Raw genomic sequence first — 110954 nt, 5'->3', positions numbered from 1 at the left:
GCCTCGGCTTCGGACCGGCGCTGACGGCCTGCACCACCGCCACCGAGGAGGTCGCGGTGGTCCGCTACGGCCGGCTGGCCTACCGGGAGGCCGCCCGCGAGTGGGGGGCGCATTACCCCGTGCTGGTCGGCGCCGTCCGGGCGGCCCTGCCCGAGGGGCTGCTGATCCCCGGCCGTGTCGCGGATCTCGACCTCGGGCCGGAGCGTCAGGCGCTCACCCTGAGCGACGGGCGCCGGATCGAGGCGCGCCTCGTGGTCCTCGCCACCGGCCTCGGTCAGGCGCTGCAGGCCAAGGCCGGCCTCACCCGGCGCGCGCTCAGCCCCCGGCACTCGCTGGCCGTGGGATTCGACATGGCCGCGCCCCGTGCGCACTTTCCGTTCCCGGCGCTGACCTACTTCTCCGAGCGGTTCGGCGGCCGCGATGCCTACCTGACCTTGTTTCCCCTCGGGGACGTGATGCGGGCCAACCTGTTCTGCTACCGCGGTCCCGGCGAGGCCTGGGTCGCGGAGCTGCGCCGGGATCCCGAAGCGACCTTGCGGGCCATGATGCCGCGCCTGTCCCACCACTGCCCCGATCTCGCGGTGGCCGACCCGCCCGAGGTCCGGCCGATCGACCTCGCCCGGACCGAGGGGGTGGAGCGCGACGGGCTGGTGGTGATCGGCGACGCCTTCCAGACCGCCTGCCCGATCCCCGGCACCGGGATCGGCAAGCTCCTCACCGATGCGGACCGGCTGGCGCGGGTCCACGTGCCGGCGTGGCTGGCCACCCCCGGTATGGGCCGGGACAAGATCGTGGCGTTCTACGCCGACCCGGTCAAGCGGGCCTGCGATGCGCGGAGCCTGCGCACCAGCCTCTACGCCCGCGGCCTCGCCGTGGAGACCGGTGCGCTCTGGCAGGCCCGGCGCCTGCGCAACCGGGTCGCCCGCACGGCGGTCCGCGTCGCCAAGGACGGGCCCCGTTCGGCGGCCCTGGCGCTCGGCCTCCGGCAGGCCGGCCTGTAGGGACGGATCCCGTCCCGGGCGGCGGGCCGGTCTTCCTTCGGGACGCGGTGCCGGCCGCGCCGCATTGCCCCGGAGCGTCCATGGTTTAGCTTCCCGGCTGATTCCGACGGCGCGGAGGGGGCTGGGCATGCCGATCGAGACCGTGGAGGCCGCTGGCCGCCGCCGGGGCGCCGACCTGCTGGTGGAGGTGCTGCGCTCGGAGGGCGTGCGCTACATCTTCGGCAATCCCGGCACGACCGAGTTGCCGCTCATCGACGCGCTGACCGAGGCGCCGGACCTCAGCTACGTGCTGGCCCTGCAGGAGGCCACCGCGGTGGCCATGGCGGACGGCTACGCGCAGGGCGCCCGCCGGCCCGCCTTCCTCAACCTGCACACGGCGGGCGGCCTCGGCCACGCCATGGGCGGCCTCGTCAACTCCCAGGTCTCGGGCACGCCGCTGGTGGTCACCGCCGGGCAGCAGGACCTGCGCCACGCGCTCACCGACCCGCTGCTGATGGGCGACCTCGTCGCCATCGCCGATCCGGTGATGAAATGGGCGCGCGAGGTGACGAGTCCGGACCAGATCCCGATCCTGCTGCGCCGGGCCTTCCACGATTCGGCTGCCGCCCCGTCCGGCCCGGTCTTCCTGTCCCTGCCCATGGACGTGATGGAGGCGATGACCGCCGTGCCGGCGGGCGAGACCTCGACCATCGACCAGCGGGCGGTGGCGGGCTCCCTCGACCGACTGGCGGAGCGGCTTGCCGCCATCGCGCCCGGCCGCCTCGCCCTGATCGCCGGCGACGAGATCGACGCCTCGGACGCCTCGGCGCAGATGGTGGCGCTCGCCGATCTGGTGGCGGCGCCGGTCTACGGCTCGTCCTGGCCGGCCCACATCCCCTTCCCCACCGCGCACCCGCTCTGGGCCGGCAACCTGCCCACCCGGGCCGACGCCATCGCGGGCATCCTCGGGCGCTACGACGCGGTGTTCGCGCTGGGCGGCAAGTCGCTGATCACCGTGCTCTACTCGGAGGTCTCGGCGGTACCGTCGGGGACGCAGGTGTTCCAGCTCTCGGCCGACGTGCGCGACCTCGGGCGCACCTACGCCACCTGCCTGTCGACGGTGGGCGACATCCGCGCCTCGCTGGACGCCCTGCTGCCGCTGCTGGCCCCCCGCCTTGCCGACCGTGCCGACGCTTTTGCGCACCTGCGCGCCCAGGCCGTGACCGCGCGGGCCGAGCGGCGGGCGAGGCTCGCTGCCGCCGCCGACGCGGCCTTCGACGATCCGGTGATCGCGCCGCTGGTGGCCGCCCGCGAGGTGGCCCGGGCGGTCGGGGCCGAGACCACCATCGTGGACGAGGCGCCCGCGACGCTGACCCACCTGCGCACCTTCCTCGACAGCCCCTCGGCCCATCAATACGCGGCGATGCGCGGCGGCGTGCTCGGCTGGGGCATGCCGGCCGCGGTGGGCTTCTCGCTGGGGCTCGACCGCGCGCCGGTGGTCTGCGTGGTCGGCGACGGGGCGGCCATGTACTCGCCCCAGGCGCTCTGGACCGCTGCACACGAGAAGCTGCCGGTCACCTTCGTGGTGATCAACAACGCCGAGTACAACATCCTCAAGTCCTTCATGAAGGGCCAGGCGCACTACGCCTCGGTGCGCGCCAACCGCTTCATCGCCATGGACCTCACCGACCCGCGGATCGATTTTTTGGCACTTGCCACCTCGATGGGGGTCCCTGCGCAGCGGGTGACCCGGGCCGCCGACATCGCCCCGGCCATCGAGGCCGGGATCCGGTCGGGGGGCGCCAACCTCGTGGAGGTGGTGGTGCGGTCGACGTGAGCGGGGCACTCACTCCAGCCCCGGCACCGGTGCCCCGAAAGCCGCCGCCAGCAGCACCGCGTTGAGGCCCAGCACCACGACCGCCCCCGCCACGGCGGCCGCCTGGGTCAGCGGGCCGTTGGCGAAGGGGCCCATCACGCTCCTGCGCCGGGTGAACACCACCAGGGCGACCATCGGGACCGGCAGGGCGAGCGACAGCACCACCTGGGACAGGACCAGCGCCCGCGTCGGGTCGATCCCGATCGCCACCACCACGAAGGCCGGCAGCATGGTGACGAGCCGGCGGACGAGGAGCGGGATGCGCCAGCCGGTGAAGCCCTGCATCACCAGCTGGCCGGCGAGCGTCCCCACCACCGAGGAGGAGATCCCGGAGGCCAGGAGCGACACCAGGAAGGCCGCCCCGGCCGCCGGGCCGAGCAGCGGAGTCAGGGTGCGGTAGGCCTCACCGATCTCGGCCACCTCGCTGTGGCCGACATGGAAGGCCGCCGCCGCCATGATCACCATCGCCATGTTGACGAGGCCCGCGAGCAGCAGCGCCACCACCACCTCGCGGTTCGAGTAGCGTACCAGCAGGCGCCGGTCGGCTTCGGTGCGGGGATTGCCCCGCCCCTGGGTGAGTCCCGAATGCAGGAACAGCGCGTGGGGCATCACGGTGGCGCCGATGATCCCGACCGCGATGGTGAGCGCCTCCGCGTCCGGGATCTTCGGGGTGACGAGGCCCTTGGCGGCCTCGCCCCAGGCCACCGGGGCGATCAGGAGCTCGACCGCGTAGCAGAGGCCGATCGTGCCCACCATCGCGCCGATGGCGATCTCCAGGGGCCGGAAACCCTCGTGCTCCAGGAGCAGGATCGCGTAGGTGACCACCGCGGTGATCGCCATGCCGGCCATGAGCGGCATGCCGGTGAGCAGCGACAGGCCGATGGCGCCGCCGAGGAACTCCGCCAAGTCGGTGGCCATGGCGGCGACCTCGCTGATCCCCCACAGGGCGAGGCGGACCGGCCGCCTCGTCGCGTCCCGGCAATGCTCGGCGAGGTTCTTGCCCGTCACGATGCCGAGCTTGGCCGACAGCGCCTGGAACAGCATCGCCGTCAGGTTGGCGAGCAGCACCACCCAGAGCAGGCCGTAGCCGTAGCGGGCGCCGGCCTGGATGTTCGTCGCGAAATTGCCGGGGTCCATGTAGGCGATCGACGCCGTCACGGCGGGACCCGCGAACAGCAGGAAGCGACCCCGTCCGCCCGCTCGCCCTTCGAGGACATCGCGGATGGCGCTCTCCGTCCGCCGGCTCATCGCCCCGGGCGCAGCGCCCCCAGGGGCCGTCGCGGCGTTCGGCGCCACCATGCTCACCCTCTCCTCAAAGATATAGCCCAAGCTATAATCAGGTCGGCGGCCGCGGGATTCAAGGGGGAACATCCCTGCCCTGCGGGACTCCCCTCCCACCGCTGGTTTTTGCTAGACAAGGGCCGGGCGGCGTGTGCGTGCCGAGAGGGAGAGCCGATGCAGGAAACGTCCGAGCAGGGCTCGCCCGAGACCGTGCTGGTCGATCCGGAGCGGCACGTGGAGAGCTTCCGCCAGGCCCGGGAGGCCCGGCGCTCCGAACTCGTCGAGGATTATGTCGAGCTGATCGACGACCTGATCGGCGACGGCGGCGAGGCGCGGCAGGTGGACATCGCGGCGCGCCTCGGCGTGGCCCAGCCCACTGTCGCCAAGATGTTGAAGCGCCTGTGCGAGGACGGGTTCGTCCAGCAGCGGCCCTATCGCGGCGTTTTCCTGACCGAGGCCGGCCGCCGGCTCGCCGCCCAGGCGCGGGAGCGCCATCGGATCGTCGAGCGCTTCCTCTGCGCGCTGGGGGTCAGCCCCGAGACGGCGCGGCGGGACGCGGAGGGGATCGAGCACCACGTCAGCGCCGAGACCCTGGCGGCCTTCCGCGCCTTCGCGGAGCGGCACGAGAGGACGTGATGGGCGGCGGCGCGCGTCGCGTCCGGAGGCCAGGGCGACATCGACCGGCCCCGGCCGGGCCGGTCTGACGCGACGGAGGTCTGGACCTCCGTCGCGTCAGGTGTCGCACGATCGCGATCGTGAACCGGCCTTGCCCCCTCGTCGTCGCATCGCTCCGCTCGCGCGACGACGTCACGCCGTCGGCGCCGCCACCTTCTGGCGCAGGCCCATGATCACCGCGCGCAGCATCTCGGCTCCCGCCGCGCCGGCATCCGGCAGGGTACCGGTGCGCGAGGCGTAGATCCGCTCGTGCACGAAGGCGAGCTTGGCGATCACCGTCGGCGTCAGCTTGAACGGGTAGAGCGCCGGCTGGCCCATGCTGTGGGAGAGCGAATTGATCGCGTAGGTCAGCGGCAGCCACGCGGCGATCAGTCGGTCGAGGTCGGCCGTGTTGTAGGGATCGAAGTCGATCACGGTCGGCGCCTGCGGGCCGTGGCGCAGGCGCGGGCGCACGTGCAGCTCGAAGGTCGAGGCGGTCTCCACCGTGTCGACGATGTGCAGGTAATGCGCGAAGGTCTCGGCGAAATCCTCCCACGGATGGGCGGTGGCGTAGGCCGAGACGTAGGATTCGTCCCAGTCGGCGGGCGCGCCCTTCGCGTAATGGTCCTGCAGGGCCTGGACGTAGTTCAGGCTCTCGTCGCCGAACAGCGCCCGGAAGGACTCCATCGTGGGGCTGTTCATCACCAGCAGGTACCAGAAGTAATGCCCGATCTCGTGTCGGAAATGGCCGAGCAGGGTGCGGTAATGCTCGCCGAACAGGATCCGGCGGCGCTCCCGCTCGACGTCGTCGGCCTCGGCGATGTTCATGGTGATCAGGCCGTTGATGTGGCCGGTCAGCACCGGCGTGCCACCGGAAAAGCTCTCGGAGGGGTCGACCAGAAAATCGAAGGCGAGGCCGTCCGTGTACTGGGCGCGGGTGGCGAGCGGCAGTTCCAGGCGCAGCAGCGAGTAGAACAGCCGGTGCTTGGCGGCCTCGATCTGGCGCCAGCGCGTCAGGTTCCAGGGCTGCGACAGGTCTGGCACCACGCGGTTGTGGCGGCAGGCGGTGCAGTAGATGTCGGGGCTGTCCTCCGGCACGAGCCAGTTGCAGGCCTCCGAGAGGGCGTTGTTGCACAGGCGGTAGCGCCGGCCGGGATCCGCGTAGGCGTGGAACACCTGCGCCCCGCCCATCAGCGGATGGGCCGAGAGACCCTGCGGTTCCAGGGCTGAGACCTCGTGGGTCGCGCAGACGTAGCCCAGCCGCCGCGCACAGCTCTCGCAGCCAGTCGCCTCGAAGGTGACCGGCTGGTCGCAGGCCTGGCACTGGAAGATCTTCATCGCGCGGTCCCGGGCCGGCGGGCGACTCACCAGCCGGTCAAGCGGGACCGGCCGGCAAAGTTCCTGCCACGGAGTGCAGCGGGCGGGCGTCGCCGCACGAAAATTGCTTGTGGCTCAGTCTGTGTCGCATAACCGCGCGGTGGGGTCCGGCGCCCGGCCCGCCGCGGTGCCGAGTACTGGCTACGAGACCGTATTCGATCCTTCCGACGGAGCCATCGTGTCGATCAAAGCCGCCCTGCACCACGTCACGCATTACCGCTACGACCGGCCGATCAGCCTTGGTCCCCAGGTGATCCGCCTGCGCCCGGCGCCGCACGCGCGCACCAAGGTGCCGGCCTACGCGCTGAAAGTGACGCCCGCCAACCACTTCCTGAACTGGCAGCAGGATCCGAGCGGCAACTGGCTCGCCCGCCTCGTCTTCCCCGAGAGGACCGACGAGCTGAAGATCGAGGTCGACCTCACCGCCGACATGGCGGTGATCAATCCGTTCGACTTCTTCGTCGAGGATTACGCGCAGACCCGGCCCTTCGCGTACGATCGCGGCCTCGCCGAGGAACTGGTCCCCTACCTCACGCCGGTCGACGCGGATTGCCCCGAGATGGAGGCGCTGCTCGCCCGACTTCCCGAGGAGCCCAACACGGTTCAGTTCCTCGTGGCGCTCAACGGCCTGATCGCCCGCGAGACCGCCTACGGCGTGCGCCTGGAGCCGGGCGTCCAGACGCCCGCCGAGACCCTGCGGCTGAAGAGCGGCTCCTGCCGGGACTCGGCGTGGCTGCTCGTGCAGGTGCTGCGCCGGATCGGCCTCGCCGCCCGGTTCGTCTCCGGCTACCTGATCCAGCTCGTGCCCGACACGACCGCGGTCGACGGGCCGACCGGCGCGTCGTCGGACTTCACCGACCTGCACGCCTGGGCCGAGGTCTACCTGCCGGGCGCCGGCTGGGTCGGCATGGACGCGACCTCGGGCCTGCTCACCGGCGAGGGCCACATCCCGCTCGCCGCGACGCCGCACTACCAGTCCGCCGCGCCGATCTCGGGGGCGATGGAGCCCGCCGAGACCACGTTCGACTTCAAGATGGCGATCACCCGCGTCGCCGAGACGCCGCGGATCACCAAGCCGTTCTCGGAGGCCGTCTGGGCCGCCATGGACGCGCTGGGCGAGCGGGTCGACGCCGACCTCGCCGCGCAGGACGTGCGGCTGACCATGGGCGGCGAGCCGACCTTCGTGTCGGTGGACGATTTCGAATCGCCCGAGTGGAACATCGCGGCCGTCGGCCCGACCAAGCGGGGACTCGCCGACCGGCTGATCCGGCGCCTGCGCGACCGGTTCGGCCCGGGGGGGCTGCTCCATTACGGCCAGGGCAAGTGGTATCCCGGCGAGAGCCTGCCCCGCTGGGCCTTCGCGCTCTACTGGCGCAAGGACGGCAAGCCGATCTGGCGCGACCCGGACCTGATCGCGCCGGAGGTGGTCGCCGGGGAGGCGGGGCAAGCCACCATCGCGCAGGCCAAGGCGCTCGCCGACGCGCTGGCCCGCCGCCTCGGCCTCTCCGACTACGTCTTCCCGGCGTTTGAGGACGGGGAGCTCTGGGAGCGGAAGACCGCGGAGCTGCCGGTCAACGTCACGCCCGAGGCGGCCCGGTCCGGCTCGGCGGAGTTCGACGCCCGGATCAGGCGCGTCTACGCGCGGGGCCTCGGGGAGGCGGCGGGCTACGTCCTGCCGCTCGCGAGCCTGCCCACCGGCCAGGACGGCGATGCCGACCGGGTCTGGATTTCGGAGACCTGGACCTTCCGGCGCGGCGCCGCGTTCCTGGTGCCGGGCGACTCGCCGGTGGGCTTCCGTTTGCCCCTGTCGTCCCTGCCCTACGTGCCGCCGGAGCACTACCCCTACTACCAGCCGCAGGACCCGCTGGAGCCCCGCGCCCCCCTTCCCGACGGGCATCCCGGCGCCGCGACCGTCAACGGCTCCGGCATCACCGGCGTCGCGGTGCGCACGGCGCTGTCGATCGAGCCCCGGGACGGGGTTGTGCGGGTGTTCATGCCGCCGGTGCAGCGGGCGGACGAGTATCTCGAACTCGCCGGCCACTTGGAGGCCGCCGCCGCCGCGCTGCACCTGCCGATCCAGATCGAGGGCTACGAGCCGCCCTACGACCCGCGCATCGGCGTGATCAAGGTCACCCCCGATCCTGGCGTGATCGAGGTGAACGTCCACCCGGCGGCCTCCTGGCGCGAGGCGGTGGCCATCACCACCGACCTCTACGCCGAGGCCCGCCAGACCCGGCTCGGGGCGGAGAAATTCATGACCGACGGGCGCCACACCGGCACCGGCGGCGGCAACCACGTGGTCATCGGCGGCGTCACGCCGGACGATTCCCCGTTCCTGCGGCGGCCCGACCTCCTGAAGAGCCTCGTGCTCTACTGGCAGCGCCACCCGTCCCTCTCATACCTGTTCTCCGGCCTCTATATCGGCCCGACGAGCCAGGCGCCGCGCATGGACGAGGCCCGCCACGACGGGCTCTACGAGCTGGAGATCGCGCTCGCCCAGGTGCCGGCCCCCGACGCGCCCAACATCCCGCGCTGGCTGGTGGACCGGATCTTCCGCAACATCCTGGTGGACGTCACCGGCAACACCCACCGGGCCGAGATCTGCATCGACAAGCTCTACTCGCCGGACGGACCCACGGGGCGCCTCGGCCTCCTGGAGTTCCGGGCCTTCGAGATGCCGCCGGACGCCCGGATGAGCCTCGCCCAGCAATTGCTGCTCCGCGCCCTCGTGGCCTGGTTGTGGCGCGAGCCGCAGACCGGGAGCTGTGTCCGCTGGGGCACGACACTCCACGATCGCTTCATGCTGCCGCATTTCCTCTGGTCCGACTTCCTCTCGGTGCTGGAGGATCTCCGGGCGGCGGGGTACGCTTTCGATCCGGTCGCCTTCGAGGCGCAGGCCCTGTTCCGGTTCCCGGTCTTCGGCACGGTCGAGCAGGGCGGGGTCCAGATGGAGCTGCGCCAGGCGCTGGAGCCCTGGCACGTGATGGGCGAGGAAGGGACCAGCGGGGGCACCGTGCGCTTCGTCGACAGCTCGGTCGAGCGGCTGCAGGTCAAGATCGAGGGCTTCGTGCCCGAGCGGCACGTGATCGCCTGCAACGGCCGCCGCCTGCCCATGACCGGCACCGGCCGCGGCGGAGAGGCCGTGGCGGGCCTGCGCTTCAAGGCGTGGCAGCCGGCCTCCTCGCTGCACCCGACCATCCCCGCCCACTCGCCGCTCACCTTCGACATCCTCGACGCCTGGAGCGGCCGGTCGCTCGGCGGCTGCCGCTACCACGTCGCCCATCCGGGCGGCCGCAACTACGAGACCCATCCGGTCAACGCCTACGAGGCGGAGGGGCGGCGCCTCGCCCGGTTCCAGTCGCACGGCCACACCCCGGGTCGGGTCGCGATGCCCCGTCCGGAATCGAGCGCCGAGTTCCCGCTCACCCTCGACCTGCGGACGCCGGCCCCGCAATGACCGGGGGGCCGTGATGGAGGCAGCGCTCGCGGGCAGCCGCGGCCGGGCCGAGCGGCCGGAGGGCGCGCGGGAGCGCGTCGCCCGCTGGTGCGCGGGCTACCGCCCCGCACCCGGCCGGCCGGACGAGTTCCTGGGCCCCGACGGGGCGCCCCGCGGGGCGTGGCCGCGCCTGCTCGACCGCCTCGGCGGGCTCACCGAGCCGGAGATCATGGCCCGCTTCGTCGCGGCGGAGCGGCACATCCGGGATGCGGGCATCTCGTTCCGCATCGCGGGCGACCAGCGCGAGCACCCCTGGCCGCTGGGCTGCCTGCCCCTGGTGATCGAGGGGCCTGAGTGGGCGGCGCTCAGCGCCGGGATCGTGCAGCGCGCGGAGCTGATGGAGGCGATCCTCGCCGACGTCTACGGGGACGGCCGCTTGGTCGCGGAGGGGCTGCTCCCCGCCGCGATCGTGGCCGGGACACCCGAGTTCCTGCACCCGCTCCACGGGGTCGCGCCCCCCGGTGGCCATTGCCTGAAGCTCTACGCCGCCGATCTCGGCCGGGGCCCGGACGGGCGCTGGCAGGTGCTGGCCGACCGGACCCAGGCACCCTCCGGCCTCGGCTGGGCGCTGGAGAACCGGATGGTCCTGGCCCGGACCTTCCCGGACTTCTTCCAGGACCTCCACGTCGAGCGCCTTCCGGCCTTCTTCCAGGCGTTCCGCGACGGGCTGGCGCTCGGGGCCAAGCGATCGGACCCGCGGATCTGCCTGCTGACCTCCGGCCCCTACAGCAGCACCTATGTCGAGCAGGCGGCACTGGCCCGCTATCTCGGCCTGATGCTCGTGGAGGGCGACGACCTCGTCATGCAGGACGGGGGCCTGCACGTGCGCACCGTCTCGGGCCTGAAACGGGCCGACGCCCTGTGGCGGCGGATCGACGCCGACTTCCTCGACCCCCTGGAGCTGAACCCGGCCTCGCGGCTCGGCGTGCCCGGCATCCTGGAGGCCCTGCGCAACGACTCCCTGGTGATGACCAACATGCCGGGTTCGGGTCTCGTCGAGTCGGCCGCGCTCGCCCCCTACCTCGACGGCATCGCTCGCCGCATCCTCGGCGAGCCCCTGCGGCTCGGCCATCCGCGCACATGGTGGTGCGGCGACCTCGAGGGTCTGGCGCACGCGCGGGCCCACCTCGACAGCCTGACCCTGCGCCCGGCCGCCACGCCGCAGCGGGGGGCGGGGCGCGACGCGATCCTGGCGGGTCCGGTCCTGGCGGCCGAGCGGGAGCGGGTGGTCGCGGCCCTGCGCGACCGGCCCTTCGACTACGTCGCCCAGGAGGCCGCGCCGCTCTCGACCATGCCGGGCTGGGAGCGCGGCCCGGACGGCCTCGTCCTGGTGCCCCGGCCCTTCGTGGTCCGCGTCTTCGCCACGCGGACGCCGCTCGGCTGGCAGGTGATGCCGGGCGGCTTCTGCCGCGTCACGGAGCGCGAGGACGTCGATCCGATCGAACTGCGGCTCGGCATCCGCTCCGCCGATGTCTGGGTCCTGTCCGAGGAGCCGGTCGCCGCGCCCCCGATCGGCGCGCACGCGGCCCCGCGGGTGCGGCGGGTCGGCGGCCACCTGCCGTCCCGGGCCGCCGACGGCCTGTTCTGGCTCGGGCGCTACTTGGAGCGCGGCGAGGCGGTGATCCGGCTGGTGCTGGCCCATCTGCGCAGCGTCGGCGACGCCGTCGGGACCGACATCTCGGGCGCCCTCGACACGCCGGCGGCCCTGGCGCTCCGGGCCCTGCTGCACGAGTGGGGCGCCGTCGCCGCCGCCGACCTGCCCACCGCCCGCCTCGCCCAGGAGGCGCTCGCCGGGCGCGACCGGCCGGGTTCGGCCTGGGCCCACATCGTCTCGGCCCGCCGCAACGCCGCCGCGTTGCGGGCGCGCCTCTCCGGCGAGGCCTGGCGGGTGCTCGCCGACCTGAACGAGCTCCTGTCCCTCGACCCGGAGCGGGCGCTGACCGAGTCGCAGCTCGCGGGCCGCGCCGAACGGGCCCTGAGCCACCTCGCGGCGCTCTCCGGCCTCACCCACGAGAATATGAGCCGGGCGGAGGGCTGGCACTTCATCGAACTCGGCCGTCGCATCGAGCGGGCGATCAACACCGGCGCCTTCGCGCTGGCCTTCGCCAACGACGAGGCGACCCCCGGCTGCCTCGGGGTGATGCTGTCGCTCTGCGACTCGCAGATCAGCTACGGCCGGCGCTACCTGCAGGGGGCGGCCCTCGATCCGGTCCGCGACATGGTGCTCCTCGACCCCTACAACCCGCGCTCGATCGCCTTCCAGGCCGAGGCGATCACCCGGCACCTCGCCGACCTGCCGGCGCTGGCCGCGGACGGCATCCCCGAGCCGCAGTGCCGCCTCGCCACACGGATCCTGGCGGAGCTGCGCAGCGGCGAGGCCGCGGATTTCGACGCCGTGCGCCTCACCGGCTTGGCAACCGACCTTGAGCGACTCGCCGACGGCATCGCGGCCCGCTACTTCCCCGCCGGGCCCAACGCGCTCCGCCCGGAAAAGCTGACGGGGCTGGCGTGATCTACACGCTGCGCCACCGCACCACCTACCGCTACGGCCGGCCGGTGCACTTCGCCCGCTGCACCCTGCGGCTCAAGCCGCAGGATTGCGAGGGCCAGAGCGTGCTGGCGAGCGCCGTCACGATCGACCCGAGCCCCGCCCGCGCGGTGATGCGGCGCGACTATTTCGGGACCGACGCGGTGGCGATCACCCTGGAGACGCCGCACACCACCTTCAGCGTCGAGGCGCTCTCCACTGTGCGGGTCGAGCGCCCGGCCCCGCCGCCGCCGGAATCCGGGATGCCCTGGGAGCGGGTCCGCGACGCCGTTCTGGCCGGGCGCGACCTCGGTGGCCGGGCGCCGGTGCATTTCCTGTTCCCGAGCGGCCGGGTGCCGCTGCTGCCCGCGATCACCGACTACGCCCGGCCGAGCTTCTCCGCCGGCCGCAGCGCCTACGGGGCGGCCCACGACCTGATGCTGCGGATCGGCCGGGATTTCCGCTTCGACGCCAAGGCCACGCATGTGAACACGCCGCTGGCCGAGGCCTTCACGCTCCGGGCCGGAGTCTGCCAGGACTTCGCCCACGTGATGATCGCGGCCCTGCGCGGCATGGGCCTGCCGGCGACCTATGTCAGCGGTTACCTGCGCACCGTGCCGCCGCCGGGCCGCCCGCGCCTGCGCGGCGCGGATGCGAGCCACGCCTGGGTGGCGGTCTGGTGCGGCGAGGGCTGGCTCGGCCTCGATCCGACCAACGGCGTCGCGGTCCGGGACGACCACATCGTGGTGGCAAGCGGCCGCGATTACGGCGACGTGGCCCCCATCGACGGCATCGTCAGCGGCTCGGGCAAGCAGCGCCTCAAGGTCGAGGTCGACGTCATTCCCGATACCGAGACGCAGGATCTTGCGCTGGTGGGGTGAGGAGGGCTGGGGTCAACTTGGAATGGCCCGTTCACAGCGTTGGGCCTTACCACATCGTCTTGGCCGCCCGGCCCGGCCATTCCGCATCGTAGCGCGCACCGCCGACCTCCCCCGCGGTCAGCGCTGCCAGGATCGCCCCCGGGGTCGGCAAGGTCGCCGGATCGACGCGGGAGTCCACCTCTCACAGCTTGGCCCGGATGATCGCCCGGGCGCATTGGAAGTAGACTACCTTGACCGTGATCACGACCGCGGTGCGTGGCGCGTGGCCGTCGACGCGGAACGCGGCGAGGAGGTCGGGGTCGGCCGAGATCACCGCCCGCCCGTTCACCCGGAGCGTCGTGCCCGAGCCCGGGATCAGGAACAGCAGCGCGACCCGCGGGTCGCGCACGACGTTGCGGAGCGAGTCGATCCGGTTGTTGCCGCGCCGATCGGGCAGGATCAGCGTGCGCGGATCGGCGACCCGCACGAAGCCCGGCCGGTCCCCGCGGGGACTGCAATCGAGCCCCTCGGGGCCGCTGGTGGCCAGCACCGCGAAGGGCGAGGCCTCGATCAGCGCCGCGTAGTCCGGCGTGATCGAGGCCGCCACCTTGGCCGTGGCGGCTGGCGCCAGGGGCGCCTGGTAGATCGCCTCCAGCGCGGCGAGGCTGTCGACGATCACCGCGCCCTCACGCGACCTTGGCCTTGCCGGCCGCGAAGGCTTCGTGCTCGGCCACCAGCGCGCCCGACAGGGCCGCGGCGATCAGGCCCCTTGTCTCCTCCACCCCGTAGAGGGCCACGAAGGAGCCGAAGCGAGGCCCGCGCGCCTCGCCGAACAGCACGTTGTAGAGGCTGGTGAACCACGCCTGCGACACGCCGGGCCGCCCGTCCGGACTCTTGGCCTTGCCGGACATGTCGGGGAAGTGGCGCCGGCCGACCTCGTAGACCGCCGCCTGCAGCGCCTCCGGATCGGTGGAGCCGGCATGCTCCCCGAGGGTCTCCGCGAGGTCCTCGAGGGCCGCCCGCTCCTCGGGCGTCGGCGCCCGGTAGGTCTTGGCCGGCCGCACGAAGTCCGAGAAGTACTTCAGGGCGTGCTTCACCAGCCGGTCGAGGCCCGGATGTGTCTCCGGCCCGGTCTGCGGCGCGTAGCGGCGGATGAAGCCCCACAGCACTGCCGGATCCTCGGTGTTGGCCACCGCCGCGAGGTTGAGCAGCATCGCGAAGGTCAGGCTCGCGCCCTCGACCCTCTCGGGCTCCGGCGGGTTCCCGGCATGCAGGTGCCAGACCGGGTTGCCGAGCCGGAGCTTGGCGTCCTGGCCGGCATAGCGGTCGAGGAAGCCGATATACTCGTCCACGTGCCGCGGGATCACGTCGAAGAACAGGCGCTTGGCCTCCCGGGGCTTGTTGTACATGAACAGGGCCAGGGATTCCGGCGTGCCGTAGCGCAGCCACTCGTCGATGGTCAGGCCGTTGCCCTTCGACTTCGAGATTTTTTGCCCTTTCTCATCCAGGAAGAGCTCGTAGTTGAACCCCTCCGGCGGCTCGCCGCCGAGCGCCCGGGCGATCTTGCCCGACAGCTTGACCGAATCGATCAAATCCTTGCCGGCCATCTCGTAATCGACGCCGAGCGCCACCCAGCGCATCGCCCAGTCGGGCTTCCACTGCAGCTTGGCGTGGCCGCCGGTCACCGGGGTCTCGTAGCGGGTGCCGGTGGCCGGGTCGCGCCAGACCAGGGTGCCGGTCTCGACCCGGACCTCGTCGATCGGCACCTGCATGACGGCGCCGGTCTCCGGGTGGAGCGGCAGGAACGGCGAGTAGCTTGCCGAGCGCTCGGCCCGCAGCGACGGCAGCATGATCTCCATCACGGCGTCGTAGCGCTCGAGCACGCGCATCAGCGTCGCGTCGAACACGCCGGACCGGTAGCACTCCGTCGCCGAGCGGAACTCGTAGGCGAACCCGAAGGCGTCGAGGAAGCGGCGCAGCTCGGCGTTGTTGTGCGCCCCGAAACTGTCATGGGTGCCGAACGGGTCGGGCACGCGGGTGAGCGGCTGGTTGAGGTGGGCGGCCAGCATCTCGCGGTTCGGCACGTTGTCCGGAACCTTGCGCAGCCCGTCCATGTCGTCCGAGAAGGCGATCAGCCGGGTCGGCACCGCGTCCCGGGTCAGCACCCGGAAGGCGTGGCGCACCATGGAGGTGCGGGCGACCTCGCCGAACGTGCCGATATGCGGCAGGCCCGAGGGCCCGTAGCCGGTCTCAAACAGGACCTCGGTCTTGCCGGATTTCTCCAGCCGCGCCACGAGCTTGCGCGCCTCTTCGAAGGGCCAGGCGGCGGCGTTGGCGGCGGCCTCGATGATGTCGGCGTCGAGGGTCAGGGCAGGGGAAGCGGCGGGCATGTCTTCGGGGCTAGCGGCAATCTGGAGGCGCGCACCCTAGAGCGGTTCGCACCGGAGCGGAACGCCCGGCGGTGCAATCCGGTGTCCCGTCGTGCGCCCGCGGCGAAAGCGCCCCGGCCTGTCCTCAGAACGGGCTCACCGGGAAGAACCGCAGGTACAACTCGGTGTACTTGCCATCGTCCCAGACCCGCTGGAGCGCGTCGTCCAGCGCCCGGGAGAGTGCGGCGTCCTCCTGACGGGTGATCAGGCCGATCCCCTCGCCGAAATAGCGGTTCTCCAAGTAGTCGCCGCCGGTGAGCGCGCAGCAATTCTCCGCATCCTGCCCGCCGACATAGAGGGCGAGGTTGAGGCCGTCGGCGAACAGGTAGTCGATCTCGCCGCGCTTGAGCGCGCCTTCGGCCGCCGTAAGATCGGTGAACTCCTTCGCCACGGCCTTCGGGAAGAACGCCTTGAGGTAGGCCGCGTGCGCGCTGCCGGTGATCACGCCGACGCTGCGGCCGGCGAGCGCTGCGGCCGAGGGGAGCGGCAGGCCCCTGTCGCTCCGCGCGGCGAAGCGCGCCGGCCAGCGGAAATACGGCCGCGTCGCCAGGAATTTCTCCCGCAGCGTCGCCGTCAGAGGGATCGCGGCCGCGACCACGTCGCCCTGCTTGCTGTCGAGGGCGTCGAGCAGGGTGTCGAACCGGCGCGCCTGCACCGTGCAGGTGATCGTGAGCTTCTCGCAGACCGCCCGGGCGAGTTCGACCACGAAGCCGGTGGGATTGCCCTCGGGCCCGGCGAAATGCAGCGGCGGGAATTCATCGTCGGTGAGGAACCGGACCGCCCGACCGGTCTGGGGTGCCTCCACCCGCTCGCCGCGGCTGCGCGGATTCCAGAAATCCGGGACGGCCACGGCGGGCGTCGCGGCCTGGGCCCCGGCCTGGGCGGCGGCGGGGCGCGGGCCGCCGCAGAGGGAGGCCGCGATCAGCGCTCCGGCAATCCGGAATGGGATAGAGGTCCTACCATCCCTTGACGGTCGGACGGGCGAGGTGCTCCTCTCGGAGCGGGGGGACGGGGACTGGCTCACCCCCCTCCTCTATCACGTCCTGGGGCCATCGGGGGAGCGTGCGGCGTGTCGTTCCAGCGCCCGTCCGCCGCGCAGGCTGCCCTGCCGCCGGAGATCGCCTTCCTGCTTGCCGAGGGCGTCGACGGCCGCCTGCTGGCCCGGGCCGCCACCGACGCGGCCGCCGCCGGGACCGATGCGGCAACCGCGCTGTTGAATGCAGGCCTCATGGCCGAGTCGGCCTATTACCGGGCCCTGGCCCGGGTGCTCGGGGCCCCCTACCTCGATGGGCCGATCCCGTTCGGCCTGGGCCTGCGCTTTCCCGACAGCGTGGTCGCCGGCCTCGCGCCGCTGGCGTTCGGGTCGGTGGCGCCCTGCGTGCTGGCGCCCCGGGGACCGATGATCGCGGACCTGCTCGACACTCCGCGCCGCGCCGTCATGCCGGCGATCACCAGTCCGACGCATCTGCGCGCGGCCCTGTTCGCCGCGATCCCCGAGCAGGTGGCAGATCATGCCGCGCATGCCTTGCGGCGACGCGCGCCCGAGCGGGCTACGGCCCGAGAGCCGGCTCTCTGGTGGCTGCTGGTTCTCGCCCTCGCGCTCACCGCGGCGCTCTGCCTGTGCGCGGTGCTGCCGGCCCCGCTCGCGCGCGCGGCGGTGGTGACCGGGCAGGGCCTATTCCTGGCGATGTCGACCTTCCGGCTCGCTGCCCTGGCCATTCCGGCCCCGGTAGCCGCGGAGGCGGTGGTGCCGCTGGCCGATACGGATCTGCCGGTCTACACGGTCCTGGTCCCCCTCCACCGCGAGGCCGTGGTGGTGCCGGATCTGCTCAAGGCGCTGGCCGCCCTCGACTATCCGCCGGCCAAGCTCGACATCAAATTCCTGATCGAGGCGGACGACCCGGGGACCGGAGCGGCCCTCGCCCGCATCCCCCTGCCGGCCCGGTTCGAGATCATCACGGTGCCGCCGGGCGCCCCGCGTACCAAGCCCCGGGCGCTCAATGCGGCCCTGCCGCTGGCCCGCGGCGCCCTGCTCACGGTCTACGACGCCGAGGACACGCCCGATCCCGGGCAATTGCGGCTGGCGGCTTCGCTCTTCGCGCAGCGTCCCGAGAGCACCGCCTGCCTTCAGGGGCGGCTCGTGATCGACAATGCCGGCGATTCGCGGCTCGCCCGCGCCTTCGCACTCGAATATGCCGGCCTGTTCGACGTGCTGAACCCGGCGCTCGCGCGTTGCGGCCTGCCGGTGCCGCTCGGCGGCACCTCCATGCACCTGCGCACCCGGGTGCTGCGGGCGCTGGGCGGATGGGATGCTTTCAACGTCACCGAGGACGCCGATCTCGGGATCCGTCTGGCTTTGGCGGGCTACACGGTCGGTGACCTGCCGAGCGCTACCATCGAGGAGGCGCCGGCCCGGATCGGGGCTTGGCTCGCTCAGCGCACCCGCTGGCTCAAGGGCCTGATCCAGACGAGCCTCACCCACGGGCGCCGCCCCCTCGCCAATGCGCGCCGCCTCGGCGGCCTGGAAGCGCTCTGCGCGGCGGCGCTGGTGCCGGGTACGGTGGCCTCGGCGCTGGCCTACCCGGTCTGTCTCGTCTCGGCAGTCTGGGCCTTCCTGGTGCTGGACATCCCGGCCGCCCCCGCCTTCCTGGACAATCTCAGCACGGGACTCGCTATCACCCTGTTCGGGACGGGGCTCGCGTCCCTCACCCTCCCGGCCCTGCTCGGCTGCGCCCGGCGCGGCTGGGGCGACCTTGCCCAATCGGCCCCGTTGATGCCGGTCTATTTCCTGCTCGTCAGCGTGGCTGCATGGCTGGCGCTGATCGAGTTGATCCGCGCGCCCGAGCGCTGGAACAAGACCCAGCACGGTCTGGCGCGCACGTCCCGGAGCGGCCGGTCCATCCGCGCGGGAACTGAGACCTGCTGAGCAAACGTGCGCGGGCTCATAATGCCGTCCCTGAAGATTGACCGTTCCCCCGAGGCGCATGAGGACGAGCGAATGTATCTCAGGTCGTCGGCAAAGGATTTGACAGGATCCGATTGATCGGGGTTGCGTTTCTTTCTTGTGGCATAGGCGGTCTGTTCCTATAACATTTCCGGATCGGCATTGCGCAGAGACGTAAAACAACAATAGACATATCGAATATGGATATCAATCAAGCGAGCTGCGGGCTATTTCTAACGCACGTCAAATCGGACCGCATTGCGCGCCATTACGGCAGGTTGACCGATGAGACCCGATGCCTGTTCCCATGGCATTTGGCATATAATCCAGGCAGAACAGCCTCCCTGGTCTTGGACGTGGCTTACCAGGCTTCAGAGGTCTGCATGCCGCGCCGGCATGGCGCCATGGTGAGCAATGGCGGTGTCCAAAACGGGTTCATGGACACCGCCATATTCCCAATTCTGTTGTCTTTGAATGCGGATTATATCTGGGTTCAGGAATACGACGTCGATTTTTCCGGAGTCTGGAGCGATTTTTTCGAACAATTTGCGGGCAATGATGCGGACCTGTTGACGACGACGCTTGTGTCCAAAAAAGATGTCCCGGACTGGTCTCATTGGGACAGGGCTGGTAACCCATGTCATCTGCCTGATGATGAACTGTTCAGGTCCTTCCTTCCGATCATGAGAGTGTCCAAAAGACTCGCAATCGCTTACGTGGAGGAAACGAATCGACGTGAATGGAGCGGCCACTATGAATTCTTGATCCCGACGATCGCGATAAAGGAAGGATTTACGGTCGAAGATATTGGAGGGGTCGGTCCGCGCTGCCCACCGGATCGATTGTCTATGAACTACTTGAACAACCCATACGTTGGGAATATGAACCCGGGAACTTTTATATTCAGGCCGTATCTTCAATCTTATTTTCACGAAGACGCCGGCATGTTTGAGCACAAGAATTTTCTCTACCATCCTATCAAGGCCGATGTTGAGCCCTGGAGTCTGGAGAGCCTTAGACAAGGTGGTTTGCCTGACTCGTAATTGGCGTTCTCCCGTGAACCGCTCTGCATCCGGCCCTCGAGCTGAATCCGGCGCAACGCTCAGGGTCCCCGCGGGGTTGTCGTTCCAGGATGGGGGTCCCATGGCCACGATCGCGATCCTGATCGGCACGCAGACGGGCGCCCGCCTGCTCGCCGCCGCGTCCGAGCGGGAGGCGGCCCTGTCGGCCGAGGCCTTCCTGCTGCGCCTGCCCGCCCGGGCGCTTCCGGCTCCGCTCTGGGTCCAATGTGCCGATCCGGCGGTCAGCGGGCGCCTCACCGGCTATCTCAACGGGTTTCAGGCCGAGAAGGTACGCGAGCGCGACGCCTGGATCTGACAGGCGGCCGCAGGGGGCGGATTTCCCTTTCCCGCGCCATGCTCTAACCCCACCGCCATGAGCGAGGCACAGGGTGCGGGCGGGGCCAGCATGGTCGGGGCGAGGGCGGCGGAGGACGCGCGGGCGGCGCCCCGGGAGGAGGCCCCTCTGCCCAGGCTCCTGCGCCTGATGGCGGTGCTGCGCGATCCGGTCCGCGGCTGCCCCTGGGACGTGGCGCAGACATCCGCCACCATCGTGCCGTACACGATCGAGGAGGCCTATGAGGTCGCCGACGCGGTGGCGCGCGGCGACCGCGACGATCTGCGCGACGAACTCGGCGACCTGCTCCTTCAAGTGGTATTCCACGCCCGCATGGCCGAGGAGGCGGACGCCTTCGCGTTCGACGACGTGGCGCGGGCGATCGGCGACAAGCTGGTCCGCCGCCACCCGCATGTCTTCACGCCGGACGGGACTCCCCTCCCCGCCGGCTCACCGCTGCGCGAGCCGGCGCAGGTCGAGGCGCAGTGGGCGGCGATCAAGGCGCAGGAGCGCGCGGAGCGGGGCGACCCGGAACCGGCGCCGGACCCGCTCGGCGGCGTCGCCCGGGCGCTGCCGGCCCTCGCGCGGGCGGAGAAGATCTCCCGGCGGGCGGCCGCCTACGGGTTCGACTGGGGGAATGCCGCCCAGGTCGTCGCCAAGGTCCGCGAGGAGACCGACGAGGTCGCCGAAGCCCTGGAGGCGGGCGATCTGCAGGCCGTTTCGGAAGAGATCGGCGATCTCCTGTTCTCGGTGGCCAACCTCGCCCGGCATGCCGGGATCGACCCGGAAGCGGCGCTTCGCGACGGCACCGCCAAGTTCGAGCGCCGCTTCGCCGCCATGGCGGAGCACCTGCGGGCGGCCGGGGGCGAACTCGGCCGGTCGGACCTGGGTGCCATGGAGGCCGCCTGGCAGACGGCCAAGCGCGACGAGGGGGAGCGGACGGCGTGATCCGGCTCGGTGATCGTTCGCGCGGCGTCCTGTGCCGGAGGGCTCGACAGGTGGCGGCCGGCGGATATGTTGCGCGCATGCGCTTCGCCCTGCCCGTCCTCGCCGCCCTCGCGTTGACCGCCTCCCTGTCCCGACCCGCCGGAGCCGAGACGATCGTCCAGGAACGGTTCGGCTGCCATACCCAGGAGGTCACGGACCGCCTGTTCAAGCTGGTCATGGCCGGCGACCAGGAAGGGTTCGGGCAGCTGCTGCGGGTCAGCCTCGCCAGCGGCGAGTGCCGGTCTTGGAAGCTCGGCGAAGAGGTCCGGCTGGAATCCCGGACGATGAGCTACGGCTGCCTCGCCCTGAAGGATGGGCAGGATCGCTGCTACTGGACGCCCCTCAGCGCGATCGAGAAGGCGAGCTGAAGTCGCGTCGCCCCGACGGACGATGCGAGAATACGCGGGGGTTGGCACCGCCGCCAGGGCGGTGCCAGATGCGGTCGCGCTCAGGCGGCCTTCTTCGGTCCCTTGCCCTTCGAGCCCTCCGCGTCGTCGGGCGTGCCGGCGGTGTTGATCGATTCGGCGATCTTGGAGAGCAGGGCGTCGGTCTTCTTCTCTTCCTGCAGGGTTTCGTCGAGGAGCTTGGCGGCCTCGCCGTAACCGAGCTGGCCGGCCCAGGTCTTCAGGGTGCCGTAGCGGGCGATCTCGTAATGCTCCACCGCCTGGGCGCAGGCGGCCAGCACCGCATCGGCGGCCGGGGTTTCGGCAAAGTCGTCGAGGTCCTCCTCCATCTCGGAGACGATGCCCTGCATCGCCTCGCAGGTCTTGGCCCGGGCAGGCTTGCCGATGATCTCGAACACCTGGGTCAGGCGCTCGACCTGCTGGGCGCTCTCCTCGGCATGGGTCTCGAAGGCTCGGCGCAGCTCGTCGTGCTCCGCCGCCTTGGCGGATTTCTTGAGGGCTTTCACGGATTGCTTCTCGGCGTAGTAGACGTCCTTCAGGGTCTCGTAGAAGGCGTCGTGCAGCGTCTTCTGCTTGGCCATGGCGGTCTGTCTCCGTTGGGGGCCGCTGCCGGGTGCGCGGCTTCCGGACAGGGAACGCCGATCCCGCGGGACGTATCCGGCCGATATCTTCGCCCTGTGGAGGAACCTTTCGAGCCTCAGCTACCCGCCCCGTCCGGGCGTGCCTTCCGGCCAGGGCCGACGCGGACCGGGGTGGATCCGGCGGTGCCGGCCGGCTTCGGGCGCAGGCGATCCAGGACGGCTTCAAGGGCGCGCTCGACGGCGTCGCGATCCGGCAGCGTGTCCGGGAGGGGCGGGCGCGTTCGGCCTGGGTCTCGGCGCCTCGTCATGTCGTCCGCCCGTATTGAGGCCGGGCAGCGCTGTATTTCAACGCGCGCGGCAGCTGGCCGGCAGCGTATCGCCTGTGATCCCGGGATCAAAGCCTGCCGTTATCCCGGGATCACAGGATCCTCGGATCACGGTTCCCCGATGGTTGCTGGCGCGTCGGGCCGTATGGCTGGGTCCGCCCGCGGAGCAGCCCCGGATGTCTTGGCGATCCTGTCGGCAGATCTCCCGCGCCCGCGGACCGGCCAGTCGACCAGCCCGCCGGCCCAGAGCGCCGCCCAGACGAAGACCGGCTGAAACGCCAGCCGCGGGCCGTGGTACCACCAGGAATCGGGGATGCCGTCGATGGGGACGTGCGCGAAGGCGTGCTTGAGGTTCGCCGGGTAAACGCAGACCGCGTAGAGGGCGAGGCCGATCGCGGCCGCGCGCCGGGACGGGCGGGTCAGGAGGCCGGCGGCGCCGGCGATCTCGCACAGGCCGGTCGCCTGGATGACGAGGCGGGGCTCTGGCACCCAGTCGGGCATCAGCGGCAGCATCGTGTCGGTCGCCGCGAGGTGGACGACCCCGATGAAGGCATAGATTGCCGCGAGTCCGTAGCGCAGCCGGCGGCGACCCGTCTCGATCGCGGGATCGGTCACGCGACGTCGTCCTCGGCCACGTCACAGCTGCGGGCCACCGCGTTCGTGAGCGCCGCCCTGAGACGGCCCAGCGCCGGGTGCCCGGCGCTGCAAAAGGTGGTGTCGTCGACCGCCGTCACGGGTGCCAGGAGCCGCAGGGAGTTGGTCAGGGCCACGGCCTCGGCCCCGAGCAGGTCGGGCAGGCTCAGCGGCCGCTCCTCCACGCGCAGGCCGCACTCGGCGGCGAGGCCGATCACCTCTGCACGGACGATCCCCGCCAGCACGCCGTCGGTGAGCGGCGGCGTCACCAGGGTCTGGCCGAACAGCGCGAAGAGGTTGCCGGTGCCCGCGCAGGCGACGCGCCCGCGCGTGTTGCAGAACAGCGCCTCGTCGAAGCCCGCCGCGGCGGCCTCCCCGGCCGCCAGCACCGCGTCGAGGTAGCCGAGCGTCTTCAGCCGGGCGGCCGGGGAGGAATCGTTGCGGGCGATCGGCGTCGGCCACAGGCGCAGGGGCGAAAAGGCCACGGCCTTCGCACTCGGCGCCGCGGTGGCGAACAGCGTCGGCTGCGGATCCTCCGGCGGCTTCAGCCCGCGCGGGCCGGAGCCGCGGGTAAGGGTGGTGCGGATCGCGAGCCGTTCCCCGGTCCTGGCCCCCTCCCCGGCGAGCGCCCGCATGGCGTCGCGGATCCGTTCCGGCGCGGCGGGGATCCCGAGCGTCCCCGCTGAGGCGACCAACCGGGCGATATGGGCGTCCTCGAAGGCCACGCGGCCGCCGAGAGCGAGCGCCGTGTCGAACAGGCCGTCGCCCAAAGTCAGGCCGCGGTCGGTGTGGTCGAGGGCGGCTCTCGTCCCGGGGACGATCGCGCCGTCACGCCACAGCATCGCGCCGTCCCTCCCCGTCGCGCGCCTCCCGCCACGCGCGGGCCAGCCCCAGGAAATTGGCGAACAGGGCGTGGCCGCCCTCGGTCAGCACCGATTCCGGGTGGAACTGGATGCCGTAGGTCGGGTGGGTCCGGTGCGAGAGCGCCATCACCTCGCCTTCCTGCGAGACCGCGTCGACGGAGAGGTGCTTCTCCATCTCGGGGCCGGGTGCCACCACCAGCGAGTGGTAGCGTCCCACCGGCATCGGCGCCGGCAGCCCGGAAAACAGCCGCTCGCCGGCATGGGCGATCGGGGTCATCTGGCCGTGAAGCGGGCGCTGCGCCCGCTCGACCCTACCGCCGAAGGCCGCGCCGATCGCCTGATGGCCGAGGCAGACGCCCAGGATCGGCACCTCCCCCGACAGGTCCCGGATCGCCGGAAGCGAGATCCCGGCCTCCGCGGGGGTGCAGGGGCCGGGCGAGACCACCAGGGCCTCAGGCGCCAGCGCCCGGATGCCGGCGACGTCGAGCGCGTCGTTGCGCACGACCCGGACCTCCGCGCCCAGCTCCTCCAGGTAGCGGACGACGTTGAAGACGAAGGAGTCGTAATTATCGAGGACGAGGATCATGCGAAGGCCTCGAACACGCGCTCGGCCTTGGCCAGCGTCTCGTCGTATTCCGGGCCGGGCTCGGAGAGCAGCGTCACGCCGCCGCCCGCCTGCAGGACGGCCTGGTGGTCATCCATGAACACGGTGCGGATCGCGATCGAGGTGTCGAGCGCCCCGTCGAAGCCGATCCGGCCGATGGCGCCGCAATAGAGCTCCCGGGCGTCGCCCTCGATCTCGGTGATGATGTCCATGGCGCGGATCTTCGGGGCGCCGGTGATGGAGCCCCCGGGGAAGGTTCCTTCCAGGAGGTCGAGGGCGTCGAGCCCGTCACGGAGCCTCCCGGTGACCACCGAGACGAGGTGGTGGACGCCGGCATAGGTCTCCAGGCCGCACAGGGTGGGCACGGTGACGCTGCCCGGCGCGCAGACCCGGGACAGGTCGTTGCGCAGCAGGTCCACGATCATGACGTTCTCGGCCCGCTCCTTGACGGAGGCCAGGAGCGCCTCGGCCGCCGCCCGGTCGGCCGCGGGATCCTCGAGGCGCCGAGCGGTGCCCTTGATCGGCCGCGTCTCCACGTGCCGCCCGTCCAGCCGGATGAAACGCTCGGGCGAGGACGACGCCACGGTCAGCCCCTCCAGCTCGAGATAGGCGCCGAAGGTCGCCGGGTTGGTCGCGCGCAGGCGGCGGTAGAGCGCGAACGGATCGAAGCCCGGCGGCAGGTCCGTCGAGAAGCGCTGGGCGATGTTGGCCTGATAGATGTCGCCGGCCCGGATATAGGCGCGCACTTTTTCGACAGCATGCTCATAGGATTGACGATCGAAGTTCGAGCGCCACGTGAGCCTCTCGCCAAGCCCGGGATGCGGCGCGGCCGGAGCCACGTCGGCGCCGAGCAGGGCGGCGAAGCGGGCCAGCCGCGCCTCGGCGCGGGCCTGCCGGGCCGCCGGTTCGGTCTCGGGAAAGCCGGTGGCGACGAGCCGGCCGATGCCGACAGCGTGGTCGATCACCAGGGCCGTGTCGTAGAGGTTGAAGGCGATGTCGTCGGTGAGCCCCGCTCGTCGGGCCGGTGCCGCGACCCGTTCCAGCTGCGCGCCGAGGTCGTAGGCGAGATAGCCGATCGCCCCGCCCGGAAAGGGATTTTCCGCGCTGGGTTCAATCCGGTAGGGGGCGAGGCAGGCCCGCAAGGCCGCGAAGGGGCCGCCCGGCACTTGGCGCCCGTCCAGGGTCGCGCGCCCGTCGCGGAACCGGAAGCGCGCGAACGGGTCGGCGGCCACGATCGAGTGACGCCCCAGGGGATCGTGCCGCATGGCGCTGTCGAGGAAGGCGAGCCCCGGCAGAGGCCGGAGCCGGGCCGCCGCCGCGACGGGATCGATGAAGGGGATCTCTCGGGTCCACATGACCGGGTTCGGGTCTGATGTCCTTGGGCCGCATGCCACACGCTGCCGTCGCACAGGCGATGCCGCGGGGGAAGCGGCAGTTCCCCGCAGGGGGGACACCGTGCGGCGCGGGCAGGGTCTGCCCCGGGCGCAGAGCAGTGCCCAGGGCCGTTGATGTGGGGATTCAAAGGTCTCCGGCAAAGCCCTGCGATACAGCCAAGTTTCGGTCCCGAGATCAGCCTCGCGTGCGAGGCCGGGCACCCTTGCGGCGACCGACCTCGCGCGCGGGCGCCGGAGCCTGTATAGGGGCGCGACTCCGAACCACACGCCGCGCCCCGTGCGATCGATCCCCCGGCTGCACGCGCGGGTGCTGTCTGACTTGAATGCCATGACCGCCACGCCCGCACCTCGCGGCCCCGCTCCCGGAGCCGCCCCGAAGATCTCGTTCGTTTCGCTGGGCTGCCCGAAGGCGCTGGTCGATTCCGAGCGGATCCTCACGCACCTGCGCGCTGAGGGCTACGAGCTGGCCCGCCGGCACGACGGCGCGGACGTGGTGATCGTCAACACCTGCGGCTTCCTGGATTCGGCCAAGGCGGAGTCGCTCTCGGCCATCGGCGAGGCCATGGCGGAGAACGGCCGGGTGATCGTCACCGGCTGCATGGGCGCGCAGCCGGATGAGATCCGCGAGAAATATCCCGACCTCCTCGCAGTGACCGGGCCGCAGGCCTACGAGTCGGTGGTGGCGGCCGTCCACGAGGCGGTGCCGCCGGCCCATGACCCGTTCCTCGACCTCGTGCCGCCTCAGGGGATCAAGCTCACCCCGCGCCACTACGCCTACCTGAAGATCTCGGAGGGGTGCAGCAACCGCTGCAGCTTCTGCATCATCCCTTCCTTGCGCGGGAATCTCGTCAGCCGCCCGGCCGCCGACGTGCTGCGCGAGGCCGAGAAGCTGGTGAAGGCCGGCGTGAAGGAGCTGCTGGTGGTCTCGCAGGACACCAGCGCCTACGGCGTCGATATCCGCTACGCCGAGAGCCCGTGGCGCGACCGACAGGTCCGGGCGAAGTTCTACGATCTGACCCGGGAGCTCGGTGAGCTCGGGGCCTGGGTGCGGCTGCACTACGTCTACCCCTACCCGCACGTGGACGAGGTCATCCCGCTGATGGCCCAGGGCAAGGTGCTCCCCTACCTCGACATGCCGCTCCAGCACGCGAGCCCGTCGGTGCTCAAGCGCATGCGCCGCCCCGGCAACCAGGAGCGCCAGCTCGACCGGATCCGGAGCTGGCGGCAGATCTGCCCCGACCTCGCGATCCGCTCGACCTTCATCGTCGGCTTCCCCGGCGAGACCGAGGCCGAGTTTGAGGAGCTGCTGGCCTGGCTCCAGGAGGCCAAGCTCGATCGCGTCGGCTGTTTCGAGTACGAGCCGGTGGCGGGCGCCACCGCCAACGCGCTGGGCGACCTCGTGCCGCCGGCGGTGAAGGCCGAGCGCAAGCGCCGGTTCATGGAGGCGCAGAACGGCATCGCGCTCCGGCTGCAGCGGGCCAAGGTCGGCAAGCGGCTGCCCGTGATCGTCGATTCCGTCGAGGGCGGTGTCGCGCGGGGCCGGTCCAAGGCCGACGCGCCGGAGATCGACGGCAATGTCCACGCCGCCTTCCGGCGCCCGGTGCGGGTCGGCGACATCGTCACCGTGAAGATCGACCGGGCCGAGGCCTACGACCTCTACGGCAGCGTCGCCTGAGGTGGCGCGCCGCCGTCGCCGCGGCTTTCCAGCCCGCGCTCGCACCTCAGGATGAGGGCCCGGGTGGGATATCCCTGTTGAGGTGTGGTCAACCCGCCTTGACCCCGCCGGTGCGCCGCAGTCTTTGGAACAGAGCAGGAACCCGAGGCGGATCTCCGAGGCGGCGATGGATCCGGAGGTCGCGCTCCGCAAGATCATCCACATCGACATGGACGCGTTCTACGCCTCCGTGGAGCAGCGCGATGATCCGTCCTTGCGTGGGCTGCCGCTGGCGGTGGGCGGCTCGCGGGAGCGGGGCGTGGTGGCGGCGGCGAGCTACGAGGCGCGCAGGTTCGGCGTCCGCTCGGCCATGCCGTCGGCCACCGCCCGGCGGCTCTGCCCGGACCTGCTGTTCGTGAAGCCGCGCTTCGAGGTCTACCGGGCGGTCTCGGAGGAGATCCGGGCGGTCTTCGCCCGGCACACGGCCGTCATCGAGCCGGTGGCCCTGGACGAGGCCTATCTCGACGTTACCGAGAACCTCCAGGGCCTGCCTACCGCCACCGCGGTGGCGAAGGCCATCCGGGCCGAGATCCTGGAGCGCACCGGGCTCGTCGCGTCGGCCGGGGTCTCGTACAACAAGTTCCTGGCCAAGGTCGCCTCCGATCACCGGAAGCCGAACGCCCTGTTCGTCATCACGCCCGCCATGGGGCAGGACTTCGTGGCCGCCCTGCCGATCGGCCGCTTCCACGGGGTCGGCCCGGTCACCGAGGCGAAGATGAAGCGTCTGGGGATCGAGACCGGGGCGGATCTGCGCGCCTGGACGCTCGAGCGCCTGCGCGAGACCTTCGGGTCGGCCGGCGCCTACTACCACGCGGTCGCCCGCGGGATCGACGAGCGGCCTGTCCGGGCCCACCGGGTGCGCAAATCGATCGGGGCGGAGACCACCTTCTCGGAGGACACGGCGGCCTTCGAGGTCCTGGTCGCCCGGCTGGCGCCGCTCCTCGACAAGGTCTGGGCCGGGGCCGACGCCAAGGGCATGCGCGCCCGGACCGTGACCCTGAAGCTCAAGTTCTCGGATTTCGCCCAGGTCACCCGGGCGAAGTCGCTGCCTGTCCCCGTCGCCGACCGGGCCGGCTTGGAGCGGATCGGCCTCGACCTGCTCGCCGGCCTGTTCCCCCTGCGGCGCAGCGCGCGGCTGATCGGGGTGTCGCTGTCGGGTTTCGCGCAGGACGAGCCGGATGGGCCCCGGCAGCTCGGTCTGGCGCTCTGAGACCGGCTCCGCGCGCTCGTGATGACGGAGTGGGCACAGCAAGCGGAAGCGTCCACAGAGAAGCGATGTGACGCGCGTACCGATGTGCCGGGACGGCAGCGATGGTGCGATTCTGCGTGACGATGCGGCGCCGTACGTCAGGCAGGCCCGGCCGATCCCGGATCGGAGCCATCCGGTCCGGATCGGGATTGTCTGGACACCCCACGAACCGAAGGGTCGGCCCCATGTCGAAGCACGCTCCCCTGGCCCTCGCCGCCGCGCTTCTGCTGGCCGTCTCGGCAGACGTCGCCCGCGCGGACGGCACATCCGCCTTCGGTGCCGCCAACGCGGCCCAGTTGCGGGGCTACACGGCGAGCCCCGCCCAGCTCTACGCCCCGGCGGGTGGTCCGGGCGCCCGGTCCGCCGCGGCCTCGGTGCCCGCTCCGCAGCGGCCGAAGGGGCCGACCCGCGCGCGGTGACGGGAACCGGCCCGACCGGCCGTCACGCGTTCTTGCGCGGCCGGTGATCCGGGTCGATGCCGCCGTCCACCTTCGTTTCGTTCTCGACGTCGCCCTCGAAGGTCGAATCCGCCTGCAGATCGGCGGGGTCTGCGCCGCTCATGCCCTTCGAGGTGCCGATGCCGGGATTGCCCTTGAGGTCGGCGTCGGTCGGAGTCTCGGTCTTCGGGTGCTTGCCTGACATGCTGGCTCCTGTCGGGTCCTGGTGTCAGGCCAACGCATCGGGGCGGAGACGGTCTCCCGCGCCTCGTGCGGCGGTTCGCCTCCCGGTCCGGACGGGCGCTCAGTCGAGCTCCGCCGAGCCGACCCGGCGCACGCCCGCCGCCTCCATCCGCGCCCAGGCCTGTGCGAGCGACCCGTCCACGTCGATCCCGCGCACCGCGTCCTCCACCACCCAGACGTCGAAGCCCGCATCCCTGGCGTCCAGCGCGCTCCAGGCGACGCAGAAATCGGTGGCGAGGCCGCACAGGACGATGCGGGTGATGCCGCGCTCGGTGAGCGCTCCGGCCAGCCCGGTGCGGGTGGTCCGGTCGGCGTCCAGAAAGGCCGAGTAGCTGTCGACGTGGGGATGGATGCCCTTGCGGATCACGAGACCGGCGCGATCCGTGTCGAGGCCCGGCGCGAAACCGGCACCCAGGCTGCCCTGCACGCAGTGCCGGGGCCACAGCACCTGCGGACCGTAGGGCAGCGCCACGGTCTCGAACGGCGCCCGCCCCTGATGAGTGTCGGCGAAGGAGAGGTGGTCCGCCGGATGCCAGTCCTGCGTCAGGGCGACGTGTCGGAAGCGGTGCTGAAGCGCGTTGATCGGCCCGACCACCGCGTCGCCGTCCGGGACGGGGAGTGCCCCGCCCGGCAGGAAATCGACCTGCACGTCGACGATGAGGAGCAGGTCGGCGCTGCCGGGCGTCACGGCCCAAGCCTTACGGCAGCATCACGATCGAGCCGGTGGTCTCCCGGCCCGCGAGGTCGCGATGCACCTGCTGCGCCTCGGAGAGCGGGTAGGTGGCGTTGACCGCGATCTTCACCGCGCCGTCGCGGACCACCTTGAACAGGCGGGCGGCGGCTTCCTCCAGGGTCGCGCGGTTCGATGAGAAGGTCGCGAGCGTCGGGCGCGTCACGTAGAGCGAGCCGCGCGGGGCGAGCAGGCCGAGATCGAGCCCGGTGATCGCCCCCGAGGCCGAGCCGAAGCTCGCCAGCAGGCCCAGCGGCGCGAGGCTGTCGAGCGAGCCCATCAGGGTCGCCTGCCCGACGCCGTCATAGACCACCGGCACGCCCTTGCCGCCGGTGATCTCGCGCACCCGCTTGGCCACGTCCTCCTCGCGGTAGAGGATGACGTGGTCGCAGCCGTTCTGCTTGGCGAGCTCCGCCTTCTCGGGGCTGCCGGCGGTGCCGATCACCGTGGCGCCGAGGTGCTTGGCCCACTGGCAGGCGATCAGGCCGACGCCGCCGGCCGCGGCCTGCCACAGGATCGTGTCGCCGGGCTTCACCGCATAGGTCCGGTGCAGCAGGTACTCGACGGTGAGGCCCTTGAGCATCATCGCGGCGGCGGTCTTCTCGTCGACGCCCTCCGGGATCGGCACGGCCGCCGACGCCGGGATCACCGGCTCCTCGGCGTAGCAGCCGTCCGGCACCGAGCCGTAGGCGACCCGGTCGCCGGGCTTGAACTGGCTGACGCCCTCGCCCACCGCCGTGACGGTGCCAGCACCCTCCTTGCCGGGGGTGAAGGGCATGTGCGGGGACTTGTAGGCACCGGTGCGGAAGTAGATGTCGATGAAGTTGACGCCGATGGCGGCCTGCTTGACCCGGATCTGCCCGGGGCCCGGCTCGGCCAGCGGCACGTCCTCGAAGCGCATCACCTCGGGGCCGCCGTATTCGTAGACCCGGATCGCCTTCGGCATCGTCGTACTCCCGCTCGTCGCCCCGTCCATCCGGGGCGTTGCAGCCCGAGATAACGGAGCGCCCGCCGGAGGCAATTCGTTTTTGCCCCCTCGCGCTCCGGTTGTAACCCGCCCGGCGGCCGCGCCATTCTGGATCCGCCGGCCCCGGGCGCCTATCTAGCCCCTGCCCTTTGTCCGAGCCGAGGTCCGACATCCATGTCCGGCACCACCCGCACGAGCGCCGACCTCGATCCGCGCCGCCGCCGTCTCCTCTACCGCGCCTGGCACCGGGGCATCCGCGAGATGGACCTGATCATGGGCCGGTTCGCCGATGCCGAGATCGGCGACCTGTCGGAGGCGGAGCTCGACCAGTTCGAGGCGCTGATCGAGGTGCCGGACCGCGACCTGTTCAAGTGGCTCACCGGCGAGGTGGAGGCGCCGGCGAACTACGACACGTCGGTCTGGCGGCGCGTCCGGGCGTTCCACCGGCACGACGCGCCGATCCATTCCTGAGAGCCTGGTTGAGTGGGGTTTCCTGATCGCGCCCTCATCCTGAGGTGACGGAGCGCAGCGGAGGCCTCGAAGGGAGCCTCCAGCCGGCCGCGCGATCCCTGGAACCCCCCTTCGAGGCTCACTACGCTCGCACTTCAGGATGAGGGTGTGACTCGGGATATCGCGCCTCGAGCGGCGCTGAGAGGGACCGCCATGGACGAATCGAAGCCCAACTATGACCACCCCGCCCGGTCGATCGCCACCGAGCTCGTGGTGCGCATCATGCTGGAGATGATGGAGCGCAGCGATCCGTCCCTCCGCGCCGAGATCCTGCGGCAGGCGACGATCCGGGCCGGGGCGATGACCGAGACCATGCCCAACGCGGAGTTCTTCCGCAGCCGGGTCGAGGCGGCGCTGGCGGAGATCGTCGGGCCGGACGCGTGAGCGGCGCCGGCCGGGAGGCTTTTGCACCCTGGCCGCCAAGGCGCGACGTACCCCCTCTCCCGAACGGCAGAGGGGACCCGCGCTCTGATCTGAACCGGGCCGGCCGTGTCGCCAGCGGCGACGCGCGTCGGCGAATCGCAGCCGAACAGCCGTTCCATGCCGCGATGGAACCGCCATATAGGGTGCGTTCAGCCGCCCGCACGCGACCGCCGGGACGCTTTATCGCGCTGGCCCGATGGGCTAACGCCACCTGACCTCTGCCCCTGACGCGCCCGGCGGGATTCCCCGCGAAAGACCCGATGGCCAAGCCTCAACCGAAGCCTTCTGCGCCCGCCCCTAAGCCGCAGGTCGCGCGCTTCGCGCTGCCGAAATCCTCGGCGCTCGCCAAGGCGATCGACGCGCTGAAGCGCGGCGACAGCCCGGTGCTCGCGAACGCCCCGGAAGGTTTCGACGCGCTGGCGCTCGCCGACCTCGCCCGCGCCCTGGCGCCCACCGTCGACGCGCCGGCCGTGCTGGTCCACGTGGCGCGCGATTTCGGGCGCTCGGCGGCCTTCCAGGCGGCCCTCGGCTTCGTCGCGCCCGAGATGGACGTGATGAGCCTGCCGGCCTGGGACTGCCAGCCCTACGACCGGGTCTCGCCGACCACCGCGGTCGCCGCCGCCCGGATGACGGCCCTCGCCCGCCTCGCCCGCACCCGCTCGGCCGAGGACCGGCCGCGCATCCTCTGCACCACCGTCAACGCCCTGGTGCAGCGGGTCCCGCCCCGCGCCCACATCGCCAAGGAGGCGTTCTCGGCGGCGATCGGCAACGTCGTGTCGATGGACGACGTGGTGGCCTGGGTCGAGGCCAACGGCTTCCTGCGCACCGGGACGGTGCGCGACACCGGCGAGTACGCGGTCCGCGGCGGCATCCTCGACCTGTCGCCCCCCGGCCTGCCGGCGCCGATCCGTCTCGACTTCTTCGGCGACACGCTGGAATCGATCCGCGCCTTCGACCCGGAGACGCAGCGCACCACCGGGCAGCTCCGCTCCCTCGACCTGATGCCGATGAGCGAGGTCCAGCTCACCACCGAGACGATCCGGCGCTTCCGCCAGAACTACATCCAGAGCTTCGGCGCGGCGACCCGGGACGACCGGCTCTACGAGACGGTGAGCGAGGGGCGGCGCTACGCCGGCCTCGAGCACTGGATGCCGCTGTTCTACGACCACCTCGACACGCTGTTCGACTATCTCGGCGGCGTGCCGCTGGTCTTCGATCCCCAGGTGGAGGACGCCGCCGCCGAGCGGATCAGCCTCGTCCAGGACTATTACCAGGCCCGCGAGGGCGCGATGAAGACGCCGCAGCCCGGCGTCGCCCCCTACAAGCCGCTGCCGCCCCGCGCCCTCTACCTGACGCCGAACGAGCTGAAGGAGCGGATCGCCACCGCCACCGTGGCGCGGCTGACGCCCTTCGCGCAGCCCGAATCGCCCGAGCGCGCCGTGATCGATTGCGGCGCCAAGGCCGGACGAAGCTTCGCCCCCGAGCGGGCCGACGAGACTGCCAGCGTGTTCGACGCCGCGGTGGCGCATATCCGCGATCTCCAGGGATCCGGTCATCACGTGATCCTGGGAGCCTGGTCCGACGGCTCCCGCGACCGGCTCTGCGGCGTGCTCACCGACCACGGCCTCAGGAAGCCCGTGGCGATCACCCGGCTCACCGACGTCTACGCGCTGAAGCGCGGCACCGACGCGGCGGTGGCGGTCTGGGGCCTGGAGGCGGGCTTCACCGCGGGCGAGCTGGCCGTCGTCTCCGAGGGCGACATCCTGGGCGACCGGCTGGTCCGACAGAAGCGCAAAGCCAAGCGGCCCCAGGACGTGATCCTGGAGGTGCAGGCGCTCCAGCCGGGCGACCTCGTGGTCCACGCCGACCACGGCATCGGCCGCTTCGTCGGCCTCAAGACGATCCACGCCGCGGGCGCCCCGCACGACTGCCTGGAACTGCAGTATACCGGCGGCCTGCTGCTCCTGCCGGTGGAGAACATCGAGCTCCTGACCCGCTACGGCTCGGAGGATTCCGAGGTCGCCCTCGACCGCCTCGGCGGCGGCGCGTGGCAGGCCCGCAAGGCCAAGATGAAGCGCCGCATCCTCGAGATGGCGGGCGAGCTGATCAAGGTCGCGGCCCAGCGCTTCGTCCGCAAGGCCCCCGCGCTGCAGGCGCCCGAGGGGCTCTACGGGGAGTTCGCCGCCCGCTTCCCGTTCGAGGAGACCGAGGATCAGGCCAACGCCATCGACGCGGTGCTGGACGACCTCAATGCCGGCCGCCCGATGGACCGGCTGGTCTGCGGCGATGTCGGCTTCGGCAAGACCGAGGTGGCGCTGCGCGCCGCCTTCGCGGCGGCGATCTCCGGCAAGCAGGTGGCGGTGATCGTCCCGACCACCCTGCTCGCCCGCCAGCACTACCGGACCTTCGCCGAGCGCTTCAAGGGCCTGCCGGTCCAGGTGGCGCAGCTCTCGCGCTTCGCCTCCGCGGCGGAGATGAAGCAGACCCGGGCGGGGCTCGCCGCCGGCACGGTCGACATCGTGGTCGGCACGCACGCGCTCTTGGCGAAGAACATCGCCTTCAAGGATCTCGGCCTGATCATCGTGGACGAGGAGCAGCATTTCGGCGTCGCCCACAAGGAGCGGCTGAAGGCGCTCCAGGCCGACGTCCACGTGCTGACGCTGTCGGCGACCCCGATCCCGCGCACGCTCCAGCTCGCCATGACGGGGGTGCGGGAACTGTCGATCATCGCGACGCCGCCGGTCGACCGGCTGGTGGTGCGCACCTTCGTGACGCCGTTCGACCCGCTGACCATCCGGGAGGCGCTGCTGCGCGAGCGCTACCGCGGCGGCCAGTCGTTCTACGTCGTGCCCAGGATCGAGGACCTGGCCGAGGTCAAGAAATTCCTCGACGCCGAGATGCCCGAGATCAAGGTCGCGGTCGCCCACGGCCAGATGGCGGCGGGCCAGCTTGAGGACGTGATGACCGCCTTCTACGAGGGCAAGTTCGACGTCCTGCTCTCGACCACGATCGTGGAATCAGGCCTCGACATCCCCACCGCCAACACGCTGATCGTGCACCGGGCTGACATGTTCGGGCTGGCCCAGCTCTACCAGCTGCGCGGCCGCGTCGGCCGCTCGAAGGCGCGCGCTTACGCGCTGTTCACGACCCCGGCGAACCGCCAGCTCACCGCCCAGGCCGAGCAGCGCCTCAAGGTGCTCCAGAGCCTCGACACTTTGGGCGCGGGCTTCCAGCTCGCCTCCCACGACCTCGACATCCGCGGCGCCGGCAACCTGCTCGGCGACGCCCAGTCGGGCCACATCAAGGAGGTCGGCTACGAGCTCTACCAGCAGATGCTGGAGGATGCCGTGACGGCGCTCAAGGCCGGCATCGAGGACGTGCCCGAGGAGGCGTGGTCGCCGACCATCGCGCTGGGCGCGCCCGTGACGATTCCGGAGGATTACGTCGAAGATCTCGGGGTGCGGCTCGCCCTCTACCGGCGGCTGGCCACCATCCAGGACGATGCCGAGATGGAGAGCTTCGGCGCCGAGCTGATCGACCGGTTCGGGCCGCTGCCGCCGGAGGTGGAGCAGCTCCTCAAGATCGGCACGATCAAGATCCTCTGCCTCAAGGCGAACGTCGAGAAGGTCGAGGCCGGGCCGAAGGGCGTGGTGGTCCATTTCCGCGACCGCTCCTACGCCAACCCGCAGGGGCTGGTGGCCTATGTGGCCGAGCAGGCCTCGTTCGCGAAGGTGCGGCCCGACATGAGCGTCGTGTTCGTGCGCGAGCTGAATACGGTCCCGGCGCGGCTCAAGACCGCCACCGAGGTGCTCCGCAGCCTCGTGAAGATCGCCGAGCGGGGGAAGAAGGCGGCGTGAGGGGCGGGGCCTTGTAACGCCCGTCCCAACAAACCCCTTCATCCTGAGGTGACCGCCAAGCGGGCCTCGAAGGAGGGTTCCAGGGATCGCGTGGCCGGCTGGAGGCCTCCTTCGAGGCCTCCGCTGCGCTCCGGCACCTCAGGATGAGGTGGTGACCGGGTATGAGCGAATCGCCGGCACTGCTAGGCTTCCCGTCCTTTCATGGGACGACTCGGCCGATGAGCGCCTTCGTGTACATGCTGCTCTGTGCCGATGGCAGCTACTACGTCGGCTCCGCCCGCGGGGAGAGCCTCGACAGGCGCCTCAGTGAGCATCACGCCGGCACCTACGGCGGCTACACGAGCCGCCGCCGACCCGTGACGCTGGTCTACGCCGCGCACTTCGAGTGCATCACCGACGCCATCGCGGCCGAGCGGCGCATCAAGGGCTGGAGCCGGGCCAAGAAGGAGGCGCTGATCCGCGAGGATTGGGACGCGCTTCAGTGGCTCGCCAAGCGCCCGGCAGCGCAGCAACACGCATCTCAACAATCCCCCTCATCCTGAGGTGCGGCGAAGCCGCCTCGAAGGAGGGCTCCAGGGATCGCACGGGTATCTAGCGCCCTCCTTCGAGGCCCGCTTCGCGGTCACCTCAGGATGAGGTGGCGGTTGGGACGGTCGCCCGATCGTTGCGCCGACAGCGCATCTCTGCTCTCACCGACCGCGGAACCCAGGAGACGCGTGGATGGCAAACCCGGCGCAGGTCACCGGCGCGCCCGAGCCGGTGAAGGCCGCCACAGGCGCCTTCCTCACGCCCCTGTTCACCGACCGGCGCGTCGCCGCGGTGCTCGGGCTCGGCTTCGCGCAGGGCATCCCGTTCCTGCTCGTCTACGCGACGCAGTCGGCGTGGCTCGTCCAGGCGAAGGTGCCGCTCGCCACGATCGGGCTGATGAGCGAGCTCACCATCGCCTACAAGCTCAAGTTCCTGTGGGCGCCGTTCCTCGACCGCCACGACGCGCCGCTGCTGGGCCGCTGGCTCGGGCGGCGCCGGGGCTGGATCGTCGCCACGCAGATCCTCGTCGCCCTGGCGCTCTCCGGCGTCGCCTTCGGCGACCCGGCCCACTGGCTCGCTTGGACGGTGGCGTTCTCGCTGGCGCTGGGTGTGGCGGGCGCCACCCAGGACGTGGTCATCGACGGCTGGCGCATCACCGCCGCGCCCCCGGAGCAGCAGGCGCTGATGTCGTCCTGGTCGGAGATCGGCTACCGGATCGGCAACCTCGCGGCGGGGGCGGGCGCCCTCTACCTCTCCGACGCCTATGGCTGGCGCGCCGCCTACCTGTGCATGGCCGCGCTGATGGCCCCCGGCACGGTCGCGGCGCTGCTGGCCCCCGAGCCCCCCACCCCCGAGACGCCCGCCGCCGGCGGCTTCGTCGAGACCGTCTGGGCGCCGATCCGCGACCTCCTCGCCCGGCTCGGGCCCCTCGCCGTGCCGGTGCTGGCGCTGGTCGCGGGCTTCCGGATGCCCGGCTACGTCTCGAACGCCATGGCGATCCCGCTGTTCAAGACGCTCGGCTACTCCAACACCGACATCGCCACGGTGACGAAGCTGTTCGGCTTCTGGATCGCACTCGGCGGCACCTTCCTGGCGAGCGCCATCATCCCGCGGATCGGCATGATGGCGAGCCTGCTCATCGGCACCGTGACGGCCTCGGCCTCGCACCTCGCGCTGGCCTACCTCGCCTGGCACGGCGGCCACGGCGGGGCGGCGTTCTGGACGTTCGCGCTGACCGTGGGGATCGACGGCTTCGCCTACGCCTTCGCGTCGATCGTGCTGATCACCTACATGTCCCAGCTCTCCGCCACCGCGCACGCGGCGAGCCAGTATGCCCTGCTCACCTCGCTCTGCGCCCTGCCCGGAAGCCTGCTCGCCGGGTTCTCGGGCTTCGTAATCGAGCAGACCGGCTTCACGTGGTTCTTCGTCGGCACCTCGCTGATCGGGGTGCCGGTGGCCCTGCTCTGCCTCTTCGTGGCGCGCCGGCACGGACCGATGGACACGCCCGGGCAGGTGACCTGAGGCTCATTCCCGCGCGATGTCCCAAGCGGGATCGCACGCAGAAAGTGTCTCTTTAGCGAGGATTAACCACACGGCCGCTTAATGGGGTGGACGGTTGATGTCCTCCCCAGACGAGCAACCCACGCCACGCACGCGGACAAGGCCTCCGCGGGCGAACGGCGGCGGCTGCCCACGGGGAAGCGCGTACGCGAGTTCCCCGCATGGCCCAGGTTGCGTTGTCCCGAACCGCTTACCGCAACGCGGAGCCCCTGCGCCCGGTACCCCCGCGCGTCGCCTATATCGAGACCGTCTACGATCCTGTCGCCCGCACCCGGGCGCCCTATCCGAGCGCCATGCGGCGCGCCCGTCGCCGCGCCCGGCTGACGGCACTCATCTCCTTGACGGCCATGACCCTGGCCGGCTGGGCCGTGCTCAGCCATCCGCACGGACCGGTTCCGGCCGACCAGCCGAGCGTCGCTGCCGCGACCGAGCCGGCGCCGGTGCTCCGGCCCGCGGCCAAAGACCGGCCTCCCGTGCCGCGGCCGAACATCGCCTGGATGCTCGATCCGAGCCCGGCCCTGGGCGCGGGGGCCAAGATGGCCTTCGGCAGCGAGGCGCCGCCAATCCCCGGCTTCCAAGTCCCCGCCTCTCAGATCGCCGCGTCCGAGCCGACCCCGGGGATCCGGGAGATCGCCCGGCAGGTCGCCAAGGCGCAGCAGATCAAGGCCGAGCAGACCCGGATCGCTCAGGCCACCCTCCCGCCGACGAAGCCGAAGGCGGCTGACGCCGCCCCGATCCGGACCGCCGCGTCCGAGAGCACCCCCGCCGCTCTCGCGCCGCCTCACGTGGCCGCCCTCGTGCCGCTGCCGGTGGCCCGCCCGCCCGAGCTGCGGCGCCCGCTCGCCCCGCCGGCCGCCCGGGTCGCGGCTCGCCCCCTGCCCCGCACCCGCGACGTGTTCCGCGCCGCGATGGCGGAGGAGCCCTCGTTCTTCGAGAAGCTGTTCGGCGTCGGCGGCGCGCCTCGCCAGGAATCCCGTCAGGCGCTGGCCTATGCCAGCCCGGACGCCCTGCCGCAGGAGGCGCCGCGCGCCCGGATCAGCCCGGAGCCCGATTCGGTGGCCGGCACGGCCGTGTACGACATCAGCGCCCGCACGGTGACGCTGCCCTCCGGCGAGGTGCTGGAGGCCCATTCCGGCCTCGGCGAGGCCATGGACAACCCGCGCTACGTCCACCTGCGCATGCGCGGCTCGACGCCGCCCGGCACCTACACGCTGACCGAGCGCGAGCGCCTGTTCCACGGGGTTCGGGCGATCCGCCTCAACCCGGTGGGCGGCAGCGCCGCGATCCACGGCCGCGACGGTCTGCTGGCCCACACCTACATGCTGCGGCAGCCCGGCGCCTCGAACGGCTGCGTCTCCTTCCGCGACTACAACCGCTTCCTGCAGGCCTTCCTGCGGGGCGAGGTCCGGCGCCTCGTGGTGGTGGCCGGCAGCGGCGACGGCGGCATCCTCAACCGGATCGGCCTCGCCGGCCGCCGGGGCGGCCGGGGCTGAGGATCGGCGGCCCCGGCGGCGCGCTGGGCCGAAAGTCCGAGATTACTTTGGCGCGGCGAGACTTTACGCGCCCGCCCAAGCTGCCTTAACGGGGCTCAGACGCCAGCCCTGACAAGAGGCACCGATGAAACTGCCGCGCCGCTTCTTCCAGCCCCTCGCCACCGGCGCGCCGGCCCCGTTCCGCGAGCTGCCGGTGCGGTTGGAGCGGATGATCCACTTCGTGCCGCCGCACAACGACAAGGTCCGCGCCCGGGTGCCGGAGCTCGCCGGCACGGTCGACGTCGTGCTGGGCAACCTGGAGGACGCGGTCCCCGCCGACCAGAAGGAGGCGGCCCGCAAGGGCTTCGTGGCCATGGCCCAGGCCACCGACTTCGCCGCCACCGGCACCGGCCTCTGGACCCGGATCAACGCCCTCAACTCGCCCTGGATTCTCGACGACCTGTTCACGATCGTGGCCGAGGTCGGGGACAAGCTCGACGTGGTGATGGTGCCCAAGGTCGAGGGGCCGTGGGACATCCACTACATCGACCAGCTGCTCGCCCAGCTCGAGGCGCGCCACGGCGTGACGAAGCCGATCTTGGTCCACGCGATCCTGGAGACCGCCGAGGGCGTGGCCAATGTCGACGCCATCGCGTCGGCTTCGCCGCGGATGCATGGCATGAGCCTGGGGCCGGCGGATCTCGCGGCCTCCCGCGGCATGAAGACCACCCGGGTCGGCGGCGGCCACCCGGATTACCGGGTGATCGCCGACCCGGCGGGCGACGCGCCGCGGGCGAGCGCCCAGCAGGACCTCTGGCACTACACCATCGCCAAGATGGTCGACGCCTGCATGGCCAACGGCATCAAGGCCTTCTACGGCCCGTTCGGCGACTTCTCCGACGGCGATGCCTGCGAGGCGCAGTTCCGCAACGCCTTCCTGATGGGCTGCGCCGGCGCCTGGACGCTGCACCCGAGCCAGGTGGCGATCGCCAAGCGGGTCTTCGCGCCGGACCCGGCCGAGGTGGCCTTCGCGGCCCGGATCGTCGCGGCGATGCCGGACGGCACCGGCGCCGTGATGCTCGACGGCAAGATGCAGGACGACGCCACCTGGAAGCAGGCCAAGGTCATCGTGGACCTCGCCAGGCTGGTGGCCGCCAAGGACCCGGAGCTGGCGGCGGTCTACAAGCTGGGGTGAGTGGGTTGCCGGGGCCGCGTGTGGCGGTCCCGATGCGCGGCACCGAACGCCGCGACACCGTCTGAGCCCCCTCACCCGCCGAACCGCGCCCGGTACTCCTGCGGCGTCGCCATGACGTGCCGCATGAAGCTGCGCCGCATCGTCTCCTCCGAGCCGAAGCCGCAGGTCCGGGCGATGCGCTTCACCGGCTGCGCCGTCTCGGCGAGCGCCCGCCGTGCCGCCTCCACCCGCAGGCGCTCCACGGCCTTGGCGGGGGTGAGGCCGGTCGCTTCCAGGTAGTGTCGGCTGAGGCTGCGTTCGCTCATCCCGGCCGCCGCCGCCAGCACCGGCAGCGACAGGTCGCCCGACAGGTTCCGGGCGATGAAGCCGTGCAGCGCCCCGAACCGCTCCTCGCCCGCCTGCAGGGCGAGCGCTGCGCTGAACTGCGCCTGCCCGCCGGGGCGCTTGAGGAACATCACGAGGTGGCGCGCCACCGCCAGGGCGACCGGGCGGCCGAGATCCTCCTCGACCAGCGCCAGGGTCAGGTCGATGCCCGCCGTGATCCCTGCCGAGGACCAGACCGGGCCGTCGCGCACGAAGATCGGGTCGGGCTCGACGCGGGCCCGCGGGTAGCGCGCGGCCAGCGCGCCGCAATGCTTCCAATGGGTCACGGCCCGCCGCCCGTCGAGGAGCCCGGCCGCCCCCAGCAGGAACGCCCCGGTGCAGACCGAGGCGACCCGGCGCGCCCGCCCGGCCCGGGCCCGAACCCAGGCCACCAGGGCGGGATCGGCGCAGGCCTCCGTGACCCCGGGGCCGCCCGCGACCATCAGGGTGTCCAGAGGGGCATCGGGATCCGGCAGCGGATCCGCCACCAGCCGCAGGCCCGCCGAGGCGGTCAGCGTCAGGTCCCCGGCCGAGATTGCCCGCGGCGCATAGGGCGTGCCCGCCACGCCGTGCGCGTTGGCCGTCGCGAAAACCTGGAGCGGTCCGGCCACATCGAGGAGCTGCACCTCCGGGAAGACCAGCACCTCCACGGGGCGCGGATGATCTGGCGTGAATCGAGGGGTCTTTGGCATTTCCGCCAAATCGTGACGCGGTAGAGTCGTCCTGTCCACCCTGGAGGCACTCGCATGATCCCGCCCGAGACCCACCTGCAGATCGGCTCGCTCCTGTTCGAGGGGCTCGACCAGATTGACCTGACCGGCCCGTTCGAGGTCCTGTCACGGGTGCCGAACGCCACCTACAGGCTCTACGCGCCCGGGCCTGATCCGGTGCGCGATGTGCGCGGCCTCCGGATCGTGCCGGACGCGACCCTCGCGGAGGCGCCGCGGCTCGACGTGCTGCACGTCCCGGGCGGTCAGGGCCAGGAGGCACTGATGCACGACGCCGCCCTGCGCGGCTGGCTCAGGGATCAGGCGGCGGGCGCAAGCCACGTCCTCTCGGTCTGCACCGGCGCACTGCTCCTGGGCGCCGCGGGACTCTTGGTGGGGCGCCGGGCGACGACCTTCTGGAACGCGTTCCACCTGCTGCCCTGGTTCGGGGCCGAACCGGTGGACGCGCGGGTGGTGATCGACCGGGACGCGCAGGGGCGCAGCTGGATCTTCGCGGCCGGCGTCACCGCGGGGATCGACGGCGCTCTCCGGCTCGCCGCCCTCCTGCGAGGGGACGAGGCCGCCCAGGCGATCCAGCTCGGCATGCAATACGCCCCCGAGCCACCCTTCGACAGCGGCACGCCCCGCACCGCTCCGCCGGCGATCGTCGCGCAGGCGCGGGCCGCCGCCGGGGCGCTCACCGCCCGGCGCGCGGCCACCGCCCGGGCCATTGCGCGCGAACTCGGCGTCCCGAGTCCCGAGCCGACGTGAGTCCCCGGATGCGGGTCGCGGCGGGTGACACGACCCGCCATCGGACCTATCTGTCCGTCCTGGACGGACTGAACCATGACGGACGTAACACTGAGAACCGCGAAGTTTGCGATCGGCGCCGTGGTGCGACACCGGATCTATCCGTTCCGGGGGGTCGTCTTCGACGTCGATCCGGTCTTCGACAACACCGAGGAATGGTGGCTGTCGATCCCCGAGGAGGTGCGGCCGCGCAAGGACCAGCCCTTCTATCACCTGCTCGCCGAGAACGCCGAGACCGAGTACGTCGCCTACGTCTCGGAACAGAATCTCCTGCCCGACACCTCGGGTGAAGCCCTGCGCCATGCCGGCATCGCCGAGATGTTCGAGCGCGACGCGGCGGGCGCCTACCGGATGCGCGACCGCGCCACGAACTGAGTGCGGCCGGCTCCGTAAGGTCCTGGCAAGCGCACGGCGGTAGCCCCGCGCGACGGCGCCGTGGGCGAGCGCGAGGTGACGGACCTGCTGGGCCGGAATGGCCTGCCCTTCAACCCGCTGCGCTTCGACGCGATCGCGTCGAAGCGCAGCGGATCGGCAAGGCAGAATGGGCGGCGCTGGGCGAGGCCGGCCTCTCCCCCGACGCTAGGGGTGACCGACGGCCTGTGGCGCAGCGAGGCCAAGTTCCACTGGCAGCAGACCTTCCCGCCGGGGCTGGACGTCCGCATCGCGCACAGCTACGCGCCGGTGAGCGGGTTTGGCCTCCTCGACCGCAAGGAGGCGTCCCGCGACGCCGACCGGGCGACCTACTGCCTGGACGTGGCCGGACCTGACGGCATCCGCCGTCTGCCCGCGAAGGCGTCGGATGCCGGCGGCTACCTGCGAGCCTTCGTGGTTCCCTACCTCGTGACCACGGCGCGCAGCTGGGCGGCGCCGATCGGGCGATTCACCCTCGCCGTCGACAAGGGCAGCCCGGAGGCGGTGGTGAGCTTCTGCCGCGCCGGCGTGCGGAAGGTCGGCCCCGCCACGTTCCGCTGGAAGGCCCGGGATCACGTCCCGGATCAGGACCTGCGCGTACTGATCGTCCAGCCGGGCCCGGGCCCGTCGGGGATCCGGTAGAGCGGGCGGATCAAACGCGAAGGGCCGGACCTCGCGGCCCGGCCCCCGATAGGACCCGCCGCGCGGCGGGTCGATGCGGATCGCGTTCCGGACGGCTTACTTGGCAGCCGGGGCCGGGGCCGGGGCCGGGGCCGGGGCCGGAGCGGCGGCGGCGCCGGCGGCCGGGGCGGCGCCCTGCTGCTGCTCGAGCTTCTTGCGCATGTCCTCGGAGCGCTTCTCCAGCTCGGCCTGGAGCTTCTTCTGCTGCTCCTCGAGGACCTTCGGGTCGATGGCCGGGCCGTCGAAGGCCTTGCCGAAGCCGGCCAGCGGCACCGCGAAGGTGACCTCGCGCTGGGTCTGGTTCTGGACCGAGACGTTGAGGGTCGTGCCCTTCTTCATCGCGGCGACCACGCCGGCATCGACGCCACCGGCCTCGGCGAAGCAGCCGTTCGGGAAGCAGACCGCGAAGCGACCGGCCGTGGGGGCCTGTCCGTCGACGTTGAAGCGGATGCCCGGCTGCAGCAGGAGGCCGAGCGGCAGCAGGTAGCGGATGACCCGCACCTCCTGCTTCTGGGCGGGGTTCTTCATCTCGTAGACGGCCACCGCCAGCACGGGCTGGCCCTGGTCGGACACGAAGTCGCGGGTCGTGTAGCAGATGTCGGTGCCGGAGCCCTGATCCTTGCCGCAGACCTTGGTCCAGTCGGCCTGGCTGGGCTCGGACTTCACGTTGACGATCTGCGGACCGGTCTGGGCGGCCGGGGTGTTGGCCGCCGGGGTGCCCGGAGCGGTCGGGGCCGGCGCGGTCGGCGCCGGGGCCGCGGGCTTCTTCGGCTGCGCCAGCGCCGGAGCGGCCGCGAGGCCGAGGCCCGCGAGGCCGAGGAGGGCGGCGCGCGCGAGCGTCGCGGTGCGGGTGAAGGACATCGGCTCTGACCCCTTGGAAGAGACGTGGTGTGGCTGGCAGGATGCGGAGCCGGCCTGGCGGCAGGTCCGCCGGACGGCCCGGGCGCGCGCCGACATGGCGTGCCTCCCGGAGATCCGGATGAATCGGTCCGTCCATCGGGCAGGACGGGCGCACCGATGCGCGCATCTCCCACCCCGGCGACCGGGCGGCCTGCCTTTCCCCCCGAATGAGGCGAAGGCATGACACCGCGGCCAGGAGAGCCATCAGGACCATCCCGGCCGCGGCCGGCCCCCGATAGGCCCGCGCCTCTCCGGCCGCAAGCACGACGTTGCACGAGCGCGTGATGAGCCCGGCCGGCGGACGCCGCCGTGACCCCACGATCCCCGGAGCGGCCGTCACCCGCCGGTCTTAGGGGTCGGTTAACGGTAATCAGCCGATCGTGCCGGCGCGTGTGCTGTATCGATGGGGGCGGCGGGTTGAGCGCGTTCGCGGTGGCGGAGAGGGCGGTCGACGCCGCACCGGACGCGTCCGCGCGGTCCGGCGGCCTGGCCGCGTGCCTGTTCGCGGCGGCGCTCGCCGGCCCGCAGCGCACCGCGCTGCGTGATTCGGGCGACCGAGCCGGCTGGTGCGGGCGGCCGGCGATCACCTGGACCTACGCGGCCGCCGCCGAGATCGTCGGCCGGCTCGCCCGCGGGGTCGCGGCGTGGCGTCTCCCGGCCGGCAGCCGGATCGGCCTGTGGTTCTCCGGCGGGGCCGAGGCGGCCCTCGCCCATCTCGCCGTCGAGGCGGCGGGCCACCTGCCCTGCGCGCTGCCGGCAACCTGGGACGCCGAGCAGCTCTCCGGCGGGATCGAGGCCGCCGGCCTCGTCGCCGTGCTCACGGAGGGCCGGCGCGGGGAGCGCCGGCCGGCGGAAGAACTTACCCGCGCGGCCATGCGCCATTTCAGCCTGCGCTATCTCGCGGCCTTCGGCCCCGGGGTGCCGGACGGCGTGATCAGCCTGGACGCCATGGCCCTGGAGCGCGGGGTGATCGAGCCGGCCGCGAGCCGCGGCCTCGTCACGTTCGCGGGCGGCGATCCGGGCCGGCCGGTCTTCCGCACCGCCGAAGCGCTCGCGGCGGCGATCGACGCCCATCTCGACGTCCGTCCGCTGACCGCGGACGAGCGGATCCTGACCCTCCTGCCCGCCCACGACCTGCGCGGCCTGGTGACCGGCCTCGGCGCGGCGCTGGCGGTGGGAGCAGGCCTCGAGACCGTACTCCCCTTCGACGAGGCCGGGTTCCGCGCGGCCCTGTTGCGGCCGGTTCCGACCCGGCTCGTCGTCCCGGCCCTGATCGAGCCGGCGCTCGTCGCGCTGCCCCTGCCGTGGACCGTGCGCACCCTCGACGTGGTGCATCGGGCACCCACGAACCTGACCCCGCGGGCCGCCCCCGCTTCCGCCGGCCCGCAGCGGTTCGATTCGCTGGTCTTCGGCGAGGATGCGGTGCTCACGCGCCCCGGCCTGCGCGACCTCGCCGCGACCCTGGCCTATCCAGAGCGGGCTCCCCTGCCCCGCCGCCTCCTGGCCATCGCGCGCGGCGCCGACGGGGGCTTCGCCTATCGCGGACCGGCCTGCGCGGCGGCCCCCCTACCCCGCGGGGAGATCCCCGAGACCGACGCCCAGACCTGGCGCAGCGCCGGATACCGGCCGCTCCTGGCCGGAGGGGCGGCGACCGGCGTCGTCCTCGCCTGAACGGCAGCCGATCGGCGGTTCATCCTGCGCTCAGGCGTGGCAGATAATCTCGCATCTGCACACGGGCCGAGGGATCCGATCCGCCCTCTCGCGGGTTTTGTGCAACGGATTGTCGTGACGGCTACCTTTCCAAGCCGTCCCGGATGGAGTACCGCTCAAGCTTATGGGTGCGCTGCAACAAGTGCTCGTGGTCGATGACGGTGTTCGCGCCGTGGACCGGTCCCTCTCGGGCGAGCTGGCCAGCCTCGGCTACGCAAGCGTCACCGCTTCCATGGAGGCGGCGGACGATGTTCTCGCCGTGATCACCCGCCCGGCCGCCGTGTTGCTCCAGGCCCCTACCCGCCGGAATCCCGCCTATGCCCGCCGCGCCGCCCGCCTCCGGGGTCAGCTGCGTGACCGCGGCATCCCGGTCATCCTGATCGGTGATTCGGCCGAGCCCCGGGCCGGCGGCCCGGTCGACCTCGCGACCCGCCTCGGCGCCTACGTGGCGGCCCAGCCGGATCTCTGAAATCATCCGGCCTGGGCGGGGGTAAGGCTCCGCCCTAGCGCGCCGCGCGCATCAGTTCCGGCGCGCCGAGTCGCGGCAGGACGCCCTCCCGCATCACCAGCCGCCGGAGCGGACCGAGCTGCGTCATCGCCAGCAGGCCGAGGCCGCGCAGCGCGTCCACCGGCAGCAGGTCCGTGAGCAGGCTGCGGTTGAGGAGGTCCACCGCGGCGGTGCGGGCCGAGGTATCGACGCGGCGGGCCCGCGCGTAGGCGTCGAGCACCGGGCGAGCGCCAGGATCGCGGCGGTCCCGGGCGGCTTGCAGCACCACATCGCGCAGGGTGGCGGCATCGCGCAGCCCGAGGTTCAGCCCCTGCGCGCCGATCGGCGGGAAGACATGGGCCGCCTCCCCGACCAGCGCCAGCCGCTGCGCCACCGGGCGCGCCACCGCGAGCCCACGCATCGGCACCAGACCGCGTGGCCCGTCGACCTGCATGACGCCGAGCATCGCCCGGGCCTGCCGCTCCACCGCCTGCCCGAGGGCCGCGTCGTCGAGGGCTGCCAGCCGGCGCGCCGCGCCCTCCCCGGTCACCCAGACCAGGCTGGACCGGTGACCGCCCGGCAGCGGAACCAGGGTGAACGGGCCGGAGCGGGTGTGGAATTCGGTGGAGACGTCCCGGTGCGGGCGGTCATGGGCCAGGATCGTCGTGATGGCGCTCTGCGGGTAGGTCCAGTCGCGGACGCGCAGGCCACTGGCCGCCCGGAGGGGCGAGCGCCCGCCGTCGGCGCCCACCACCAGCCGGGCCTCCACCGCGCCCCCGTCCACCAGGGCGATCCGCGAGACGGCCTCTCCGGGGGTGGCCCCGGCGGCATCCGCCTCCACCAGCGTGAGATTCGGCTGGCTACGGGCGCTGGCGCGCAGGCTCTCCACCAGGCGGGCGCTCTCGACGTTCCAGCCGAAGGCCTCGAGGCCGATCTCGGCGGCGCGGAACCGCGCCGGCGGCGGCCGGAACAGGCTGCCCGTGTCGTCGACGATCTGGAGTTCGCAGAGCGGGCTCGCATGCGGCACCACCGCCTCCCAGGCGCCCAGAGCCTCCAGGAAGCGCACCGACCCGTCGAGGAGCGCGACGGTGCGTCCGTCCGCCACGGGCGCGTGGCGGCCGACCAGCGCCGTGGGGATGCCCTCCCGGGCGACCGCCAGGGCGGCGGCGAGCCCGGCGGCCCCGGCCCCGACCACGGCGACCTCGAAGGCTGTCTTGACGCCTTCGGACTTGGCTCCTTCGGACATGAGGCCCTGCTCGGTTTCCATCGCGCTCGAAAACGGCCGCGCACGTCGGGCTTCGGTAGCCCCGGCGCATGCGTGTATCTGCGCTTTTCGGCTGGCCTGCCAAGGCCACACGGCCGTGGCCACGGCGCCGCAGTCCGGTCAGGCCAGGAACGCAACCAGTTCCGAGACGACCTCCGCCGGGCGCTCCTCCTGAAGGGTGTGCCCACAATCCAGCGCCCGGCCCGAGACGTCGAGCGCCTTCTCGCGCCAGGTTTCCAGCACGTCGTAGGTCTGGCCGACCGTGCCTTTCGCCCCCCAGAGCGCGAGCAGCGGTGCCGTGATGCGCGCCTCCGCATCGGCGGCGTCGTGCTCGAGGTCGATCCCGGCCGCGGCCCGGTAATCCTCGCAGATCGCGTGCCGGCAGCCGGGATCGGAATAGCAGCGCAGATACTCGGCGAAGAGCTCCGGCGGGGTCGAGCCGGGGGTCTTGGACTGGCCGTCGATGTGGTGACGCAGGAAGAACTCCGGATCGGCGCCGATCATCGTCTCCGGCAGGGGATGAGGCTGGATGAAGAAGAACCACCAGAAGTACCGGGTGGCGAAGGCCTTGTCGGTGCGCGCGTACATCGTCGCTGTGGGCGCGATGTCGAACACCGCGAGCCGCTCGACCGCCTGCGCATGATCCAGGGCGAGCCGGTGGGCGACGCGCCCACCGCGGTCATGGCCGACGACGGCGAAGCGTTCGTGGCCCAGCGCCCGCATCACCGCCACGGCATCGGCTGCCATGGCGCGCTTGGCATAGGCGGCGTGACGCGCGCCGCCCGGCGGCTTGGCCGAATCGCCGTAGCCCCGCAGGTCCATCGCCACCACCGTGCGGTGCTCGGCGAGACGCGGGGCGACGTGGAGCCAGGTGGAGAGGGTCTGCGGATGACCGTGCAGCAGCAGCACCGGCGGCCCGGAGCCGGCCGAGCGCGCGTTGATCGTCACGCCTGGCTCGGTCTCGATCCGGTGGCGGCCGAAGCCCGGCAGGAAGTCGCTGGTCATGCGCGTCGGTCTCCCCGCGACGCGCGCTGCACTGGCGCGCCGGGATGCACCGGATGATAAGGCGCCTCCGGCACGATGTCCGCCGAGCCACCATGACAGATGCAAGCGCGATTCAGGACGCCGTGACCGACGATGCGGCCGTGAAGGAGCCAGCCGAGCCGCCCGAGAGCGCGGCCGCCCGCGCGCCCGCCCTGCGCCCGAGCATCCTCGACCCCCTGTTCGCTCCGGCGCGCTCCCTGCCGGGCGTCGGCCCCAAGATGGCGCCGCTCATCGAGAAGCTGCTCGGCACCCCCGAGCGGGAGGCCCGGGTCGTGGACCTCCTGTTCCACCTGCCCCAGGGCGGCGTGGCGCGGAAGCTCATGGGCTCGATCAGCGAGGCGCCCACGGGCGAGCCGGTGACGCTCGGCGTCACCGTGACGGCGCACCGCCCGGCTCAGATCGCATCCGGGCGGCGTCCGCACCGGGTGCTGGTGGAGGATGCCTCCGGCAACGACATCGCGCTGGTGTTCTTCGGGATGCCCCGCGCCCGCGTGGAGAAGATGCTGCCGCTGGGGGCGCATCGCTACATCACCGGCCGGATCGACCTCTGGGACGGCAACCGCCAGATGGTTCACCCGTCCCGGATCGTGGACGAGGCGGGGCTCGCCGCGCTGCCCGCCGTCGAGCCGGTCTACGGCGCCACCGAGGGGCTGACCTCGCGGGCGATCAACAAGCTCGCGGTCGCGGCCCTCGACCGCCTGCCGATCCTGCCGGAATGGCAGGACCCGGCCTGGCTGGAGCGGAACCGCCTGCCGGCCTTCGCCGACGCCCTGCGTATCGAGCACCGCCCCGAGGAGGCGCCGCCGAAATCCGAGGACCCGCTCCAGCCGCCGCCCGCGGCCCCCGCCCGGCGGCGCCTGTCCTACGACGAGCTGCTCGCCTCGCAGCTGGCGCTCGCCCTGATGCGCGCGCGCCAGCGGCGCAAGGCCGGCCGGGTCAATGCCGGCGACGGCACCCTGAGCCGCCGGATCGAGGCGGCCCTGCCCTTTGCGCTCACGGGTGCCCAGGCGCGGGCGGTGGCGGAGATCCGCCAGGATCTCGCGACCCCGCGCCGGATGCTGCGCCTGCTCCAGGGCGATGTCGGCTCGGGCAAGACCGCGGTGGCGCTGTTGGCCATGGCGTCGGCCGTGGAAGCCGGGCGTCAGGCCGCCCTGATGGCCCCCACCGAGATCCTGGCCCGACAGCATTTCGAGCGGTTGAAGCCGCTGGCCGGTTCCCTGCGCCTGCGCCTGATGACCGGCCGGGACCGCGCCGCGGAGCGCAAGGCCACGCTGGCCGACCTCGCCGTCGGCGAGATCGACATCCTGGTCGGCACCCATGCCCTGTTCCAGGAGGCGGTGACGTTCCGCGACCTCGGGCTCGCGGTGGTCGACGAGCAGCACCGGTTCGGCGTCCACCAGCGGCTGGCGCTCGGTGCCAAGGGCGAGGCGGTCGACTTCCTGGTGATGACCGCGACGCCGATTCCCCGCACCCTGGCGCTGACCTTCTTCGGCGACATGGACGTCTCGATCCTCGACGAGAAGCCTGCCGGCCGGCAGCCGATCCGCACGATCACGCTGCCGACCGAGCGGATCGACGAGGTGGTGGCCGGCCTCGCCCGGGCGATCGCCGGGGGCGAGCGCGTCTACTGGATCTGCCCGCTGGTTGAGGAGTCCGAGTTCGTCGACCTCGCCGCCGCGGCCGAGCGGTTCGAGGACCTGCGCCAGCATTTCGGGGACGCGGTCGGGCTGATCCACGGCAAGATGCCGGGCCCCGAGAAGGACGCCGCCATGGCCCGGTTCGCCGCCGGGGAGACCAAGCTCCTGGTCTCGACCACCGTGGTGGAGGTCGGGGTCGACGTGCCCGAGGCCACCATCATGGTGATCGAGCATGCCGAGCGGTTCGGGCTGGCGCAGCTGCACCAGCTCCGGGGCCGGGTCGGACGCGGCTCCAAAGCCTCGTCCTGCCTGCTGCTCTACCGGGGGCCCCTGGGGCAGGTGTCGCGGGCCCGCCTCGAGATGATGCGCGAGAGCGAGGACGGCTTCCGTATCGCCGAGGCCGACCTGAAGCTGCGCGGCGAGGGGGAGGTGCTGGGCACCCGCCAGTCGGGGTTGGCCGCCTTCCGGCTGGCGCGGCTGGAGAGCGACGCCGATCTGCTGGAGGCGGCCCGCGACGATGCCCGCATGATCGTCGAGCGCGATCCCGGCCTGAAGAGCCCGCGCGGGCAGGCGCTGCGGGTCCTGCTCTACCTGTTCGAGCGCGAGGCCGCGATCCGTCTGATTGGGGCCGGATGAACGGCGCTGTTCAGGAAAGCCGCCGTTCAGGAACGGGCCGGTCCGGGGCAGAGAGGGCCGTGCAGATCGGCCGCCCGATGCGGCAATGTCACAGGCCTCCGGGAAAATCCTTTCCTGTCAAGAACTTGGGCGGATGCCGCGAACGCTCGGCCGCCTCCCGGCGGCCGCCGGACGGAGCGCGGACAAGGACCGTGACCTTGCATCAGCCACAATCTTCCCTTAACTGGAGATGAACGAATGGCCCGGTAAGCCGGGACATCACGGACGAATCTGGAGGACGGACATGTCGAACGGACTGTTCCAAGGCCTGCCGGGCTCCCACGAGATGGCCGGTGTCCAAGCCCTACCGACCGAGCCCTGGCTCCTGCCGATCTCGGATTGCGCGGTCGAAGCGACGGGCAAGACAGCGGACGAATTGCAGGCCGCCGTACGGCGCGCAGCGCGCCCCTTCTGGCTGGCCGCCAACGGTCTCTGCATCGCGCTGGGTCTCGCCCTGACGCTGCAATGTGCCACCGGCTGGATACCGACCGCGCCCCGCAGCGCCGTGACGGTGGCGCAGGCGACCCCGCCGACCATCGCGCCGCAGACGGCCTCGCTGCAGCGCTGAACCGCTTTCGGCAGTCCGGAATTCCAGGGCCGTCCCGCGCACGGGGCGGCCTTTTTCGTGGCCGGTCGCCGTTCCTAATCGTGCGGCGGCGAACGGCGCCGGTTTCCTGAACAAGGTTTTGTCCGGCCGCCGTCACGCGTCCTGCGGCGCCCGCTCCCGTTGCAGAGCCGGACCGTCCGTCTGCTGGGCTGCCCGCAGCGACGCCGCCATGGCGTTGAGCCGGCCCTGGGGATCCTCCGGCTGGATCACGCCCGCCGACATCACCAGCTTGGCGGCGTCGTCGACGCTGATGTTCAGCTCCACCACCTCGGCCCGCGGCAGATAGAAGAAGAACCCCGTGGTGGGGTTGGGGGCGCAGGGCAGGAACACGCCGACCAGATCGTCCGCGGCGGCGCCCTTGGCCCGCAGTGCGCCCTCGACCTCGGACGCCGCCGGAGCGGACAGGAACACCACCGACCACGTGCCCTTCACGGGGAACTCCACCAGCCCGACCGTGCGGAACGACGTGCCGTTGGCCGAGAACAGGGTTTCGAAGATCTGCCGCAGGCCCTTGTAGAGGCCGGAGATCACCGGGGTCCGGGCGAGCAGCACCTCGCCGAACTCGATCACCGAGCGGCCGACGAGGTTTGCCGTGAGGAAGCCGAGCAGCGTCACCGCCACGAACGCGATGACGAGGCCCAGCCCCGGAATCGAGAAGGGCAGGTAATGATCCGGCAGGTAGCTCGCCGGCACCAGCGGCTTCACGAAGGAATCGATCAGCGCGATGAACCACCACGTGATGTAGGCGGTGATCGCCAGCGGACCGGCCACGATGATGCCGGTCAGGAAGTAGGTGCGCAGCCGGCCGCGCGCACTGACCCGCGTCTTCGGGGCGGCGCTGCCGGGCGCGGAGGCGTCGGGCTCGGGGATCTGGATCGGCGGGGGACTCAGCGCCACGGGTGCCCTCTCGGCCGCACCACGCGCGGCGATCCTGCTGCGGGGGCCATCCCCCGCTGGCAGAGGTAGCGGTTGCGCTTGCCCGTCTCAAGGGCGGCGCCAAGCCGGCGCTCGGTCGGCCCGTGGCGAAGGACGCGGCCCGACCGTTCGATGGCCGAACCCTGACCCGTCAGGACTCTCCGCCCGGCGTCCGGATGGAGAGGGTTGGCATTGCCTCGCGGGGAATCACGGCGCCACGATGCCCGATCACGGCGCCGGCAAGGCGGTGCGCCTCGGCTGCCGCCAATTCCGGGGCAAGGCCTCCGATACGCGCGGCGAGGTAGCCGGCCGCGAAGCTGTCGCCCGCCGCTGTCGTGTCGACGACCTGCGCCACCGGGCCGGCGGGCACGGACGTGTCGGCCTGCCCGTGCAGCACCCGGGCGACCGGCACGGGTCCGCTCGTGAGCTTGAGCACGATCTCGGCCCGGCCGCGGTGGCGCAGCACCTCGTCCTCGCCAGCCTCGCCGAACAGCCAGTCGAGATCCTCCACGGATGCGAAGATCACGTCGGCCAGCGCCAGGGCCGCGCGGAAGGCGGCACGGGCCACGTCCCGGTCGGGCCAGCCGCGGGGCCGGAAATTGGTGTCGAACACGACCCGCCCGCCCCGGGCGCGCAGGGCCGCGAGGGTCTCGGACAGGGCGGCGCGTCCGGCCTCGCCATAGAGCGACAGGCTGATACCCGAGACGTAGACGACGTCGTAGGCTTCGAGGGCGGCGCGGGTCTCGGCGGCGCCCGGCTCGGCGAGGAGATCCCTGGCCGCGGCGCAGTCGCGCCAATAGTGGAAGCTGCGCTCGCCGGCTGCATCGGTGCGGATGATATAGAGGCCCGGCATCCGGCCGGGCAGCCGGCGGACCCGGGCGAGGCCGATACCCTCGCGGCTCCAGGCCGAGGCCATCTCGTCGCTCCAGACATCGTCGCCGAGGGCCGTGACGTAGTCGACCGCGATGCCGAGGCGGGCGAGATAGAGGGCGGTGTTCAGCGTGTCGCCGCCGAAGCCGCGGACGAGGCTTCCGTCCGGGCGCTCCGACAGCTCGACCATGCACTCGCCGATGCAGGCGACCCTCATGCGGTTCCTCCCGGTGCGCGACGCCCTTCCCCCGCACCGTTCGGCCCGGCCTGTCAATCGCCCGCCGGCCCGGTGCGACCTCGCCCAGGAGCGCCTCCGCAACCGGCGGAAGCCCATGCACCTGCCGCGCGGCAGGGTTGCGCCTGGCCGCAGCAAATATACCGAGGTTCACCGTTATTGAGAATACGAATCAATTTTGCAATTATAGTCCACGTCCGACGAATTCAGTAGCTATTTCATAATATGCCTCAGAATTAATTCTCTAATATCGAGCATTACCAAAGCATAGCCGCATCGATATGGATGAGTGATTCCGATTAAAGCATGCCGAAATGGATAATGGATGCACATTGCGCACAGGAAATCGCAGGTCTTAAGATTACATTAGCCTCATGGTGTCACGAAGCGCCATTGTCGATTTTGATCTTGGGATGGCGACCGAGGTAACGCGATGACACCGAGGTGGCTCGAACAATCCGCAGGGTAGAATCGATAAGCGACGGAAAGCCGTGCCATCCCTGAAGACAAGCGGTCGACGTCTGGCTGTCAGGGCAGGATACCGGGCGTCGAACCCGGCTGTTGCGGATCGTTCTGTGCTGTGAAACTGTTGTCGATGTCGATCGAGGCCGCTGTCCTGACCTCCGATTCGGCTTCCGAGTGGAAGTGACGCACCGAGAGTATCGTACGTTACTGACGAGGACGATCAAGAATGCGTCTTAGGTAATCCGGTATGTTTCACTCTGCTTTGAGCGCCCTGACGTTCTCGTCGGGAGAATTCCTGACCATCACCGAGGCCCGGGGAGTGAGCGGCGCCTGGAGTTGGGTTTTCGCAGGGGGCGAGCAACTCTGGTCGCCGGGATTGTACCGCCTGCTGGGCCTCGTCCCGAACGCCGCGAAGGCGAGCTACGACCTGCTGCTGAGCTTGATCCATCCGGAGGACCGGCCCCGGATGCCCGCGCTCGCCGATATCCGGCAGGGCCACGTCCCGCGCGAGGTCATCGTCCGGGTGATCCGCCCGAACGGCACGCAGCGCACCCTGTCGCTGATGATGGAGGTGCGTCTCTCGGCCGAGGGCCGGCCGGTGGCCATCAACGGCACGGCCCTGGACGTGACTGATCGCGAACAGCTGGCTCATCTGCGGCACGAGGAGCGGCGGCGGCGCGGCGCCCTCTATCTCACGGAGCGCATCGCCACCTTCTCGGTGGGCCTCGATCTCATCCGCGAGATCCCCTTCGAGATGTCTGAGGCCCATGGACTCCCGCTCGAGGAGATCTCCGTCGATCCGTATCTCATGATCGTTCCCGAGGAACGGACAGCGTTCGCGGCCATGGCCCGGGAGCGGATCGCGCAGCGGAAGTTCTATCAGGGGACGACCCACGAGCGTCTCGCCAACGGCGAACTCTGGCATTTCAGGATCCTGACGGTGCCGGTCTGGGATCCGGACGGGACGTATCTCGGTCGGTGTGGTCTGAAATACCCGGTTCGCAACAGTGCGCTGGTTCCGGCCGCCCTGCGGGAGGGGCTGGAACAGGCGGTCATGGGCCATCACCTCCGTGCCGCGCGGGCCTTGCTCGACTGGTCGATGATGGACTTGGCTCAGGCGAGCGGTCTCTCGCACTCCACGGTGCGGCGCCTGGAGGAGAATAGCGAGCATCGGGGAAGCCGTTCCCGCCTTCACGCCGTCGAGGCGCTGCGTCGGGCCGGTGTCCGCTTCGTTGCCATGGACGACGGGACCTTGGCTGTCGCCAAAGTCTGAGCAGGGCAGCGAAGATCGATACGGCTGTATCCGGCGTACGCCCGCGGGGAGGGCCTGGCCAGTTGTCCCATCGGCATGGCCTCCCTCCCCAAGCCCGATGCTTCCGCCGGCGGCCCGGTTGGTCGCCGGCGGGAGGTGCCACCTCGCTCAGGCCGCCTTGTGGCCGAGCTGGATCGCCTTGGCGATCTCGGAGCGCTTGGCGGCATAGCCCGGGGCGACCATCGGGTAATCGGCCGGCAGGCCATACTTGGCCCGGTAGCGCTCCGGCGTGAGGCCGTGGGCGGTGAGATGGCGCTTCAAGGTCTTGTAGGAGCGGCCGTCGATGAAGCTGATCAGGCCGTCATGCTGGATCGAGGCCTCGATCTGCTCCGCGGTCGGCCCGGTCCAGTTCGAGCCGGAGCCCGACGCGTTGCCCTGCAGGACCGCGATCGCGGTGTGCACCTGGTCGATCAGAACCGGCAGTTCCCCCACACCCACCGCGTTCCGGGACACATAGGCAGCAACCAGTGAGGCCGTGCACTTGATCAGATCCGTGTTGGGATCCGATTTTTGATCGTACAAATCGATAGTGTTCATTGTCCCCCCGGTACAAATAACCGAAGAATCTCGCTTCTGGTCAAGAAAAACCGGAAAATCGCACCAGAATTTTCTGACCAGAATTGTCGCGAACTGCTTCGATCCCGCCAAAACTGGCACCTAACAATACAAAATCGGGACGATTTGTCTAGTTTTATCTTGAATTTAGCTTTGAACATATTTTGACCGGGCGGGGCAACATGAGGTTGCCTCCGCGCGGCCCGATGAAAAACTTTGCTCACTTGTCGAAACGAACCTGCGCAGCCGCGGCGATGATTTCGAAAGGGCGTGCGATGACAGGGCGTCAACGGCCGAATCAGTCTCGGAGACAGGTTCTGGCGGCTGGTGACGCCCTACGCGTGCGGCCGAAGCAACGTACAGGTGTGCGGCACCGGACAGGCCCGGTTCCTCTCCTGGCATGGACACCGTGATCTAATCCGTCGCTGAATGTGCCGATGTAATGGAATGTATTTCCGACAACAAAATGATTGTTTGGGAAATTGCCGTCAAATCAGATCGCGCCTAAGATCGCCGATATGTATTGGGTTCTGTGGCTCGCGGGAGACACTTCGACGATTGGGCGCCATCGATACGGTATTCTTTATGCTGCACGGCGGGGCCCTTGATGCCATCGCCGCCGACGGATCTGGCTGCGTGGAGGGGCCTGGCCTCCGGAACCGATGAACGGCGCGCCGGCCGAGTTGGTCCTGCACGCTGCTGGCCGGCCGCATCAAGGAGGAGACAGAGGGGGGCGGCACGTTTCCGGAACTCGGTAAGGTTATCCGGTCGCGATCCGGGTTCCTCGGCCCGCCGGCGGCTCGATTAACAAAGTGATCAGCCAAGTCATGGATCTTGTGCGAGTGCCTCGCACGACTCTCGATCACGGAGACCTCTCCCTCCGGTCCCGACGGCGCAGCGCACTTCGTGCGAGAGGCTCTTCGACGCGCTTTAAGGCGACCTTGGATGTCTGGATTGTGCTCGACTCCTCTCCCGCGCTCCCTCTCGGGGATGGCCTCGCCCGGGCCGCGCAGCGCGGACGCAGTCGGCGGACGGATGGCGCCCCTCTGGATGCTGCTCGTGGGACGGGCGGCGGTCCGCCGGCACTGGCACCTCATCCTGGGGACGGGCCTGTTATGGGCGCTGCTCGGCATCCTCGTCGTGATCGATTCCCTCGACGGGGCGCTCCATGTCCCGGACCGCTGGTTTGGCCTGATCCTGCTGGCCGAGGGCGTGAGCTCGCTCGCCGTCGGCGCGTCCGCCGTCGGGGCCGCGCGGCGGCTGCGGTTCTTCAAGGGCGCGCTGCTGTCGATCATGGCCGTCCTGATCGTGATGGCCACCCGGCACAGCACTTTCCTGCTCGCCATGATCTTCGGCATCGCCTTCCTGGTCGACGGTCTTGTCCGGATCGCGATCGCGAGCCTGCTGAAAGTCTCGGGCTGGCGGATCTCGGTGGCGCTGGGCGGCCTCAGCGTCGCGTTCGGCCTATTTCACCTCCAGCCCTGGCCGACCTGGTACGCGGGCACGGTGGGCTATTGCATCGGCATGTTCCTGATCCTGAACGGCGCCAACCTCGCGCTGGTCGGCCTGCGCACGCGGCGCCTGGGCGCCGAACCGGGCCTTTCGGCCCCCGTGGGCGGCCCCGACAGCCTCACGGTCTATGTCTGGACCCCGACCGGGCAGGCCACCACCCCCGCCGGTCAGCGGCTGATCCGGCGCTACGTGGCCTCCGTCGACAAGGCGGGGCGGTTCTCCACCGGCCACGCCGCCCTCGGGCAAGAGCACGACCTCTATATCAGCCACTATCCCGCCGTGGAGATCGACCGCTCGCCCGCCAATCTTCGGTCCAGTCTGCGCGCCGGCCCCGAGAACGACGTGGCCGGCCGCTTCCTGCCCTCGCACGCCGCCGAGGTCGCGGATTGGTGCGCTGCCACCGTCACGGTCACGCTCAACGGCATCGATGCCGCCCGGCTGCGGGCATTCTGGGATACCTATCGCGGCGATACCACCTACAACTTCATCAGCCGCAACTGCTCGACCACGGTGGCCCGGGCCCTCGATGTCGCCGTCGAGGGCGCGTTCAGCCGCAACGGGCATCCCTGGCGGCAGCTCGCCAAGGCGCTGACCACCCCGGAATTCTGGGCGGCGTCCTTCCTGCGCAGCGGGGCCCGATCCATGACTTGGACCCCAGGTCTGGTGCTCGACTACACGCGGGCGCTCAGCGCGCTGGTCGATCCCGTCTCGCCGGTTCCGTCCATCGCGTGGAGGCGCGTCGGATGGCGGTTCGTCCGCAACTGGCGGGCGCGATCCCTAATCCGGTTGCACCAGATCACGCGCCGTCCGCCCGTGCCGGATCCCGGCCCGACCGAGGCCTGATCGGACGCGCAGAGGCGGGTCCGCCGATCAGGAAGCCCGGTCAGGGATCCCTGCGGGCCGCGGCGGGACGGCCGGCGGCGAGATCGGCCCCGATGGCCTGCATCACCGACAGCGTGTCGACCTCGTCCTGCTCGGCCCCGTGGTCGCTGAGCTTCACGATCACCGTGCCGGTGTCGCGGTTGACGTAGATGTACTGGCCATAGACGCCGATCGCCGAGATGTCGCCGTCATCGCCGCCCGGCGCGTGCCACCACTGGGCCGAGTACTGCCAGCCGTCGACCTCGCGGCGGGCCGGCGTCATGATCCGCTCGATCCAACGGGCCGGGATGATGCGGTTCGGACCCGCCCGGCCCTGGTCGGCCACGAGCAGACCGAGGCGAGCGAAGTCGCGGGCGGTGGCGTTGATGCAGCAGAACGCCTTCTCCACGCCCCCGGCCCGGTCGAGATTCCAGGTGGCGTCGGCCTGGGCGCCCATCGGCTTCCAGATCCGCTCGGAGAGGATGTCGGCCAGGGGCTTGCCCTCGACCCGCGCCAGGATCAGGCCGAGCAGCTCGGTGTCGATGCTGCGGTAGCGGCCCCGGCTGCCGGGCTTGAACGCCAGATGCGCATTGTCATGCACGAAGGCCGTGATGTCCCGGGTCAGGTACATCCCGGCGGTGCCGGTCAGGGGGTGCCGGGGATCGTAATTCTCCGGCACGGCGATCCCGCTCGCCATGTCCAGGAGGTTGCGCACCGTGATCTGGCCGAAGACCGCGCCATTCTTCAGCTCGGGCAGCAGGGCGGAGACGCGGTCGGTCTCGGCGAATTGGCCCCGCGCCATCGCCGCGCCGACCAGCAGCGAGACGATGGACTTCGCCACCGACCAGGACGGGAACAGCGTCGCCGGTCCGGTGCCCGGGCGCTGCCATTCGTGGATCAGGACGCCGTCCTGCACCACCAGGAACGCGTTGGTGTGGGTCGCCGCCAGCACGTCCATGAGCGGGACCGTCCGCCCCTTCCAGGCGACGCGGTCGAGGATCGGGCGGGGGCGGACCGGCAGGTCGCTGGCCCGCGCGGGGGCCTGCACCACCCGGCTCGGGAACCACGTGCCCACCGACGAGGGCTCGATCACGGCCAGGGCCGCGAGGGTCACGGGATCGGGGACGTTGATCAGCGCGGCGGCCGTCCAGGCGCAGCCCACGGCGACAGCCCCGCCGGCCGCGGCGATCACGCCCCATCGACGGCCCCTGCGCGTGCGCGCCGGTGAGTCCGGGATCGCCAGGGACGCGGTCATGCTGGATCTGTGTCGCTCTGGATCGTCACGGTGGCGGGCCCGTCGACGCGGTGTGGTGCTGGCGCGCCGCCACCATGCTCGGGACGCCTTAACGAAAGCCCCCGATCCGGGGGAAGGCGGGGCTGCTCCGCCCCCGACGCGTCGGCACGCGTGGCTCTACGGCGAGGGAGCCAGACCGACGATGCTGGCGGGCATCGCGGTGATCGCCGTGGGCGTGACCATCCTGGCCGCCAGCCAGGACCAGCACTGACGCTCCTGCCGTGGGCGCGATCAGAGCCGGCTCGCGATCGTCAGCCGCACGATCATGGGGGCCGCCGGGTGGAGCATGCGGTCGATGAGCTCCGCGGCGGGCTCGCCCGGCAGCCGGGACGGGCGGCCACCGGCGGTCGCGGGTCGGGCTTTCCCTTCGTCGGGCATCCTGGCCGCCGTCCCGGCGACCCCGCGCGATGACAGCTGACGGCCAGTCTTCCGGCTGCCAGACCGCCGCCTTGCCCCGTCTTCGAGACCAAGGCTTGTCCATGGCGCTGTGGAGCCACGGGGGATCCCGCCCGCCCCTCGTCCGTCGCGGGCATGGGCCAAGCTCTGCGCGAGGGGCCAGGAACAAGGCCCTCCGGGTACCGCCCCGAGCCGGCCCGCGCGCCTTGCGGCCCACCGTCGCCACATCCTCGCCGCGAACGTGCAGTCAAGCTTGACGGATGGAAGGTCGAAGCGCGGCGACGCCCCGATATGGGCGGCCGCCCCGCTGCGCGGTGAGGCTGAAGGAGCACGGAGCGGATATGCATGCAGGGTAGCGAGAGGACGAAGATTGTTCCTGTATTGATCGTTCTGGCTGTTTCCGGCGGCCTCGGTGCCTGCAATACTGAATCGCCGGTGCTCACGACAGGATCGATCCCCGGCCGCAAGCAGCCGATGGTCGTCAGCGATGCCGAGCGGGACTGCCTCGGCCGCGCCATGTACTTCGAATCGAATCGCAGCGACGAGGACGGGCTGATCGCCGTCGGGACGGTGGTCATGAACCGGCTGGAGAACGCGATCTTCCCGGGCGGCATCTGCGCGGTGGTCGGCCAGCCGGGACAATTCGCCCCCGGCGTCCTGACCAAGCCGATGCAGGACAAGGATCTGCAGAAGGTCGCCGACGCCGCCGACGCGGTCCTGGCGGGCGAGCGGCACCCGAAGATCGGCAAGGCCATGTATTTCCACACCGCCGGCCGGCACTTCCATTACAGCAACATGCATTACGTGGCCGTGGCGGGCGGCAATGCCTTCTACGAGAAGCGCGATTCCCGCACGGCCAAGCAGGAGCAGGCGGCGCCCGCTGCGGTGCCGACCTATGCGGCTGCCCTCAACCCGCCGGCACAGTAGACCGGCGCCCGCCGGGGCAGGGGCAAGACGGGAAGGCCGCGTCCGGGCCCATCAATCCGGACGGGCCGCAGCCCGGACGCGCTGACGATTCTGCAATTCCCTGGGGCTGCCGCAGCCGGAAGAAGGCCAGGATCAGCGTCGCGTTCTGGCCTTGCGGCCCGTCCGGCGTCTCAGAGGTCGGACCCGACCGGGCAGCCGAGCGCGTCGGGGCATCCCGTTTTTGAGGAGGCAACCGAACTCAAGTCTAAGCCCAAAGTTGTATGCTCGGCATTCAACCAGGTTATTGGGCCTCCATGTCCGACGACGACGGCTTTGACCGCATGGTGGAGGCAACGATCGGAGCCCATCAGCTCCTGGTCTCGCATGGCACGCCGACGATGCAGCTCCTGTCGCGGCTGTTGCTGACGGAGATCGGCGCAGAGATTGCCTCGCGGCGCGATGCGGATGCCGCGGCCAATGACAATCCGGATTCGCCCGAGGTATGAGGCCTGGTTCCGCAGGCGGGGGCGTATCACGTCGCGTTCGCCGATGCGGGGAGGCGCGCGAATACCGGGACGAGGCTGTTCTGCTGCGGCACGGGCTCGGTCCCGATGGTCCGCGCGCCCTGCCTGGCTCTGGCCCGACGCCTCGAAAGAGCTGACTTGACCGGTGCTCGGTGGCGAAGCGAAACCGTATTCCGTGGTAAATCTGTTGATCGGCTCGGCTGTCGGAGCACGCGGCATTTACACCGACGGGCAATGGCCTAGCTTCTCGGTAGAATCTACCCACGAATCACGGAATTCCCGCCGATGATCGCGAATCGGGTAGCGCTCGCTGGCGCGGTCCTCCTGCTGAGCATCACGCCGTCGGCGTCCCAGCTGCGCCGCCCGATCACATGTACGGAGGAAATCTCGGTCGGGCTCGATTCGGCCGAAGGCGCGAAGGCGGCGACACATAGGGCTCGAACCTTCTCGCTGGTCTCCAGCGGCGGCTTGCTGACCATGATCTCCGCGGGACGCTCCGACTATTACGAATGCCAGACCGCATCGCCGCGGCTGAACGAGCGCACACCCCGCAATGCCATTAAATGCCAGAACGGCGTTTACTTCCTGCTGATCGACCTGAACAAATTGAATTTTGTCGAGGCAAAGCTGAACCCTGAGGACCGGACCGAGGTTAAGGTCAGTTACGGGAGCTGCAGGAGTCTGTGATCTGCTCAAGAGCAGGCTAATCCATCTGGACGAGGATATAGGCGGAAACGGCGATCGCCGCGAAGGTCAGCGCAATCAGCAGGACTGCCTTTGCGGAATGGCCGTCCGGCGGGTCCGGCGCGTCGTTCATGATGCCCTCCAGCCCCGAAAAATGGTGGAGTCTGCCGTCTTGCTCAACGCATCGCTGATCGATCAGTCGCATATGCCGATGAAAACCAGTGTTCTGCTGATTTTGCGCTCAAGAATATCTTCCGGTTACGGTTCGCCGGAATCGGGTGCGGCAGTCTCCTCACCGCACAGGCCGTGATGCTTGAGAACTCGGGCCGCTCAGGCGGGTTGTCGCTTTACCCGCACCGACGGGTGGCGAACAGGAGCGATTCTTGGTGTCTCTCGATGCGTACCATCGGCTCGATGTCTGGTCCCTCATGAACGTCTACCGGGCGACGTTCGAGATCGTCTGCGAAGCGAACCTGCAGCTTCCCTTCGCGCTCGCGGAGGCCTGGGGCCTGTCGACTCGCGGATAACCCGGAGGCCCTGCTGCCGCAGGATGGTGGCGTCCGGCGGCTCTTCCAGGCCGGTCACCACGATATTCGGCGGGACTCGCCGTCACCGACAGAATTGCGAGGCGGCCGGCGTCCATTGTCCGAAGCCAGTGGCCACCATGTTGGCGACAACCCGGCAGATATAGATCTTCTGCGCCGCGTTGTTGTGCGGGCCGGCATGGTAGCGCGCCACGGCCATCGTCCAGCTCCCCTCCCGCTGCTTGAGTTCCCGGAGAAACTGCGTCGCGTAGTCGACGTTTGCGCGCGGATCGATCATGGCCTCGATCGAGCTGAACTTGGCGCCGTGGTAATGATGGTTGATCTGCATGCAGCCGAGGTCGATCAGGCGCGCACCCTTGCGGCGCGCCTCCGTGAAGCGGGCGATCACATCCCTCGGCCCGGTCCCGAAATAGGCCGATCCTTCGATATTCATGGCGTAGGGCTGGAGCGAGCCGCGCTTGCCGGTTTCCGTCAGGCCGACGGCGTAGAGCACGCCGAGCGGTACGCCGTAGCGGGCTGAGGCGCGGCCCATCTCGGCCTCGCACACATTCGCAGCGGCCGGGACCGCGCTACAGATAAATGCCGCCGTCGCGAGGGCGTACCGTTTCATCCATCCGTTCCCCTTCCCGATTGCCGCCGGCCGGACGGTGCTGCGCCTGCCGCTCCCTATTGCCCTCGTGATCCGGTCGGGCGCCCCCATTGGCGAAGGAGGGTTGCCCCTGCGACGGGGTCCCCCCGGGAGAGCCTCCCGCATCGGCCGGGCGAGCCTGCCCGACGGTGACTTCGGCCTGGTAGTTGGCCTGCTTCAGCAAGTCCGTGAGGAGGGCCGCATCCCGGTGCAGGAGCGCGGCGGTTTCCGGTCGCGAGGCGCGCAGGTGCGTCTCCAGCTGGCCGTTCGCCAGCCGCAACTCCACCGTGACGGTTCCCAGCTCCTCCGGCCTCAGCTGGATCCTGAGCACGCGCATCGGCCCGTCCGGGGCAGCCCTGACCACCGGGTCGGCGTGGTTGCCGGCAGGATCCGGTCCGGATGCGGACGCACGCGCGATCTCGTCCTCGATGGCAGCCGCGATCGTCGGCAGGGTGATGGCGGGCAGGCCCATCTTCGTCACGGCGCTGTCTCCGGAAGCCAGGGCGGAGCCGCTGGCCTGGTTTTGGTGGCCTGCCCCCGTGAGGATGGTTCTGGTAATTCCAGGGACCGCACGGCTGTCCTCGAGCGCGCCCATGTCGGGCTTGTCGGGCCCGGCGGCTGCCGCGAGGACCGCCGTGTCTGCGGAACACGGCGGCTCGAGACGAATCGGGGCCGGAAGTTTCGACGCCGCGATGGCGACCATGCCGGGCAGTCCCGGCTGGACGGGTTGCGGTCTGGCGACGGCCGCTGCCGCGGTGGCTCCTGTCGCAGGGTCGGCTGGCGCGAGGTTGGGCGGTGCTGCCTGGGGCCGAACGGGTTTGAAATGGACCGCGCGGTCGAGCACCGTGATCGCGGGCGCGGTAAAGGAACCGGGTCCGGTGCGCAGCCCCTGCGGTGAGCCAGCCGCCCGCGCCAGCGCGCGTCCGGAGAGTTTTGCGGCGTCGGAGGCTGTCGGGGCAGCACCCGGAGAGCCGCCGGTCGAGGTCACATCCGCCGCGCCCTGGGAGGCTGAGGGGGCTCCGGAGCCCGCAGATGGGCCGGCCGCCGGAAGAGCGGCGTTCAGGATGTTGGCGAGCGTCGTCGCGGCATCGCTTGCCGGATCGGCAGGGGGCGGCGCGGCTGTCGCGGTCGCCCCCTCGGGATCGCTCTTTGCGGCAGCTCCGCCCGCTTCCGCCGCGTCATCCCTGTCGTCGGCGGCTGATGTCGCGGCCGGTGCATCCGACATCTTGCGCAGGACGGCGCCGAAAGCGCCGTCCCGGCCCTTATCCGGAGAGCTCTGGGTGTCGGCCTCCGGAAGGGGGCGCGCCACCTCCCGATCGGGCTTCGGCGCGGGTCTCTGAACCGTGGCGGAGATCGAGGTCACGGGTTTGCCTTCCGGAGAAGCAGATCGATCTGGTCGATCGTGGCGTGGACCTTGGGAATCAGGCTGGCCGGGCCATCGGCGGGCTCCGCCCCGGCCTGCGCCTGTCGCAAGGGCCCGGTATCGACCTCCGCCAGCGCGCGCGTGCCGATGAGCCCGCGCCCGATCTCCTCGGCGGTCGCCAGCGCCGTATCGAGGAGGGGGACGTCACGAGCCGGAAGCTTGGCTCTGTCCAGGGTTCTCAACGTCCGCAGCCCGGGCTCAAAGGTCGTCAGGTCCACGATCTCGGCGGCCGCCCGGTAGAGGCGACCCTGGATCGCCTCCGGGCTCTCGGGCGCGCAGAGCGCGAGCGCCTTGGCGGTAGCCAGGAGCGCCGAGGCCGTCTTGCCCTCCTGGATCGCCGTCCGGGCGATCAGCAGGTACAGATCCCGCCGGCTCCCGGAGGTCAGTTCATTGACGATTCTGTTGAGGGCCGCGAAGCGCGCCTCGTCCCGGCCGATATCGAACTGGGCCAACTGATAGGCGAGCCGCTGGCGGAAATTCCCAGCATAGACCGAATGCGGAAAGCGGCGCAGATACTGAATCGTCAGGGCTTCAAACTTCTTCAGATCGCCGAGCTGCCCGAGGGCGAAGACCTCGCGGCGCAGCGCTCCTTCCTCGGTGAGGGTCCCCGGCAGCAGCAGGCGCACGCGATCGAGCAGGGCAATCGCCCGGATCGGGTTTTCGGTCACGACGAGCGATGCCTGCGCCAGGTCGACCGCTCCGGCGAGCGTCGACGGCAGACCTGTCGTGTCGAAATCTTTGAGGAGACGGCTCGCCTCGGCCTCCCGCCCTTCGATGTACGCGAGGGCGCCGCGGGCCAGCGCCGCCTCCCGGTCGCCCAGACTGTCCAGTGCAATCACGCGACGCAGGATCGCCGGCCCCCCGCCGCTCAGCGAAAAGACGATGGCGGCTCGGACGTTGTGCCTATCGGCCCAGACCTCTGGCGCCGCATTTAGAAGATCCGCGTTGATCCGGGCGATCAGCAGCCGCTGGCCTTCGTGGGCGGCCACCGAGCCGGCCGCGACCCGGTCCTGCAGCAATTGCAGCGTGCGTACCGACGCGACAGGACTGCCCCTCAGAGCCTGTGGGTCGGGGGCCGGTGCCGCGGGTACGGGATCCGGGAGCGCGGAACGGTCCGCCAGCGGAACCGACGCAGGAGCCGGGGCCGGATCCGCGACGGCCGGATCCGCGAGCCCTGTGACCAGCCCGACGAGGGCGCTCAGCAGGATCCGCCTCATCCCGGGGTTCCCTGGAGAAGGATCTCGATCCGCCGGTTCTCGGGCGCCTTGGGATCCGCAGCGTTGCGCGGGGTCCGGTCGGCGGCACCCTCGACCCGCCAGATCCGCGCCTCGTCGATGCCGGCCCGGGTGAGCATGTAGGATGTCAGCCGGGATGCCATGCACCTCATCCACGCCTTGTCGATGGTAAAATCATTGCCTTTCAATGGTTTATCTATCGTCCGGCGCCGCTCCCCGCATCTCCCAAAACCTCTGAATCACGGGTCCGGGCACATTTTCGGGCACAGTGAGATGCAGCATGGCTACTATCAGGAAGCGGAACAGCAAGTTTCAGGTGCAAGTCAGATTGAAAGGTTCGCCGTCTCTCACACGGACCTTCGCGACCAAAACCGAAGCTGTCAGATGGGCTCGCGATGTGGAGGGCGGAAAAATCAATCGGAATAACGCATCGACTGCGGAACAAACGCGTAAAGTCACTTTTGGAGATTTGCTAGAACGGTATTACAAGGATATCTTATCGCACCGTTATTGGTATCGGACAGAATACTCAATTCTAAGGCGGTTTAGCAAATCGTTTATATATAACATTGATATATCAGAACTCAGTGAAGCGGAAGTCGCACGATATCGCGACGATAGATTGAAAATCGTAAAGCCAGCAACGGTTGTCAGAGAACTATCAATCGGCTCACATTGCATCACGGTAGCTCAGAGCGAATGGGGAATTAGACTGCCCGTAAATGTCTTCAAGATGGTCCGAAAACCGAAGATTAGGAATGGTAGAGAGCGGCGTATCACCGACGAAGAATGGAATAATCTCGTGCAGGCGGACTTGTCGCGGGGAAGAAGGTCGCTAATTCATATAGTCGAATTTGCGGTCGAGACAGCCATGAGAAAGGGCGAATTGCTCCGAGCTAAGTGGGTAGATGTAGATTTTCGCCAGTCGACTTTGCACATTCCCATGACAAAGAATGATTATCCGAGAACTATCCCTCTTACGCCTCGAGCTGTTGAAATTTTAAAATCTATTCCAAAAGATGGTTCTCGGCCTGAGATATTTGGCGTTAAGTACGGCACGCTCAGTTGTTGGTGGACCGAATTGTTGCAAGCCGCGCGAGTTCAAGACTGTAGGTGGCACGACCTCCGACACGAAGGTATCTCGCGGCATTTCGAGCGCGGCCTCAGTATTCCAGAAGTGGCGCTAATCTCGGGCCACAGAGACTATCAGATGCTGAGACGGTACACGCACATAAAGCCTGAGAACGTCGCTGCCAAACTCGCGCTTCTGTCCAATCAATCTGAGTAACTGTCGAATGCGGTGAGACGGCAAGATATGGCTGTCCCACCGCAACTTACGAAGAGCGCCATTCGGCAATTGCTTTGTCCGCATTATCTCGTGCGGTGAACGCTAACATCCTTTGTGGAATCAAAGAGTATGATGCTGTTGCTACGTTGTCACACGAATGAGAAAATGATTTGTTGCACAGCGTATTGACAACCTCAACGTTTTCTGTTATAAATACGATTACGATTTGTGCTGTGACGTGCGCAGATTGCCATAACAAGTATGCTGTCAAATGAAGGCAGCTTGATGAGCCTGCTCAGATTCGAGTTCTGATTGCCGGCGGAAGATATCAGGTAGAGCATACACGTAAGACTCAACGTTAGAGTCACGACGAGGGAGCAATAACCCTCATGCAGTTCGGCAATGGTCCGTTCCATGGCCGCCGTGCTGTAACCGTTGGAAGAAGAGAGTGTAAAGGGAGACCGGCCAACCGCCCCTTCTCACTGGCTAGTCATTAAAAGCCACTGAGTTTCTCTATGGGATGTGCGGGATACGGCTCCACCTATAACGCACACTTCACCTGAGATAGGTGAAGTGCGTCTACTCACCAGCTATAAAGCACTCACTTCGTGAGCAGTGACTGTGATTCATTAAAAACAATGTAAACGCGAAGCGTTTTGCCGAAGGCAATCATTTAGAATGCATATGCGAACTGACTGGTCATCTAATTAGTGGTCCGATAGACGATGACCTTAGCTTCATATTCAGAAACAGACGGTACCTATGTAAATCATCACAAATTTAATCACCGAACGTTCGATGTTGTTATTGACATTTAGCAGAAAATCGCATATAAATGACACTGTGAATCTTATGTGATTCACTTTCAGATGCATTGAGTCTCCAATGAGGAAGTTCATTTTTCTTGCTATTTGAACTCCAATCAGCTCAGATGTATTCATTTTTTTATGTCATCTCAGCTGTAATTGTATTGCCATGAATATTTTTCATCAACAAAACTGGGATAAAGAACACCATATGACTTCCTTTTCAAGCCATCGCGATGTTTCCGGAACTATGATTCTGTATTTGGATTGCGAAACATGCCGTGATTTGCGTTACATTCTATCACAGGGCCTGGAATTGTCTCACCGTAGGTGTGTTATTGATGACAATATGGACGACGAACTCAAGCAAATATGTTGCTCGGGCTATGAATATAGATTTCGAGACCTGCTTTTAGACGCTCTCGACGTGATTGAGGGGCCGCAAAGAAGTTTCGACATTTCACAACTCTACACATTTCAAGAGGCATACGATTATGCCTGTCGCTTAATCAAAGAGGATATTGCGGCCAAAAATGCCATCATTGAGAAATGTTATGTGGAGATACGCAAGGAACTATCTTATATTCCGTTCTAAGAATGCGAGATAGTGGGAGTTCGTCATTGTCTGTGAAGATTGGCGGCGTCACAGGATGAATTCCTCACGCACCAATATCTGAAACGTTCTGATTATGGCGCCATCAAGAACCCGGTCGCTTTTCAGTAGGTCTGCGGCTGGGCTCGCGCGTCACCTGCTGGACGATGACGGCAATGTGCTCCACCGTCACCGCGCTACCATCCGTGCAGCTGTCACCCTGGCACGCTCCCTCATAGCCATCGAGCGGGACCAGACAGCGGGCCAGTTGGACATGCTGGAGCGACAGCTCAGGAACCGTCGCTGTCACGTGTGCCGATGCGAGTTGATGGCTGCGTGAAAGTTGGTTGGGACGCATTTCTATCATGCGCCCCTCGTCAGCCACTGTAGCAGTGTACAGCCGCTTACGACCCTTCTCTGGTTTTCAGAACGTCCGCCCTTCGTTCCTATGCCGCGGCCCCGAACAGTCGCCCGATTTCCCGCAGCGTGTCGGACATCTGAACTGGCTTCGCCAACCAGAGCACTGCCGCATAAGACGTGGGGATGGCGCCCTGGTCGTAGCCGGTCACGAAAACGAAGGGCACGTTGCTCGCGGCTAGGGCGTCAGCGATAGGGAAGGACATCTCACCGGCCAAGTTCACGTCCAGCACCGCAGCATCGGGCGTGTTCTTTTCCAGGATATCGAAGGCGCCCTCTACCGAAGGCACCGGCCCGAGCACTGTTGCGCCCGCGGCCTTCAGCGCCCGGCTCGTTTCATCGGCGAGGAAATAATCGTCCTCAACTACCAGAACTCGGCGACCAGCAAGCATATTCTCGGGCATCGCTCTTCTCACTCGCCGAGGAGTATCGAGCGACAAAGCAAAGAACGGCGTCCGCTTCTACCATCCAAGTTGTAGTCACGTTGCTCGGTCTAATACCGGACAGTGCGAGATGTGACCCTCTCGGCGCCCCAATCGCTCACGTGCGAGCCTACCAGTTCGCTTATCGGCCATCAGCCAATGGCAACTCCCCACCCGTTACGGGCCCAACCTGTGCCGCGTCAGGCTCAGACGGCCGATTGCTCGATGATGCGGTATACCTGCATCCTTGAGCAGCCCAAGGTTCGCGCAATCGCGGCTGGACCGACGCCTTCCGCTCTCATTACCATGACCTTCTCACGGTCAAGGCGCCGCGTTCCACCCTTGTAGACGCCTTTGGCTTTGGCGGAAGCGATACCCTCACGCTGCCTCTCTAGGATGAAGCGCCGTTCCATCTCAGCTACCATCCCGAGGACCGTGAGGACGATGCGCCCCGTCTCGCCTCTGGTCGTGACGTAGGGGTCCAAAATGGTCAGATAGGCGCCACGCTGGTCGAGTTCGTGCAAGACGTTCAGAACGTCCCTGGTGTCGCGCCCTAGTCGGTCAGCACGAACGCAAACGATTTCGTCTCCCTCGCGGACGAAATCGAGAATGGCCGCCAACTCGGGACGACCCTCTCGTGACGCTCCAGACACCTTTTCTGAGCGGATGGGCTGACACCCCTCCGCTCGTAGCCGCTCAATCTGTAAGTCGAGGCGTTGGTCCTCCGAACTGCAGCGCGCGTACCCGATTTTTGCCACGTGTAACCTCAGGCTCTAGACCTAAGGTCGTAGCGTAACATCGGCCAAAAATCAACCCTGATGTTACTGGTACGACATGCCCGAATGTGACGTCACCTGAGCGCGTACTCTGTAACCGATCGGCTGGGACCACGCCCGGTCTGAGCGCGGCGTGCTAATCTGCTCGGATGGCGGTCGACGAGGAGCGCATCGACGAGGCGGTGCTCGCCCTTCTGTGGCTGACGCTCCACGACGGGCGTCGGGCCTGGAAGGGCTTCGACTGGGCCGTGCTTGGCCGTCTCCACGCCAAGGGGCTCATCGCCGATCCGGTCGGACGCGCCAAGTCGGTGGTGCTGACCGACGAGGGACTGCGCCAATCCGAGGCGCTGTTTCGGACCCTGTTCACGCGGCCCGACTGACGCGCCTGGGCTGCAGCGTTCTCAGGCGACCGCTTGGAGCGTGGGTGTGCTCGGGTAGGCCCAGGGCAGAAGCTCGTCGAGGCGCCGCTGCGGATGGCCGTCGACGATGCGGGTGATGACGTCGGCCAGGTAGGCCTGCGGCTCGACTTCGATGAGCTTGCAGGTCTCGACCAACGAGGCGATCACCGCCCAGTGCTCGCCCCCGCCGTCCGAACCAGCAAATAGGGCATTCTTCCGATTCAAGGTCAGAGGCCGGATTGCGCGCTCGACGGTGTTGGAGTCGATCTCCACACGCCCGTCGTCGAGGAACAGGCTCAGCCCCGCCCAGCGGCTCAGGGCGTAGCGGATCGCATCCGCCAAGTTGCTCTTGCGGCTCAGGAGGCCGAGCTTCTCCCGCAGCCACGCCTCCAGCGCCTCGACCACGGGCCGGCTTCGTTCCTGCCGGGCCGCCCGTCGCTCCTCGGCCGAGCGCCCGCGGATCTCGGCCTCGATCCGGTAGAGCGCGGCGATGCGCGACAGCGCCTCCGTCGCGATCGGTGAGGCGGCGGCGAGATCATAGAATTGCCGACGCACATGGCTCCAGCAGTAGGCCAGCCGCACCGCGCCGCCCTTGGCCAAGCTCTCGTAGGCCGCGTAGCCGTCGACCTGGAGCACGCCTGCAAACCCGCAGAGATGCGCGATCGGTCGTCCAGCCTTGCGGTCGGGGGCGTAGACGTAGGCGACGCCGGGCGGATCGGTCCCGCCCCAGGGCCGGTCGTCGCGCGCATACGCCCAGAGCTGGCCGGTCTTGGTGCGGCCGCGGCCCGGATCGAGCACCGGTGCCGTGGTCTCGTCGGCAAACAGCTTGCCCGAGCGCTTGAGCGTCTCCAGGAGCCGCTCGTGCACGGGCCGGAGCAGGAAGGCGGCGCGCCCGACCCAGTCGGCCAGCGTCGAGCGGTCGAGGCTGACGCCCTGGCGGGCGAAGATCTGCGCCTGTCGATACAGCGGCAGGTGGTCGGCGTATTTGGAGACGAGCACCTGCGCGACGAGAGCGTCGGTCGGCAGGCCGCCCTCGATCAGCCGCGCCGGTGCCGGGGCCTGCACGACCGCGTCCCCGCAGGCGCGGCAGGCGTAGCGCGGGCGGCGGATCACCAGCACCCGGAACTGCGTCGGCACCACGTCGAGGCGCTCGGATACATCCTCACCGATCCGGTGCAGGGCACCCGCGCAGCACGGGCAGGCGAGGCTGTCGACGTCGACCACGCACTCGACCCGCGGCAGGTGGGCGGGCAGTGCCCCACGGTTCGTGCGCCGCTTGACCCTCTGGGCCTCCTTGGCGGGCTCCGTTTCCTCGGCGGCAAAGCCCGCGGCCTCGACCTGCTCGGCCTCCTCCAGCCCGAGCAGGAGCTGATCCTCCGGCAGGCTCTCGGCGCGGCGGCCGAAGCGGTGGCGCTGCATGGCCAGGATGATCTGGCGCAGCCGCTCGTTCTCGGCGCGCTCCTCGGCGAGCAGCGCCTTGAGCGTCTCGGGATCGTCGGACGAGGGCGAAGCAGGCGCGGCCACGAAGCGGATGAGAGCAGATCCGCCAGTGACTTACTACCGCGATTAAGCCTGTCCGCCAGTCTTTTTGCTCAGCCGGCAACCGCCGGCACGCCCACGGCACGAGCCGCATGGACGCGCTTCCAGTCCAAGCCTTCGACGAGCGCCGCGAGCTGCGCCGCGCTCAGCCGAACCACGCCGTCCTCGATCTTCGGCCAACAGAACTGGCCAGCCTCCAAACGCTTGGTCGCGAGGACCAGCCCGCTTCCATCCCAGACCAGGAGCTTCACCCGGTCGGCGCGTTTTGACCGGAACACGTAGACCGTGCCGGAGAACGGATCCGCGCCCATCGCGTCGCGCACCAGAGCGGCCAGCCCGTCCATGCCCTTGCGGAAGTCCACCGGCCGTGTGGCCAGCATCACGCGCACCGCGCCGGAGGGCCCGATCATAGGGGAGCCTTCAGCGCCCGGATCACCGCGGCGATCTGAGCCGCGCTCGCGCCCTGAGCGATGCGGACCGTGGCGCCTGCGATCTCAACTTCGATGCCGTGACAGCCGCGTTGCTCACGCAGCCCGGAGCCCGTCTGCGCAGACACCGGCTCCTGCGGGCCCACACTCAGGACGGCCGGCACGAACCGTACTGTGCGGTCGTCGTGCCTCCCAGCCTGACGCGCCAAGCGCCGCCACGTGAACAGCTGCGAGGCGCTCAGTCCGTGTCGGCGTGCCACCGCGCTGATCGAGGTGCCCGGCCCATCACTCTCGGCGACGATGGCGGCCTTTTCCTCATCCGACCACGTCCGCCGCCGGCCGGCCCCGGTAAACAGCTCCAGGCGCCGGATCGGCTCCGACATAGCCATACGCCCTGGCATCGACATGTGACGGAGCTCCCATTCCGCTCCGTATGTCGCCTTCACACCGCTTGCCGGAAGGTGCCGCCCAGACAGCGCTTACCGTACTCTGATGATACCTTCTTACCTTTGATACCGCGCAATGTCGCCGTTATTTTATCTTTTCGCACTTTCCTTCCATTACATATTTGTCTTCGAAAAGCGTAGCGGCGGAGAAACTATTGTCACCAAATAGGTTGAACATTGTTCTTGCGCCGGAGAACAGATACGTATCATCCGACTCTGAATACTTCGGTATAAAGCTTGAATTGCTTTCGAATTTATATTTGCGGTACGTCATGCCTTTGCAGTCGACTTTCAGTGGGCTATTGGGGTCACATGCAAAAAAGGAATATGTTTTGGATATTTCGAAAAAAAACTTGTCTTGGGCTGGTCGTATTCTGCCAACAAACGGCGGCCTCGTTTCGTCCGTCTTGTCGTCTTTTTCGTAGTACTGTATGCCAGCGGCATTAGATATATAACAAAAGTATTTGCCGAGCCTGCTTTCTTCATCCTTACGCACGCAAGTCTCGTATTCGGCTTTTTGCTCGGGTGTAGGAGATAGCGAACGTTTCATTATGCAGTCAAATGACGCGCATAAACTTGGATTGATGTACGATGACGCAAGTAGAAAACCTATTAGAATCGTTGAGGGACGCACGTGCAGCATTCCTAGTACCGTCGATATGGCGAAGCTTACCTCATTCGCACCCTGTGGAACAACCTAACGGCTCGCGTCTGCATGTGGCGCCGGGTAACGAACCCGATAGTCCGTTGCACCGAATTGTGAGCCAATTTGTGCTATAATGGTAGGATGTACCGCCACACCGTCGTAGCTCGCTTGAAGAACGGTTCCCCCGAGCTTCCGTTAGACCCCACCATCTCCCTTCCGGCGGCACTGACCCAATGTGAGCAGTTATGGAAAGAGCGGGGTGGGCGCACGTCATGGCCTAGAGAGCAGTGGAGCTTCGTCAGAAAGGTCATAGAGCCGCTGCTATACGCGACAATCGACCCTGAGGATGTGCATTACGCGGGTGGCCTGCTGAACGCGCGAGGAACCATCCGGTCGCAGTCAGTTGAACTGTCCTCCGTCAGTTTCAAGAATGGTCCGTTACCTACCATCTCGTGCTATGCCCAATTCGAGATGACGTTCGACCGTGAGTTCGATGACGTGGCTGGATTCTACGACTGGCAGGAACAGACGGATTGGCTGGATTGGGGAACAAACTTTGGATGGCGGTTAGAAGATGGGAGCGAATACGATGCCGCTTATGATAATGTCGGAATCGAACTCGAAATCATCCAGTGACAAGCTTAGTTTCCCATTTGTCCCAGCGAAGGCTTCATAATATTTGCCCCTTTGGGTCTTGTAAAAAAAGGTTCCAGTGGCGATTTTAGTTCCTGTTGAATAGGAGGTCCGCCATGCCACGGTATAAACGGTTCGGGCGCGGAATCCCTATGCCTTCTACTGCTGCCATCAAGCACGAACTCAGGATGATGGCGGCAACTGATGTTCTGGCTAAAGCACTTCACGACGAACAATGCGGTCCAGAGGAAATGTCTCAAATCATCAGTGATATCGGGGACAAATACGAGATTCCATCCGAGACGGTGAGCGGCCTAAAGAAACGCTTCGCAGCGGAATAGGGCTGCTAAAGCTGGCGTTTTTGGTGGCTGAGAAACCTCATGCCAGACTGGCCAAATAACTGTTCGGCAATTGCGACCAGGCGTTCATTCCACGCGAGGCGATTGAACCATTCCTCGGGGATGGCCGAGACACCGTAAGCCGCTCCCGCTATCTGCCCGGTCACAGCGCCTACCGTGTCGGCATCGTCCCCAAGGTTCACGGCGAGTAGCACGGCGTCACTGAAACTGGTCGTCTCCGTTACGCACCAGAACGCAGCCTCCAGCGTATGGAGCACGTAGCCGGACGAATGAATTTCCGACCGTGCTTTCCCCCTCCATGAGCCGTCCATCACACGCTGCACACCATCGCTGAAGGGTCCTAATTCTGCGCTGAGAACGTCCGTCAGAGGCTTTCCCCCTATAAGCGCAGCCAGGACCGCCGATAGCGCCTCACAGCCATCCACGGCCTCGCTAGCGCCATGGGTCGTGTAGCTCTGGCGTCGGCTCACGTTCCTTAGCGTCTCAGGGCTGTTCCAGTAGCGAAGAACCGTAGGGGCGAGCCTCATTATCGAGCCATTTCCGCCGGTCCTGGCATCCGTAGGTCCGGCTATCGGGTCATCCGTCCGTCGGAAGTGCTCCAGCGAGTTCCTTGTTGTGATGCCGATGTCGAAGCATGAGCCGGTGCAGGAGTTCTCGCCCTCCAGATACCACCGGCAGAACCGTTCCATCAGGTCTCGCTCATCCAGGCCGTCACAGGCAATGAGCGAGTCGGCCAGACAAAGAGCCATAGAGGTGTCATCCGTCCACTGCCCCGGCTTGAGGTCGAACGGTCCTCCGCCAACGATGTCATAGACGGGCGGCTTCGTGTCCCGTCTCTGAAACTCAAGGGTGGTGCCGAGAGCGTCGCCTACAGCCAAGCCGATGAAGGCACCAAGGGCACGGTCGCGAATAGCCTCAGACATCCAGCGCCCCTTGACCAATAACGTAGGCTTCCTGCTGATACATCTCCTCAATGGATAACAAGTGTTTATAGTGCGAGCGTGGAATCCTTTGCTGCTCAACCTAGTCAGAATGTGTTACGAAAAACTACTAGTCCAGTACCTCATCGGCCCTAGCCAGCAATTCAGCGGGTATTTTGACCCTAATATCATCGGCGGTTTTCAAATTTATTATTAAGCGAAGACGAAACGGCTGATAGAACGGCATTTCCGCGACACTCATGCCCGCAAGTGCCTCTGATGTTTGTCTCGCAAGCTGAATCCATAAATTCGGCAAGTCAACATCGTGTGCGATTAGGCCCCCTACATCAACATACTCCCTTACAGGGTAAATAGATGCAAGTCTGTGCTCGTTAGACAAACGGACAACAAGCTCCTTATTGGAAAGATTCTCGAGCGATGTGCTTACAATGCAAGCCTGTGCTGTTCTCGCCGCCTCGGAGAACGCAGCTTGATACTGCGGCTCTCTGTGAGGGCTTTCAACTGGTGGTCCGACCATCGTGCATCCACTTTGTTCAATAGCTTCTCTGATGCTTGCAATGGCGGGGCTTTCCCATAAACTCCGTGCAGAAAGAACAAATATCTGCTTTGTATCCGGGATTATTTCTTTTAGATACTCAACTCGCTTCTTCCAGATATCTAAACTTGGATTGACCATGACACCGCTGACGTTGCCGCCAGGATGCGATATTGAACTCGCGACTCGGTAAGCAACGGGGTCCGTCATAAAGCTCAGAATAGGAATGGTGCTCGTCAGTCTTGAAAGAATGAGGACGATTCTATCGGAACTTGAAATGATAACGTCAGGATTGCTTTCGACAGCTTCTTTTGAGATAAGCTCATACTTGTCTGCTACACCCTCTGCGCTGAAACGAGAAACGGAAAGATTTTTCCCCTCAACATAGCCGCGTTTCTCGAGTTCTTCGAAAAACCCTCTAAAATATATCTGCCCGCCCTTAGTCATTTGCGTCAGGGCGCGGGATGGGTGAACCAACGCGATACGGTATGTCTTTTCTGCTGCTTTCGCCTGATTGTGCTTAAAGAGGAATGCCATACCTGCGGTGAGAGACAGAACTTGGCGGCGTTGCATCCGTCCCTCTCCGAGTCGGGTATGTTCGCGGAGAACAGACCATCTCACGCCCCCGAGTCAAATCCATGCCCGAGAATATAGGCTTCCTGTTCGCACGTCTCGATGGCTCCGGGCCTGACGCTCCGAACTCGTTCAATCGCGGTAGAAGCATCTTCGCCCATCATCACCAGGAGCTTGGCCGCCAGCATACCCGCGCGACCGAGACCTCCACGGCAATGGACCACGACCGACTCACCCCTGCGTAACTGTTCCACGAGCCGACATCCTATCGTCCGCCATGCTGCTTCGAAGGCCGGCCCTGGAACGGAAACGTCGGGGATAGGAGCATGAAGCCATACAAGGCCAGCGTCCCTCACAGCGTCAGGTAAGCCTCGCACGGATAGGAGGCCGAACTCATGCGGTTCAATGAGGGTCAGAACGGCAGAGGCTCCCCATTCTCGTATGACCTCTACGTCCGCTCTGAGGTCGCGGCCCCATGGCCCTCCGATTGATGACGGGTCTTTCTTTCCAGGGCACAGGGTTACGCCGATACGCGCCCCATTCTCGCCTAAAGCTAAAGTTGCGATGTGTAGAGGGTGCGTCTTAGATGTCCGAACTCGACGCTCTGATTGAGGAACGCTGTGCAATCCAAAAGCAGCGAACCCAACATGCCAAGTATCGTCCTGTGTCATCGCTCCCCCAGTGTTACCACCATATCACACCGGATGGCTGACTGAAACACCTTGAGCGTACCGTTTCACTACTTATGCACGCCACTTGGATTCGGTAGTATCCAATTTACTCAGCGCCATCGTCTGGCGGTCATCCTTTCTTCGGCCGAATCTAGCCTCTTCGGAGTTGTATAAACTGCATCAAGTATTTTCATTATAAAATCGAATAAGTTGTCTGCTTGCAGCTCAGTCAATGTCCCATCGTGAGCGCCGTTATTGCCGTCTTCTCGCGCGCAATTCGCCAACTATCCATGCGTTTGATGAGCGGTGATAGCGACGCACCGTTCTCACAGCTTGAGGGATAGAAAGGGCAGCATTCATCCACGACTCGCCACGGCTTCGGCCCGTTCCTGAATCGTCGATTGATGCTGGCTCCTACGGTTCGGCCCATACCGGTCCTATCGTCAGAGGAACGTTCGCGCACGCTACGGCTATGGTTCGGGGGCTGTCGTCCGGTCACAATCTGTCACACTGACCCTCAAAATCGGCCGTGTCTTCACCTTCCGTCCTATAGCCGCCTATGATAGATTGAGCCTGCCTAAGAGCCTGAAAGAAAGATGGTTTTTGGATTGTAGGGAGTGGTGGGATTATCGTCCGGTGAGCATGTAGGATGTCAGCCGGGATGCCATGCACCTCATCCACGCGCTCGCCATGGCGATGGGCCGGTTCCTGCTGCCGATCCTGGTGATCCTCCTCGTCGCTGGGGTTGCCGCCTCGATCTTTCAGAATGCGCCGCGCATCGTGTTCGACCGGATCCAGCCGCAATGGTCCCGCATCTCGCCCGCCAGCGGGTGGAAGAGGATTTTCAGCATACAAGGATTCATTGAGTTCGGAAAAAGCATTTTCAAGTTTGTGGCGATTGGCGCCATGTCCTACATGGTTTTGCGCGCAGATCGCCACGAGATCGTGAATGTCATGTTCGTGGATCCGATCGGTCTGCCCGAGTTCCTGCTGACGCTGTCGGTTCGCCTGGTCTCGGCGGTCAGCGTGGCGACCATCGCCCTGGTGGCAGGCGACTTGGTCTGGACGCGCCTGCGGTGGCAGCGCGACTTGCGGATGTCGCGCCAGGAGGTGAAGGACGAATTCAAGCAGCTCGAAGGCGACCCGCTGGTGAAGGCCAAGCTGCGCTCGCTGGCGCAGGATCGCCTGCGCAAACAGATGATGGCGGCCGTGCCGCGCGCCACCATGATCCTGGCCAACCCGACGCACTACGCCATCGCGCTGCGCTACGACCAGAGCGAGAACGATGCTCCGATGGTGCTGGCCAAAGGCAAGGATCTGATCGCTCTGCGCATCCGGGAGATCGCCGAGAAGCACCGGATCGAGATCGTGGTCGATAAGGCCCTGACCCGGGCGATGTACGACAATGTCGAGATCGACCAGGTCATCCCGGCGGAATTCTATCGGGCGGTAGCGAATCTCCTCGTCTACGTCATGACGCGGAAGCGGCGCTGAGGAGCCGTGAGGCCTCGCCGCCGACGCGTGCGTTCACGACCTGCCCGATGCCGGACCGACGCTTTCGGGCATCCGGGCACCGAGCAGGAGGTGTGCCTCACGCGGCGCGGCGCCCCAGCTCGCGCCGCTTGGCCTCGTGGCGGAATCGGTGGAGCACGAACTCCGTGTAGCCGTTCGGCTGGCGGGCGCCCTCGAAGATCAGTGCCTCCGCGGCCCGGAAGGCCGGACCGTCGAAGCCCGGGGCCATCGGCCGGTAGGCCGGGTCGCCCGCGTTCTGGCGGTCGACGATGGCCGCCATCCGCCGCAGGGCCTCTTCGACCTCCGCCCGGTCGACGATCCCGTGGCGCAGCCAGTTGGCGATGTGCTGGCTGGAGATCCGCAGGGTGGCGCGGTCCTCCATCAGCCCGACATCGTGGATGTCAGGCACCTTCGAGCAGCCGATGCCCTGGTCGATCCAGCGGACCACGTAGCCCAGGATCCCCTGGCAGTTGTTGTCGAGTTCCTCCCGCACCGCCTCCGGCGCGAAGGGACCCTCGGCGAGCGGCAGCGTCAGCATGGCGGCGCGGGTCGCGGGCGCCCGGCCCTGGAGCTCCGCTTGTCGGGTACGCACATCCGTCCGATGGTAATGGAGCGCGTGCAGCGTCGCGGCAGTGGGGGACGGCACCCAGGCGGTGTTGGCGCCGGCCTCCGGATGGGCTCCCTTCGCCTCCAGCATCGCGGCCATCCGGTCGGGGGCGGCCCACATGCCCTTGCCGATCTGTGCGTGGCCCGGCAGCCCGCAGGCGAGGCCGGCATCGACGTTGCCGTCTTCGTAGGCCTTGATCCAGGCGGTCGCCTTCATGGCGTCCTTGCGGACCACGGGGCCGGCCTCCAGGGAGGTGTGAATCTCGTCGCCGGTCCGGTCGAGGAAGCCGGTGTTGATGAAGAACAGCCGGTCCGATGCCGCCGCGATCGCCGCCTTGAGGTTCAGCGTCGTGCGCCGCTCCTCGTCCATCACGCCGATCTTGAGCGTCCGCGGCGCGAGGCCGACCAGCGCCTCGACCCGGCCGAACAGCTCCACCGCGAAGGCGACCTCCTCGGGGCCGTGGAGCTTCGGCTTGACCATGTAGACCGCGCCGGTCCGGCTGTTGCGCCGGGCGCCGTTCAGGTCGTGCAGGGCAATGAGCGCGGTCACTGCCGCGTCGAGGATCGTCTCGGGGATCTCGGCTCCGTCGAGGGTCACGGCGTCGGTGTACATGTGGTGGCCGACGTGCCGGACCAGCATCAGCGACCGCCCGTGCAGGGTCAGCCGGCCGCCGTCGGGGGCCGTGTAGGTGCGGTCCTCCGCAAGACGCCGCTCGACGGTGCGGCCGCCCTTGGACAGGTGGGCGACGAGGTCGCCGCGCATCAGACCGAGCCAGCTCCGGTAGACTGCGACCTTGTCGGCGCTGTCCACGGCCGCGACCGAATCCTCCATGTCCATGATGGTCGAGAGGGCGGCCTCCAGCACCACGTCGGCGATGCCGGCCGGGTCGGTGCGGCCGATCGGGCTCGCCTTGTCGATCACGATCTCGACGTGCAGGCCGTTGTGGCACAGCAGGAGCGCGGCCGGCGCCTGCGCGTCGCCGGTAAAGCCCGCAAGCTCCGCCGCGCCGGTCAGGCCGGCGCTCCGGCCGGCGCCGAGGTCGACGGCGAGCCGCCCGGCCGTCACGGCGAAGCCCACGGCATCGGCCCAGGAGCCGACGCTCAGCGGTGCGGTCGCATCGAGGAACGCCTTGGTCCGGGCGACCACCGCGGCGCCGCGGGCCGGGTTGAAGCCGGTGCCGGGGGCGAGGTCGCCGTCCTGCGGGATCGCGTCGGTGCCGTAGAGGGCGTCGTAGAGGCTGCCCCAGCGGGCATTGGCGGCGTTGAGCGCGTAGCGGGCGTTCGAGATCGGCACGACGAGCTGCGGGCCGGCGATTTCGGCGATCTCCGCGTCCACGTTCTCGGTGGTCACCCGCACCGCGTCGGGTTCCGGCTGCAGGTAGCCGATCTGGGTGAGGAAGGCCGCGTAAGCGGCCGGATCGTGCGGCTGACCGCGGTGGTCGCGGTGCCAGGAATCGATGTCGGCCTGGAGTCCATCGCGCCGGTCGAGGAGTGCCCGGTTGCGCGGCGCGAGATCGCGGACGATCGCCGCGAAGCCCGACCAGAACTGCTCCGCCGAGAGGCCGGTCCCGGGCAGAGCCTCCTCGGACAGGAAGGTGCGGAGGTCTTCAGCGACGACGAGACCCGACATGATGGCTCCTTAGAACTAGGACGGCGCCATCCGTCAGAAAAAATCGAACGGCGCGTGAAAATTTTTTGAGGTCACTCCGGGTAGACCGCTTGGCGCCGGCGAAAAAGACGGCAAAAGAGATTTGATTTTTTCCGCAGCGTTGAGAATGCACGACCAGAGCGACCTGGAGATCTTCGCCCGGGTGGTCCGCACCGGCAGTCTGACGCAGGCCGGGTCGGAGCTCGGCCTGTCGGTGGCGGTAGTCTCGAAGCGGCTGAAGCGGCTGGAGGAGCGGCTGGCGGTGCGCCTGCTGCACAGGACCACGCGGCGGGTCGCGCCGACGGATGTCGGCGAGGCGTTCTTCCAGCGCATCGGCCCGATCGTCGACGCCATCGCGGAGGCCGAGAGCCTCGTCTCGCAGACGGCGACCCGGGCCCGGGGGACCCTGCGGGTGACGGCGCCGAGCTCCTTCGGGCGCCTGCACATCGTGCCGCACCTGCGGGCCTTCTTCGCCCTGCATCCGGACCTCCTGCTGAACCTGGAGCTGAGCGACGATTTCGAGTCGATCGTCGAGCGCGGCTACGACCTCGCGATCCGGGTCGGCGCCCTGGAGAGTTCCGGCCTGACGGCGGTGCGCCTCGCCCCGGTGCGGCGGGTCCTCTGCGCGCGGCCGAGCTACCTCGACGCGGCGGGGCGCCCGGAGACCCTCGACGACCTGCGCGGCCATGTCTGCCTGGCCACCGAGAACCAGAACCCCTGGCGGCTGGTCGGGCCGGAGGGACCCTGCACGGTCAACGCGTCCGGCCCCCTGCGCACGCACTCCAACGAAGTGGTGCGCGAGGCGGTGATCGGCGGCCTCGGGATCGCGCTCCGCTCCACCTGGGACGTGCACGCGGAGCTGCGCGGCGGCCTGCTGGAGGTGGTCCTGCCCGCCTACACGGCCGCGGCTTCGGCGGGCATCTTTGCGGTCTATCCGAGCCGGGCCTTCGTGCCGGCCAAGACCCGGGCGTTCATCGCGTTCCTGAAGCAGGTGTACCGGTCGAGCGGAGCCTGGACGGAAGGGTGAGCGAGAGGTCCGGCTTTCACCGTGCGCGGGCCGTCGTGCTCACGCGGCTGGGGCGCGACGCCTCCCATGGCCATGTGGGAGAGGATTGGTCGCACCCGCTTGGACAGGCAGGTGAGGGATCTCCCACGCTCTCCCTCATCCTTCGAGGCCGGGCGATCAGAGATCGCCCGGCCTCGAAGGAGCCCTCCAGGGACCGCAGTACCTTCTGGAGGCCTCCTTCGAGGTCCGTTGGCGCGGGCACCTCAGGATGAGGTCGAGGGTTGGAGCGAGCCCGCCGGCTTGAGGTCTGCTGCGACGCGCCCGACTGAAACCCTCAACCCTGCGCGAAGTCCGGATCGGTCCGCGCCAGCATCCGCTTGAACGCCGCCCACTCGCTGTCGGGCGCTCCCTGGACCGCCACGCGGTCGTAGCCGGCGGCGTATTGCCCGGCGGTCTTGGCGGCGATCGCGGCCGAGGGCCGGATCACCGGCGCGCCCGCGGCCTGGATCGCCAGCTGCGCCCGGCACGAGCGCTCCATGTTGTGCATCAGCCTGAAGGCCTCGCCCACCGTGCGCCCGCAGGTCAGCAGGCCGTGGTTGCGCAGGACCATGACGGGCTTGTCGCCGAGGTCGGCCACGAGCCGCTGACGCTCGTCCAAGTCGAGGGCGATGCCCTCGTAGGCGTGGTAGGCGACGCGTTCCGTGAACTGCATCGACCACTGGTTCAGGGGCAGCAGCCCCTCCTCCTGGCAGGAGACCGCCACGCCGGCCACCGTGTGGGTGTGCAGCACGCAGATCGCGTCATGGCGGGCGGCGTGGATGGCGCTGTGGATCGTGAACCCGGCCGGGTTGATGCCCAGCCCCATCGGATCCTCGACCACGCGCCCGTCGATATCGACGGTGACGAGGTTGTCGGGCGTCACCTCCTCGAAGCGCATCCCGTAGGGATTGATCAGGAACCGGTGCCCGCCCCCCGGCAGCCGCGCCGAGATGTGGGTGTAGATGCTGTCGTCGAGACCCAGCCGGTGGATCAGCCGGTAGGCGGCCGCGAGGTCGACGCGCATCGCCCGAATCTCGGCCTGATCGGCGGGGTCCGCGTCCCGGTCGGCGACGATCGAGTGTGTGGCTGCGCTCATGCGGTGGCTCCTTGCCGGTCGGCCGAGTCGGCCCTCCGGGATCGCCACCCGGCACAGGCGGTCCCGTGATCCGGGGGACACGGAGTGGAACGCGGCGAAGACCCATGCCCGGACCCGTCCGCAGGGTGCACCGCGAGCGGTAATTCGGCAATGCGCCGAGTTGCGCCGTGCGCAACAGCGGCACCGCCGTCGTTGCGCACGGCGCGAAACGATCCAGGCCGCGCCGCCCTGTAGCGCTGCGCGGCCCTCCCGGTGGCGGGGGAGCGGCCCCCGAGCGATCCGGACGGAGGCGGCCTCAGCCCGCCAGCGCGGCCTCGATGCCGGCCCCGATCGCCAGCAGCCGGCGGTCCGCCCCGTGCCGGGCGAGGATCATCAGCCCCACCGGCCGGGCGAGTCCCGGCATCGGCAGGGACAGGCCGGTGAGGTCGAAGAAGTTGCCGAAGGCCGTGTTGCGCAGCATCAGGCGGTTCGCCGCCAGGAAGGCTGCGTCGTCCGCCTGGAGCGGGGCCATCAGCGGGGCCGTAATCGCCGTCGCCGGGAGCGCCAGCACGTCGATGGGGGCGAGCCGCCGGTCGAAGGCGGCGATCAGCTCGGCCCTCCGGCGCATCGTCCGGATGTACCGCGCCGCCGTCGCGGGACGGCCGGCCACGATCCGGCGATGGACGCGCGGATCGTAACGGCCGGCCTGGCTGTCCAGCCAGTCGGCATGGATCGCTGCCGCCTCGATCGCCGCGATGGAGCCGTCCGGCAGCGCCGCCTCCATGGCGGCGAGGAGGTCGTCGACAGGGTGGTCGGTCACCCGGGCGCCGGCGCGGGACAGAAACGCCAGCGTGCGCTCGAAAGCCTCAGCCACGAGCGGCTCCGTCTCGGTCAACAGGAGGCCCCGGGGCACGCCGATGCGCAGCCCGGCGACGCCGAATGTCACCAGGGGCTCGGGCTCCTCACCCGCCATCACGGCATCGGTCGCCGCACACGCCGCCACCGTCCGGGCGAGCGGACCGAGCGAATCGAGGGAGAACGACAGGGGGAAGGCGCCGTCCAGGGGGACGCGGCGGGCAGTCGGCTTGAAGCCCACCACGCCGTTCAGCGAGGCCGGAATCCGGACGGAGCCACCGGTATCCGATCCGACCGAGATGTCGCTCGTGCCATGCCCCACCGAGACGCCGGCGCCGGAGGACGAGCCGCCCGGGATGCGCTGCGGATCGGCGGCGTTGCCGGGCGTGCCGTAATGCGGGTTCAGCCCGAGCCCTGAGAAGGCGAATTCGGACATGTTGGTCTTGCCGATGATCACCGCACCGGCCCGGCGCAGGCGGGCGACCACCGGCGCATCGGCCTCGGCCGGGGCTTCGTCCGCCAGGAGGACGGAACCGGCGCAGGTGGTCTCGCCGGCCACGTCGAGCAGGTCCTTGATCGACACGATCGCGCCGTCGAGGGGGCCGAGCGAGATCCCGTCCCGACGGCGCGCATCAGCGGTCTCGGCCGCCGCCCGCGCCTCGGCCGGATAGAGCCGGGTGAAGACCGCCGGATCCCCCTCCCCGATTCGGGCCAAACGCTCCTCGACGGTCTCGCGTACGCTCATGATCCTCACCGCACGATCTCCCGGGCGCACCCTTGCAAGCGGGAGGCCCGTTCCCACGCTCAGAACGTACCGGGATAGGCGCCGCCATCCATCAGCAGATTCTGGCCGGTGATGAACCCGGCGTGCCGGCTGCACAGGAACGCGCAGGCGGCGCCGAACTCGTCGGGCTGGCCGAAGCGGCCGGCGGGGTTGTCGCGGGCCCGCGCCTCGAGGAACGCCTCCACGGTGGTGCCGGCCTTAGCGGCGCCCGCGGCGGCGTTGCTGCGGATCCGGTCGGTGTCGAACGGGCCCGGCAGCAGGTTGTTGATCGTCACATTGTGCCGCACCGTCTGCCGCGCGAGGCCGGCCACGAAGCCCGTCAGCCCGGACCGCGCACCGTTGGACAGCCCGAGATGCTCGATCGGCGCCTTCACGGCCCCGGAAGTGATGTTGACGATCCGGCCGAACTTGCGGGCGATCATCCCGTCGACGGTCGCCTTGATGAGCGCGATCGGCGCCAGCATGTTGGCGTCGAGCGCCCGGATCCAGGCCTCGCGGTCCCAGTCCCGAAAATCGCCGGGGGGCGGCCCGCCGGCATTGTTGACCAGGATGTCGGGCTCGGGGCAGGCCGCCAGGGCGGCGGCCCGGCCCGCCTCGGTGGCGATGTCGCCCGCGACGGCCGTGACCGTGGCCCCCGTCTGGCGGCGGATTTCCGCGGCGGTCTGCTCCAGCGTCTCCGCGTTGCGGGCCGTGATCGTGACCGCGACGCCTTCGCGGGCGAGCGCCAGGGCGCAGCCCTTGCCCAGTCCCTTGCTCGCCGCGCAGACGAGCGCCCGGCGCCCGCTCAAGCCGAGATCCATGTGAGGTCTCCGAGAACCGCCCTCGCCGCGAGGGCTCCCGCCGCGTCATAGCCTGCCGCCGGCGCGCTTCGAAATCCGCCCCGGACGCGCTCTCTTTAGCGCCTCAGGCGCACTCGCTGTAGCCGGACCGCTCGGCCTCCTGACGGGCCAGGCTCAGGACACGTCGGCGCCCCTGACTGTCGCCGATCGCCAGCCAGTGGCGCACCAGGGCACAGAGTTCGCCGGCATCGCCGTCCGGCGGCTCGTCCAGGAACGTCTCCGCCGGAACGTTCAGTTCGCGCGCGAGCCGCTCGAGCAGGGCGCCGTGGCGGCCGGTGAGCGGTTCCCGCGCGGGGCTGCTGGGCGGCGGCTGAACCGGATGCACGATCTTGAGCAGGGTCATGCCTGAGCAATGGCGACGGCGGCGGAGAGTTCTCGCACCTTCGGCGCACGGTGAAGAGGGGCTTAACCGCGTCCCGCGCCCGCCCGGCATCGCTCCAGGGCGGGTACGCGGCGCGAAGGCGGGCCTTCCGGTCCGGATCCGGCGCTCACCAAGTGCGCAGGTCGCGGGCACCGGGCGCGTCCGGGAACTCCTCCATCTCCGGGGCGACGAAACCGGCCCACAGGAGAGCCACGATCCCCGTAAGGATCGGAAGGACGGTGCTGAGGACGAGGCTGAGCGTCACGGCGTCCCTGCCGGGCAGTCGGGTTGGATACGACGAGGTGCCGGATGTTTGTCCGGAAAGTTGTTTTCGCGAGATTAAGTAGGTTGGTCGTATTGCGGATGCCGAGGCGTAGGCCCCGGAAAGCCCGTAGTGCCCGGTCTGCGGCCCGGCACGGTGCCCAGTCCGTTCGTTCGCGCGCCTGGGCCGAGCCGGTCTGTCCACCGCGAAGGGGTCGCGGCGTCAGCACCCTTCATCGGATTGTTGCACCGCGGACCTATGGCAGCCGTCGCGGACTCGTCCGGAGGGAGGCTGCCGCATGCCGGCCCACTTCTGCATCAACCCCCTCGATCCGTATGCCGAGCAGGAAGTGCTCGTGACCTACGACGAGGATCGGCCGCTCGCGGTGATCAAATCCGTCGTCGACGACGGGGGATACGACCTGCTGCCGGATCTGTCCGAGGCATGCGTCCGGATCCTGCAACTCGAGATCGCGGTGTATCGCGGCCAGATCGAGCCTTACGCCTGGGCGCAGCACGCGGTCGACGTTCTGGCAGCGCCAACGACGGCGCAGAAGGCGTCACGCCGTCCGGCTGACACCCCGACCGGCAGGTCCGCGCCCGGACCCGTTCAGGGCTGAACCGCCTCCTGGGTCAGCGCGCCGAACTCGCTCACCATGCATTCATGCATGCGCCGCAGCCAAGCCCGCGCCTCAGCGGTCTGGATCTCCGCCCGGTCGGCTCGGTCGGCCGCGGCGCGGGCCTGCTCCTCGGCGCGTTCGGCCCGTGCCACCGCCCCGCGCAGCATGGCCTCGGCGTGGCGGGCCCGATCCTCGGCCGCGCGCGCCGAGGCCTCAGCCTCGCGCACCGAGCGCTGCGCGTCCCGGACCGAGTCGCGGGCGCTCTTCTGCATCGTCCGAAGCCGGACGGCGACGCCGCGCACGGCGTCCAGGGAGGCCGACCAATCGTCGCCCTCCGCGTGCGTGGCCGGAGGCGGACTGCCACCCGAGAACAGGGCCACGACGCGGTCGATCGGGGCCGGCTTGCCATTGCGCGGCTCGATGGGGCCGACCGGCGCGAAGCTTTCCGGCGATGCGGCCGTCGCTCTGGCACCGCTCATGCCGCGGCCTGATCCGTCAGATCCGAGAACTCGGACAGGATCGCCTCCTGGACCCGCCCGAGCCACTCCTCGGCCTGCCGGGCGCGTTCCTCGGCGGCGCGGGCGCGCGCCTCGGCCGCCTTCGCACGCTCCTCGGCGGCGATGATCTGCGCCTCGGCGCGCACCTGGGCTTCCCGGGCCTGTATCTCCGCGACGCGAGCCCGCTCGTTCGAGCTGTTGATGTCCTCCCGGACCCGCTCCAGCACGTGTTCGATGCGCTCCTCACGCTCGCGGGCCTGCGCCTCGACCTCGCGCGCTTGGCGGGCTGCAGCCTGCACCCGGTGGATCAGCGCGTCCCAATCCTGCGGCGCCGATTGCGGGGTGGGGAGCTCGGCCTGGTCGTTCATCGACGAAACAACCCGCAGGACACTGCCGAGATTGGATTCGGGCGCAGCGTTCGGTTCGCGCTTCGCCTTGTCAGCGGGCCGAAACCGAGGGTCGCTCAGAAGCCGCTGCAGCTCGCTCACGGAACCTCGTCTCCCTGCCGGTGGTAACCTGATCCGACTAAGCTGTTTAAAATGGTTAACAAAGCATTAAAGCTCGTTCGAGCGGGTGTTGAAATATTAATACAGCGGGCTGCCGACGCCGCCTGTTCGCGCGATGCGTGCGCGACTGATCCCAGGCCGGCCCGACGGGCGTGGTCTATGATGGGTTTGGTCCAAGGCTGCCGGCGGCGTGCGGTGGCCGCTGCCTTCCCGGCGGATCTGCGCCCGGTTCTCGCCGAACCACCTACGCGGCGCTGCCAGAGCCCACGATCTGGACTGACGGCAAGGCAGTGGATGCTTTTGGTAGCGACCGAATTTCGGGGTGTCTGGGCAGATCGCCCGGCCCCCGAGGTTCATCGAACCTGCGTCCACTACGCAAATCGGGGTCTTCGAAAAAATCCACCAAGCTGTCCAAAGGCTCAGTGGTGGGCGCGACAGGGATCGAACCTGTGACCCCTACCATGTCAAGGTAGTGCTCTCCCGCTGAGCTACGCGCCCGGGCCGGAGCCGTGCGGGCTCCGGTGGGCCGGGCCTATAGCGGCTGCTCGCCGAGGGCGCAAGCGGAACATGCGCGTCGCAGGTTCGATCGGCCGTCCGGGCCCGCCAGACCGCGGTGGTGCACGCCGGCGGAAAAATGCGGTATGGGCCTGCCGCCGGCATCCGGCCGCGCCGCGCCAGACGGGGCCGGCACCCCGCCTCATACTTCGGGACATGCGCTACTTCATCGACCACGATCAGGGCGATTCGATCCGCGGCTGGATCGTGCCGGACAATCCTCTCGCCATCAGCCGGGTGGCCGTCTCCGTCGACGGACGGCGCGTGGCCGAGGTGCCGGCCAGCGTCACGGACGAGGCCTTCAAGCGCAACGGCTGGCACGCCACCGGGCAATGCACCTTCGTGGTCACTCAGGCCGAGGTGCCGGGGCTGCCCGAGTTGCCGCGCCTCGAACTCTACGACGCCGACACCAACGTGCTGGTCTATCGCCGCGTGCCGCCCGAGGGGCTGGTGCGGCTGCGCACCATGCTGATCAACACCGGCATCGAGCCGGAAACCACTCTCCAGACGGCGCTTTTTCCATATTTCCAGCATTGCTACTTCGGCATCCACAAGCTGCCGGACGAGATCCTCACCTGCGTGCTGACCGGCCCTGCCGCCCCCTCCGCTCTCCTGTCGGGGGCCGTGACCATCCCGCGTTATGAGAACTTCATGACGCCGGACCTGATGATAACCGCGATCCTGCTGCAGGACCCACATGTCGAGATGGCGACCCGAATGCGCTGGTTGAAGGCGCGGGCCGGCGACGCCGCCGATCCCGCGCGCAACTGGCGCCTTGGTCCCCTGGCCGAAGCCGCGGCCTTTGCGGAGGATTACGACTTCACCGATGCGAAGAGCCTCAAGCGCTTCTTCCGGATGCTGCCGGAGCCGGCCTACCGGCTGCTCTACAACCCGCTCACCCGCCAGCTTGGAACCCGCATGCCGGAAGACCGCCTGCACCCCGGCAATTCGATCGCCGCGATCGAGATCCTCGCCCGGGTCGGCATCGTCGGCCACAAGGCCCGGTTCCATGCTTTCGCGTCGACGCTGTTCGACCGTCTCGGGATCAGCACGCCGATCCCGGCCCTGCCTCCCGTGCCGGCGGAGACGCAGGCGCTGGCCGAGCGCCTGAAGTCCGTCAAGGCGGTCGAGGAGATGATCGTGTTCGATGTCGCCATGTCTGATGCCGTGAAGGCCTCGGTGGACAAGAGCTGGAGCTGACCGTGCATGCGACCGGGCCGGGGGCGCCCGAACTCCGCCTCCCGCCGGCACGCGTCACCGGTGTCGGGGGCAAACGGCGCACCCTGCCGGCTCGGGTGGCCTCCGACGGGCTGCGCGTCGCGCTGCCCGGGCTCGCGGGCCGCTGGGTCGAGATCATCCTGTCCAACGATCCGGCCGACGGCCGGGACACCGTCCCGGACATCAGCTTCGTCGGCCCCGACGGGCGCCCGGGGACGCTGCTGCCTCAGGAGGCGCGGGGCGCCGGCGCCTTCGCGTGGGTCGGCCGCCTGCCCGAGGACGTCACCGAACTCCGCGTGGCCGATCCGTCCGGACGGGTCCCGGCCCGGCTGCGCCGGATCGCGGTCCGGCGCCTCGCCCGGCCGATCCTCGCCCTGCGCGGCCTCCTGCGCGAGCCCGCCCTCACCGGCCAGGCGCTCTACTGGCGGATCCTCGGCAAGAAGGTGCGAGCCCGGGGCTTCCTCGGACGGGCGCTGCACCACCGCCGCGTGACCGGCTACGAGGCCTGGATCGGCGCCCACGCCCTGCGCCGGTCGGAGCGGGACGGCATCGCCGCCGAGATCGCCGGCTGGGCTGACCCGCCCCTGATCTCGGTGCTGATGCCGGTGCACGACCCCGACCCGAAGGTGTTGCGGGCCGCCCTCGCCTCGCTGCGCGCGCAGCTCTATCCGCACTGGGAATTGTGTGCCGTCGACGACGCCTCCACGCGGCCCGCGATCCCGCGGATCCTGAGCCGCGCCGCCGGGGCTGATCCGCGCATCCGCGTGCTCACCCGGGGGGAGAACGGCCACATCGCTCGGGCCACCAACGACGCGCTCGGGCTGGCCCGCGGCGTCGCCTGCGCGTTCATGGACCACGACGACGCCCTCACCGAGGATGCCCTCTACGAGGTCGCCCGGGCGCTGCGCCGCGATCCGGACTTGGTGCTGATCTACAGCGACGAGGACAAGATCGACGGGCGCGGTCGCCGCTTCGATCCGCATTTCAAGGCCGGCTTCGACCGCGAACTGCTCTACGCGCAGAACTACGTCAACCATCTCACGGTGGTCCGGACCGAGGCCTTGCGGGCGATCGGTGGTCTGCGTCCGGGCTTCGAGGGCAGCCAGGACCACGACCTGCTACTGCGGCTGACCGACGGTCTCGATCCCGCCCGCATCCGCCACATCCCGCGCGTGCTCTACCACTGGCGCGCCGCGCAGGGCTCCGGCACCTTCTCGGACCGGGCGCTCGCCCGGGCGGAGGCCGCGCGCCTGCGCGCCCTGGAGGAGGTGGTGGCGCACTGGGGCGGCCGGGTCGAGCGCGGACCCGGGGGCTTCAATCGCCTGATCCGCCCCCTGCCGGAGCCGCCGCCCCGGGTCTCAGCCGTCATCCCGACCCGGGACCGCGCCGAGATCCTGTCGGTGACCCTCGACGGGCTGCTCAACGCCACCGACTACCCCGACATCGAGGCGGTCATCGTCGACAACGACAGCCGGGAGCCCGAGACCGCCGCCCTGTTCGCCCGCTACCGGGACGATCCGCGGGTGCGCGTTGTGAAGGTGACCGGCGCCTTCAACTTCTCGGACCTGTCGAACCGGGGCGCGGCGGCAGCCACCGGCTCGGTGCTCCTGTTCCTCAACAACGACATCGAGGTGCTGGAGCCGGGCTGGCTCACCGAGATGGTGCGCCACGCCGTCCGGCCGGAGATCGGCGCCGTCGGGGCGAAGCTGCTCTATCCGGACCGGACGATCCAGCACGGCGGCATCGTGCTGGGGATCGGGGGTGTTGCCGGCCACAGCCATCTGGGTGCGCCGGACGCGGATCCGGGTTACTTCTGCCGCATGGTGATCGCCCATGAGGTCTCGGCGGTCACGGGCGCCTGCCTCGCCATGCGGGCCGACGTCTTCGCGCAGGTCGGCGGGTTCGACGCGGTCGACCTGAAGGTCGCCTTCAACGACGTCGATCTCTGCCTGAAGGTCCGCCGGGCCGGCTACCGCATCATCTGGACGCCCTTCGCCAAGCTGATCCACCACGAGTCGAAGAGTCGGGGCGCCGAGGACACGCCGGAGAAGCAGAAGCGCTTCGAAGGCGAGGTGCTGACCATGCTGGAGCGCTGGGGCCCCGAGCTGCGCGCCGATCCCTACTACAACATCAACCTGTCACGGAATTCCGCGCATTACCGGGTCTGAGCCGCGCGGGCTCTGCGCGCGCCGCCGGTTGGACTGCGACCACGCGGTGCTATGCATGCGTCAGTGGGTGAACTTGCGTCCAGAGCCGGTTGCGATACCTGTGGACATGCCGCATGAGGCGGTTCCGGCCAGGATGCGCCAGCGCGCGCACGGCGAGGGCGGCAGCCAAAGATGAGTTCGAACACACCCATGGCCTCGGCCACGATCCTGGAGCGCGACGCGCAGCGGGCGATGGGGGACCATAAGGTCCACCCGAACGAGATCGCCATCGGCGTGGTGATCGGACGGGCGTCCGAATACTTCGACTTCTTCGTCTTCGGCATCGCCTGCGTGCTGGTCTTCCCGAAGGTGTTCTTCCCCTTCGTCGATCCGCTGAAGGGAACTCTCTACGCCTTCTCGATCTTCGCCCTCGCCTTCATCGCCCGCCCGGTCGGCACCGTGCTGTTCATGGCGATCGACCGGCGCCACGGCCGCAGCGTCAAGCTGACCACCGCCCTGTTCCTGCTCGGCGGGTCGACAGCGGCGGTGAGCTTCCTGCCGCGCTACGACAGCATCGGCATCTCCGCCGTCTACATTCTGGCGGGTCTGCGGGTGCTGCAGGGTCTGGCGCTCGGCGGCGCCTGGGACGGCCTCGCCTCGCTGCTCGCCATGAACGCCCCGCGGGAGCGGCGCGGCTGGTACGCGATGATCCCGCAGCTCGGCGCGCCACTCGGCTTCATGGTGGCGAGCGCCCTGTTCTCGTTCTTCCTGGTGAACCTCGACGAGGCCGACTTCATCGACTGGGGCTGGCGCTTCCCGTTCTACTGCGCTTTCACCATCAACGTGGTCGCCCTGTTCGCCCGGCTGCGCCTCGTCGCCACCGACGAGTTCGCCCGGATGATGGATCTTGACCGGCTGCGCCCGGTGCCGGCGCTGGAGCTGTTCCGCCACCATGCGGGTGACGTGATGCGCGGCGCCTTCGTGCCGCTCGCCGCCTTCGCGCTGTTCCACCTCGTGACGATCTTCCCGATCGCGTGGCTCGCGCTCAACAGCACCACACGCTCGCCCGGCGAGTTCCTGATCGTGCAGTTCTCCGGCGCCATCGTCTGCGCCGGCGCGGTGGCAGCCTCCGGGCTGATCGCCGACCAGATCGGTCGCCGCAAATGCCTGATCATGAGCGCCTCGCTGATCGGCTTCTTCGCCCTCGGCAGCATCATCGCGCCGCTCCTGTTCGGCGAGAGCGCCATCGGCCAGACAATCTACGTCACGATCGGCTTCATGCTGCTCGGGCTCGCCTACGGCCAGACTGCAGGCGCCGTGACGGCCCGGCTCGGCAACCGCTACCGCTATACCGGCGCCGCGCTGACCTCCGACTTCGCGTGGCTGCTCGGGGCCGGGTTCGCACCGCTCGTGGCGCTGTTCCTGTCGCAGCGCTACGGCCTGGCCATGATCGGGGTCTATCTCCTGTCCGGCGCGGTCTGCAGCCTCGTGGCCCTGTTCACCGACCGCTCGGAACTGCGTCAGATGTAGCCGGTCCGTCGCGCGGCCCGGGCCGCGCGGCCTTCCAGTGGCTGACAGGAACGCCGCCTCCACGCGGCAACGGCAGAGACGCCGCGGCAGCGGCATGGGATAACGAGACGCGACCTGTGACCTCTTCAACCCCTCGACCGGACAGGACCGATACCGCGCAGGGCCGGGGCGGCCGCGGGCGGCGCTTCCTGCCGCTCCTCGCCCTGCCGCTCCTGACCCTGCTGGGCGGCTGTAACCTCGTGGTCCTGCACCCGGCCGGCTACGTGGCCGAACAGCAGCGCAACCTCGTGCTGGCCGCCACAGGGCTGATGCTCCTGATCATCGTCCCGGTGATCACCTTCACGTTGATCTTCGCGTGGCGCTACCGCGCCACCAACGAGGACGCGGTCTACGATCCCGAATGGCACCACTCGACCCAGCTCGAGGTGCTGATCTGGACGGCGCCGCTGATGATCATCATCGCGCTGGGGGCCCTGACGTGGATCGGCTCCCACACGCTGGATCCGTTCCGGCCGCTGAGCAAGCTCGACCCGAAGCGCGACGTCCCGGCCGGCACCCAGCCGCTGGAGGTCGAGGCGGTGGCCATGGATTGGAAGTGGCTGTTCCTCTACCCGCAATACGGGATCGCCACAGTCAACGAGCTGGCCGCCCCGGTGGACCGCCCGATCCGCTTCAAGATCACCGCCACCGACGTGATGAACACGTTCTACGTGCCCACGCTCGCCGGCATGGTCTACGCGATGCCCGGCATGCAGACCCAGCTCCACGCGGTGATCAACCGGGAGGGTGCCTATGAGGGCCGCTCGGCGCATTACAGCGGTGCCGGCTTCTCGAACATGTTCTTCAAGTTCCACGGCCTGACCAACGAGGGCTTCGACCAGTGGGTCGCGAAGGCCAAGGCGGAAGGCGGCGACCTCAGCCAGGAGGCCTACCTGAAGCTCGAGGAACCGAGCGAGGCCGAACCGGCCCGCTTCTACAAGTCCTACATGAAGGGCCTCTACGACCGGATCATCGGCATGTGCCCCCGGCCCGACCAGATGTGCGTCGGCGAGATGGCCAAGATCGATGCCCAGGGCGGGGCCTCGGGTGAGGAAGCGGCGGCGAACTACAAGCGGCTGCAATACGACAACCGCCTGTCCGAGCGCGGCGTCGAGGGGCCCGGCGCCACATCGCCGGCCTCGGAGACGGGCCCGCACGGGCAGGTGCAGCCTCAGGGCATGCAGCCGCGGCCCGATATGGGCAACCCCGAAGTCCGGGAGCAGAAATCGCCCGACAGCCAGGGCAAGGGCTCCGGTGAGGGCCAGAGCGAGGGCGGCCAGATCGCGCCCAAGCAACTGAACCAATGAAGCCGCTCGTGATGAGAGCGGAACCCACACACAAGACCGGCGGTCGCCGTCGAACCCACTGAACGGGCCGATCCCATGTTGGCAAACTTGGACTTACAGCAGCTGATCCTCGGGCGATTTACGATCGAGCAGATCCCCTACCACGAGCCGATCCTGCAGGCGACGTTCGCCGGGGTGGCGGTGGTCGGCCTCGCCGTGCTCGGCGTCATCACCTACTACCGCTTCTGGGGGCCGATGTGGCGTGACTGGATCACGTCGATCGACCACAAGAAGATCGGCATCATGTATTGCATCTTTGCGGGGGTGATGCTGCTGCGCGGCTTCGCCGACGCGATCCTGATGCGCTCACAGCAGGCGGTCGCCTTCGGTTCGGAGCAGGGCTTTCTGCCGCCGCACCACTACGACCAGATCTTCACCGCCCACGGCGTGATCATGATCTTCTTCGTGGCGATGCCGTTCGTCACGGGTCTCATGAACTTCGCCGTGCCGCTGCAAATCGGCGCCCGCGACGTTGCCTTCCCGTTCCTGAACAATTTCAGCTTCTGGATGACGGTCGCCGGCGGCATGATAGTGATGGTCTCGCTGTTCGTCGGCGAGTTCTCCCGGGCCACCTGGCTCGCCTACCCGCCGCTCTCGGAGGCCTCCATGAGCCCCGGCGTCGGCGTCGACTACTATATCTGGGCGCTGCAGATCGCCGGTATCGGCACGCTGCTGTCGGGCATCAACCTGATCGCCACCATCGTGAAGATGCGGGCGCCCGGCATGACCATGATGAAGCTGCCGGTCTTCGTCTGGTCGTCGCTCTGCACCAACATCCTGATCGTGGCCGCCTTCCCGATCCTCACGGCCGTTCTCGCGCTGCTGTCGCTCGACCGCTACGTTGGCACGCATTTCTTCACGAACGATCTCGGCGGCAACGCCATGCTGTACTTCAACCTGATCTGGATCTGGGGCCACCCCGAGGTCTACATCCTGGTTCTGCCGGCCTTCGGCGTATTCTCGGAGATCACCTCGACCTTCTGCGGCAAGCGCCTGTTCGGCTACACCTCGATGGTCTACGCGCTGGTGGTCATCACCATCCTGTCCTACCTCGTGTGGCTGCACCACTTCTTCACGATGGGCTCGGGCGCGGACGTGAACTCGTTCTTCGGGATCACGACCATGATCATCTCGATCCCGACGGGTGCGAAGATCTTCAACTGGATGTTCACGATGTACCGCGGCCGGATCCGGTTCGAGGTGCCGATGCTCTGGGTGGTGGCGTTCATCGTCACCTTCGTGATCGGCGGCATGACCGGCGTCCTCCTCGCGGTGCCCCCGGCCGACTTCGTGCTGCACAACTCGCTGTTCCTGATCGCGCACTTCCACAACGTGATCATCGGCGGCGTGCTGTTCGGGATGTTCGCCGGCGTGACCTTCTGGTTCCCCAAGGCCTTCGGCTTCAAGCTCGACGAGTTCTGGGGCAAGGTGGCCCTCGGGTTCTGGGTGACCGGGTTCTACGTCGCCTTCATGCCGCTCTACGTGCTCGGCCTGATGGGTGTGACCCGGCGCATGCAGCACTTCGACGACCCGTCGCTGCAGGTCTGGTTCGTGATCGCGGCCATCGGCGCGGCGCTCATCGCCTGCGGCATCGCCTCGCAGATCATCATGTTCGTGGTCTCGATCCGGAACCGCGACAAGCTGCGCGACCTGACCGGCGATCCGTGGGGCGGCCGGACCCTCGAGTGGTCCACCTCCTCGCCGCCGCCGGCCTACAACTTCGCCTTCACGCCGGTGGTCCACGATTCCGACGCGTGGTGGGACATGAAGAACCGCGGCTTCGACCGCCCGCTCAAGGGCTACAAGCCGATCCACATGCCCAAGAACACCGCGACCGGCGCGATCTTGGCGGCCCTGAACTTCGTCTTCGGCCTCGCCATGATCTGGTACGTCTGGTGGCTGGCGGCGCTGAGTTTCGTGGCGATCTTCGTCGTCGCGATCGCTCATACCTTCAACTACGACCGCGACTTCTATATCCCCGCCGACGCCGTCAGTCGGACGGAAGGTCAGCGGACGCGCGAACTGGAGATGGCGTGATCCGATGATGCACGCAGAGACCGCACCCCCCGGCGCCGCGGCGCCGGTCTTCTACCAACTCGACGAGGAGGGCCATCACTCCGAGGGCTCGACCATGCTCGGGTTCTGGCTCTACCTGATGAGCGATTGCCTCATCTTCGCGACGCTGTTCGCGACCTACGGGGTACTCGGGCGCAGCTACGCGGCCGGGCCCACTCCGAAGGAGCTGTTCGACCTGCCGGGCATCGCGGTGAACACCGCCATGCTGCTATTCTCGTCCATCACCTACGGCTTCGCCATGCTGGAGATGGACCGGGACCGGATCAAGCAGACCCAGATCTGGCTCGCGGTGACCGGCTTGTTCGGTGCGGCCTTCGTGTTCCTGGAGATCCGGGAATTCGTCCACCTGTTCCACGAGGGCGCGCCGCCCTGGCGCAGCGCCTTCCTGTCCTCGTTTTACACCCTGGTCTCGACCCACGGCCTCCACGTCTCCATGGGCATCCTGTGGCTGATCGTGCTGATGGTTCAGGTGCGCAAGCGCGGGCTCATCGTCGAGAACAAGCGCCGGCTGATGTGCCTGTCGATGTTCTGGCACTTCCTCGACCTGATCTGGATCGGCGTGTTCACGGTCGTCTACCTGATGGGAGTGCTCGAATGAGCGCCGACGTGCACCACATTGCCGCGCCCGCGGGGCACGGCCACGACTCACATGGCAGCAGCCATGGCGGGCACGGCACCTTCCAGAGCTACATGACGGGCTTCGCCCTGTCGGTGATCCTGACGGTCATCCCGTTCTGGCTGGTGATGGGCAACGTGCTCGACAACAGCCTCGTCACCTCCCTGGTCATCCTGGCGCTCGGCGGCGTCCAGATGGTGGTGCACGTCGTCTACTTCCTGCACATGAACACGAAGTCGGAGGGCGGCTGGACCTTCATGGCGCTGATCTTCACCATCACGCTGGTGGTGATCATGCTCGCAGGCTCGGTGTGGGTCATGTACCACCTCAACCACAACATGATGCCGATGGATGCCCACGACGTCATGAACAACGCCCGCTGACCCGGCCTCCGGATCGGGAGCCTTTGGGACCGGCGGGGGGCGCCGGTCCCGGTGCCGGCCCCTCCCCCGCCCGCCCCTCGCTGCTGCGGCGCATCATCTTCGGCGTCGCCGCGGCGATCGTCTTCGTCGTGCTCCTCGGTCTCGGCACGTGGCAGGTGGAGCGGCGGGCCTGGAAGCTCGACCTCATCGCCCGGGTCGAAGCCCGGGTCCACGCGCCGGCCGTGCCGGCGCCCGGTTCCGCCGAGTGGTCGCGCATCGGCCCCGAGGACGCCTACCGGCACGTGCGGCTCTCGGGCACCTTCCTGCACGATCGCGAGACCCTGGTTCAGGCCGTCACCGAGCGCGGCGGCGGCTTCTGGGTGCTGACGCCGCTCCGCCGCCCCGACGGCAGTCTCGTGCTGGTCAATCGCGGCTTCGTGCCCGGCGACCGCCGGGATCCGTCGAGCCGGGAGGCCGGGCAAGTCTCCGGCGAGATCACGGTGACCGGCCTGCTGCGGCTGACCGAGCCCAAGGGTGCCTTCCTCCGCTCCAACGATCCGAAGGACGACCGGTGGTATTCCCGCGACGTGGCGGCGATCGCGGCGGCGCGAGGCCTGACCGAGGTCGCCCCCTACTTCGTGGATGCGGATGCAACGCCCAACCCCGGCGGCCTGCCGGTGGGCGGCCTTACGGTGGTCGCCTTCCCCAACAACCACCTCGTCTACGCGATCACGTGGTACGGGATGGCGCTCATGCTGGCGGGCACGGTGGTCTACCTCCTGCGGGGTGGCCGCGGGAACGACCGGGTTTTCAGCGAGCGCTGAGCGCAGTCGTTTCACGCTGCGCCTTTCCCGGGCGCATGGAGCGCCGACGGAGCCCGACCCGGGCTCCAGCGCGGAACGACGCGAAGCGTCCCTGAATCGATCTGTGCCGCTTCGCGGCGACTCTCGTGCCGGATCCCGGATCACCTTCCACTGCGGTCCAGGAGTCCGGGAAAGGGGCACACTGCGTCCGCGGCTGCGTCCTGCGCCTCGGAGAGGCTGGACCACAGGGGGAGTAGCCCGCTCCAAGCGGGTCTCTATAATGGCGTGACAAACGCCACAACGAGTCAACGCCATGACCTCCCGCATCCCGAACTTCGCCGAAATTCCGCTCGCCGGCGAACCGCTCGCGGTTGCGGCGCCGGCACTCGGCGAACCCTGGATGACGCCGGAGGGCATTCCGGTGAAGGGGCACTACGGTCCGAAGGACCGGGCGGGCATCGAGTTCCTCAACACCTATCCGGGCATCGCACCGTTCCTGCGCGGTCCCTACCCGACCATGTACGTCACCCAGCCCTGGACGATCCGGCAATATGCCGGCTTCTCCACGGCGGAGGATTCGAACGCCTTCTACCGGCGCAACCTCGCGGCCGGGCAGAAGGGCCTGTCGGTGGCCTTCGATCTCGCCACCCACCGCGGCTACGATTCCGACCACCCCCGCGTCTCGGGCGATGTCGGCATGGCGGGCGTGGCGATCGACTCGATCTACGACATGCGCACGCTCTTCTCGGGGATTCCCCTCGACGAGATGACCGTGTCGATGACGATGAACGGCGCGGTGCTGCCGATCCTCGCCCTCTACATCGTCGCCGCCGAGGAGCAGGGCGTGCCGCCGAGCAAGCTCGCGGGCACGATCCAGAACGACATCCTCAAGGAATTCATGGTCCGCAACACCTACATCTATCCCCCCAAGGGATCGATGCGGATCATCTCGGACATCTTCGCCTACACGTCGAAGAACATGCCGAAGTTCAACTCGATCTCGATCTCCGGCTACCACATGCAGGAGGCCGGGGCGACGAACGACCTGGAACTCGCCTATACTCTTGCCGACGGCGTCGAGTACATCAAGGCGGGCCTCGCGGCCGGGCTGACCATCGACCAATTCGCCCCGCGCCTGTCGTTCTTCTGGGCGATCTCGACCAACTTCTTCATGGAGATCGCCAAGATGCGGGCCGCGCGCCTGATCTGGGCGAAGCTCGTGAAGGGGTTCGAGCCGAAATCGGAAAAGTCCCTGGCGCTGCGCACCCACTCGCAGACGAGCGGCTGGTCGCTCACCGCCCAGGACGTGTTCAACAACGTCACCCGCACCAACATCGAGGCCATGGCGGCGACGCAAGGGGGCACGCAGTCGCTCCACACCAACGCGCTGGACGAGGCGCTGGCCCTGCCCACCGACTTCTCGGCCCGGATCGCCCGCAACACCCAGCTGTTCCTGCAGCAGGAGAGCGGCACCACCCGGATCGTCGATCCCTGGGGCGGCTCCTACTACGTGGAGAAGCTCACCGCCGACATGGTCGCGCGGGCCTGGGAGCACATCCGCGAGGTGGACAGCCTCGGCGGCATGGCCAAGGCGATCGAGGCCGGTATCCCGAAGCTGCGGATCGAGGAGGCCGCCGCCCGCGCCCAGGCCCGGATCGATTCCGGCCGCCAGACGATCGTGGGCGTGAACAAGTTCAAGGCCGACGACGACATGGCCATCGAGCTGCTGCGGGTCGATAACGGCAACGTCCGCCGGCTCCAGATCGACAAGCTCAAGCGCCTACGCGCCGAGCGCGACGAGGCTGCGGTAACGGCCCGGCTGGAGGCTCTGACCCGGGCTGCCGAGGGCACCGAGAACCTGCTCGAGCTCGCCGTCGACGCCGCCCGCGCCAAGGCGACGGTGGGCGAGATTTCCGAGGCTCTGGAGAAGGCCTGGGGCCGGCACCGCGCCGAGATCCGCTCGATCTCCGGCGTCTACAAGCGCGAGGTGGGGGGCATGTCGCCTGTGGTCGAGGAAGTCCGGGCGCTGGTCGAGGCGTTTGAGGAGAATGACGGACGTCGGCCGCGCATCCTGGTCGCCAAGATGGGCCAGGACGGGCACGACCGTGGCCAGAAGGTGATCGCCTCGGCCTTCGCCGACCTCGGCTTCGACGTGGATATCGGGCCGCTCTTCGCCACGCCGGCGGAGGCCGCCCGGCAGGCGGTGGAGAACGACGTGCACATCGTCGGCGTCTCGTCGCTGGCCGCCGGCCACCTGACCCTGGTGCCGGAGCTGAAGGCGGCTCTGGTGGAGCAGGGCCGGGACGACGTGATGATCGCCATCGGCGGCGTCATCCCGCCGGGCGATTACGACGCCCTCACCGCGGCCGGCGCCTCGGCGATCTTCCCGCCCGGCACGGTGATCGCCGAGGCGGCCGCCAAGCTGATCCGGGCGCTGAACGAGCGGCTGGGCTACGCGGCGCGGCAGGCGGCGGAGTAGGGCGGCCTCTTCCGCGGCGGGATTCGCTGCCCTGGCCCGCGCCGCGGTGAGCGATGCGGGCCGAGGCCCTGCCCTGACGCGTCGGCCCGCCCCACCCTCGACCTCATCCTGAGGAGCCGGAGCGCAGCGGAGGCCTCGGAGGCGGATTCCAGGGATCAAAGTGCATTCTGAAGGGCTCCTTCGAGGCCCGCTGACGCGGGCACCTCAGGATGAGGGGGGATGGGTGGCGACCCCGGGCGCAGGGCCTGCGGCCGCCGCGTCTTGGGGCCAGCCCCTCAGTTCAGCGCCTGCGGGTCCGCCTCCGTCAGGAAGGCCCCGACCTCGTGGAGGAACTGCATGCGGTTCTTCTCCATCATCACCGTGTGGGTGCCCTCCCCCAGCTCGACGAAGCGCTTGTAGGGCGCGTGCGTGAGCTTGGTGAAATACTCCTGCGCCTGGTAGCTCGGCAGGTCCGCGTCCCACTCGGCGTGGATGATCAGCACGGGCACGCGGATCTCGCCCGGGTCATAGAGCGGCTTGCCCGCCGCCCAGTAGGCGTCCTTGTCGGCGACCGTGCCGTTCGGGGCGCGCAGGACGGGCGGCGACTGCTTCGCGCCGACCGGATCGGTGGCGAAGGTCGCGTCGGCCCACTGATCGAACCAGCCCGCCGGGATCAGGTCGGCCTTCTTGTCTTCGGGCACGCCGGTCAGCCAGCGCGTCCGGGCGCTGTCCCGACTGACGGTTCGATAAGCGCCCACCTTCCCGCCGCCGCCGATCAGGCCCGGCGTCCGCGCCAGCCATTGCGGCGCGTAGAGGACAAGCCGGTTGACCTTGTCGTTGTGGGTGCTGGTGTAGAGCCCCATGGTCGAGGTCCCCCAGGACCAGCCCATCAGGTTGATCTTTTCGACCCCGCGCCGCTTGGTGATGAAGTCCACCACCTGCCCCACCACCTTCGCGGCATCCGGGGTGCGCATGAGTGGCGGGTTATCGACCGGCGGCGCGTCCATCGCGGCTGGGCGCCCGGACAGGCCGTAGCCCGGCAGATCCACGCAGTAGACGTCGAACCCCAGGCCCGCGAGGTAGTCCATGGCCGACATCCCGCCGAGCGGCAGGTCGAAGGCCGTGGAGGACGGGTAGGTGGACCCGTGCACGTAGAGCAGGATCTGGTCGCCCGGGAACCGGTCGGTTCCGGCGGGGCGCTTGTTGCGCACGTAGATCTCGACCCCCGGCTCGCTCCAGGGCAGGCGGAACTCCTCCGTCTCCAGCCGGCCCGAGGGGGCCGCCGCTTCCGCCGGCAGAGCCGCCACAGCCGCACCGGCCGCGAGCGCACCGATGAGGTGACGCCGCGGAAGCCCCCTGCCCGGCCGCGGGCTGTTCGAGTCCGATCGTGTCCGCGATGGTCTGTCCGACATGGTGTCCTCCCGTCCGCCTTATGCGGAGGCTGAGGCAATTCAACCGCTCGTTGCCGACCGGCGCAACGGTTCGCCTCACAGGTCCGCTCACAGGGAGCGGGTTCCGTCGCCCAATCCGGCGAAAGCGCGTGAAAAACGTCAGCCCCTGTTGCCGGGGCTGGTGACGCCGCGCCTCCGGGCAGGCATTGAGGCGGGAGATCCAGGGAGACGCCCGCCCATGACGACTCCGAAGACCGTCGCCACCACGCCCTTCCCCGACCAGAAGCCGGGGACCTCCGGCCTGCGCAAGAAGGTGCCGGTGTTCCGGCAGCCGAACTACGTCGAGAACTTCGTCCAGGCGATCTTCGACACGCTCCCCGACAAGGCGGCCGCGACCCTGGTGCTCGGCGGCGACGGGCGCTTCCTCAACCGCGAGGTGGTGCAGACAACGCTCCGGCTCGCTGCCGGCAACGGGTTCGGCCGGGTTCTGGTCGGGCGCGGCGGCCTGCTCTCGACGCCCGCCGCCTCCTGCGTGATCCGCAAATCCAAGGCGATCGGCGGCATCGTCCTGTCGGCGAGCCACAACCCGGGCGGGCCGGACGGCGATTTCGGTATCAAGTTCAACGCCGCCAATGGCGGCCCGGCGCCCGAGTCGGTCACCGACGCGATCTTCGCGCGCGCGAAGGCGCTGACGGAGTACCGCCTCGTCGAAGCCCCGGATCTCGACCTCGACACGCTCGGCGAGACCCGCCTCGGCGCCATGACGGTCGCGGTCATCGACCCGGTGGCCGACTACGCCGAGCTGATGCGCACGCTCATCGACTTCGACGCGGTGTCGCGCCTGTTCGCCTCCGGCTTCCGCATGCGCTTCGACGCGATGAGCGCGGTGACCGGCCCCTATGCGACGGCGATCTTGGAGGGCATGCTCGGCGCGCCGGCCGGCACCGTGGTCAACGCGGTCCCGAAGGAGGATTTCGGCGGCCATCACCCCGATCCGAACCCGGTCCATTGCCACGACCTGTTCGACCTGATGCAGGGTCCGGACGCGCCGGATTTCGGTGCCGCCTCGGACGGCGACGGCGACCGCAACATGATCGTGGCCCCGGGCCTGTTCGTGACGCCGAGCGACAGCCTCGCCCTGCTCGCCGCCCACGCCCACCGGGCTCCGGGCTATGCGGGCGGTCTCGCGGGGGTCGCCCGATCGATGCCCACGAGCCGCGCCGCCGACCGGGTCGCGGCCGCGCTCGGCATCAAGGCCTACGAGACGCCCACCGGCTGGAAGTTCTTCGGGAATCTTCTGGACGCAGGCCTCATCACGCTCTGCGGCGAGGAGAGCGCCGGCACGGGCTCGAACCACGTGCGCGAGAAGGACGGGCTCTGGGCGGTGCTGCTCTGGCTCAACATCCTCGCCGCCACGGGCGAGCGCGCCGACGCGCTGGTCCGGGCGCATTGGCGGACCTACGGGCGCGACTACTACGCCCGCCACGATTACGAGGAGGTCGAGGCCGACGCCGCCAATGGCCTGATGGACGCGTTGCGCGAGAAGCTTGCCGGGCTCCCGGGCACGCGGATCGGCGACCTCACCGTCGCGACGGCCGACGAGTTCGCCTACCGCGATCCCGTCGACGGCTCGCTCACCGAGCGCCAGGGCATCCGCATCGGCTTCGCCGAGGATGCGCGGGCGGTCTTCCGCCTCTCCGGCACCGGCACCGCCGGGGCGACGCTGCGGGTCTATCTGGAGCGCTACGAGAACGCGCCGGACCGGCTCGATCTGCCGGTGGCCGAGGTCCTCGCCCCGGTGGCGGCGGCGGCCCGCGCGGTCGCCGAGATCGAGCCCCGCACCGGCCGGGCCGAGCCCAGCGTGGTGACCTGACGGGGGCGCAGATACCCGCTGCGCTTCACGTCGTTCTCGCTGAAGCGGCTCGGGCAGGGCGCCGTCTGTGCGGGCGGAGCGAAGCAACCCAGCGGCGCCACGTCCCTCGATGTCGCGTTGCTCTGGGTCGCATCGCTGCGCTCGCGACGACGGAGGGAGCGGCTGACCGGGCGGTTCAGCCAGAGCCGGGCGGGCAATCGCTGGCCATTCGGGCCTGCCGACGTTTCGCGGCTCCGTCCCCGGACCGCGGCCGCCCTGTTCTCCTTCATGAACCGCCCGGTGGTTGACCGCGGCGCCACGGTCCCCTAAAGACGCGGCCGTCGATGGGGCTCCGCACGGGGCCCCGTCGCGTTTTCATGCGCACCCGTGGGCGGGATCCTCCCGCCCTGTCGTCCCGGACCTGACGTCTGGGAAAAGGAGGGCGCGTTCCTCAATCCCGTCACGCGAGGACGCGAAACATGTCGAAGCGGATTCAGGCCAAGCACAAGCTCGACCGCCGCATGGGCCAGAACATCTGGGGCCGCCCGAAGAGCCCCGTCAACCGCCGCGAGTACGGCCCGGGCCAGCACGGCCAGCGCCGCAAGGGCAAGATGAGCGACTTCGGCACGCAGCTGCGCGCCAAGCAGAAGCTCAAGGGCTACTACGGCAACATCACCGAGAAGCAGTTTCGCCGCTACTACGCCGAGGCGATCCGCCTGCGCGGCGATTCCGGCGAGAACCTGATCGGCCTGCTCGAGCGCCGCCTCGACGCCGTGGTCTACCGGGCGAAGTTCGTCGCCACCCCGTTCGCCGCACGCCAGTTCGTCAACCACGGGCACGTCAAGGTGAACGGCGTGCGCGTCAACATCCCGAGCTACCAGGTGAAGGCCGGCGACCTCATCGAGGTCAAGGAATCCTCCCGCCAGCTCGAGATCGTGGTCGTGGCGACCCAGCTCTCCGAGCGCGACGTGCCGGACTACATCGAGGCCGACCACGCCAAGATGACCGCCCGCGTCACCCGCATCCCCAGCCTGTCCGAGGTGCCCTACCCGGTGCAGATGGAGCCGAACCTCGTCATCGAGTTCTACTCCCGCTGAGGCTGTCCCGGAGACGGTATCGATGGAGGGGCTGCCCACGCGGGCGGCCCCTTCGCGTTTTCGGGCTCAGCAGCCGTGGCAGATCGAGCCCATCGTGTGACGCATCTTGGCATCCCACGCCTTGGAGCGCGCTTCCGCGGCCTTCTGGGCCTTGGCCATCTCGGCCTCGTTCACGGATCGCTGCGGGAGCGCCGAGGGGTTGCCGGGGGGCTTGGTCTGTCCCGTGGCGGTGACGCGGCGGCCGCCGATCACGGGGGAGGCCGGAGCCGGGGACGCGTTCGAGCCCGTGCCGGGGGTTGTGTCGGGAGCCGGGCTCTGGGCCAGGACTGGCGGCGCCCCGAGCAGAAGACCCAGGATCACCGCGTGACGAAGAACTGCCATGGACCTGATCTCCCCGGCGGGGAACCGTTCGCCTGCCCCGCTCTATTCGCCCGCGATCCTAGCCGATCACGGTCGTGAAATCATGCGGTGCGCGCGGGCTTGCAGCCAATGAGCGACGTATTCCCACCCCGGAACCGCCGCGAGGCCGTGGCCGAGGCGCTCGCCCATCTCGCCCCGCGCCTGCCTGCCTTCGAGGCCGAAGCCGCTCTCGACCGGGCGCTGGCGAGCCCGGGCCTGCGCCGGGCCGCGCCCGGCACCGCCGCACGTCTCGCGCTCATCGCCTATGCCCGCCACGTCTTCACCGATTACGACGCGCTGCTGGCCGAGGGGTACGACCGCGACAGCGCCCGGCACTTCGTCCTGGACGATCTCAACGCCGCGCTCGCCGCCTGGGGCGCCCCGTCGATCCCGGAGGAGGATGCGGAGACGTCCGACGATCCCGACGCGGATCCGCACTGAGGTGGTCGCGCGGGACATCGCCATCCTGTAGGAGACATGCGAGGCCGCCCTGTGCGGTCAGCGGAGCTTCGCAGCCCATCATGAAGATCAGCGCGCGCAACGTCATCAAGGGTACGGTCGTCTCGGTCGACAAGGGCGCGACCACGTCTCACGTCCGGATCGAGATCAGCCCCGGCCAGGTGGTCACTGCCTCGATCACCAACGAGGCGGTCGATTCGCTCAAGCTCGTCGCGGGCGGCCCCGCCTATGCGGTGATCAAGGCCTCCGACGTGATGGTCGCCGTCGACTGAGGCGACCGGGTTCGCGCCGGCTGTCGGGGCACGGGCGGCCACGGGCATGCATCCGTCCCCCACATCCTGAGGTGCTCGCGCCGGCGGGCCTCGAAGGAGGGCCTTCAGGGATCGCGTGCGGGCTGGAGGGCTCCCTTCGAGGCGCACGCGACGGCGCGAGCACCTCGGGATGAGGCTGCGGATGGGAAGATCCACTGACACCCGGCCCTGCCCCGATCGGGTGGGCGTCGGCCTTCGCGCCGCGACCGCCGGCGGATAGGATGCGGTCCGGACAAGGAGTTTCGCGCGTGCAGACCACCGTACTCGGCATCGAGACCACCTGCGACGAGACTGCCGCGGCGGTGGTGTCGGTCGACGAGGATGGGCAGGGCCAGATCCGCGCCAACGAGGTGCTGAGCCAGATCGCCGAACACGCGGCCTACGGGGGCGTCGTGCCGGAGATCGCCGCCCGCGCCCATGTGGAGGTGCTCGACCGCCTGATCGCCCGCGCCCTCGACCGGGCCGGGATTGGCTTCTCCGAGCTCGACGGGATCGCGGTGGCGGCCGGGCCCGGGCTGATCGGCGGCGTGCTGGTGGGCCTCGTCACGGCCAAGACCCTGGCGCTCGTCACCCGCAAGCCCTTGCTTGCCGTGAACCACCTGGAGGCGCACGCCCTCACGGCCCGGCTAACCGACGGGATCGCCTTTCCCTACCTGCTCCTGCTGGTCTCGGGCGGCCACACCCAGCTCGTCGCCGTGCGCGGCGTGGGCGATTACGTGCGGCTCGGCTCCACGGTGGACGATGCCATCGGCGAGGCCTTCGACAAGGCCGCCAAGCTCCTCGGCCTCGGCTATCCCGGCGGTCCCGAGGTGGAGCGCATGGCCGAATCCGGCGATCCCGAGCGTTTCGCCCTGCCCCGGCCGATGCTCGGTCGCCGGGAGGCCGATTTCTCCCTGTCGGGTCTCAAGACCGCCCTGCGGATCGAGGCCGAGCGGATCGCCCCGCTGGCCGAGCGCGACATCGCCGATCTCTGCGCGAGCTTCCAGGCCGCGGTCGTCGACGTGGTGGTGGACCGCGCCCGGGTGGCGCTGCGCGCCTTCTCGGACGTCGCCGGCCGGCCCACCGCCCTGGTGGCGGCGGGGGGTGTGGCGGCCAACGGTGCCGTCCGGCGGGCGCTGGCGGCACTGGCCGGGGAGGCGGGCCTCGGCTTCGTGGCCCCGCCTCTGCCGCTCTGCGGCGACAACGGCGCGATGATCGCCTGGGCCGGGCTGGAGCGCCTGCGCCTCGGTCTCGTGGACGATCTCACCGCCCCGGCCCGCCCCCGCTGGCCGCTCGCGGCCGACCGGGCCCGCGCGGCGGTCCCGGCCGGATGAGCGAGGCGGCACGGCGCGCGCACTGGCGGGATCTGGTCGCGCGCCGCCTGCCCGCCTCCGCCCGCCCGGACTGGCCGGTCCGCTTGGACCATTGCTTCGCCCGCATCCTCCTCGACAATGCCTGCGGCGGGCCCTGGCGCGAGCACGTGCGCCCACCCGCTCACGCCAACATGCCGGCCGACCTGCTCGAGGCCGGGATCGCGCTGGGCGAGGCGGTGCTCGCCGGGGCAGCGGATCTCGCGCTCCTGAATCGCCGCTCGCTCGCGTGGCGCGGCAAGATCGCCGTCGCGACCGTGCCCGTCGCCGTCCGGCAAGGCGACCTGACCCTGCGCCGCTGGCGGCCGGACGATACGGCACCCTTCGCGGCGCTCAGCGCCGACCCGACGGTGATGGCCTGTTTCCCGCGTCCGCGGACCCCGGTGGAGAGCGCCGCCGAGGCCGGCATCTTCGACCGCCGGTTCGTGGCGGACGGGTTCGGACCCTGGGCGGTGGAGCACGGGGACCGGTTCATCGGCTTCGTCGGCGCGATGCGGATCATGCGGCCCCTGCCCTTTCCGGGCGGCGACCGGCCCGGCACGACGGTGGAGCTGGCCTGGCGCCTGGCCAGGGACGCGTGGGGACAGGGCTTCGCGACCCGCGCCGCGCGACGGGCGCTCGCCGACCTGTCCGAACGCTGTGGCATCCGTGCTGTCGTAGCCTTCACGGCGGCCGGCAACGTGCGATCCCGGGCCGTGATGGAGCGCCTCGGCATGGTCGCGGCCGGGGTGTTCGAGCATCCGGCCGTTCCGGACGGGCCCCTGCGCCGCCACGTGCTCTATCGGCTCGATCTCGCGAATTCCGGGGAAGTTGCGGCATGAGTACGGGGATACCGATCAACGTCGTCGGCGGCGGCGCCTGGGGAACGGCGCTCGCCAATGCCGCCGCCGGGGCCGGGCATCCCGTGTCGCTCTGGCTGCGCGACCCGCAGGCCGCGGCCACCCTCCAGACCGAGCGGGTCAATCCGCGCTACCTGCCGGGCGTGCCGCTCCATCCGGCGATTCGCGCGACGGCCGAGGCCGACGACCTCGCGGGCGCCCGGGCGACGCTCCTGGTCGTGCCCGCCCAGACCGTGCGCGGGGTCCTGGAATCCCTGCGCGGCCCTCTGGGCTCGGCCGGGCCGGTGATCCTCTGCGCAAAGGGGATCGAGCGCGGCAGCGACTGCTTCATGAGCGCGGTGGCCGAGCAGGTCCTGCCGGCGGGCACGCCCGTGGCGGTGCTGTCCGGCCCGAGCTTCGCGGCCGACGTCGCCCGGGGACTGCCCACCGCCGTGACCCTGGCGGCGGCCGATGCCGGACTTGCAGCTTCCCTGACGGCGCTGCTGTCCGGGCCGAGCTTGCGCCTCTATCACACCGACGACGTGCGCGGCGTCGAGATCGGCGGCGCCGGCAAGAACGTGCTCGCCATCGCGTGCGGCATCGTGGCGGGCCGCGGTCTCGGCGAGAGCGCCCGGGCGGCGCTGATCGCCCGCGCCTTCGCCGAGCTGATGCGGTTCGCCCGCGCCTTCGGGGGGCGGCCCGAGACCCTGATGGGGCTCTCCGGCCTCGGCGACCTGGTGCTGACGGCGTCCTCGCCGCAATCGCGCAACTTCGCCTTCGGCCAGCGGCTCGGCGCCGGGGCGAGTCCCGCGGAGGCCGCGGGCGGCAAGCTCGCCGAGGGCGCGTTCACGGCCGCGGCGCTCACGGGCCTTGCCGCGGCACGCGGTATCGAGATGCCGGTGGCGGAGGCCGTGGCGGCGATCGTGGCGGGCTCGGCCGGGGTCGAGGACGTGATCGCCGGCTTGCTGGCTCGCCCCTTACGCGGCGAGACGGATTAGAGCCTGATGCGGAAAAGCGGGATCCGGTTTTCCGAAAGCATCATGCGGCAACAGAGGCCTGGCGCGTGCGCGGCGCCGCGCGGCTCACGCCGCGGAAGCCGCTGATTCCGGACTTGCGCCGTGGGTGTGGGTGGCGAAGCGCGTGATCGGCGCCGGCCGGCCCAGGAGGTAGCCCTGGGCGATGGCGCATTGCTCGTCGGCCAGGAACGACAGCTCCTCGTCCGTCTCCACGCCCTCTGCCACAACCGACAGGCCGAGGCCCCGGCCCAGGCCCAGAACGGAGCGCACGATCGCGGCCGCCTGCGCGTTGCTGTGAACCGCCTTGATGAACGAGCCGTCGATCTTGATCCGGTCGAACGGGAAGGAGCGCAGGTTCGAGAGCGAGGAATAGCCGGTGCCGAAATCGTCCATGGCGATCTGGACGCCCAGCGCCTTGAGCTGGCGCAGGGTGAGCAGCGCCCGGGCCGGATCCCGGATCAGCGCGGTCTCGGTGATCTCGATCTCCAGGCGTTCCGCCTTGAGGCCGGTCTCGAACAGGGTGCCGTGGACGAACTGCACGAAATGCGGGTTGTGGAGCTGCACCGCCGAGACGTTGACGGCGATCGCCAGCGTCTTCGGCCAGCCGGCCGCCGTCCGGCAGGCCTCGCGCAGCACCCAAGCGCCGATCTCCAGGATGGCCCCGGTCTCCTCGGCGATCGGTACGAACAGGGCCGGCGAGATGGAGCCGCGCTCCGGATGGTGCCAGCGCAGCAGCGCCTCGAACCCCGTTACCGCACCGGACGAGATCCGGGTCTGCGGCTGGTAGACGAGCTCCAGTTCGCCGCGGGTCACCGCGTGGCGCAGGTCGTGCTCCAGCATGCGCCGGTTCCGGATCTGCGCGCCCATGCTGGCGTCGTAGC

The 110954-nt window shown here is 69.1% G+C and carries 103 protein-coding genes, 1 tRNA gene and 1 pseudogene (2 of these 105 running past the window's edge); 58 read left to right on the top strand and 47 right to left on the bottom strand.

Going from position 1 to position 110954, the window contains the following annotated elements; translation table 11 throughout:
• Together ACYCO6_RS14005 and ACYCO6_RS14000 are read left to right on the top strand one after the other, a co-directional pair.
• Positions 1-1001 carry the 3' portion of an FAD-dependent oxidoreductase gene (locus ACYCO6_RS14005; protein WP_459772355.1) on the top strand. The gene continues 190 nt to the left of window position 1, outside the view, so 1001 of the gene's 1191 nt are visible here — the last part of the coding sequence; the start codon falls outside the window, past its left edge; its stop codon occupies positions 999-1001.
• 127 nt (positions 1002-1128) lie between these two features.
• Positions 1129-2817: a thiamine pyrophosphate-binding protein gene (locus ACYCO6_RS14000; RefSeq protein WP_459772354.1), complete on the top strand. Its 1689-nt coding sequence runs from the start codon at positions 1129-1131 to the stop codon at positions 2815-2817.
• Between the two features lie 9 nt (positions 2818-2826).
• On the opposite strand, the gene ACYCO6_RS13995 is transcribed toward ACYCO6_RS14000, so the two are convergent.
• Positions 2827-4155, bottom strand: coding sequence for an Nramp family divalent metal transporter (locus ACYCO6_RS13995; protein ID WP_459772353.1), 1329 nt, complete (start codon positions 4153-4155; stop codon positions 2827-2829).
• Positions 4156-4311: 156 nt separating this feature from the next.
• On the opposite strand from ACYCO6_RS13995, the gene mntR reads away from it, so the two are divergent.
• On the top strand, positions 4312-4773 hold the full coding sequence (gene mntR / locus ACYCO6_RS13990; RefSeq protein WP_459772352.1) for a manganese-binding transcriptional regulator MntR: 462 nt from the start codon (positions 4312-4314) through the stop codon (positions 4771-4773).
• A gap of 171 nt (positions 4774-4944) precedes the next feature.
• Here the strand turns inward: mntR and ACYCO6_RS13985 are convergent, their stop codons facing one another.
• Positions 4945-6129 (bottom strand): zinc-binding metallopeptidase family protein, encoded by a 1185-nt coding sequence (locus ACYCO6_RS13985; protein ID WP_459772351.1) that lies wholly within the window; start codon positions 6127-6129, stop codon positions 4945-4947.
• A 217-nt stretch (positions 6130-6346) separates the two neighbouring features.
• Here ACYCO6_RS13985 and ACYCO6_RS13980 point away from each other — a divergent pair, with 217 nt between their 5' ends.
• Genes ACYCO6_RS13980 through ACYCO6_RS13970 form a run of 3 tightly spaced genes read left to right on the top strand, consistent with a single transcriptional unit; the run spans position 6347 to position 13072 of the window.
• Positions 6347-9625: a transglutaminase family protein gene (locus tag ACYCO6_RS13980; RefSeq protein WP_459772350.1), complete on the top strand. Its 3279-nt coding sequence runs from the start codon at positions 6347-6349 to the stop codon at positions 9623-9625.
• 13 nt (positions 9626-9638) lie between these two features.
• The gene (locus ACYCO6_RS13975; RefSeq protein ID WP_459773564.1) at positions 9639-12176 is read left to right on the top strand and encodes a circularly permuted type 2 ATP-grasp protein; all 2538 of its coding nucleotides are present in this window, start codon (positions 9639-9641) and stop codon (positions 12174-12176) included.
• On the top strand, positions 12173-13072 hold the full coding sequence (locus ACYCO6_RS13970; protein ID WP_459772349.1) for a transglutaminase family protein: 900 nt from the start codon (positions 12173-12175) through the stop codon (positions 13070-13072). Before ACYCO6_RS13975 ends, ACYCO6_RS13970 begins: the two co-directional genes overlap by 4 nt.
• Before the next feature lie 46 nt (positions 13073-13118).
• Here the strand turns inward: ACYCO6_RS13970 and ACYCO6_RS13965 are convergent.
• From ACYCO6_RS13965 to ACYCO6_RS13955, 3 genes and pseudogenes are all read right to left on the bottom strand, one after another.
• Positions 13119-13730: pseudogene (locus tag ACYCO6_RS13965) on the bottom strand (pyridoxamine 5'-phosphate oxidase family protein).
• A 7-nt stretch (positions 13731-13737) separates the two neighbouring features.
• On the bottom strand, positions 13738-15441 hold the full coding sequence (locus ACYCO6_RS13960; RefSeq protein WP_459772348.1) for a lysine--tRNA ligase: 1704 nt from the start codon (positions 15439-15441) through the stop codon (positions 13738-13740).
• Positions 15442-15565: 124 nt separating this feature from the next.
• Positions 15566-16402: a transporter substrate-binding domain-containing protein gene (locus ACYCO6_RS13955; protein ID WP_459773563.1), complete on the bottom strand. Its 837-nt coding sequence runs from the start codon at positions 16400-16402 to the stop codon at positions 15566-15568.
• 147 nt (positions 16403-16549) lie between these two features.
• Here ACYCO6_RS13955 and ACYCO6_RS13950 point away from each other — a divergent pair, with 147 nt between their 5' ends.
• The 5 genes from ACYCO6_RS13950 (at position 16550) to ACYCO6_RS13930 (ending at position 21174) form a co-directional block, all read left to right on the top strand.
• Positions 16550-18406: a glycosyltransferase family 2 protein gene (locus ACYCO6_RS13950; RefSeq protein WP_459772347.1), complete on the top strand. Its 1857-nt coding sequence runs from the start codon at positions 16550-16552 to the stop codon at positions 18404-18406.
• Positions 18407-18624: 218 nt separating this feature from the next.
• A complete protein-coding gene (locus ACYCO6_RS13945; protein WP_459772346.1) occupies positions 18625-19467 on the top strand; it encodes a hypothetical protein in 843 nt (280 codons plus the stop codon).
• Between the two features lie 100 nt (positions 19468-19567).
• On the top strand, positions 19568-19801 hold the full coding sequence (locus tag ACYCO6_RS13940) for a hypothetical protein (RefSeq protein WP_459772345.1): 234 nt from the start codon (positions 19568-19570) through the stop codon (positions 19799-19801).
• A 90-nt stretch (positions 19802-19891) separates the two neighbouring features.
• A complete protein-coding gene (mazG, locus tag ACYCO6_RS13935) occupies positions 19892-20767 on the top strand; it encodes a nucleoside triphosphate pyrophosphohydrolase (protein WP_459773561.1) in 876 nt (291 codons plus the stop codon).
• Between the two features lie 77 nt (positions 20768-20844).
• Positions 20845-21174, top strand: a complete 330-nt coding sequence (locus ACYCO6_RS13930; RefSeq protein WP_459772344.1) for a hypothetical protein — start codon at positions 20845-20847, stop codon at positions 21172-21174.
• Positions 21175-21254: 80 nt separating this feature from the next.
• Here the strand turns inward: ACYCO6_RS13930 and ACYCO6_RS13925 are convergent, their stop codons facing one another.
• The 5 genes from ACYCO6_RS13925 to pabB form a co-directional block, all read right to left on the bottom strand.
• A complete protein-coding gene (locus ACYCO6_RS13925; protein WP_459772343.1) occupies positions 21255-21791 on the bottom strand; it encodes a YciE/YciF ferroxidase family protein in 537 nt (178 codons plus the stop codon).
• 434 nt (positions 21792-22225) lie between these two features.
• Positions 22226-22732, bottom strand: coding sequence for a DoxX family protein (locus ACYCO6_RS13920; protein WP_459772342.1), 507 nt, complete (start codon positions 22730-22732; stop codon positions 22226-22228).
• Entirely contained in the window at positions 22729-23592 is an 864-nt protein-coding gene (locus ACYCO6_RS13915) for an aminotransferase class IV (protein ID WP_459772341.1), read from the bottom strand. The genes ACYCO6_RS13920 and ACYCO6_RS13915 overlap by 4 nt, the downstream gene beginning before the upstream one ends.
• Positions 23579-24199 carry an anthranilate synthase component II gene (locus ACYCO6_RS13910; RefSeq protein WP_459772340.1) on the bottom strand — a complete coding sequence of 207 codons (621 nt, stop codon included), beginning with the start codon at positions 24197-24199 and terminating at the stop codon, positions 23579-23581. The genes ACYCO6_RS13915 and ACYCO6_RS13910 overlap by 14 nt, the downstream gene beginning before the upstream one ends.
• A complete protein-coding gene (gene pabB, locus ACYCO6_RS13905) occupies positions 24196-25572 on the bottom strand; it encodes an aminodeoxychorismate synthase component I (RefSeq protein ID WP_459772339.1) in 1377 nt (458 codons plus the stop codon). Before pabB ends, ACYCO6_RS13910 begins: the two co-directional genes overlap by 4 nt.
• Positions 25573-25939: 367 nt before the next feature.
• Between pabB and rimO the strand changes: the two genes are divergently transcribed.
• The 3 genes from rimO (at position 25940) to ACYCO6_RS13890 (ending at position 28993) form a co-directional block, all read left to right on the top strand.
• Positions 25940-27286 (top strand): 30S ribosomal protein S12 methylthiotransferase RimO, encoded by a 1347-nt coding sequence (gene rimO / locus ACYCO6_RS13900; RefSeq protein ID WP_459772338.1) that lies wholly within the window; start codon positions 25940-25942, stop codon positions 27284-27286.
• 166 nt (positions 27287-27452) lie between these two features.
• A complete protein-coding gene (gene dinB / locus ACYCO6_RS13895) occupies positions 27453-28535 on the top strand; it encodes a DNA polymerase IV (RefSeq protein WP_459772337.1) in 1083 nt (360 codons plus the stop codon).
• Positions 28536-28759: 224 nt separating this feature from the next.
• Positions 28760-28993, top strand: coding sequence for a hypothetical protein (locus ACYCO6_RS13890; protein WP_459772336.1), 234 nt, complete (start codon positions 28760-28762; stop codon positions 28991-28993).
• A 22-nt stretch (positions 28994-29015) separates the two neighbouring features.
• Here the strand turns inward: ACYCO6_RS13890 and ACYCO6_RS13885 are convergent, their stop codons facing one another.
• From ACYCO6_RS13885 to ACYCO6_RS13875, 3 genes are all read right to left on the bottom strand, one after another.
• Positions 29016-29216, bottom strand: a complete 201-nt coding sequence (locus ACYCO6_RS13885) for a hypothetical protein (protein ID WP_459772335.1) — start codon at positions 29214-29216, stop codon at positions 29016-29018.
• Between the two features lie 99 nt (positions 29217-29315).
• Positions 29316-29942 carry a bifunctional nicotinamidase/pyrazinamidase gene (gene pncA, locus ACYCO6_RS13880; RefSeq protein WP_459772334.1) on the bottom strand — a complete coding sequence of 209 codons (627 nt, stop codon included), beginning with the start codon at positions 29940-29942 and terminating at the stop codon, positions 29316-29318.
• Positions 29943-29952: 10 nt separating this feature from the next.
• Complete coding sequence (locus tag ACYCO6_RS13875; protein WP_459772333.1) at positions 29953-30930, bottom strand: quinone oxidoreductase family protein; 978 nt, start codon at positions 30928-30930, stop codon at positions 29953-29955.
• 195 nt (positions 30931-31125) lie between these two features.
• On the opposite strand from ACYCO6_RS13875, the gene ACYCO6_RS13870 reads away from it, so the two are divergent.
• From ACYCO6_RS13870 to ACYCO6_RS13840, 7 genes are all read left to right on the top strand, one after another.
• The gene (locus ACYCO6_RS13870; protein ID WP_459772332.1) at positions 31126-31422 is read left to right on the top strand and encodes an FAD assembly factor SdhE; all 297 of its coding nucleotides are present in this window, start codon (positions 31126-31128) and stop codon (positions 31420-31422) included.
• 192 nt (positions 31423-31614) lie between these two features.
• A complete protein-coding gene (locus ACYCO6_RS13865) occupies positions 31615-31845 on the top strand; it encodes a hypothetical protein (protein WP_459772331.1) in 231 nt (76 codons plus the stop codon).
• 299 nt (positions 31846-32144) lie between these two features.
• On the top strand, positions 32145-35741 hold the full coding sequence (gene mfd / locus ACYCO6_RS13860; RefSeq protein WP_459772330.1) for a transcription-repair coupling factor: 3597 nt from the start codon (positions 32145-32147) through the stop codon (positions 35739-35741).
• A gap of 218 nt (positions 35742-35959) precedes the next feature.
• Positions 35960-36283 (top strand): GIY-YIG nuclease family protein, encoded by a 324-nt coding sequence (locus tag ACYCO6_RS13855; protein ID WP_459772329.1) that lies wholly within the window; start codon positions 35960-35962, stop codon positions 36281-36283.
• A 178-nt stretch (positions 36284-36461) separates the two neighbouring features.
• The gene (locus tag ACYCO6_RS13850; RefSeq protein ID WP_459772328.1) at positions 36462-37790 is read left to right on the top strand and encodes an AmpG family muropeptide MFS transporter; all 1329 of its coding nucleotides are present in this window, start codon (positions 36462-36464) and stop codon (positions 37788-37790) included.
• Between the two features lie 200 nt (positions 37791-37990).
• Positions 37991-39322 (top strand): DUF2778 domain-containing protein, encoded by a 1332-nt coding sequence (locus ACYCO6_RS13845; RefSeq protein WP_459772327.1) that lies wholly within the window; start codon positions 37991-37993, stop codon positions 39320-39322.
• 124 nt (positions 39323-39446) lie between these two features.
• Complete coding sequence (locus ACYCO6_RS13840; RefSeq protein ID WP_459772326.1) at positions 39447-40496, top strand: HpcH/HpaI aldolase/citrate lyase family protein; 1050 nt, start codon at positions 39447-39449, stop codon at positions 40494-40496.
• Between the two features lie 71 nt (positions 40497-40567).
• On the opposite strand, the gene ACYCO6_RS13835 is transcribed toward ACYCO6_RS13840, so the two are convergent.
• Positions 40568-41551 (bottom strand): GlxA family transcriptional regulator, encoded by a 984-nt coding sequence (locus ACYCO6_RS13835; RefSeq protein ID WP_459772325.1) that lies wholly within the window; start codon positions 41549-41551, stop codon positions 40568-40570.
• A gap of 54 nt (positions 41552-41605) precedes the next feature.
• Here ACYCO6_RS13835 and ACYCO6_RS13830 point away from each other — a divergent pair, with 54 nt between their 5' ends.
• The 3 genes from ACYCO6_RS13830 to ACYCO6_RS13820 all read left to right on the top strand — a co-directional run bounded on the left by ACYCO6_RS13830 (position 41606) and on the right by ACYCO6_RS13820 (position 43429).
• Positions 41606-42337 (top strand): DJ-1/PfpI family protein, encoded by a 732-nt coding sequence (locus tag ACYCO6_RS13830; protein WP_459772324.1) that lies wholly within the window; start codon positions 41606-41608, stop codon positions 42335-42337.
• 75 nt (positions 42338-42412) lie between these two features.
• Complete coding sequence (gene hspQ / locus ACYCO6_RS13825) at positions 42413-42751, top strand: heat shock protein HspQ (protein ID WP_238195671.1); 339 nt, start codon at positions 42413-42415, stop codon at positions 42749-42751.
• 60 nt (positions 42752-42811) lie between these two features.
• Positions 42812-43429, top strand: coding sequence for a DUF4424 family protein (locus ACYCO6_RS13820; RefSeq protein ID WP_459772323.1), 618 nt, complete (start codon positions 42812-42814; stop codon positions 43427-43429).
• A 96-nt stretch (positions 43430-43525) separates the two neighbouring features.
• Here the strand turns inward: ACYCO6_RS13820 and ACYCO6_RS13815 are convergent, their stop codons facing one another.
• Positions 43526-44329 (bottom strand): invasion associated locus B family protein, encoded by an 804-nt coding sequence (locus ACYCO6_RS13815; RefSeq protein ID WP_459772322.1) that lies wholly within the window; start codon positions 44327-44329, stop codon positions 43526-43528.
• 456 nt (positions 44330-44785) lie between these two features.
• On the opposite strand from ACYCO6_RS13815, the gene ACYCO6_RS13810 reads away from it, so the two are divergent.
• On the top strand, positions 44786-46039 hold the full coding sequence (locus ACYCO6_RS13810; RefSeq protein ID WP_459772321.1) for an AMP-binding protein: 1254 nt from the start codon (positions 44786-44788) through the stop codon (positions 46037-46039).
• 163 nt (positions 46040-46202) lie between these two features.
• Positions 46203-46547, top strand: a complete 345-nt coding sequence (locus ACYCO6_RS13805) for a hypothetical protein (RefSeq protein WP_459772320.1) — start codon at positions 46203-46205, stop codon at positions 46545-46547.
• 34 nt (positions 46548-46581) lie between these two features.
• Here the strand turns inward: ACYCO6_RS13805 and ACYCO6_RS13800 are convergent, their stop codons facing one another.
• Both ACYCO6_RS13800 and ACYCO6_RS13795 read right to left on the bottom strand, forming a co-directional pair.
• On the bottom strand, positions 46582-47811 hold the full coding sequence (locus ACYCO6_RS13800; protein WP_459772319.1) for a UbiH/UbiF family hydroxylase: 1230 nt from the start codon (positions 47809-47811) through the stop codon (positions 46582-46584).
• A 138-nt stretch (positions 47812-47949) separates the two neighbouring features.
• Positions 47950-48834, bottom strand: coding sequence for an alpha/beta fold hydrolase (locus tag ACYCO6_RS13795; RefSeq protein ID WP_459772318.1), 885 nt, complete (start codon positions 48832-48834; stop codon positions 47950-47952).
• A gap of 53 nt (positions 48835-48887) precedes the next feature.
• Here ACYCO6_RS13795 and recG point away from each other — a divergent pair, with 53 nt between their 5' ends.
• Together recG and ACYCO6_RS13785 are read left to right on the top strand one after the other, a co-directional pair.
• Complete coding sequence (gene recG / locus ACYCO6_RS13790) at positions 48888-51146, top strand: ATP-dependent DNA helicase RecG (protein WP_459772317.1); 2259 nt, start codon at positions 48888-48890, stop codon at positions 51144-51146.
• A gap of 283 nt (positions 51147-51429) precedes the next feature.
• Positions 51430-51753, top strand: a complete 324-nt coding sequence (locus ACYCO6_RS13785; protein ID WP_459772316.1) for a hypothetical protein — start codon at positions 51430-51432, stop codon at positions 51751-51753.
• Between the two features lie 132 nt (positions 51754-51885).
• Here ACYCO6_RS13785 and ACYCO6_RS13780 read toward each other — a convergent pair whose 3' ends face one another.
• Both ACYCO6_RS13780 and ACYCO6_RS13775 read right to left on the bottom strand, forming a co-directional pair.
• Complete coding sequence (locus ACYCO6_RS13780) at positions 51886-52689, bottom strand: DUF502 domain-containing protein (protein ID WP_459772315.1); 804 nt, start codon at positions 52687-52689, stop codon at positions 51886-51888.
• 169 nt (positions 52690-52858) lie between these two features.
• Positions 52859-53794, bottom strand: coding sequence for a sugar kinase (locus ACYCO6_RS13775; protein WP_459772314.1), 936 nt, complete (start codon positions 53792-53794; stop codon positions 52859-52861).
• Positions 53795-54524: 730 nt separating this feature from the next.
• Here ACYCO6_RS13775 and ACYCO6_RS13770 point away from each other — a divergent pair.
• Complete coding sequence (locus tag ACYCO6_RS13770) at positions 54525-55550, top strand: PAS domain-containing protein (RefSeq protein WP_459772313.1); 1026 nt, start codon at positions 54525-54527, stop codon at positions 55548-55550.
• 147 nt (positions 55551-55697) lie between these two features.
• Here the strand turns inward: ACYCO6_RS13770 and ACYCO6_RS13765 are convergent, their stop codons facing one another.
• The gene (locus tag ACYCO6_RS13765; protein WP_459772312.1) at positions 55698-56126 is read right to left on the bottom strand and encodes a Ros/MucR family transcriptional regulator; all 429 of its coding nucleotides are present in this window, start codon (positions 56124-56126) and stop codon (positions 55698-55700) included.
• A 1053-nt stretch (positions 56127-57179) separates the two neighbouring features.
• Here ACYCO6_RS13765 and ACYCO6_RS13760 point away from each other — a divergent pair.
• Positions 57180-58499: an HdeD family acid-resistance protein gene (locus ACYCO6_RS13760; RefSeq protein WP_459772311.1), complete on the top strand. Its 1320-nt coding sequence runs from the start codon at positions 57180-57182 to the stop codon at positions 58497-58499.
• A 40-nt stretch (positions 58500-58539) separates the two neighbouring features.
• On the opposite strand, the gene ACYCO6_RS13755 is transcribed toward ACYCO6_RS13760, so the two are convergent.
• Positions 58540-59772: a serine hydrolase domain-containing protein gene (locus ACYCO6_RS13755; protein WP_459772310.1), complete on the bottom strand. Its 1233-nt coding sequence runs from the start codon at positions 59770-59772 to the stop codon at positions 58540-58542.
• On the opposite strand from ACYCO6_RS13755, the gene ACYCO6_RS13750 reads away from it, so the two are divergent.
• Positions 59771-60022 (top strand): hypothetical protein, encoded by a 252-nt coding sequence (locus tag ACYCO6_RS13750; protein ID WP_459772309.1) that lies wholly within the window; start codon positions 59771-59773, stop codon positions 60020-60022. The two genes, ACYCO6_RS13755 and ACYCO6_RS13750, sit on opposite strands and share 2 nt — an antisense overlap.
• Positions 60023-60042: 20 nt before the next feature.
• Here ACYCO6_RS13750 and ACYCO6_RS13745 read toward each other — a convergent pair whose 3' ends face one another.
• Positions 60043-60189, bottom strand: a complete 147-nt coding sequence (locus ACYCO6_RS13745) for a hypothetical protein (protein WP_459772308.1) — start codon at positions 60187-60189, stop codon at positions 60043-60045.
• A gap of 453 nt (positions 60190-60642) precedes the next feature.
• On the opposite strand from ACYCO6_RS13745, the gene ACYCO6_RS13740 reads away from it, so the two are divergent.
• The 4 genes from ACYCO6_RS13740 to ACYCO6_RS13725 all read left to right on the top strand — a co-directional run bounded on the left by ACYCO6_RS13740 (position 60643) and on the right by ACYCO6_RS13725 (position 62848).
• Positions 60643-61134, top strand: coding sequence for a cell wall hydrolase (locus tag ACYCO6_RS13740; protein WP_459772307.1), 492 nt, complete (start codon positions 60643-60645; stop codon positions 61132-61134).
• Between the two features lie 293 nt (positions 61135-61427).
• Complete coding sequence (locus tag ACYCO6_RS13735; RefSeq protein WP_459772306.1) at positions 61428-61619, top strand: hypothetical protein; 192 nt, start codon at positions 61428-61430, stop codon at positions 61617-61619.
• Positions 61620-61922: 303 nt separating this feature from the next.
• Positions 61923-62324: a hypothetical protein gene (locus ACYCO6_RS13730; protein ID WP_459772305.1), complete on the top strand. Its 402-nt coding sequence runs from the start codon at positions 61923-61925 to the stop codon at positions 62322-62324.
• Positions 62325-62707: 383 nt separating this feature from the next.
• Positions 62708-62848, top strand: a complete 141-nt coding sequence (locus ACYCO6_RS13725) for a hypothetical protein (RefSeq protein WP_459772304.1) — start codon at positions 62708-62710, stop codon at positions 62846-62848.
• An 82-nt stretch (positions 62849-62930) separates the two neighbouring features.
• Here the strand turns inward: ACYCO6_RS13725 and ACYCO6_RS13720 are convergent, their stop codons facing one another.
• From ACYCO6_RS13720 to ACYCO6_RS13705, 4 genes are read right to left on the bottom strand one after another with little or no spacing between them, the layout of a single operon-like run.
• Positions 62931-63476, bottom strand: a complete 546-nt coding sequence (locus ACYCO6_RS13720; RefSeq protein ID WP_459772303.1) for a transglycosylase SLT domain-containing protein — start codon at positions 63474-63476, stop codon at positions 62931-62933.
• Complete coding sequence (locus tag ACYCO6_RS13715) at positions 63436-64803, bottom strand: flagellar hook-length control protein FliK (RefSeq protein WP_459772302.1); 1368 nt, start codon at positions 64801-64803, stop codon at positions 63436-63438. Before ACYCO6_RS13715 ends, ACYCO6_RS13720 begins: the two co-directional genes overlap by 41 nt.
• Before the next feature lie 50 nt (positions 64804-64853).
• Positions 64854-66134: a chemotaxis protein gene (locus ACYCO6_RS13710; protein ID WP_459772301.1), complete on the bottom strand. Its 1281-nt coding sequence runs from the start codon at positions 66132-66134 to the stop codon at positions 64854-64856.
• On the bottom strand, positions 66131-66295 hold the full coding sequence (locus ACYCO6_RS13705) for a hypothetical protein (protein ID WP_459772300.1): 165 nt from the start codon (positions 66293-66295) through the stop codon (positions 66131-66133). The genes ACYCO6_RS13710 and ACYCO6_RS13705 overlap by 4 nt, the downstream gene beginning before the upstream one ends.
• 137 nt (positions 66296-66432) lie before the next feature.
• Here ACYCO6_RS13705 and ACYCO6_RS13700 point away from each other — a divergent pair, with 137 nt between their 5' ends.
• Positions 66433-67440, top strand: coding sequence for a tyrosine-type recombinase/integrase (locus ACYCO6_RS13700; protein ID WP_459772299.1), 1008 nt, complete (start codon positions 66433-66435; stop codon positions 67438-67440).
• 1844 nt (positions 67441-69284) lie between these two features.
• Here the strand turns inward: ACYCO6_RS13700 and ACYCO6_RS13695 are convergent.
• A complete protein-coding gene (locus tag ACYCO6_RS13695; protein ID WP_459772298.1) occupies positions 69285-69659 on the bottom strand; it encodes a response regulator in 375 nt (124 codons plus the stop codon).
• Between the two features lie 224 nt (positions 69660-69883).
• A complete protein-coding gene (locus ACYCO6_RS13690; protein ID WP_459772297.1) occupies positions 69884-70435 on the bottom strand; it encodes a recombinase family protein in 552 nt (183 codons plus the stop codon).
• Between the two features lie 167 nt (positions 70436-70602).
• On the opposite strand from ACYCO6_RS13690, the gene ACYCO6_RS13685 reads away from it, so the two are divergent.
• Positions 70603-70833, top strand: a complete 231-nt coding sequence (locus ACYCO6_RS13685; protein ID WP_331327277.1) for a DUF6429 family protein — start codon at positions 70603-70605, stop codon at positions 70831-70833.
• Positions 70834-70854: 21 nt separating this feature from the next.
• Here ACYCO6_RS13685 and tnpC read toward each other — a convergent pair whose 3' ends face one another.
• From tnpC to ACYCO6_RS13665, 4 genes are all read right to left on the bottom strand, one after another.
• Complete coding sequence (gene tnpC / locus ACYCO6_RS13680; protein ID WP_459764270.1) at positions 70855-72375, bottom strand: IS66 family transposase; 1521 nt, start codon at positions 72373-72375, stop codon at positions 70855-70857.
• Positions 72376-72443: 68 nt separating this feature from the next.
• Positions 72444-72800, bottom strand: a complete 357-nt coding sequence (gene tnpB / locus ACYCO6_RS13675; RefSeq protein ID WP_042671684.1) for an IS66 family insertion sequence element accessory protein TnpB — start codon at positions 72798-72800, stop codon at positions 72444-72446.
• Positions 72797-73201: an IS66-like element accessory protein TnpA gene (gene tnpA / locus ACYCO6_RS13670; RefSeq protein WP_459764273.1), complete on the bottom strand. Its 405-nt coding sequence runs from the start codon at positions 73199-73201 to the stop codon at positions 72797-72799. Before tnpA ends, tnpB begins: the two co-directional genes overlap by 4 nt.
• Positions 73202-73349: 148 nt before the next feature.
• The gene (locus ACYCO6_RS13665; protein WP_459772296.1) at positions 73350-73760 is read right to left on the bottom strand and encodes a hypothetical protein; all 411 of its coding nucleotides are present in this window, start codon (positions 73758-73760) and stop codon (positions 73350-73352) included.
• A gap of 291 nt (positions 73761-74051) precedes the next feature.
• Between ACYCO6_RS13665 and ACYCO6_RS13660 the strand changes: the two genes are divergently transcribed.
• Both ACYCO6_RS13660 and ACYCO6_RS13655 read left to right on the top strand, forming a co-directional pair.
• Complete coding sequence (locus tag ACYCO6_RS13660; protein WP_459772295.1) at positions 74052-74546, top strand: hypothetical protein; 495 nt, start codon at positions 74052-74054, stop codon at positions 74544-74546.
• A gap of 113 nt (positions 74547-74659) precedes the next feature.
• A complete protein-coding gene (locus tag ACYCO6_RS13655) occupies positions 74660-74884 on the top strand; it encodes a hypothetical protein (RefSeq protein ID WP_459772294.1) in 225 nt (74 codons plus the stop codon).
• A 5-nt stretch (positions 74885-74889) separates the two neighbouring features.
• On the opposite strand, the gene ACYCO6_RS13650 is transcribed toward ACYCO6_RS13655, so the two are convergent.
• The 3 genes from ACYCO6_RS13650 to ACYCO6_RS13640 form a co-directional block, all read right to left on the bottom strand.
• Complete coding sequence (locus ACYCO6_RS13650; protein WP_459772293.1) at positions 74890-75825, bottom strand: ADP-ribosylglycohydrolase family protein; 936 nt, start codon at positions 75823-75825, stop codon at positions 74890-74892.
• Between the two features lie 127 nt (positions 75826-75952).
• On the bottom strand, positions 75953-76951 hold the full coding sequence (locus ACYCO6_RS13645; RefSeq protein WP_459772292.1) for an ABC transporter substrate-binding protein: 999 nt from the start codon (positions 76949-76951) through the stop codon (positions 75953-75955).
• 44 nt (positions 76952-76995) lie between these two features.
• The gene (locus ACYCO6_RS13640; protein WP_459772291.1) at positions 76996-77622 is read right to left on the bottom strand and encodes a cyclin-dependent kinase inhibitor 3 family protein; all 627 of its coding nucleotides are present in this window, start codon (positions 77620-77622) and stop codon (positions 76996-76998) included.
• 666 nt (positions 77623-78288) lie between these two features.
• Between ACYCO6_RS13640 and ACYCO6_RS13635 the strand changes: the two genes are divergently transcribed.
• Positions 78289-79116, top strand: a complete 828-nt coding sequence (locus ACYCO6_RS13635) for an EscU/YscU/HrcU family type III secretion system export apparatus switch protein (RefSeq protein ID WP_459772290.1) — start codon at positions 78289-78291, stop codon at positions 79114-79116.
• 97 nt (positions 79117-79213) lie between these two features.
• Here the strand turns inward: ACYCO6_RS13635 and ACYCO6_RS13630 are convergent, their stop codons facing one another.
• Entirely contained in the window at positions 79214-81370 is a 2157-nt protein-coding gene (locus tag ACYCO6_RS13630; RefSeq protein WP_459772289.1) for a malate synthase G, read from the bottom strand.
• 145 nt (positions 81371-81515) lie between these two features.
• Here ACYCO6_RS13630 and ACYCO6_RS13625 point away from each other — a divergent pair, with 145 nt between their 5' ends.
• A complete protein-coding gene (locus tag ACYCO6_RS13625) occupies positions 81516-82415 on the top strand; it encodes a LysR family transcriptional regulator (RefSeq protein WP_459772288.1) in 900 nt (299 codons plus the stop codon).
• Positions 82416-82728: 313 nt separating this feature from the next.
• Here ACYCO6_RS13625 and ACYCO6_RS13620 read toward each other — a convergent pair whose 3' ends face one another.
• The 5 genes from ACYCO6_RS13620 to ACYCO6_RS13600 form a co-directional block, all read right to left on the bottom strand.
• Complete coding sequence (locus tag ACYCO6_RS13620; protein ID WP_459772287.1) at positions 82729-83529, bottom strand: class II aldolase/adducin family protein; 801 nt, start codon at positions 83527-83529, stop codon at positions 82729-82731.
• A 295-nt stretch (positions 83530-83824) separates the two neighbouring features.
• Positions 83825-85108 (bottom strand): amidase, encoded by a 1284-nt coding sequence (locus tag ACYCO6_RS13615; RefSeq protein WP_459772286.1) that lies wholly within the window; start codon positions 85106-85108, stop codon positions 83825-83827.
• Between the two features lie 59 nt (positions 85109-85167).
• Complete coding sequence (locus ACYCO6_RS13610) at positions 85168-85947, bottom strand: SDR family oxidoreductase (protein ID WP_459772285.1); 780 nt, start codon at positions 85945-85947, stop codon at positions 85168-85170.
• 103 nt (positions 85948-86050) lie between these two features.
• Complete coding sequence (locus tag ACYCO6_RS13605; protein ID WP_459772284.1) at positions 86051-86329, bottom strand: hypothetical protein; 279 nt, start codon at positions 86327-86329, stop codon at positions 86051-86053.
• A gap of 145 nt (positions 86330-86474) precedes the next feature.
• A complete protein-coding gene (locus tag ACYCO6_RS13600; RefSeq protein WP_459772283.1) occupies positions 86475-86612 on the bottom strand; it encodes a hypothetical protein in 138 nt (45 codons plus the stop codon).
• Between the two features lie 295 nt (positions 86613-86907).
• On the opposite strand from ACYCO6_RS13600, the gene ACYCO6_RS13595 reads away from it, so the two are divergent.
• On the top strand, positions 86908-87228 hold the full coding sequence (locus tag ACYCO6_RS13595; protein ID WP_459772282.1) for a hypothetical protein: 321 nt from the start codon (positions 86908-86910) through the stop codon (positions 87226-87228).
• On the opposite strand, the gene ACYCO6_RS13590 is transcribed toward ACYCO6_RS13595, so the two are convergent.
• The 3 genes from ACYCO6_RS13590 to ACYCO6_RS13580 form a co-directional block, all read right to left on the bottom strand.
• Positions 87219-87707, bottom strand: coding sequence for a hypothetical protein (locus ACYCO6_RS13590; RefSeq protein ID WP_459772281.1), 489 nt, complete (start codon positions 87705-87707; stop codon positions 87219-87221). The two genes, ACYCO6_RS13595 and ACYCO6_RS13590, sit on opposite strands and share 10 nt — an antisense overlap.
• Entirely contained in the window at positions 87704-88213 is a 510-nt protein-coding gene (locus ACYCO6_RS13585) for a hypothetical protein (protein WP_459772280.1), read from the bottom strand. The genes ACYCO6_RS13590 and ACYCO6_RS13585 overlap by 4 nt, the downstream gene beginning before the upstream one ends.
• A 441-nt stretch (positions 88214-88654) precedes the next feature.
• Positions 88655-88729: transfer RNA gene (locus ACYCO6_RS13580), tRNA-Val, on the bottom strand.
• Positions 88730-88942: 213 nt separating this feature from the next.
• Here ACYCO6_RS13580 and ACYCO6_RS13575 point away from each other — a divergent pair.
• From ACYCO6_RS13575 to scpA, 9 genes are all read left to right on the top strand, one after another.
• Entirely contained in the window at positions 88943-89986 is a 1044-nt protein-coding gene (locus tag ACYCO6_RS13575; RefSeq protein ID WP_459772279.1) for a hypothetical protein, read from the top strand.
• Positions 89987-89988: 2 nt separating this feature from the next.
• The gene (locus tag ACYCO6_RS13570) at positions 89989-92172 is read left to right on the top strand and encodes a glycosyltransferase family 2 protein (protein ID WP_459772278.1); all 2184 of its coding nucleotides are present in this window, start codon (positions 89989-89991) and stop codon (positions 92170-92172) included.
• A gap of 171 nt (positions 92173-92343) precedes the next feature.
• On the top strand, positions 92344-93681 hold the full coding sequence (locus ACYCO6_RS13565) for an MFS transporter (RefSeq protein WP_459772277.1): 1338 nt from the start codon (positions 92344-92346) through the stop codon (positions 93679-93681).
• Between the two features lie 116 nt (positions 93682-93797).
• A complete protein-coding gene (gene cyoA / locus ACYCO6_RS13560; RefSeq protein WP_459772276.1) occupies positions 93798-95027 on the top strand; it encodes a ubiquinol oxidase subunit II in 1230 nt (409 codons plus the stop codon).
• A gap of 75 nt (positions 95028-95102) precedes the next feature.
• Positions 95103-97103 carry a cytochrome o ubiquinol oxidase subunit I gene (gene cyoB / locus ACYCO6_RS13555; protein ID WP_459772275.1) on the top strand — a complete coding sequence of 667 codons (2001 nt, stop codon included), beginning with the start codon at positions 95103-95105 and terminating at the stop codon, positions 97101-97103.
• A gap of 4 nt (positions 97104-97107) precedes the next feature.
• Positions 97108-97740: a cytochrome o ubiquinol oxidase subunit III gene (gene cyoC, locus ACYCO6_RS13550; protein WP_459772274.1), complete on the top strand. Its 633-nt coding sequence runs from the start codon at positions 97108-97110 to the stop codon at positions 97738-97740.
• Positions 97737-98141 (top strand): cytochrome o ubiquinol oxidase subunit IV, encoded by a 405-nt coding sequence (gene cyoD, locus ACYCO6_RS13545; protein WP_459772273.1) that lies wholly within the window; start codon positions 97737-97739, stop codon positions 98139-98141. Before cyoC ends, cyoD begins: the two co-directional genes overlap by 4 nt.
• Before the next feature lie 80 nt (positions 98142-98221).
• Positions 98222-98944 carry an SURF1 family protein gene (locus ACYCO6_RS13540; RefSeq protein ID WP_459773559.1) on the top strand — a complete coding sequence of 241 codons (723 nt, stop codon included), beginning with the start codon at positions 98222-98224 and terminating at the stop codon, positions 98942-98944.
• A gap of 292 nt (positions 98945-99236) precedes the next feature.
• Positions 99237-101402, top strand: a complete 2166-nt coding sequence (scpA, locus tag ACYCO6_RS13535; protein ID WP_459772272.1) for a methylmalonyl-CoA mutase — start codon at positions 99237-99239, stop codon at positions 101400-101402.
• A 275-nt stretch (positions 101403-101677) separates the two neighbouring features.
• Here the strand turns inward: scpA and ACYCO6_RS13530 are convergent, their stop codons facing one another.
• Positions 101678-102793 carry an alpha/beta hydrolase gene (locus ACYCO6_RS13530; RefSeq protein WP_459772271.1) on the bottom strand — a complete coding sequence of 372 codons (1116 nt, stop codon included), beginning with the start codon at positions 102791-102793 and terminating at the stop codon, positions 101678-101680.
• A gap of 217 nt (positions 102794-103010) precedes the next feature.
• Between ACYCO6_RS13530 and ACYCO6_RS13525 the strand changes: the two genes are divergently transcribed.
• Together ACYCO6_RS13525 and rpsD are read left to right on the top strand one after the other, a co-directional pair.
• Entirely contained in the window at positions 103011-104645 is a 1635-nt protein-coding gene (locus tag ACYCO6_RS13525; RefSeq protein WP_459772270.1) for an alpha-D-glucose phosphate-specific phosphoglucomutase, read from the top strand.
• A gap of 458 nt (positions 104646-105103) precedes the next feature.
• A complete protein-coding gene (rpsD, locus tag ACYCO6_RS13520; protein ID WP_160532252.1) occupies positions 105104-105721 on the top strand; it encodes a 30S ribosomal protein S4 in 618 nt (205 codons plus the stop codon).
• 66 nt (positions 105722-105787) lie between these two features.
• Here the strand turns inward: rpsD and ACYCO6_RS13515 are convergent, their stop codons facing one another.
• A complete protein-coding gene (locus tag ACYCO6_RS13515) occupies positions 105788-106102 on the bottom strand; it encodes a hypothetical protein (protein WP_459772269.1) in 315 nt (104 codons plus the stop codon).
• A 108-nt stretch (positions 106103-106210) separates the two neighbouring features.
• On the opposite strand from ACYCO6_RS13515, the gene ACYCO6_RS13510 reads away from it, so the two are divergent.
• The 5 genes from ACYCO6_RS13510 to ACYCO6_RS13490 all read left to right on the top strand — a co-directional run bounded on the left by ACYCO6_RS13510 (position 106211) and on the right by ACYCO6_RS13490 (position 110055).
• Positions 106211-106561: a DUF2293 domain-containing protein gene (locus tag ACYCO6_RS13510; protein WP_459772268.1), complete on the top strand. Its 351-nt coding sequence runs from the start codon at positions 106211-106213 to the stop codon at positions 106559-106561.
• An 80-nt stretch (positions 106562-106641) separates the two neighbouring features.
• Positions 106642-106851 (top strand): TOBE domain-containing protein, encoded by a 210-nt coding sequence (locus ACYCO6_RS13505; RefSeq protein ID WP_459772267.1) that lies wholly within the window; start codon positions 106642-106644, stop codon positions 106849-106851.
• 260 nt (positions 106852-107111) lie between these two features.
• Positions 107112-108203 carry a tRNA (adenosine(37)-N6)-threonylcarbamoyltransferase complex transferase subunit TsaD gene (gene tsaD, locus ACYCO6_RS13500; RefSeq protein ID WP_459772266.1) on the top strand — a complete coding sequence of 364 codons (1092 nt, stop codon included), beginning with the start codon at positions 107112-107114 and terminating at the stop codon, positions 108201-108203.
• Complete coding sequence (locus tag ACYCO6_RS13495; RefSeq protein ID WP_459772265.1) at positions 108200-109060, top strand: GNAT family N-acetyltransferase; 861 nt, start codon at positions 108200-108202, stop codon at positions 109058-109060. The genes tsaD and ACYCO6_RS13495 overlap by 4 nt, the downstream gene beginning before the upstream one ends.
• Positions 109057-110055 carry an NAD(P)H-dependent glycerol-3-phosphate dehydrogenase gene (locus ACYCO6_RS13490; protein ID WP_459772264.1) on the top strand — a complete coding sequence of 333 codons (999 nt, stop codon included), beginning with the start codon at positions 109057-109059 and terminating at the stop codon, positions 110053-110055. The genes ACYCO6_RS13495 and ACYCO6_RS13490 overlap by 4 nt, the downstream gene beginning before the upstream one ends.
• 84 nt (positions 110056-110139) lie before the next feature.
• Here ACYCO6_RS13490 and ACYCO6_RS13485 read toward each other — a convergent pair whose 3' ends face one another.
• A protein-coding gene (locus ACYCO6_RS13485) for an EAL domain-containing protein (RefSeq protein ID WP_459772263.1) crosses the window boundary here: on the bottom strand, positions 110140-110954 show its 3' end. The gene runs 1552 nt beyond the window's last position; the window shows 815 of its 2367 coding nt (coding positions 1553-2367); its start codon lies off the right edge, out of view; the stop codon is at positions 110140-110142.

The sequence above is a fragment of the Methylobacterium sp. CM6257 genome (genome assembly GCF_054611515.1).
Note: the sequence above shows the minus strand (reverse complement) of the source record. Positions and strands in the feature narration are given on the sequence as shown.

What these genes read in the sequence shown, in the direction of transcription:
- ACYCO6_RS14000 (WP_459772354.1), top strand. Translation starts at nt 1,129, where the DNA reads ATGCCGATCGAGACCGTGGAGGCCGCTGGCCGCCGCCGGGGCGCCGAC.
- ACYCO6_RS13995 (WP_459772353.1), bottom strand. Translation starts at nt 4,155, where the DNA reads ATGGTGGCGCCGAACGCCGCGACGGCCCCTGGGGGCGCTGCGCCCGGG.
- mntR (WP_459772352.1), top strand. Translation starts at nt 4,312, where the DNA reads ATGCAGGAAACGTCCGAGCAGGGCTCGCCCGAGACCGTGCTGGTCGAT.
- ACYCO6_RS13985 (WP_459772351.1), bottom strand. Translation starts at nt 6,129, where the DNA reads ATGAAGATCTTCCAGTGCCAGGCCTGCGACCAGCCGGTCACCTTCGAG.
- ACYCO6_RS13975 (WP_459773564.1), top strand. Translation starts at nt 9,639, where the DNA reads ATGGAGGCAGCGCTCGCGGGCAGCCGCGGCCGGGCCGAGCGGCCGGAG.
- ACYCO6_RS13960 (WP_459772348.1), bottom strand. Translation starts at nt 15,441, where the DNA reads ATGCCCGCCGCTTCCCCTGCCCTGACCCTCGACGCCGACATCATCGAG.
- ACYCO6_RS13945 (WP_459772346.1), top strand. Translation starts at nt 18,625, where the DNA reads ATGGATATCAATCAAGCGAGCTGCGGGCTATTTCTAACGCACGTCAAA.
- ACYCO6_RS13940 (WP_459772345.1), top strand. Translation starts at nt 19,568, where the DNA reads ATGGCCACGATCGCGATCCTGATCGGCACGCAGACGGGCGCCCGCCTG.
- mazG (WP_459773561.1), top strand. Translation starts at nt 19,892, where the DNA reads ATGGTCGGGGCGAGGGCGGCGGAGGACGCGCGGGCGGCGCCCCGGGAG.
- ACYCO6_RS13930 (WP_459772344.1), top strand. Translation starts at nt 20,845, where the DNA reads ATGCGCTTCGCCCTGCCCGTCCTCGCCGCCCTCGCGTTGACCGCCTCC.
- ACYCO6_RS13925 (WP_459772343.1), bottom strand. Translation starts at nt 21,791, where the DNA reads ATGGCCAAGCAGAAGACGCTGCACGACGCCTTCTACGAGACCCTGAAG.
- ACYCO6_RS13915 (WP_459772341.1), bottom strand. Translation starts at nt 23,592, where the DNA reads ATGCTGTGGCGTGACGGCGCGATCGTCCCCGGGACGAGAGCCGCCCTC.
- ACYCO6_RS13910 (WP_459772340.1), bottom strand. Translation starts at nt 24,199, where the DNA reads ATGATCCTCGTCCTCGATAATTACGACTCCTTCGTCTTCAACGTCGTC.
- pabB (WP_459772339.1), bottom strand. Translation starts at nt 25,572, where the DNA reads ATGTGGACCCGAGAGATCCCCTTCATCGATCCCGTCGCGGCGGCGGCC.
- rimO (WP_459772338.1), top strand. Translation starts at nt 25,940, where the DNA reads ATGACCGCCACGCCCGCACCTCGCGGCCCCGCTCCCGGAGCCGCCCCG.
- dinB (WP_459772337.1), top strand. Translation starts at nt 27,453, where the DNA reads ATGGATCCGGAGGTCGCGCTCCGCAAGATCATCCACATCGACATGGAC.
- ACYCO6_RS13890 (WP_459772336.1), top strand. Translation starts at nt 28,760, where the DNA reads ATGTCGAAGCACGCTCCCCTGGCCCTCGCCGCCGCGCTTCTGCTGGCC.
- ACYCO6_RS13885 (WP_459772335.1), bottom strand. Translation starts at nt 29,216, where the DNA reads ATGTCAGGCAAGCACCCGAAGACCGAGACTCCGACCGACGCCGACCTC.
- ACYCO6_RS13875 (WP_459772333.1), bottom strand. Translation starts at nt 30,930, where the DNA reads ATGCCGAAGGCGATCCGGGTCTACGAATACGGCGGCCCCGAGGTGATG.
- ACYCO6_RS13870 (WP_459772332.1), top strand. Translation starts at nt 31,126, where the DNA reads ATGTCCGGCACCACCCGCACGAGCGCCGACCTCGATCCGCGCCGCCGC.
- ACYCO6_RS13865 (WP_459772331.1), top strand. Translation starts at nt 31,615, where the DNA reads ATGGACGAATCGAAGCCCAACTATGACCACCCCGCCCGGTCGATCGCC.
- mfd (WP_459772330.1), top strand. Translation starts at nt 32,145, where the DNA reads ATGGCCAAGCCTCAACCGAAGCCTTCTGCGCCCGCCCCTAAGCCGCAG.
- ACYCO6_RS13855 (WP_459772329.1), top strand. Translation starts at nt 35,960, where the DNA reads ATGAGCGCCTTCGTGTACATGCTGCTCTGTGCCGATGGCAGCTACTAC.
- ACYCO6_RS13850 (WP_459772328.1), top strand. Translation starts at nt 36,462, where the DNA reads ATGGCAAACCCGGCGCAGGTCACCGGCGCGCCCGAGCCGGTGAAGGCC.
- ACYCO6_RS13845 (WP_459772327.1), top strand. Translation starts at nt 37,991, where the DNA reads ATGGCCCAGGTTGCGTTGTCCCGAACCGCTTACCGCAACGCGGAGCCC.
- ACYCO6_RS13840 (WP_459772326.1), top strand. Translation starts at nt 39,447, where the DNA reads ATGAAACTGCCGCGCCGCTTCTTCCAGCCCCTCGCCACCGGCGCGCCG.
- ACYCO6_RS13835 (WP_459772325.1), bottom strand. Translation starts at nt 41,551, where the DNA reads ATGCCAAAGACCCCTCGATTCACGCCAGATCATCCGCGCCCCGTGGAG.
- ACYCO6_RS13830 (WP_459772324.1), top strand. Translation starts at nt 41,606, where the DNA reads ATGATCCCGCCCGAGACCCACCTGCAGATCGGCTCGCTCCTGTTCGAG.
- hspQ (WP_238195671.1), top strand. Translation starts at nt 42,413, where the DNA reads ATGACGGACGTAACACTGAGAACCGCGAAGTTTGCGATCGGCGCCGTG.
- ACYCO6_RS13815 (WP_459772322.1), bottom strand. Translation starts at nt 44,329, where the DNA reads ATGTCCTTCACCCGCACCGCGACGCTCGCGCGCGCCGCCCTCCTCGGC.
- ACYCO6_RS13805 (WP_459772320.1), top strand. Translation starts at nt 46,203, where the DNA reads ATGGGTGCGCTGCAACAAGTGCTCGTGGTCGATGACGGTGTTCGCGCC.
- ACYCO6_RS13800 (WP_459772319.1), bottom strand. Translation starts at nt 47,811, where the DNA reads ATGTCCGAAGGAGCCAAGTCCGAAGGCGTCAAGACAGCCTTCGAGGTC.
- ACYCO6_RS13795 (WP_459772318.1), bottom strand. Translation starts at nt 48,834, where the DNA reads ATGACCAGCGACTTCCTGCCGGGCTTCGGCCGCCACCGGATCGAGACC.
- recG (WP_459772317.1), top strand. Translation starts at nt 48,888, where the DNA reads ATGATAAGGCGCCTCCGGCACGATGTCCGCCGAGCCACCATGACAGAT.
- ACYCO6_RS13785 (WP_459772316.1), top strand. Translation starts at nt 51,430, where the DNA reads ATGTCGAACGGACTGTTCCAAGGCCTGCCGGGCTCCCACGAGATGGCC.
- ACYCO6_RS13775 (WP_459772314.1), bottom strand. Translation starts at nt 53,794, where the DNA reads ATGAGGGTCGCCTGCATCGGCGAGTGCATGGTCGAGCTGTCGGAGCGC.
- ACYCO6_RS13770 (WP_459772313.1), top strand. Translation starts at nt 54,525, where the DNA reads ATGTTTCACTCTGCTTTGAGCGCCCTGACGTTCTCGTCGGGAGAATTC.
- ACYCO6_RS13765 (WP_459772312.1), bottom strand. Translation starts at nt 56,126, where the DNA reads ATGAACACTATCGATTTGTACGATCAAAAATCGGATCCCAACACGGAT.
- ACYCO6_RS13760 (WP_459772311.1), top strand. Translation starts at nt 57,180, where the DNA reads ATGGCGCCCCTCTGGATGCTGCTCGTGGGACGGGCGGCGGTCCGCCGG.
- ACYCO6_RS13750 (WP_459772309.1), top strand. Translation starts at nt 59,771, where the DNA reads ATGCTGGATCTGTGTCGCTCTGGATCGTCACGGTGGCGGGCCCGTCGA.
- ACYCO6_RS13755 (WP_459772310.1), bottom strand. Translation starts at nt 59,772, where the DNA reads ATGACCGCGTCCCTGGCGATCCCGGACTCACCGGCGCGCACGCGCAGG.
- ACYCO6_RS13745 (WP_459772308.1), bottom strand. Translation starts at nt 60,189, where the DNA reads ATGCCCGACGAAGGGAAAGCCCGACCCGCGACCGCCGGTGGCCGCCCG.
- ACYCO6_RS13735 (WP_459772306.1), top strand. Translation starts at nt 61,428, where the DNA reads ATGTCCGACGACGACGGCTTTGACCGCATGGTGGAGGCAACGATCGGA.
- ACYCO6_RS13730 (WP_459772305.1), top strand. Translation starts at nt 61,923, where the DNA reads ATGATCGCGAATCGGGTAGCGCTCGCTGGCGCGGTCCTCCTGCTGAGC.
- ACYCO6_RS13720 (WP_459772303.1), bottom strand. Translation starts at nt 63,476, where the DNA reads ATGAAACGGTACGCCCTCGCGACGGCGGCATTTATCTGTAGCGCGGTC.
- ACYCO6_RS13710 (WP_459772301.1), bottom strand. Translation starts at nt 66,134, where the DNA reads ATGAGGCGGATCCTGCTGAGCGCCCTCGTCGGGCTGGTCACAGGGCTC.
- ACYCO6_RS13705 (WP_459772300.1), bottom strand. Translation starts at nt 66,295, where the DNA reads ATGGCATCCCGGCTGACATCCTACATGCTCACCCGGGCCGGCATCGAC.
- ACYCO6_RS13700 (WP_459772299.1), top strand. Translation starts at nt 66,433, where the DNA reads ATGGCTACTATCAGGAAGCGGAACAGCAAGTTTCAGGTGCAAGTCAGA.
- ACYCO6_RS13695 (WP_459772298.1), bottom strand. Translation starts at nt 69,659, where the DNA reads ATGCCCGAGAATATGCTTGCTGGTCGCCGAGTTCTGGTAGTTGAGGAC.
- ACYCO6_RS13685 (WP_331327277.1), top strand. Translation starts at nt 70,603, where the DNA reads ATGGCGGTCGACGAGGAGCGCATCGACGAGGCGGTGCTCGCCCTTCTG.
- tnpB (WP_042671684.1), bottom strand. Translation starts at nt 72,800, where the DNA reads ATGATCGGGCCCTCCGGCGCGGTGCGCGTGATGCTGGCCACACGGCCG.
- tnpA (WP_459764273.1), bottom strand. Translation starts at nt 73,201, where the DNA reads ATGTCGGAGCCGATCCGGCGCCTGGAGCTGTTTACCGGGGCCGGCCGG.
- ACYCO6_RS13660 (WP_459772295.1), top strand. Translation starts at nt 74,052, where the DNA reads ATGTACCGCCACACCGTCGTAGCTCGCTTGAAGAACGGTTCCCCCGAG.
- ACYCO6_RS13655 (WP_459772294.1), top strand. Translation starts at nt 74,660, where the DNA reads ATGCCACGGTATAAACGGTTCGGGCGCGGAATCCCTATGCCTTCTACT.
- ACYCO6_RS13650 (WP_459772293.1), bottom strand. Translation starts at nt 75,825, where the DNA reads ATGTCTGAGGCTATTCGCGACCGTGCCCTTGGTGCCTTCATCGGCTTG.
- ACYCO6_RS13645 (WP_459772292.1), bottom strand. Translation starts at nt 76,951, where the DNA reads ATGCAACGCCGCCAAGTTCTGTCTCTCACCGCAGGTATGGCATTCCTC.
- ACYCO6_RS13640 (WP_459772291.1), bottom strand. Translation starts at nt 77,622, where the DNA reads ATGACACAGGACGATACTTGGCATGTTGGGTTCGCTGCTTTTGGATTG.
- ACYCO6_RS13635 (WP_459772290.1), top strand. Translation starts at nt 78,289, where the DNA reads ATGCACCTCATCCACGCGCTCGCCATGGCGATGGGCCGGTTCCTGCTG.
- ACYCO6_RS13630 (WP_459772289.1), bottom strand. Translation starts at nt 81,370, where the DNA reads ATGTCGGGTCTCGTCGTCGCTGAAGACCTCCGCACCTTCCTGTCCGAG.
- ACYCO6_RS13625 (WP_459772288.1), top strand. Translation starts at nt 81,516, where the DNA reads ATGCACGACCAGAGCGACCTGGAGATCTTCGCCCGGGTGGTCCGCACC.
- ACYCO6_RS13620 (WP_459772287.1), bottom strand. Translation starts at nt 83,529, where the DNA reads ATGAGCGCAGCCACACACTCGATCGTCGCCGACCGGGACGCGGACCCC.
- ACYCO6_RS13615 (WP_459772286.1), bottom strand. Translation starts at nt 85,108, where the DNA reads ATGAGCGTACGCGAGACCGTCGAGGAGCGTTTGGCCCGAATCGGGGAG.
- ACYCO6_RS13610 (WP_459772285.1), bottom strand. Translation starts at nt 85,947, where the DNA reads ATGGATCTCGGCTTGAGCGGGCGCCGGGCGCTCGTCTGCGCGGCGAGC.
- ACYCO6_RS13605 (WP_459772284.1), bottom strand. Translation starts at nt 86,329, where the DNA reads ATGACCCTGCTCAAGATCGTGCATCCGGTTCAGCCGCCGCCCAGCAGC.
- ACYCO6_RS13595 (WP_459772282.1), top strand. Translation starts at nt 86,908, where the DNA reads ATGCCGGCCCACTTCTGCATCAACCCCCTCGATCCGTATGCCGAGCAG.
- ACYCO6_RS13590 (WP_459772281.1), bottom strand. Translation starts at nt 87,707, where the DNA reads ATGAGCGGTGCCAGAGCGACGGCCGCATCGCCGGAAAGCTTCGCGCCG.
- ACYCO6_RS13575 (WP_459772279.1), top strand. Translation starts at nt 88,943, where the DNA reads ATGCGCTACTTCATCGACCACGATCAGGGCGATTCGATCCGCGGCTGG.
- ACYCO6_RS13565 (WP_459772277.1), top strand. Translation starts at nt 92,344, where the DNA reads ATGAGTTCGAACACACCCATGGCCTCGGCCACGATCCTGGAGCGCGAC.
- cyoB (WP_459772275.1), top strand. Translation starts at nt 95,103, where the DNA reads ATGTTGGCAAACTTGGACTTACAGCAGCTGATCCTCGGGCGATTTACG.
- cyoC (WP_459772274.1), top strand. Translation starts at nt 97,108, where the DNA reads ATGATGCACGCAGAGACCGCACCCCCCGGCGCCGCGGCGCCGGTCTTC.
- cyoD (WP_459772273.1), top strand. Translation starts at nt 97,737, where the DNA reads ATGAGCGCCGACGTGCACCACATTGCCGCGCCCGCGGGGCACGGCCAC.
- scpA (WP_459772272.1), top strand. Translation starts at nt 99,237, where the DNA reads ATGACCTCCCGCATCCCGAACTTCGCCGAAATTCCGCTCGCCGGCGAA.
- ACYCO6_RS13530 (WP_459772271.1), bottom strand. Translation starts at nt 102,793, where the DNA reads ATGTCGGACAGACCATCGCGGACACGATCGGACTCGAACAGCCCGCGG.
- ACYCO6_RS13525 (WP_459772270.1), top strand. Translation starts at nt 103,011, where the DNA reads ATGACGACTCCGAAGACCGTCGCCACCACGCCCTTCCCCGACCAGAAG.
- rpsD (WP_160532252.1), top strand. Translation starts at nt 105,104, where the DNA reads ATGTCGAAGCGGATTCAGGCCAAGCACAAGCTCGACCGCCGCATGGGC.
- ACYCO6_RS13515 (WP_459772269.1), bottom strand. Translation starts at nt 106,102, where the DNA reads ATGGCAGTTCTTCGTCACGCGGTGATCCTGGGTCTTCTGCTCGGGGCG.
- ACYCO6_RS13510 (WP_459772268.1), top strand. Translation starts at nt 106,211, where the DNA reads ATGAGCGACGTATTCCCACCCCGGAACCGCCGCGAGGCCGTGGCCGAG.
- ACYCO6_RS13505 (WP_459772267.1), top strand. Translation starts at nt 106,642, where the DNA reads ATGAAGATCAGCGCGCGCAACGTCATCAAGGGTACGGTCGTCTCGGTC.
- tsaD (WP_459772266.1), top strand. Translation starts at nt 107,112, where the DNA reads ATGCGGTCCGGACAAGGAGTTTCGCGCGTGCAGACCACCGTACTCGGC.
- ACYCO6_RS13495 (WP_459772265.1), top strand. Translation starts at nt 108,200, where the DNA reads ATGAGCGAGGCGGCACGGCGCGCGCACTGGCGGGATCTGGTCGCGCGC.
- ACYCO6_RS13490 (WP_459772264.1), top strand. Translation starts at nt 109,057, where the DNA reads ATGAGTACGGGGATACCGATCAACGTCGTCGGCGGCGGCGCCTGGGGA.